At 65.3% G+C, this 108,120-nt stretch carries 114 protein-coding genes, 2 tRNA genes, 1 other RNA gene, 1 pseudogene and 1 riboswitch (2 of these 119 running past the window's edge); of the genes and pseudogenes, 55 read left to right on the forward strand and 63 right to left on the reverse strand.

Annotation, left to right across the window (positions count from 1 at the left end; all coding sequences use genetic code 11):
- The 6 genes from clpX to G584_RS0101095 all read right to left on the reverse strand — a co-directional run.
- On the reverse strand, positions 1-935 hold the 5' portion of the coding sequence (gene clpX / locus G584_RS0101070) for an ATP-dependent Clp protease ATP-binding subunit ClpX (protein ID WP_028492950.1). Its footprint begins 259 nt before the window's first position; 935 of the gene's 1,194 nt are visible here — the first part of the coding sequence; its start codon is at positions 933-935; its stop codon lies beyond the left edge, outside the window.
- Positions 922-1,506 carry an ATP-dependent Clp endopeptidase proteolytic subunit ClpP gene (gene clpP, locus G584_RS0101075; RefSeq protein WP_028492951.1) on the reverse strand — a complete coding sequence of 195 codons (585 nt, stop codon included), beginning with the start codon at positions 1,504-1,506 and terminating at the stop codon, positions 922-924. Before clpP ends, clpX begins: the two co-directional genes overlap by 14 nt.
- Positions 1,507-1,567: 61 nt before the next feature.
- Complete coding sequence (tig, locus tag G584_RS0101080) at positions 1,568-2,782, reverse strand: trigger factor (protein ID WP_028492952.1); 1,215 nt, start codon at positions 2,780-2,782, stop codon at positions 1,568-1,570.
- A 36-nt stretch (positions 2,783-2,818) separates the two neighbouring features.
- Positions 2,819-2,903 (reverse strand) — tRNA-Leu (locus G584_RS0101085).
- A 54-nt stretch (positions 2,904-2,957) separates the two neighbouring features.
- Positions 2,958-3,034, reverse strand: a tRNA-His gene (locus tag G584_RS0101090).
- Positions 3,035-3,062: 28 nt separating this feature from the next.
- On the reverse strand, positions 3,063-3,347 hold the full coding sequence (locus G584_RS0101095) for a rhodanese-like domain-containing protein (protein ID WP_028492953.1): 285 nt from the start codon (positions 3,345-3,347) through the stop codon (positions 3,063-3,065).
- A gap of 134 nt (positions 3,348-3,481) precedes the next feature.
- On the opposite strand from G584_RS0101095, the gene carB reads away from it, so the two are divergent.
- From carB to G584_RS0101135, 8 genes are all read left to right on the forward strand, one after another.
- Positions 3,482-6,589 carry a carbamoyl-phosphate synthase large subunit gene (carB, locus tag G584_RS0101100; protein WP_028492954.1) on the forward strand — a complete coding sequence of 1,036 codons (3,108 nt, stop codon included), beginning with the start codon at positions 3,482-3,484 and terminating at the stop codon, positions 6,587-6,589.
- Between the two features lie 35 nt (positions 6,590-6,624).
- On the forward strand, positions 6,625-6,954 hold the full coding sequence (locus G584_RS0101105) for a cyclic-di-AMP receptor (RefSeq protein WP_028492955.1): 330 nt from the start codon (positions 6,625-6,627) through the stop codon (positions 6,952-6,954).
- Between the two features lie 128 nt (positions 6,955-7,082).
- Positions 7,083-7,847: a tRNA (adenine-N1)-methyltransferase gene (locus G584_RS0101110; RefSeq protein ID WP_038050618.1), complete on the forward strand. Its 765-nt coding sequence runs from the start codon at positions 7,083-7,085 to the stop codon at positions 7,845-7,847.
- Positions 7,832-9,382: an Rqc2 family fibronectin-binding protein gene (locus G584_RS0101115; protein ID WP_028492957.1), complete on the forward strand. Its 1,551-nt coding sequence runs from the start codon at positions 7,832-7,834 to the stop codon at positions 9,380-9,382. The genes G584_RS0101110 and G584_RS0101115 overlap by 16 nt, the downstream gene beginning before the upstream one ends.
- Before the next feature lie 23 nt (positions 9,383-9,405).
- The gene (gene panD, locus G584_RS0101120) at positions 9,406-9,756 is read left to right on the forward strand and encodes an aspartate 1-decarboxylase (RefSeq protein WP_028492958.1); all 351 of its coding nucleotides are present in this window, start codon (positions 9,406-9,408) and stop codon (positions 9,754-9,756) included.
- Entirely contained in the window at positions 9,753-10,604 is an 852-nt protein-coding gene (gene mqnP, locus G584_RS0101125; RefSeq protein WP_028492959.1) for a menaquinone biosynthesis prenyltransferase MqnP, read from the forward strand. The genes panD and mqnP overlap by 4 nt, the downstream gene beginning before the upstream one ends.
- A 198-nt stretch (positions 10,605-10,802) precedes the next feature.
- Positions 10,803-11,363: an RNA polymerase sigma factor gene (locus tag G584_RS0101130; RefSeq protein WP_028492960.1), complete on the forward strand. Its 561-nt coding sequence runs from the start codon at positions 10,803-10,805 to the stop codon at positions 11,361-11,363.
- The gene (locus G584_RS0101135; RefSeq protein WP_028492961.1) at positions 11,364-12,026 is read left to right on the forward strand and encodes an anti-sigma factor; all 663 of its coding nucleotides are present in this window, start codon (positions 11,364-11,366) and stop codon (positions 12,024-12,026) included.
- A 52-nt stretch (positions 12,027-12,078) separates the two neighbouring features.
- Here the strand turns inward: G584_RS0101135 and G584_RS13190 are convergent, their stop codons facing one another.
- Together G584_RS13190 and G584_RS0101145 are read right to left on the reverse strand one after the other, a co-directional pair.
- Positions 12,079-12,501 (reverse strand): cupredoxin domain-containing protein, encoded by a 423-nt coding sequence (locus tag G584_RS13190; RefSeq protein WP_083964848.1) that lies wholly within the window; start codon positions 12,499-12,501, stop codon positions 12,079-12,081.
- Positions 12,428-12,883, reverse strand: a complete 456-nt coding sequence (locus G584_RS0101145) for a hypothetical protein (protein WP_083964849.1) — start codon at positions 12,881-12,883, stop codon at positions 12,428-12,430. The genes G584_RS13190 and G584_RS0101145 overlap by 74 nt, the downstream gene beginning before the upstream one ends.
- Before the next feature lie 85 nt (positions 12,884-12,968).
- Between G584_RS0101145 and G584_RS0101150 the strand changes: the two genes are divergently transcribed.
- Complete coding sequence (locus G584_RS0101150; RefSeq protein WP_028492963.1) at positions 12,969-13,559, forward strand: TIGR01440 family protein; 591 nt, start codon at positions 12,969-12,971, stop codon at positions 13,557-13,559.
- Here the strand turns inward: G584_RS0101150 and G584_RS0101155 are convergent.
- The 8 genes from G584_RS0101155 to G584_RS0101190 are packed head-to-tail and all read right to left on the reverse strand — an operon-like array spanning position 13,522 to position 21,507.
- Entirely contained in the window at positions 13,522-14,580 is a 1,059-nt protein-coding gene (locus G584_RS0101155) for a pyridoxal-phosphate-dependent aminotransferase family protein (protein ID WP_028492964.1), read from the reverse strand. The two genes, G584_RS0101150 and G584_RS0101155, sit on opposite strands and share 38 nt — an antisense overlap.
- 9 nt (positions 14,581-14,589) lie before the next feature.
- The gene (locus G584_RS0101160) at positions 14,590-15,378 is read right to left on the reverse strand and encodes an NADH-quinone oxidoreductase subunit B family protein (RefSeq protein ID WP_028492965.1); all 789 of its coding nucleotides are present in this window, start codon (positions 15,376-15,378) and stop codon (positions 14,590-14,592) included.
- Between the two features lie 8 nt (positions 15,379-15,386).
- The gene (locus tag G584_RS0101165) at positions 15,387-16,718 is read right to left on the reverse strand and encodes a hydrogenase large subunit (RefSeq protein WP_028492966.1); all 1,332 of its coding nucleotides are present in this window, start codon (positions 16,716-16,718) and stop codon (positions 15,387-15,389) included.
- Positions 16,706-18,052 (reverse strand): proton-conducting transporter transmembrane domain-containing protein, encoded by a 1,347-nt coding sequence (locus G584_RS0101170; protein ID WP_028492967.1) that lies wholly within the window; start codon positions 18,050-18,052, stop codon positions 16,706-16,708. The genes G584_RS0101165 and G584_RS0101170 overlap by 13 nt, the downstream gene beginning before the upstream one ends.
- A gap of 2 nt (positions 18,053-18,054) precedes the next feature.
- On the reverse strand, positions 18,055-18,687 hold the full coding sequence (locus G584_RS0101175; RefSeq protein WP_015717309.1) for an NADH dehydrogenase: 633 nt from the start codon (positions 18,685-18,687) through the stop codon (positions 18,055-18,057).
- Positions 18,675-19,529, reverse strand: a complete 855-nt coding sequence (locus tag G584_RS0101180; protein ID WP_028492969.1) for a respiratory chain complex I subunit 1 family protein — start codon at positions 19,527-19,529, stop codon at positions 18,675-18,677. The genes G584_RS0101175 and G584_RS0101180 overlap by 13 nt, the downstream gene beginning before the upstream one ends.
- Positions 19,526-21,181, reverse strand: coding sequence for a proton-conducting transporter transmembrane domain-containing protein (locus G584_RS0101185; RefSeq protein ID WP_028492970.1), 1,656 nt, complete (start codon positions 21,179-21,181; stop codon positions 19,526-19,528). Before G584_RS0101185 ends, G584_RS0101180 begins: the two co-directional genes overlap by 4 nt.
- Positions 21,178-21,507: an ArsR/SmtB family transcription factor gene (locus tag G584_RS0101190; protein WP_028492971.1), complete on the reverse strand. Its 330-nt coding sequence runs from the start codon at positions 21,505-21,507 to the stop codon at positions 21,178-21,180. Before G584_RS0101190 ends, G584_RS0101185 begins: the two co-directional genes overlap by 4 nt.
- Positions 21,508-21,628: 121 nt before the next feature.
- Here G584_RS0101190 and G584_RS0101195 point away from each other — a divergent pair, with 121 nt between their 5' ends.
- The 5 genes and pseudogenes from G584_RS0101195 to csaB all read left to right on the forward strand — a co-directional run bounded on the left by G584_RS0101195 (position 21,629) and on the right by csaB (position 26,743).
- Entirely contained in the window at positions 21,629-22,477 is an 849-nt protein-coding gene (locus G584_RS0101195) for a hypothetical protein (RefSeq protein ID WP_028492972.1), read from the forward strand.
- A 168-nt stretch (positions 22,478-22,645) separates the two neighbouring features.
- On the forward strand, positions 22,646-23,776 hold the full coding sequence (locus G584_RS0101200) for an ABC transporter ATP-binding protein (RefSeq protein WP_028492973.1): 1,131 nt from the start codon (positions 22,646-22,648) through the stop codon (positions 23,774-23,776).
- Positions 23,777-23,904: 128 nt separating this feature from the next.
- A pseudogene (locus G584_RS0101205) lies at positions 23,905-24,057 on the forward strand (uridine kinase); the annotation flags it as partial.
- Entirely contained in the window at positions 24,054-25,754 is a 1,701-nt protein-coding gene (locus tag G584_RS0101210) for a DUF5693 family protein (RefSeq protein ID WP_028492975.1), read from the forward strand. The pseudogene G584_RS0101205 and the gene G584_RS0101210, both read left to right, overlap by 4 nt.
- Positions 25,739-26,743, forward strand: coding sequence for a polysaccharide pyruvyl transferase CsaB (gene csaB / locus G584_RS0101215; protein ID WP_028492976.1), 1,005 nt, complete (start codon positions 25,739-25,741; stop codon positions 26,741-26,743). The genes G584_RS0101210 and csaB overlap by 16 nt, the downstream gene beginning before the upstream one ends.
- Here the strand turns inward: csaB and G584_RS0101220 are convergent.
- The 4 genes from G584_RS0101220 to miaA are packed head-to-tail and all read right to left on the reverse strand — an operon-like array spanning position 26,706 to position 30,891.
- Positions 26,706-27,815, reverse strand: a complete 1,110-nt coding sequence (locus G584_RS0101220; RefSeq protein WP_028492977.1) for a hypothetical protein — start codon at positions 27,813-27,815, stop codon at positions 26,706-26,708. The two genes, csaB and G584_RS0101220, sit on opposite strands and share 38 nt — an antisense overlap.
- Position 27,816: 1 nt before the next feature.
- Positions 27,817-28,560, reverse strand: coding sequence for a 3'-5' exonuclease (locus G584_RS0101225; protein WP_028492978.1), 744 nt, complete (start codon positions 28,558-28,560; stop codon positions 27,817-27,819).
- Positions 28,560-29,975: an Asp-tRNA(Asn)/Glu-tRNA(Gln) amidotransferase subunit GatA gene (gene gatA, locus G584_RS0101230; RefSeq protein WP_028492979.1), complete on the reverse strand. Its 1,416-nt coding sequence runs from the start codon at positions 29,973-29,975 to the stop codon at positions 28,560-28,562. Before gatA ends, G584_RS0101225 begins: the two co-directional genes overlap by 1 nt.
- Positions 29,976-29,982: 7 nt before the next feature.
- On the reverse strand, positions 29,983-30,891 hold the full coding sequence (gene miaA, locus G584_RS0101235; protein ID WP_028492980.1) for a tRNA (adenosine(37)-N6)-dimethylallyltransferase MiaA: 909 nt from the start codon (positions 30,889-30,891) through the stop codon (positions 29,983-29,985).
- A gap of 18 nt (positions 30,892-30,909) precedes the next feature.
- Here miaA and G584_RS0101240 point away from each other — a divergent pair, with 18 nt between their 5' ends.
- On the forward strand, positions 30,910-31,317 hold the full coding sequence (locus G584_RS0101240; RefSeq protein WP_015717323.1) for an Hsp20/alpha crystallin family protein: 408 nt from the start codon (positions 30,910-30,912) through the stop codon (positions 31,315-31,317).
- Here the strand turns inward: G584_RS0101240 and G584_RS0101245 are convergent.
- The 3 genes from G584_RS0101245 to G584_RS0101260 form a co-directional block, all read right to left on the reverse strand.
- Positions 31,311-31,889, reverse strand: coding sequence for a thymidine kinase (locus G584_RS0101245; protein WP_028492981.1), 579 nt, complete (start codon positions 31,887-31,889; stop codon positions 31,311-31,313). The genes G584_RS0101240 and G584_RS0101245 overlap by 7 nt on opposite strands.
- A 350-nt stretch (positions 31,890-32,239) precedes the next feature.
- Positions 32,240-32,455, reverse strand: coding sequence for a 50S ribosomal protein L31 (rpmE, locus tag G584_RS0101255; protein WP_028492982.1), 216 nt, complete (start codon positions 32,453-32,455; stop codon positions 32,240-32,242).
- An 80-nt stretch (positions 32,456-32,535) separates the two neighbouring features.
- Entirely contained in the window at positions 32,536-32,718 is a 183-nt protein-coding gene (locus G584_RS0101260) for a hypothetical protein (RefSeq protein WP_028492983.1), read from the reverse strand.
- A 43-nt stretch (positions 32,719-32,761) separates the two neighbouring features.
- Between G584_RS0101260 and rnpB the strand changes: the two genes are divergently transcribed.
- The 21 genes from rnpB to G584_RS0101360 all read left to right on the forward strand — a co-directional run bounded on the left by rnpB (position 32,762) and on the right by G584_RS0101360 (position 50,935).
- Positions 32,762-33,130, forward strand: an RNA gene (rnpB, locus tag G584_RS12335) — RNase P RNA component class A.
- Between the two features lie 186 nt (positions 33,131-33,316).
- Positions 33,317-33,751 (forward strand): division/cell wall cluster transcriptional repressor MraZ, encoded by a 435-nt coding sequence (mraZ, locus tag G584_RS0101265; RefSeq protein WP_015717328.1) that lies wholly within the window; start codon positions 33,317-33,319, stop codon positions 33,749-33,751.
- A 6-nt stretch (positions 33,752-33,757) separates the two neighbouring features.
- A complete protein-coding gene (rsmH, locus tag G584_RS0101270; protein ID WP_028492984.1) occupies positions 33,758-34,618 on the forward strand; it encodes a 16S rRNA (cytosine(1402)-N(4))-methyltransferase RsmH in 861 nt (286 codons plus the stop codon).
- A complete protein-coding gene (locus tag G584_RS0101275; protein ID WP_038050621.1) occupies positions 34,618-34,881 on the forward strand; it encodes a hypothetical protein in 264 nt (87 codons plus the stop codon). The genes rsmH and G584_RS0101275 overlap by 1 nt, the downstream gene beginning before the upstream one ends.
- Positions 34,878-36,197 carry a peptidoglycan D,D-transpeptidase FtsI family protein gene (locus G584_RS0101280; RefSeq protein WP_028492986.1) on the forward strand — a complete coding sequence of 440 codons (1,320 nt, stop codon included), beginning with the start codon at positions 34,878-34,880 and terminating at the stop codon, positions 36,195-36,197. The genes G584_RS0101275 and G584_RS0101280 overlap by 4 nt, the downstream gene beginning before the upstream one ends.
- Positions 36,181-37,491: a UDP-N-acetylmuramoyl-tripeptide--D-alanyl-D-alanine ligase gene (locus G584_RS0101285; protein ID WP_028492987.1), complete on the forward strand. Its 1,311-nt coding sequence runs from the start codon at positions 36,181-36,183 to the stop codon at positions 37,489-37,491. The genes G584_RS0101280 and G584_RS0101285 overlap by 17 nt, the downstream gene beginning before the upstream one ends.
- The gene (locus G584_RS0101290; protein WP_028492988.1) at positions 37,479-38,186 is read left to right on the forward strand and encodes a hypothetical protein; all 708 of its coding nucleotides are present in this window, start codon (positions 37,479-37,481) and stop codon (positions 38,184-38,186) included. The genes G584_RS0101285 and G584_RS0101290 overlap by 13 nt, the downstream gene beginning before the upstream one ends.
- The gene (locus tag G584_RS0101295; RefSeq protein WP_028492989.1) at positions 38,177-39,034 is read left to right on the forward strand and encodes a phospho-N-acetylmuramoyl-pentapeptide-transferase; all 858 of its coding nucleotides are present in this window, start codon (positions 38,177-38,179) and stop codon (positions 39,032-39,034) included. Before G584_RS0101290 ends, G584_RS0101295 begins: the two co-directional genes overlap by 10 nt.
- A complete protein-coding gene (locus G584_RS0101300; RefSeq protein WP_028492990.1) occupies positions 39,031-40,284 on the forward strand; it encodes a Mur ligase family protein in 1,254 nt (417 codons plus the stop codon). Before G584_RS0101295 ends, G584_RS0101300 begins: the two co-directional genes overlap by 4 nt.
- A complete protein-coding gene (locus G584_RS0101305) occupies positions 40,263-41,321 on the forward strand; it encodes an FtsW/RodA/SpoVE family cell cycle protein (protein WP_028492991.1) in 1,059 nt (352 codons plus the stop codon). Before G584_RS0101300 ends, G584_RS0101305 begins: the two co-directional genes overlap by 22 nt.
- Entirely contained in the window at positions 41,309-42,328 is a 1,020-nt protein-coding gene (locus tag G584_RS0101310) for a UDP-N-acetylglucosamine--N-acetylmuramyl-(pentapeptide) pyrophosphoryl-undecaprenol N-acetylglucosamine transferase (protein WP_028492992.1), read from the forward strand. The genes G584_RS0101305 and G584_RS0101310 overlap by 13 nt, the downstream gene beginning before the upstream one ends.
- The gene (murC, locus tag G584_RS0101315) at positions 42,325-43,665 is read left to right on the forward strand and encodes a UDP-N-acetylmuramate--L-alanine ligase (protein ID WP_028492993.1); all 1,341 of its coding nucleotides are present in this window, start codon (positions 42,325-42,327) and stop codon (positions 43,663-43,665) included. The genes G584_RS0101310 and murC overlap by 4 nt, the downstream gene beginning before the upstream one ends.
- Positions 43,655-44,452, forward strand: coding sequence for a UDP-N-acetylmuramate dehydrogenase (locus tag G584_RS0101320; RefSeq protein ID WP_028492994.1), 798 nt, complete (start codon positions 43,655-43,657; stop codon positions 44,450-44,452). The genes murC and G584_RS0101320 overlap by 11 nt, the downstream gene beginning before the upstream one ends.
- A 33-nt stretch (positions 44,453-44,485) precedes the next feature.
- Complete coding sequence (locus G584_RS0101325; protein ID WP_028492995.1) at positions 44,486-45,070, forward strand: FtsQ-type POTRA domain-containing protein; 585 nt, start codon at positions 44,486-44,488, stop codon at positions 45,068-45,070.
- Positions 45,067-46,311, forward strand: coding sequence for a cell division protein FtsA (ftsA, locus tag G584_RS0101330; protein ID WP_028492996.1), 1,245 nt, complete (start codon positions 45,067-45,069; stop codon positions 46,309-46,311). The genes G584_RS0101325 and ftsA overlap by 4 nt, the downstream gene beginning before the upstream one ends.
- 30 nt (positions 46,312-46,341) lie before the next feature.
- Complete coding sequence (gene ftsZ, locus G584_RS0101335) at positions 46,342-47,397, forward strand: cell division protein FtsZ (RefSeq protein WP_028492997.1); 1,056 nt, start codon at positions 46,342-46,344, stop codon at positions 47,395-47,397.
- Positions 47,398-47,409: 12 nt separating this feature from the next.
- Complete coding sequence (ruvC, locus tag G584_RS0101340) at positions 47,410-47,910, forward strand: crossover junction endodeoxyribonuclease RuvC (RefSeq protein ID WP_028492998.1); 501 nt, start codon at positions 47,410-47,412, stop codon at positions 47,908-47,910.
- A 258-nt stretch (positions 47,911-48,168) separates the two neighbouring features.
- Positions 48,169-48,606 (forward strand): hypothetical protein, encoded by a 438-nt coding sequence (locus G584_RS0101345; RefSeq protein WP_028492999.1) that lies wholly within the window; start codon positions 48,169-48,171, stop codon positions 48,604-48,606.
- Between the two features lie 10 nt (positions 48,607-48,616).
- Positions 48,617-49,060 carry a hypothetical protein gene (locus G584_RS0101350; protein ID WP_028493000.1) on the forward strand — a complete coding sequence of 148 codons (444 nt, stop codon included), beginning with the start codon at positions 48,617-48,619 and terminating at the stop codon, positions 49,058-49,060.
- Positions 49,061-49,075: 15 nt separating this feature from the next.
- Complete coding sequence (locus G584_RS0101355; protein ID WP_028493001.1) at positions 49,076-49,630, forward strand: DOMON domain-containing protein; 555 nt, start codon at positions 49,076-49,078, stop codon at positions 49,628-49,630.
- Positions 49,631-49,729: 99 nt separating this feature from the next.
- Positions 49,730-50,935, forward strand: coding sequence for a YeeE/YedE family protein (locus tag G584_RS0101360; RefSeq protein ID WP_028493002.1), 1,206 nt, complete (start codon positions 49,730-49,732; stop codon positions 50,933-50,935).
- Here G584_RS0101360 and G584_RS0101365 read toward each other — a convergent pair.
- From G584_RS0101365 to carH, 3 genes are read right to left on the reverse strand one after another with little or no spacing between them, the layout of a single operon-like run.
- Positions 50,925-51,788: a complex I NDUFA9 subunit family protein gene (locus tag G584_RS0101365; RefSeq protein WP_028493003.1), complete on the reverse strand. Its 864-nt coding sequence runs from the start codon at positions 51,786-51,788 to the stop codon at positions 50,925-50,927. The two genes, G584_RS0101360 and G584_RS0101365, sit on opposite strands and share 11 nt — an antisense overlap.
- A complete protein-coding gene (ldrP, locus tag G584_RS0101370; protein WP_018112476.1) occupies positions 51,788-52,375 on the reverse strand; it encodes a transcriptional regulator LdrP in 588 nt (195 codons plus the stop codon). Before ldrP ends, G584_RS0101365 begins: the two co-directional genes overlap by 1 nt.
- Complete coding sequence (gene carH / locus G584_RS0101375) at positions 52,372-53,220, reverse strand: HTH-type transcriptional repressor CarH (RefSeq protein ID WP_018112475.1); 849 nt, start codon at positions 53,218-53,220, stop codon at positions 52,372-52,374. The genes ldrP and carH overlap by 4 nt, the downstream gene beginning before the upstream one ends.
- Before the next feature lie 109 nt (positions 53,221-53,329).
- Between carH and G584_RS0101380 the strand changes: the two genes are divergently transcribed.
- From G584_RS0101380 to fni, 8 genes are read left to right on the forward strand one after another with little or no spacing between them, the layout of a single operon-like run.
- Positions 53,330-54,193, forward strand: a complete 864-nt coding sequence (locus G584_RS0101380) for a phytoene/squalene synthase family protein (protein ID WP_018112474.1) — start codon at positions 53,330-53,332, stop codon at positions 54,191-54,193.
- Between the two features lie 9 nt (positions 54,194-54,202).
- Positions 54,203-55,459, forward strand: a complete 1,257-nt coding sequence (gene phr / locus G584_RS0101385; RefSeq protein WP_018112473.1) for a deoxyribodipyrimidine photo-lyase — start codon at positions 54,203-54,205, stop codon at positions 55,457-55,459.
- A 52-nt stretch (positions 55,460-55,511) separates the two neighbouring features.
- Complete coding sequence (locus tag G584_RS0101390) at positions 55,512-56,675, forward strand: cytochrome P450 (protein ID WP_018112472.1); 1,164 nt, start codon at positions 55,512-55,514, stop codon at positions 56,673-56,675.
- A complete protein-coding gene (locus tag G584_RS0101395) occupies positions 56,672-57,373 on the forward strand; it encodes a lycopene cyclase domain-containing protein (protein ID WP_018112471.1) in 702 nt (233 codons plus the stop codon). The genes G584_RS0101390 and G584_RS0101395 overlap by 4 nt, the downstream gene beginning before the upstream one ends.
- Positions 57,370-58,038: a 1-acyl-sn-glycerol-3-phosphate acyltransferase gene (locus tag G584_RS0101400; RefSeq protein WP_018112470.1), complete on the forward strand. Its 669-nt coding sequence runs from the start codon at positions 57,370-57,372 to the stop codon at positions 58,036-58,038. Before G584_RS0101395 ends, G584_RS0101400 begins: the two co-directional genes overlap by 4 nt.
- Positions 58,035-59,063, forward strand: a complete 1,029-nt coding sequence (locus tag G584_RS0101405) for a glycosyltransferase family 2 protein (protein WP_018112469.1) — start codon at positions 58,035-58,037, stop codon at positions 59,061-59,063. Before G584_RS0101400 ends, G584_RS0101405 begins: the two co-directional genes overlap by 4 nt.
- A 57-nt stretch (positions 59,064-59,120) precedes the next feature.
- Entirely contained in the window at positions 59,121-60,689 is a 1,569-nt protein-coding gene (gene crtI, locus G584_RS0101410; protein ID WP_018112468.1) for a phytoene desaturase family protein, read from the forward strand.
- Positions 60,686-61,684 carry a type 2 isopentenyl-diphosphate Delta-isomerase gene (gene fni, locus G584_RS0101415; protein ID WP_028493004.1) on the forward strand — a complete coding sequence of 333 codons (999 nt, stop codon included), beginning with the start codon at positions 60,686-60,688 and terminating at the stop codon, positions 61,682-61,684. The genes crtI and fni overlap by 4 nt, the downstream gene beginning before the upstream one ends.
- Here fni and G584_RS0101420 read toward each other — a convergent pair.
- Positions 61,681-62,625: a YbgA family protein gene (locus tag G584_RS0101420; RefSeq protein WP_028493005.1), complete on the reverse strand. Its 945-nt coding sequence runs from the start codon at positions 62,623-62,625 to the stop codon at positions 61,681-61,683. The genes fni and G584_RS0101420 overlap by 4 nt on opposite strands.
- Before the next feature lie 71 nt (positions 62,626-62,696).
- On the opposite strand from G584_RS0101420, the gene G584_RS0101425 reads away from it, so the two are divergent.
- Both G584_RS0101425 and mntR read left to right on the forward strand, forming a co-directional pair.
- The gene (locus G584_RS0101425) at positions 62,697-63,611 is read left to right on the forward strand and encodes a DUF72 domain-containing protein (RefSeq protein WP_028493006.1); all 915 of its coding nucleotides are present in this window, start codon (positions 62,697-62,699) and stop codon (positions 63,609-63,611) included.
- A 22-nt stretch (positions 63,612-63,633) separates the two neighbouring features.
- Positions 63,634-64,305 (forward strand): manganese-dependent transcriptional regulator MntR, encoded by a 672-nt coding sequence (gene mntR, locus G584_RS0101430; protein WP_028493007.1) that lies wholly within the window; start codon positions 63,634-63,636, stop codon positions 64,303-64,305.
- Here the strand turns inward: mntR and G584_RS0101435 are convergent.
- The 6 genes from G584_RS0101435 to G584_RS0101460 all read right to left on the reverse strand — a co-directional run bounded on the left by G584_RS0101435 (position 64,287) and on the right by G584_RS0101460 (position 69,265).
- A complete protein-coding gene (locus tag G584_RS0101435) occupies positions 64,287-65,453 on the reverse strand; it encodes a serine hydrolase domain-containing protein (RefSeq protein ID WP_028493008.1) in 1,167 nt (388 codons plus the stop codon). The genes mntR and G584_RS0101435 overlap by 19 nt on opposite strands.
- 32 nt (positions 65,454-65,485) lie before the next feature.
- The gene (locus G584_RS0101440) at positions 65,486-66,223 is read right to left on the reverse strand and encodes an SDR family oxidoreductase (RefSeq protein ID WP_028493009.1); all 738 of its coding nucleotides are present in this window, start codon (positions 66,221-66,223) and stop codon (positions 65,486-65,488) included.
- Between the two features lie 124 nt (positions 66,224-66,347).
- Positions 66,348-66,659: a hypothetical protein gene (locus tag G584_RS0101445; protein ID WP_028493010.1), complete on the reverse strand. Its 312-nt coding sequence runs from the start codon at positions 66,657-66,659 to the stop codon at positions 66,348-66,350.
- Complete coding sequence (locus G584_RS0101450; protein ID WP_028493011.1) at positions 66,640-67,392, reverse strand: ABC transporter ATP-binding protein; 753 nt, start codon at positions 67,390-67,392, stop codon at positions 66,640-66,642. The genes G584_RS0101445 and G584_RS0101450 overlap by 20 nt, the downstream gene beginning before the upstream one ends.
- Positions 67,379-68,407, reverse strand: a complete 1,029-nt coding sequence (locus G584_RS0101455) for a FecCD family ABC transporter permease (RefSeq protein ID WP_028493012.1) — start codon at positions 68,405-68,407, stop codon at positions 67,379-67,381. Before G584_RS0101455 ends, G584_RS0101450 begins: the two co-directional genes overlap by 14 nt.
- A 3-nt stretch (positions 68,408-68,410) precedes the next feature.
- The gene (locus tag G584_RS0101460) at positions 68,411-69,265 is read right to left on the reverse strand and encodes an ABC transporter substrate-binding protein (protein ID WP_028493013.1); all 855 of its coding nucleotides are present in this window, start codon (positions 69,263-69,265) and stop codon (positions 68,411-68,413) included.
- A gap of 133 nt (positions 69,266-69,398) precedes the next feature.
- A riboswitch (cobalamin riboswitch) is annotated at positions 69,399-69,557 on the reverse strand.
- A gap of 131 nt (positions 69,558-69,688) precedes the next feature.
- Between G584_RS0101460 and G584_RS0101465 the strand changes: the two genes are divergently transcribed.
- The 5 genes from G584_RS0101465 to G584_RS0101485 are packed head-to-tail and all read left to right on the forward strand — an operon-like array spanning position 69,689 to position 74,961.
- A complete protein-coding gene (locus tag G584_RS0101465) occupies positions 69,689-70,882 on the forward strand; it encodes an ROK family transcriptional regulator (RefSeq protein ID WP_028493014.1) in 1,194 nt (397 codons plus the stop codon).
- On the forward strand, positions 70,839-72,074 hold the full coding sequence (locus tag G584_RS0101470; protein WP_028493015.1) for an ABC transporter substrate-binding protein: 1,236 nt from the start codon (positions 70,839-70,841) through the stop codon (positions 72,072-72,074). The genes G584_RS0101465 and G584_RS0101470 overlap by 44 nt, the downstream gene beginning before the upstream one ends.
- Positions 72,075-72,127: 53 nt before the next feature.
- Positions 72,128-73,237 carry a carbohydrate ABC transporter permease gene (locus G584_RS0101475; RefSeq protein ID WP_028493016.1) on the forward strand — a complete coding sequence of 370 codons (1,110 nt, stop codon included), beginning with the start codon at positions 72,128-72,130 and terminating at the stop codon, positions 73,235-73,237.
- Positions 73,237-74,043, forward strand: a complete 807-nt coding sequence (locus G584_RS0101480) for a carbohydrate ABC transporter permease (RefSeq protein WP_019551145.1) — start codon at positions 73,237-73,239, stop codon at positions 74,041-74,043. Before G584_RS0101475 ends, G584_RS0101480 begins: the two co-directional genes overlap by 1 nt.
- Positions 74,044-74,052: 9 nt before the next feature.
- Positions 74,053-74,961: an NADPH:quinone oxidoreductase family protein gene (locus G584_RS0101485; protein ID WP_028493017.1), complete on the forward strand. Its 909-nt coding sequence runs from the start codon at positions 74,053-74,055 to the stop codon at positions 74,959-74,961.
- On the opposite strand, the gene G584_RS0101490 is transcribed toward G584_RS0101485, so the two are convergent.
- Positions 74,958-75,806, reverse strand: a complete 849-nt coding sequence (locus G584_RS0101490) for a Rossmann-fold NAD(P)-binding domain-containing protein (protein ID WP_028493018.1) — start codon at positions 75,804-75,806, stop codon at positions 74,958-74,960. The genes G584_RS0101485 and G584_RS0101490 overlap by 4 nt on opposite strands.
- A 9-nt stretch (positions 75,807-75,815) precedes the next feature.
- Between G584_RS0101490 and G584_RS0101495 the strand changes: the two genes are divergently transcribed.
- Positions 75,816-76,718: an AEC family transporter gene (locus G584_RS0101495; protein WP_157626352.1), complete on the forward strand. Its 903-nt coding sequence runs from the start codon at positions 75,816-75,818 to the stop codon at positions 76,716-76,718.
- Here G584_RS0101495 and G584_RS0101500 read toward each other — a convergent pair.
- The 5 genes from G584_RS0101500 to G584_RS0101520 are packed head-to-tail and all read right to left on the reverse strand — an operon-like array spanning position 76,668 to position 80,184.
- Positions 76,668-77,078: a hypothetical protein gene (locus G584_RS0101500; protein WP_157626353.1), complete on the reverse strand. Its 411-nt coding sequence runs from the start codon at positions 77,076-77,078 to the stop codon at positions 76,668-76,670. The genes G584_RS0101495 and G584_RS0101500 overlap by 51 nt on opposite strands.
- Positions 77,075-77,761, reverse strand: coding sequence for a 16S rRNA (uracil(1498)-N(3))-methyltransferase (locus G584_RS0101505; RefSeq protein WP_028493021.1), 687 nt, complete (start codon positions 77,759-77,761; stop codon positions 77,075-77,077). The genes G584_RS0101500 and G584_RS0101505 overlap by 4 nt, the downstream gene beginning before the upstream one ends.
- A 3-nt stretch (positions 77,762-77,764) precedes the next feature.
- The gene (locus tag G584_RS0101510) at positions 77,765-78,529 is read right to left on the reverse strand and encodes a 50S ribosomal protein L11 methyltransferase (protein ID WP_028493022.1); all 765 of its coding nucleotides are present in this window, start codon (positions 78,527-78,529) and stop codon (positions 77,765-77,767) included.
- Positions 78,530-78,533: 4 nt separating this feature from the next.
- A complete protein-coding gene (locus G584_RS0101515) occupies positions 78,534-79,130 on the reverse strand; it encodes a helix-turn-helix transcriptional regulator (RefSeq protein ID WP_028493023.1) in 597 nt (198 codons plus the stop codon).
- Position 79,131: 1 nt separating this feature from the next.
- Positions 79,132-80,184, reverse strand: a complete 1,053-nt coding sequence (locus G584_RS0101520) for an Mrp/NBP35 family ATP-binding protein (protein ID WP_028493024.1) — start codon at positions 80,182-80,184, stop codon at positions 79,132-79,134.
- A gap of 97 nt (positions 80,185-80,281) precedes the next feature.
- Here G584_RS0101520 and G584_RS0101525 point away from each other — a divergent pair, with 97 nt between their 5' ends.
- The gene (locus G584_RS0101525; RefSeq protein ID WP_028493025.1) at positions 80,282-80,887 is read left to right on the forward strand and encodes a hypothetical protein; all 606 of its coding nucleotides are present in this window, start codon (positions 80,282-80,284) and stop codon (positions 80,885-80,887) included.
- A 122-nt stretch (positions 80,888-81,009) separates the two neighbouring features.
- Here the strand turns inward: G584_RS0101525 and G584_RS12595 are convergent, their stop codons facing one another.
- Complete coding sequence (locus tag G584_RS12595; RefSeq protein ID WP_019551449.1) at positions 81,010-81,162, reverse strand: hypothetical protein; 153 nt, start codon at positions 81,160-81,162, stop codon at positions 81,010-81,012.
- Positions 81,163-81,225: 63 nt separating this feature from the next.
- Between G584_RS12595 and G584_RS0101535 the strand changes: the two genes are divergently transcribed.
- Positions 81,226-83,814, forward strand: a complete 2,589-nt coding sequence (locus G584_RS0101535) for a valine--tRNA ligase (RefSeq protein WP_028493026.1) — start codon at positions 81,226-81,228, stop codon at positions 83,812-83,814.
- Here G584_RS0101535 and G584_RS0101540 read toward each other — a convergent pair.
- The 5 genes from G584_RS0101540 to trpC are packed head-to-tail and all read right to left on the reverse strand — an operon-like array spanning position 83,798 to position 88,280.
- Positions 83,798-84,361, reverse strand: coding sequence for a DUF6812 domain-containing protein (locus G584_RS0101540; protein ID WP_028493027.1), 564 nt, complete (start codon positions 84,359-84,361; stop codon positions 83,798-83,800). The two genes, G584_RS0101535 and G584_RS0101540, sit on opposite strands and share 17 nt — an antisense overlap.
- A 14-nt stretch (positions 84,362-84,375) precedes the next feature.
- Positions 84,376-86,433: a single-stranded-DNA-specific exonuclease RecJ gene (locus G584_RS0101545; protein ID WP_028493028.1), complete on the reverse strand. Its 2,058-nt coding sequence runs from the start codon at positions 86,431-86,433 to the stop codon at positions 84,376-84,378.
- 45 nt (positions 86,434-86,478) lie between these two features.
- Positions 86,479-86,793: a LapA family protein gene (locus tag G584_RS0101550; protein WP_019551445.1), complete on the reverse strand. Its 315-nt coding sequence runs from the start codon at positions 86,791-86,793 to the stop codon at positions 86,479-86,481.
- Positions 86,794-86,797: 4 nt separating this feature from the next.
- On the reverse strand, positions 86,798-87,508 hold the full coding sequence (gene hisA / locus G584_RS0101555; protein WP_019551444.1) for a 1-(5-phosphoribosyl)-5-[(5-phosphoribosylamino)methylideneamino]imidazole-4-carboxamide isomerase: 711 nt from the start codon (positions 87,506-87,508) through the stop codon (positions 86,798-86,800).
- Between the two features lie 4 nt (positions 87,509-87,512).
- Positions 87,513-88,280 carry an indole-3-glycerol phosphate synthase TrpC gene (gene trpC, locus G584_RS0101560; protein WP_026329106.1) on the reverse strand — a complete coding sequence of 256 codons (768 nt, stop codon included), beginning with the start codon at positions 88,278-88,280 and terminating at the stop codon, positions 87,513-87,515.
- Positions 88,281-88,335: 55 nt separating this feature from the next.
- On the opposite strand from trpC, the gene G584_RS0101565 reads away from it, so the two are divergent.
- On the forward strand, positions 88,336-89,175 hold the full coding sequence (locus G584_RS0101565; protein WP_028493029.1) for a patatin-like phospholipase family protein: 840 nt from the start codon (positions 88,336-88,338) through the stop codon (positions 89,173-89,175).
- 3 nt (positions 89,176-89,178) lie between these two features.
- Here G584_RS0101565 and G584_RS0101570 read toward each other — a convergent pair whose 3' ends face one another.
- The 18 genes from G584_RS0101570 to G584_RS0101655 form a co-directional block, all read right to left on the reverse strand.
- Positions 89,179-89,604, reverse strand: coding sequence for a hypothetical protein (locus G584_RS0101570; RefSeq protein WP_028493030.1), 426 nt, complete (start codon positions 89,602-89,604; stop codon positions 89,179-89,181).
- Between the two features lie 4 nt (positions 89,605-89,608).
- Positions 89,609-90,352 (reverse strand): amino acid ABC transporter ATP-binding protein, encoded by a 744-nt coding sequence (locus tag G584_RS0101575; RefSeq protein WP_038050624.1) that lies wholly within the window; start codon positions 90,350-90,352, stop codon positions 89,609-89,611.
- Positions 90,349-92,322, reverse strand: a complete 1,974-nt coding sequence (locus G584_RS0101580; RefSeq protein ID WP_028493032.1) for a TRAP transporter permease — start codon at positions 92,320-92,322, stop codon at positions 90,349-90,351. The genes G584_RS0101575 and G584_RS0101580 overlap by 4 nt, the downstream gene beginning before the upstream one ends.
- 55 nt (positions 92,323-92,377) lie before the next feature.
- The gene (locus G584_RS0101585) at positions 92,378-93,328 is read right to left on the reverse strand and encodes a TAXI family TRAP transporter solute-binding subunit (protein ID WP_028493033.1); all 951 of its coding nucleotides are present in this window, start codon (positions 93,326-93,328) and stop codon (positions 92,378-92,380) included.
- 61 nt (positions 93,329-93,389) lie between these two features.
- A complete protein-coding gene (locus G584_RS0101590; protein WP_028493034.1) occupies positions 93,390-94,178 on the reverse strand; it encodes an amino acid ABC transporter permease in 789 nt (262 codons plus the stop codon).
- A gap of 56 nt (positions 94,179-94,234) precedes the next feature.
- The gene (locus G584_RS0101595; protein WP_028493035.1) at positions 94,235-94,999 is read right to left on the reverse strand and encodes an ABC transporter substrate-binding protein; all 765 of its coding nucleotides are present in this window, start codon (positions 94,997-94,999) and stop codon (positions 94,235-94,237) included.
- Positions 95,000-95,033: 34 nt separating this feature from the next.
- Positions 95,034-97,490: an alpha-glucan family phosphorylase gene (glgP, locus tag G584_RS0101600; protein WP_028493036.1), complete on the reverse strand. Its 2,457-nt coding sequence runs from the start codon at positions 97,488-97,490 to the stop codon at positions 95,034-95,036.
- Positions 97,491-97,507: 17 nt separating this feature from the next.
- Positions 97,508-98,980: a TrkH family potassium uptake protein gene (locus G584_RS0101605; protein WP_028493037.1), complete on the reverse strand. Its 1,473-nt coding sequence runs from the start codon at positions 98,978-98,980 to the stop codon at positions 97,508-97,510.
- Positions 98,952-100,289, reverse strand: a complete 1,338-nt coding sequence (gene trkA / locus G584_RS0101610) for a Trk system potassium transporter TrkA (RefSeq protein ID WP_028493038.1) — start codon at positions 100,287-100,289, stop codon at positions 98,952-98,954. The genes G584_RS0101605 and trkA overlap by 29 nt, the downstream gene beginning before the upstream one ends.
- A gap of 12 nt (positions 100,290-100,301) precedes the next feature.
- On the reverse strand, positions 100,302-101,606 hold the full coding sequence (gene rimO / locus G584_RS0101615; protein ID WP_028493039.1) for a 30S ribosomal protein S12 methylthiotransferase RimO: 1,305 nt from the start codon (positions 101,604-101,606) through the stop codon (positions 100,302-100,304).
- A gap of 91 nt (positions 101,607-101,697) precedes the next feature.
- Positions 101,698-102,573: a helix-turn-helix domain-containing protein gene (locus tag G584_RS0101620; protein WP_028493040.1), complete on the reverse strand. Its 876-nt coding sequence runs from the start codon at positions 102,571-102,573 to the stop codon at positions 101,698-101,700.
- A 4-nt stretch (positions 102,574-102,577) separates the two neighbouring features.
- Positions 102,578-103,423, reverse strand: a complete 846-nt coding sequence (locus G584_RS0101625; RefSeq protein WP_028493041.1) for a pseudouridine-5'-phosphate glycosidase — start codon at positions 103,421-103,423, stop codon at positions 102,578-102,580.
- Between the two features lie 19 nt (positions 103,424-103,442).
- Positions 103,443-104,204: a DUF4388 domain-containing protein gene (locus tag G584_RS0101630; RefSeq protein WP_028493042.1), complete on the reverse strand. Its 762-nt coding sequence runs from the start codon at positions 104,202-104,204 to the stop codon at positions 103,443-103,445.
- Entirely contained in the window at positions 104,180-104,968 is a 789-nt protein-coding gene (locus G584_RS0101635) for a fructosamine kinase family protein (protein ID WP_028493043.1), read from the reverse strand. Before G584_RS0101635 ends, G584_RS0101630 begins: the two co-directional genes overlap by 25 nt.
- Entirely contained in the window at positions 104,946-105,428 is a 483-nt protein-coding gene (locus tag G584_RS0101640) for a low molecular weight protein-tyrosine-phosphatase (RefSeq protein ID WP_157626354.1), read from the reverse strand. The genes G584_RS0101635 and G584_RS0101640 overlap by 23 nt, the downstream gene beginning before the upstream one ends.
- A gap of 22 nt (positions 105,429-105,450) precedes the next feature.
- Complete coding sequence (locus G584_RS0101645) at positions 105,451-106,998, reverse strand: sensor histidine kinase (protein WP_028493045.1); 1,548 nt, start codon at positions 106,996-106,998, stop codon at positions 105,451-105,453.
- A complete protein-coding gene (locus G584_RS0101650) occupies positions 106,991-107,746 on the reverse strand; it encodes an RNA methyltransferase (protein WP_157626356.1) in 756 nt (251 codons plus the stop codon). The genes G584_RS0101645 and G584_RS0101650 overlap by 8 nt, the downstream gene beginning before the upstream one ends.
- Positions 107,747-107,768: 22 nt before the next feature.
- Positions 107,769-108,120, reverse strand: the 3' end of a protein-coding gene (locus G584_RS0101655; RefSeq protein ID WP_028493047.1) for a transglycosylase domain-containing protein. The gene runs 1,787 nt beyond the window's last position; only the last 352 of its 2,139 coding nucleotides appear in the window; the start codon falls outside the window, past its right edge; it ends in the stop codon at positions 107,769-107,771.

Raw genomic sequence — 108,120 nt, forward strand, 5'->3', positions numbered from 1 at the left:
AAGGCGTTCTTCGGCTCGGTGAGAATGCGCACCAGGTCGTCTTCCGTAAGGGGATGAAGCTGAACGATAAGGGGGGCCCGCCCCACGAACTCCGGGATCATGCCGAACTTCACCAGATCCTCGGGAATCACCTCGAGGGGTTCATCCTTGGCCTTGGTACGAGTAAAGCCAATGGTGGTGCGCTCGGTACGGGCCTTGACGATGTTCTCCAGCCCCTCAAAGGCCCCCCCCAGGATGAAGAGGATGTTCTTGGTGTTCACGGGAATAAACTCCTGGTGCGGGTGTTTGCGCCCACCTTGGGGAGGCACGTTGGCAATGGTACCTTCAATGATCTTCAAAAGAGCCTGCTGTACTCCTTCCCCGGAAACATCCCGGGTCAAGGAGGGGTTTTCCGACTTGCGGGCAATCTTGTCGATCTCGTCGATGTAGACGATGCCCATCTCCGCCCGCTCCACATCAAAGTCGGCGTTCTGGAGAAGGCGGAGGATGACGTTTTCCACGTCCTCCCCCACATATCCCGCCTCGGTCAGGGTGGTGGCGTCGGCGATGGCAAAGGGGACATCCAGGAAACGAGCCAGGGTTTCCGCCAGGAGGGTCTTACCCGTACCCGTGGGGCCGATGAGGAGAATATTGGACTTACCGATCTCCGCCTCCGGATGGAGGAGACGCTTGTAGTGGTTGTAAACCGCCACGCTTAAGGCCCTCTTGGCCGCCTCCTGCCCCACCACGTATTGGTCCAGGTGAGCCTTGATCTCCTGGGGCTTGGGAAGACGTGTTGGCCTCTTGGGTCCCCGCTTCTCCTGCCGCAAAAGCTCCTGGGCCCGCTCCACGCAGTCCTCGCAAATGTAGACCTCGGCGATGGGGCTTTCCAAAAGCCGCCCCGTTTCCGGAGGACGCAGGCCGCAAAAGCTGCAGTAAGGTCTAGGCTTCCTCACGGGTCACCACCTGGTCGATCAAGCCGTACTCCAAGGCCTCCTGGGCGGAAAGGTAGTAGTCCCGGTCGGTGTCCTTCTCCACCTTCTCCAGGGGCTGGCCAGTGTGCTTGGCCAGGATTTCGTTCAAAAGCTTCTTGGCCTTCAGGATCTCCTGGGCCTGGATGGCGATGTCGCTGGCCGTGCCCCGCACCCCGCCCCAGGGCTGGTGGATCATCACCTTGGAGTGGGGCAAGGCGTAGCGCCGGCCCTTCTCCCCAGCGGCCAGGATCACCGCGGCCATGCTGGCCGCCATACCGATGACGATGGTGGAAACCGGGGCCCTGACGAACTGCATGGTGTCGTAGATGGCAAGCCCAGCATCCACCTCGCCCCCAGGCGAGTTGATGTAGAGGCGGATCTCCTGATTGGGATTCTGGGCATCCAGGAAAAGGAGCTGGGCCACGATGACGTTGGCCACCTGGGAGTCTATAGGGGTACCCAGGAAGATGATGCGATCCTTGAGAAGCCGGGAGTAAATGTCGTAAACCCGCTCGCCCCGGGCGGTCTGCTCTATGACGTAGGGTATGACCATACCAGTCCCCATTGTAGCGGCAAGCCCAGGGGGAAAAGCCCCCTGGACCACCATGGCACCCCTACAGGAGCTTGGACAAGGCCTCCTTGACGGCCTTGTCCTGGGTGTAGGCTGCCCTCAAACGGGCAAGGCCCCCCTCCCCAAACTTCCGCCTAAGCTCCTGCAAGGAGATTCCGTAGGAGCGGGCCACCGCCTGGAGGTAGGCCTGCCACTCCTCCTCGCTCACCTCGGGCTTGAGCTCCTCCGCCAGGCGCTCCTTGGCCAAGGAGCGCTTAACCCGCTTCAAGGCCTCCTGCCTTAGCTCCTCCCGGAACTTCTCAAACTCTCCCTTCTCCTCCAAGGCCTTGAAGTAGGCCTCGAGGGGAATCCCCTGCCGGGCTAGGTCCTCCGCCAGGTGCTCCAGGAGGTGGCGCTCCTCTGCCTCCAGCATGGAAGGGGGTATTTCCGCCTCCAACCCCTCAGCGAGCTTCTCCAGGAAGGCCCGCTCCCGCGCCTCCTGGTACCGGGCCTCGGCCTGGCGCTTGAGGCTTTCGCGCACCCTCTCCCTCAGTTCCTCCAAGCTCTCCGCCTCGAGGGTCTTGGCAAACTCCTCATCCAGCTCGGGAAGCTCGAGGGTCTTCACCTCCAGGATCTCGGTGCGCACCTCCCGCACCTTCTCCCCCTTCTCGTTCAAGACGGGGACCATGACCACTTCCCCCGCCCGCTTGCCCAAAAGGGCCTCCCGCACGTGGGGAAGAGCCTTGGAAAGGTCAAGGGGAAACTCTGCTCCTTCCTCGGTGCGCACGAAAACGTGGTCCTTCTCTTGGGCCTCCCGGTCCACAGGCACCAGCTCGGCATAGCGATGGCGGAGCTCCTCCAAGGCTTTATCCACCATCTCTTCGGTGACCCCTTCCGGCTCCACCTGGAGGTCAAAGCTCCGCCAGTCGGGAAGCTTCACCTCAGGGTAGTTCTCCACCTCGGCCACATAGCGAAAACCCTCCCCCTCGCTCAGCTCCTCCTCCACCACCCTCGCCGCCACAGGCAGGAGGCCCAGTTCCCGCACCGCAAGGGGATAGGTTTCCTCCACCAGGCGCTCCTTGAGGTCGGACAGGAGTTCCTCCCGTCCGATGCGGGCCTCCACCACCTTCAAGGGGGCCTTACCCGGACGGAAGCCCGGGATCTTCACCCGCTTGGCCACCTCTCTAAGGAGGGCCTGGTACCTCTCCTCCACCTTCTCCTTAGGTACCTCCACCCGGACCTTAACCAGATAGCCGGAACGCTCCAGGATTTCCGCCACGCCTCACCTCGCGCTTCAAAAGGGGCCCCGCCCTGGTGGTGCGAGGAGCGGGACTTGAACCCGCACGGGTCACCCCACCGGATCCTAAGTCCGGCGCGTCTACCGGTTCCGCCATCCTCGCGCAAGGAGGGCGAGGCCCCCCTTTAAAATACCACCCCTTGCGGGGTGGTGGTACTGGGGTGAGCGATGGGACTTGAACCCATGACCCCCGGATCCACAGTCCGGTGCTCTAACCAGCTGAGCTACGCTCACCACGCTCAGCATCCGCCATTCTAAGGACCTAACTGCCCTCCGTCAAGGCCTGTAGCCCGCCCTCCAGGCTCATGGCCTCGTACCCCTCCGCCTCCAGGTATAAGGCCGCCACCTGACTGATGAGCCCCTTTTCGCACACCAAAAGCAAGGGGACCTTGGGCAAGTGGTGCTCCCCCGCTTGGATCCTTTCTAGGGGCACCCACTCCGCGGGAAAGGGCAGGGGGGTAAGGCGTCTATCCGCCGGACGGACATCCACCACCTTCACCCCCTGCTTCAGGAGGGCCGGTAACTCCTCGGGCTTCACCTTGCGCATACCCTTGATTGTACCAGGCGAAGGCGAGGTCTGTGCGCAAACTTATGCAATAATACCCGGGTGTTTTGCATAAGAAGTGGCCCATCCTTGGACAAAGTGGGGCAACTATGTTATTCTCGCCCATTGGGTACGCGATGCCGCCGAGAAGAGACCTCAAGAAAATCCTCATCATCGGCTCTGGGCCCATCACCATCGGCCAGGCTGCCGAGTTCGACTACTCGGGCACCCAGGCGGTGAAGGCCCTCAGGGGAGCGGGTTACGAGGCCATCCTGGTGAACTCCAACCCCGCCACCATCATGACCGACCCCGAGCTGGCCGAACGCACCTACTTGGAGCCCCTCACCCTAGAGTACCTAGAAAAGGTGATCGCCAAGGAGCGCCCAGATGCCCTTCTCCCCACCTTGGGAGGGCAGACGGCCCTGAACCTCTCCATGGCCCTCCACGAGGAGGGGGTACTTGCCCGCTACGGAGTAGAGCTCATCGGAGCCAAGGCCGAGGCCATCAAAAAGGGAGAGGACCGGGAGGAGTTCCAAAAGGCCATGCGCAAGATTGGCCTCGAGGTGCCTCGAGGCCAGATGGTGTCCAGCGTGGAGGAGGGACTCCACTTCGCCCGCGAGGTGGGCTACCCGGTGGTGGTCCGCCCCTCCTTTACCCTGGGGGGCACCGGGGGCGGTATCGCCCGGAACGAGGCCGAGCTAAGGGAGGTCCTCAGCCGGGGCCTTCTCCTTTCGCCCGTCCACACTGCCTTGGTAGAGGAATCGGTATTGGGCTGGAAGGAGTTTGAGCTGGAGGTGATGCGGGACCATGCGGACACCGTGGTCATCATCACCAGCATCGAAAACGTGGACCCCATGGGGGTCCACACCGGGGACTCCATCACCGTGGCCCCCGCCCAAACCCTCTCCGACGCGGAGTACCAACGGATGCGGGACGCCGCCAAGGCGGTGATCCGGGAAATCGGGGTAGACACCGGAGGTTCCAACATCCAGTTCGCCGTGGACCCCAAGACAGGCCGCCAGGTGGTCATCGAGATGAACCCCCGGGTCTCCCGTTCCAGCGCCCTCGCCTCCAAGGCCACGGGCTTCCCCATCGCCAAGATCGCGGCCCTTCTGGCGGTAGGCTACCGCCTGGACGAGCTTCCCAACGACATCACCCGCAAGACCCCGGCCTCCTTTGAGCCCACCATCGACTACGTGGTGGTGAAAATCCCCCGTTTCGCCTTTGAGAAGTTCAAAGACCTCCCCAACACCCTGGGGGAGCTTAAAGACGAGCTCGGCACCCAGATGAAGTCCGTGGGGGAGGTGATGGCCATCGGCCGCACCTTCAAGGAGGCCCTCATGAAGGCCCTGAGGGGTCTGGAACGCGACGTCAGGGCCCTGGCCCAGGTGCGCACGGAGGACCTGGAGAAGAAGCTCTACCCTAACCCCGACCGCATCTATGCGGTCATGGAACTCCTGCGGCGGGGGATGCCCATAGAGGACCTATACCAGGCCACCCGCATCGACCCGTGGTTTCTATACCAGATACAGGAAATCGTGCAGGCCGAGGCGCAGCTCCAGGTCCACCCTCCCAGGGACCGTGAAGACTGGCGCTTCTACAAGGGCCTGGGCCTTAGCGATGCCCGAATAGGCGAGCTCTTGGGTAAGGGGGAAAAGGAGGTCCGCCAGGAGCGGAAGGCCCTGGGGGTGGTGCCCGTGTACAAGACCGTGGACACCTGCGCCGCGGAGTTCGAGGCCTACACCCCCTACCACTACTCCACCTACGAGGTGGAGGACGAGGTCTGGCCCTCCAGCAAACCCAAGGTGGTGATCCTGGGCTCAGGGCCCATAAGGATCGGCCAGGGGGTGGAGTTTGACTACGCCACGGTGCACGCGGTCTGGGCCCTGAGGGAGGCAGGGTACGAAACCATCATGGTGAACTCCAACCCCGAAACGGTGTCCACCGATTACGACACCGCCGACCGCCTTTACTTTGAACCCCTGACCCTCGAGGATGTCCTGAACCTGGTGGAGCATGAGAAGCCCATCGGGGTCATCGCCACCCTGGGTGGCCAAACCCCATTGAAGCTGGCCAAGGGCCTTGAGGAAGCCGGGGTAAAGCTCCTTGGCACTCCCTTCGCCGCCATCCACAAGGCGGAGGACCGCCAGGAGTTCAACCGGCTCTGCCAGGAGCTGGGCATCCCTCAGCCTGAAGGCCGGGTGGCGGCCACCCCCGAGGAGGCCCTGAGGCTCGCCGAGGAAGTGGGCTACCCCCTCCTGGCCCGGCCCAGCTACGTCCTGGGGGGCCGGGCCATGCGGGTACTCCACAACCGCAAGGAGCTGGAACGCTACCTGGAGGAGGTCTACGAGCCCCTCCAGGACAAGCCCTCCATCCTCTTAGACCGGTACCTGGAAGGGGCCTTGGAGCTGGATGTGGACGCCCTTTCTGACGGGGAGGAGGTGATGATCGCCGGGGTGATGGAGCATGTGGAGCGCGCTGGGGTGCACTCGGGAGACTCCGCCACGGTGCTCCCCCCGGTGCACCTTTCCCCAGGCGCTTTGGAGAAGGTGAGGGCTTACACCCGGAAGCTGGCCTTGGCCCTGGGGGTGAAGGGCCTTTTGAACGTGCAGTATGCCGTTTTAGGGGAGGAGGTGTACATCCTCGAGGCCAACCCCCGGGCAAGCCGCACCGTCCCTTTCGTCTCCAAGGCCATCGGGATACCCCTGGCCAAGCTGGCCGCCCTCATCGCCGTAGGGAAAACCCTAAGGGACCTCGGGATCCGGGACCTGGACCCCATACCCCCTTACTACGCGGTGAAAGAGGTGGTCATCCCCTGGCTCAAGTTCCCCGGGGTCATCCCGGTTTTGGGTCCCGAGATGCGCTCCACCGGGGAAAGCATGGGCCTGGACGAGGACCCTTACCTGGCCTACTACAAGGCAGAGCTGGGTGCGGGCCAAAGGCTTCCCCTAGAGGGGCGGGTGCGCTTTATCCAAGAAGGGCTTCCCCCCAAGGAAGCCCGTCGGCTGGAAGAACTCCGGCAAGCCTACCTCGAGGCGGGCTTTACCCTCTCCGAAGGGGAATATGACCTCCTCATCAGCCCCGTCCCCCACCCCGAGTTGAGGCGGGCTGTGGAAAAAGGTCTTCCCTTCATCACCACCTTAGAGGGTGCCTGGTGGAGCTTAAAGGCCATTCTGAAGGCCCGGGAAAAAGACCCCGAGGCCAGAAGCCTACAGGAATGGCACGGCATCTTGCAGAAAGCCTGAGGACAAAGAGGCCCAGCAGTGTACAATGAAGGCCAATGAAGCTCATCGTGGCCATCGTGCAGGATACCGACGCCCCTGGGCTCACCAAAGCCCTCTTGGAGCGGGGCTTGCAGTCCACCAAGCTGGCCTCCACCGGCGGCTTTCTGCGGGAGGGAAACACCACCTTGCTGATCGGGGTGGAGGACGAAAGGGTTCAAGAAGTACTGGAGCTAATCCAGGAAAAGTGCCGCACCCGCACCCGCCTGGTCACCCGGGGCTTTCCCCTTTCCGAGGCCCCCGACCCGTTCCTGGCCCAGCCGGTGGAGGTGCAGGTGGGCGGGGCGGTGGTCTTCGTCCTGCCGGTGGAAGGGTTTTTCAAGGTGTGAAGGGCTAGGCCCTGCGCTCGGGACTCTGGGTACCCTTCCTACCCTTGTGGGATCCCACAGGGTTCCAAACCCCTGTGAGCTGGAGAGGGTCCTGGACTCCAGGGCCCTGGCCCGCTAAAGTGTTCGGGATGGAAGGTGAGCTCTTTCTTCTCAAGGACGCTAAAGGCCGAGCCTTCCTGGTTCGCCTTAAGGAAGGTGGAGTCTTCCACCACCACCGGGGCACTGTGCCTCACGAGGAAATCCGCAAGGCCGGCCCAGGGGGAAAGGTGTGGACCCACTTGGGGGAGGAACTTTCCGTCCACCACCCCACCCTGGAGGAGTACCTCCTTCACATGCGGCGTAGCGCCACCCCCACTTACCCTAAGGACGCCAGCGCCATGGTAACCCTTTTGGACCTGGCCCCGGGGATGCGGGTCCTCGAGGCGGGCACGGGCTCCGGGGGGCTCACCCTCTTCCTGGCCCGGGCAGTGGGGCCCACGGGGCTCGTGGAAAGCTACGAGAAACGGCCCCAGCACCTGGCCCAGGCGGAGGCCAATGTGAGAGCCTTCTGGCAGGTGGAAAACGTGCGCTTCCATTTGGGCAGTCTGGAGGAAGCCTCCTTGGAGCCGGAAAGCTTTCACGGGGTGGCCTTGGACCTCATGGAACCCTGGAAGGTCCTGGCCAAGGCCGCGTGGGCTCTTATGCCCGATCGTTTCCTGGTGGCCTACCTTCCCAACATCACCCAGGTGCTGGAGCTGGTACAAAGGGCAGAGGGCCTGCCCCTCAAGCTGGAGCGGGTCTTGGAGGTAGCCTGGCGGGAGTGGGAGATCAGGCTTCCCGTGGCCCATCCTCGCTTCCAGCAGGTGGGGCATACAGCCTTTCTGGCAGTCTTCAGAAAATGGAAGGATTGCTGATACATCTCTTCTTGCGGGAGCTAGGAAAGGAGCTTCCCGCCTTAAACCTGGGCCTGGCCTTCCCCGAGGAAGGCAGCCTGGCCATCCTCCTCAAGGGTCGGTCGGGCCGCATCTTCAACCTGGTGGCCCGCTACCGCCCCCCGTCCCCCAGCCTGGCCCTGGAGGAGGGAACCCTCTTGGGAGAGCCCAAGACCCCTTTCCAACGGCAGCTCCAGGCCCGGCTAAAGGGCCCCCTGCTAGAAGCAGAGCAGATCAAGCTGGACCGGGTGGTCCTCTTCCGCTTTGCCGGGGAAAAGGGGTTCGTGGATACCCCACCCGCCACCTTGGTCCTCGAGGCCACGGGACGGAACGCCAACCTCATCCTTTTGGATGAAGAAGGCGTGATCCTCGGGGTGGATCGCCCCGTCACCCGCGAGGTGAACCGCTACCGCCAGGTGAAGCCTGGCCTGCCCTACGTGCCCCCACCCCCTTACGAGAAGCTGGATCCCAGGACCCTGACCCTGGAGCACCTCCAGGTCCTTCTGGGAAAACCCCTTAAGGAAGTGGTGCGCCACGTGGATGGAATAGGGCTGGAGCTCATGCGGGAACTGGCCAAAAGGGCTACCCTCAGCCCGGAAACCCCCTTGGACGAGGCTGGCCTGGCCAGGGTCTTCCAAGCGCTAAAGGATCTTGTGGAGAATCCCTCCTTGGGCACCGCCCTCTCGCAAGAGCTCCGGGAAAAGTGGGCCGAAGAGGAGAAAGAGGCCTTGAGGAAGCCCCTCCTCGAGGCTCTAAAGCAGGAGCAGAAGACCCTTTTGGCAAGGCTTTCCGACTACCACCGGGCCCTCGAGCGCCTGGAGGAAGCGGAAAGCCTGCGGCAGAAAGCCGATCTCCTCCTAGCCCGGCTCAAGGAGGTGCCCCGGGGTGCAGGAAAGGTGGTCCTGGAAGGGTTTGACGGCAAACCGGTGGAGATCCCCTTGGACCCCACCCTATCCCCCCAGGAAAACGCCAGGAAGCTCTACGACCGGGCCCGCCGCCTGGAGGAGCTGGCGGAAAGGGCCCTAGAGCTCATCCCACAAACGGAGGAGAAGCTAAGGGCCTTGGAAAGGGAAATAGAGCGGGTAAGACAAGCGGACCTCCAGGAGCTCTTGGACCTTTCCCGAAAACCCAAGGAAGGGAAGGGACCGAGGCTTGGCCTAAGGTACACCTCCCCCTCGGGCTATCCCGTCCTGGTGGGCAGAAACGCCAAGGAAAACGACCTCCTCACCCGCATGGCCCACTCCGAGGACCTGTGGTTCCACGCCCAAGGGGTGCCAGGAAGCCACGTGATCCTTAAGGCGGAGGGAAAGAATCCCCCCCTGGACGACCTCCTCTTTGCCGCCAGGCTCGCCGCCTATTACTCCAAGGCCAGGGGGGAAACCCAGGTCCCCGTGGACTACACCCGCAAAAAACACGTGTGGCGGCCCAGGAAGGCGGCACCCGGCCAGGTGCTCTACACCCATGCCAAGACCCTCTTCGTGGAGGGGGCGCTTCCTCAGGAAGGAGGCGAAGGGTAAACTGGACCCTTGTGAAAAGGATCATGTTCCACGCCAAGATCCACCGGGCCAGGGTAACCCACGCAGACCTACACTATGTGGGCTCGGTCACCGTGGACCAGGATCTTTTGGATGCCGCCGGCATCCTGCCCTACGAACAGGTGGACATCTACGACATCACCAACGGGGCCCGGCTCACCACCTACGCCCTACCCGGGGCGAGGGGGTCAGGGATGGTTCAGATCAACGGGGCCGCCGCCCACCTGGTGCGCCCAGGGGACCTGGTGATCCTGGTGGCCTACGGCATCTTTGAGGAGGAGGAGGCAAGGAACCTCAAACCCACCGTGGTTCTGGTGGACGAGACAAACCGGATCGTTGAGGTGCGACGCGGATGAGGCGGCTTCGGCTTTATCTAGACTTAATCCGCTTCGAGCACACCCTCTTCGCCCTTCCCTTTGCCTACGGGGGGATGCTCCTGGCAGCGGGGGGCTGGCCAGGCCTTCGCACCTTCCTCCTGGTTACCCTGGCCATGCTGGGGGCCCGGACCATGGCCATGGCCTTAAACCGCCTCATAGACTGGAAGATCGACGCCTTAAACCCCAGGACCCAGAACCGGCATCTGCCCAAAGGGTTGGTCAAACCCTGGGAAACCCTTCTTTTAGCCCTGGTGGGCCTCCTCCTGTTGACCCTTGCCGGGCTATCCCTCAACTCCCTCACCGCCCGTCTCCTTCCGGTGGCGGTCTTCTTCCTCACCATCTACAGCTACACCAAGCGCTTCACCTGGCTTTGTCACTACGTGCTGGGCCTCACCATCGGGGCTGCCGCCGCAGGTGGCTGGATCGCCGTCACCGGCAGCTTCCACCCCACCGCCTACTGGCTTTGGGCGGCGGTGGGGCTTTGGATCGCTGGGTTCGACATCCTCTACGCCACGCAGGATTACACCTTCGACCGCGCTTACGGGATAAAGAGCATCCCCGCCCGCTTCGGCATCCCCTTGGCCCTCTGGATAGCCCGAGCCACCCACCTTACCGCCTGGCTGTCCTTCCTCCTGGCTGGCCTTAGCTACGGGGCAGGAAACCTCTACTTTTTAGGTCTCCTTTTGGTGGGAGGGCTCCTCTTCTACGAGCACCGCCTGGTGAGCCCTGAGGATCTAAGCCGGGTGGACCTGGCCTTTTTCCAGGCCAACGTGGGGGTGAGCCTGGGGATGTTCCTCTTTATCGTGCTGGATCTTCTTTGGGGTTAAGGGAAATTGACGGCCAAGGCCTGGGCGCCTATCCTGGTACCATCCGGGCTAAGCCTGGGCTTGGAGGCGAAGCGACCCTGGACGCAAAGGCCCACGCTTGGAACGGGTCATACCCCTAGCCTACCTTGCAATCTCCTTGGCCCCCTGGAAAGGTTAGGGGGTTAGGGGTAAAGGCATCTAATAGGAGGAAAGGGGCAAGTGAACGACAGGGAGGAGGCCCTCTTACACTGCCAGCTTCTACGCATGGCCCGTGGAGAAGAAGAAGCGTTAGAGGCCCTGTATCACACCCTCGCTCCCTGGGTGTTCGCCTTGATCCATAGAATTCTGAAAAATCCGGAGGTGGCAAAAGAGGTTTTACAGGATACCTTCTTGAGGGTCTACCAGCAGGCCTGGCGCTACGACCCCAAGCGGGGCAAGCCCACAACCTTTGTCTACGCCATAGCCCGCAATCTCGCCCTCTCCCGCCTGCGGGGAGAACGGCGGCAACCCCTTAAGGACCCCACCCTGGATCCCCACGACCCTGAGGGGGATCGGGAAGCCACCTGGGGAACCGAGCGGGAAGACCGGGAGGACAGGGTCCGGGTGGTGCAAGCCCTAGAAGACCTCCCCCCTCAAGAGCGCCTCCTTTTGGAAGAGGCCTTCTACCTTGGACTAACCCACCGGGAACTGGCGGAACGCCATGGGTTGCCCTTGGGAACCGTTAAGGCCCGCATCCGCCGGGCCCTGGCCAAGCTGAGGGGGAAGCTGGGGGAGGCGTAGATGGAACACGTGGAAGAACTGCTGACCGACTACCTTACGGGGAGCCTCGAGGCGAAGGACCAAGCCCAGGTGGAGGCCCACCTCCGAACGTGCCGCCGTTGCCAAGAGGAATTGCGGGCCTTGGAGGAAACCTTCTACACCTTGACCCACGCCCTAATCCCGGTTCCACCGCCCCCGGAAAGCCTAGACCGGATCAGGTCGGAGCTCCGCTGGGACAGGCGGAAGCGAAACGCCATCCGGACCCTTTTCCTTGCCGCCGCCCTGGGAGTGGCCTTCGCCCTAGGGATCTACTTGGGCGGGAAAACGCCCATCCAGGAAACAGCCTTGGAAAAAGTGGCGTATTGGGCCAGCGATCCAGGGGCCCATTGGCGCCTACTTCGTACTGAGGGAGAAAGCCTGGGCCTCCTCCTGTGGCGGGAAGACGGACGCTGCCTGGTGCTGTTCCGGGAACCTCCTCCCCGTGGCACGGTTTACCAGCTTTGGGGAGAGGAAGGCGGTTGGCTTTTTCCCTTGGCCGGGGGGCCAACGCGCATCCTGGAAGCCGACTACGGCCACTTCCGTACCCTAGTCCTCAGCCTGGAGTCCCGGCCGGAAAATGCGGTCTCCGGAAAGCCCAGGCCATCCCCCCCAGCCCGCTTCCTTACCCGCCTAAACCTGCCCTGAGGCCAAGCCCCTTTTTGCCCGGCTAGACCAACCCCCCTGAAGATCTACCGCGTCACCTAACCTCAATCTCCCCCCGCATACCAGGATGGATGCGGCAGAAATAGGGGTAGGTTCCTGGCTGATTCAAAACGACGGGGGCAGAGGTCTGGCCCTGGCTCAGGGTCCCCGTGTCAAAGGCCCCATCCTCGGCAGTGGCGGTGTGAGGTGCGGCATCCTGGTTCTCAAAGCTCAGGCTACCCCCCGAGGCCACGAAGCACCGGGCCGGATGAAAGGCAAAGCCCTGAATCCGGATTACCGAAGGACAGGGCTCCAAACCCCCACCCCCTCCCGTCCGGGGATAGCATCCCGCCAGCGTCAGGGCGGCAAGCATGCCTATCCACATGGAACGCATGCCCACCTCCTCAGTAGCGAACCTCGGTGGCCTGAAGATCGCCGCAGGCCAGGGTTCCACCCACCGGTGTCGGGGTGTTGGCATGAACGTTCACATAGGTGCTGCCCCCCGGCAAAGAGGCGGCGGGCAACCGGGTATAGGCCACCGCACGGCCGTTGGCATCCGCCACCAGGGAGGTTAAACCCAGGATCTGATCCCCGTTCTGCTCCTTACATGTGGCGTTACCCCCGCGGTTGAAGTGGATGTGGTTGGCATAGGCCCCGGATCCCGGCCTCAGGCCCTCCAAATAGACGAAGACCTCCAGCCCCCCTTGGGAACCAACCAAAACCACTGCCCGCCCTTTGAGCCCCTGCCCTGCCAGCTCTGCCAGGTAAACCTCCGACCTCTTCCCACCCTGGGCCAAGGCCAAGACCACCCAAGCCGCCAACGATAAAACCCCCAACCCGAACGCCAACCGCCAGCGCATTTCACACACCTCCCCTCACCCCTTACTACGCCCACCCGGATCAAAACGGATGCAGCGCTCCTGCGGGAAGGAGTAGGCTTGAGGTATGGAGGGCATCCGCAAGGCGGCGGAAAAAGCGATTTTGGAGTTTCTGGACCTCTTCCCCATGCCCAGGGGAAGCCTCTTCGTCCTGGGGGGGTCCACCAGCGAGGTCTTGGGGGAAAAGGTGGGAACGAAGCCCAGTCTCGAGGTGGCCGAAGCCATCCTCGAGGGGCTCCTTCCCCCTCTCCTGGAACGGGGGATATGGGTAGCCGTCCAGGGATGCGAGCACCTGAACCGGGCCCTGGTGGTGGAAAGGGAGGCAGCCCGGACCTACAGCCTGGAGGAGGTCACCGTCTTCCCCCATCCCAAGGCGGGAGGGAGTCTGGCCACGGCCGCCTTTCTCCGCTTCCAGGACCCCGTGATGGTGGAATCCCTAAAGGCCCAAGCCCACGGGGGAATGGACATCGGGGGCGTTCTCATCGGCATGCACCTGCGGCCCGTGGCCGTACCCCTTAGGCTTTCCCTGCGCAGGATTGGCGAGGCAGTACTCATCGCCGCCAAAACCCGCCCCAAGCTGGTGGGCGGGGCCAGGGCAGTCTACACCCGGGAGGAGATGCTCAGGAAGCTGGAAGAATATCGGCAAAAGCTTCCCTGAAAAGGGCCGCCACCCCGAGGGCCTCGTAGCGGTTGTAATAACCCATGAGGGAAAGCCGGAATACCCTGCCCTTCAAGGGCCCCTGGCCCCCGGCGATCACCGCCTGCCTTCGGGCAAAGGCCTCCTTCACCTTCTGGTAGGAAACCCCTTCGGGCAGGTAAAAGGCGGCCACCGCCGGGCTTGGCACCTCGGGCACAGGGCTTAATCCCAGCTCCGCCCCAACCCGGTACAGAAGGTCGTTCTGCCAGGCCTTTAAGGCCAGGTGTTCGGGAAGCTTGGGCAACACCTCCTCCAGCACCGCCGCCACCGCCCCCACCAGGTTGATGGCCGGGGTCCAGGCGCTTTCCCCTTCCCTCTGGGCTTTGAGCTCCCGGGAGAGGTTCAGGTAGTAGCCCCGGGGGCGCAAACGTTCCAAGGCCCAAGGGCTTAGGGCCACAAAACCCAGCCCTGGGGGGCACATGAGACCCTTCTGGCTACCGGAGGCCGCGGCGTCCACTCCCCAGGCCTCGAGGGCCACCTCCCGTACCAGCAAGCTGGTCACCATGTCGGCCCCCACCAGACCCTCGGGGTTGGCCTCCTTAAAGGCTCTTGCCAGGGCGGGCAGGTCCACCATGGCCCCGGTGGAGGTCTCCGAGTGAACCAGCAGTAGCCCTTGGTAACCGGGCCTTGCCACCTGGTCCGGGCTCGGTACCTGCCCGTAAGGGAGCTCCAGCCGGTCCACCTCGAGGCCCGCGCTTTCCGCAATCTCGGCGAAGCGCTCGGAGAACTTGCCGTAGACCGGTACCAAAACCCTTTCCCCAGGGACGAAGAGATTCCACACCAGGGCCTCCATGGCCAGGGTGCCGCTTCCCGTGAGGATGAGCACCTCGCCCTGGGTGCGGAAGGCTTCCCGAAGAAGGCTTCGGGCCTTGAGGAAAAGCGCCCTGGCGGGCTCAGTCCGGTGGTGAAGCTGAGGGCGGGAAAGAGCCTCTAGCGCCTTGGGATGAAGCCGCACAGGACCCGGAGTGAGGAGCCAGTCCATGGCAAGAGCTTAGCGCAAAACCCCCCCTACCAGCCGCTGGGTCATGCGGCCCACCAAAAGCATCAAGCCGTGGAGGATGGCTCCGGGCCTCGGCGGATCCCCTGGCACGTACACGTCCACAGGTACCACCCGGTCCACGCCGGCCATAACCTGGGGACTTCCCGCAAACACCCCACCCGAAATGGCCTCGTTCCCCACAGCCACCACCCCTTTGGGCTCCGGCATGGCCTCGTAGGTGCGCCTTAGGGCCTCGGCCATGTTGCGGCTCACGGGGCCCGTGACCAAAAGGGCGTCAGCGTGCCGGGACGAAGCCACCACCTGGAACCCAAAGCGGCCCATGTCGTTAAAAGGATTGCCAAGAAGGGCGATCTCCGAGTCGGCAAGGCCCGTGTCCCCGGCGCTCACCTCGCGAAAGGCCAGGATGGGCAGGCGAAGCTCTGTCCGAGGGGAAGGGGGAGGGCCTGGGTCCAGAAACCCTCCCCTTTCCAGGTCCACCCGCTGGACCAGGTCCTCCTTGCGGGTCACGGCCACCTCCAGGGACCTCATCTCCCCCACGGCCTCCGGGTATGCCAGGGCACACCGCCCGCATCCCACGCACCGGGCGAGGTCCAGGCTGAAAATCCCCTCCACCTCGGCAAAAGCCCCGCTGGGGCAAAGATGGATAAGTCCCTCGCGAACCCTCGGGGTCAAGCCCGCCGGCTTCAGCAAGGGGTAGCCAAAAGCGTGCTGGGGAACCTTCAGGATCTCCTCCAGCTTGCGGGCCAACCTTCCCACCTTAAGCGTGTGCATCAAGCTCATGGCACCCCCTAGAGGTCGCTTCCCGCATAGGAGAGGTCAAAGGACTTGTTGCAAAGGGGGAAATCCGGCAAGCCTTCCCCCCGGACCGCAAGCTCCAAAGCCCGCCAGTTCTTGAAGCTCGGGTCCACCCCCTCGGCCATGACCACCCTCCCAGCCTCCACCCGGACGAACCACACCACCTCACCCCTTCCCGCCTCCACCCGGGCCAAAGCCTCACCCTCCCCCAGAGGGGGGTCCAGGGCCAGAGGCCCGGCGGGAAGATGGCGCAGAAAGAAAAGGACGTAATCCAGGGCCTTAAGGCTCTCCTCGGCATACACCTGGGCCCGGGACAGCACATCCCCTCCCTGGCGGACCACGGGGGTAAAGTCGGGGTAAAGGGGGTCGTCCTGCCTCAGGTCCCTCCCCACCCCGCTGGCCCGGGCCGTGGGGCCCACGAAACCCAGGGCCAAGGCTTTGGCCCGGCGCACCTCCCCCACATAGCGCATGCGGTCCAGCACCTGGGGATTTTTGAGAAGCCTGGGCAGCAGGCGGGCCAGCTCCTCCCGGTAGGCGGCGATGGCCTCGAGGTCCGGCTGGCCCTCCCGCCACACCCCCCCAACCCTTAGGAAGTTTCTCCCGTAGCGGTGGCCGGTTAACCGGTCAAGTTCCCCCTGCAGAAGAGCCCGTATCCGCCCCACCTGGGTGGCCCCGTAGGCGTAGCCGATATCGGTGAAGAGCCCGGCCAGATGACCCAGATGGCCAAAGGCCCGCTCCAACTCCAGGGCGGCCCGGCGAAGGTACTGCGCCCGCGAAGGGGCCTCCCAGCCCAAGGCCCTTTCCCAGGCCTCGGCGAAGGCCATGGCGTGGGCCACGGGCTCACTCCCCGCCCGTTCCACCAGAAGGAGCGCGGCCTCAGGCCCTTTGCCCGGCATGAGGGAGAGCAAACCCCGGTGCTGGTAACCCAGGCGGATCTCCAGGTTCACGATCCGCTCGCCCAAAACGCTAAACCGGAAGTGCCCGGGTTCGATGATCCCCGCATGCACGGGTCCCACAGGCACCTCATGGAGGAGGGGAAACTCCCGGAAGGTGTAGGGAAGGTCGTGGCGCCTGAGGGGTTTCAACCCGGGGTGCCCCACCGGCTCAAAACCCCTCTCCCAAAGGGCCCGTTCAAACCAATCCAGAGCGGGAAACTCGGCGGCCAGGCTGGGAAAGCGCCTCCTCTCACCCAAGAGGAAGGCCTCGGTGAGGCCTAACGCACCCTTCTGGCCCCCCGGATGCTCTACCCACAGGAGCACCTGGTCTCCATAAGGAAAAAGCGCCACAGGCCTCCCCTCGCGCAGGGCCTCCATCACTTTCTCCACAGCACCACCTCCAACTCCTTAAACACCTCCACCCCCGGGAACACGCCGAGGATCACCAGGATGCCCAGGAGCAACCACAAAATCCAGAGATCCAGGCCCTGCCCCCTAAGGGGTTTCCCCCTGCCGAAGCCCATCTGGGCCATGGGAGGAAGGAGGCCAGCAAACGCCATACCCAGGCCCAAAAGGTAGAGCCCCGCCAGCCCAGGCCAGCGCATGGCCGCCTCCACCGCCTTAAACTCGGCGAAGAAGAGGGGAAAGGGAGGCAGGCCCCCCAGGGCCGCCAAGGCCAGGACGTAGGGGATCCCCAAGGCCGGCAGGTGGAAGACCAGCCCGCCCACCCGCCCCACCTCCTTGGCGTGCGTGAGGGACAGGATACCGCTGGCCCCCAAAAAGGCCAGGGTTTTGGCCAGGGAGTGGGCCAGGGTATGGAAAAGGGCCAGCCAGGGCAATCCCAGGCCCAAGGCGAAGACCGCCAGGCCCATGTGCTCCATGCTGGAGTAGGCGAGAAGCCTCTTGTATTCCTTCTGTCCAAAGAGGAAGAGGGCCGCAAATAAAAGGGTAAGCAGGCCAAAGGTAAGGAGCAGGCTGGAGGCAAAGGCGAAAAGCCCCGCCGCCTGCATGATGGCGGCGTAGCGGAGAAGGGCGTAAAAGGCCACGTTGAGGAGGGTTCCCGAAAGCAAGGCCGAAGCCGGCCCCGGGGCCTCGGCGTGGGCATCGGGAAGCCAGGCCTGCAAGGGGAATAGCCCCACCTTGGTCCCAAAGCCCACCAAAAGAAGGGCGAAGGCCACCTTAAGCCCCTCGGGATCGGCCTCCCCCACCAGGGACCGAACCTCTCCCCAGTCCAGGGTGGCCCCGCCCACCAGGGCGTAGACCAGGATGACCCCGATGAGCCCCATGGCAATGCCCACGCTGCCCAGCATGAGGTATTTCCAGGTGGCCTCGAGGGGACGGGCTCCACCCTTGTGGTAGACCAGAAGAGCCGAGGCCAGGGTGCTACCCTCCACGAAAACCCAGAGCATGCCCAGGTTGTGGGCCAGGTAGGCCCCATGGGCCGAGGCCAAGAAAAGGGCACCCGCCCAGTAGAAGCGCCAGGCTTCCGCCCGGGCAAAGTAGCCCCGGGCAAAAAGCGCCACCAGGGCGTAGATCAGGTCGGTCAGAAGGAGATAAAAGAGCCCTACCCCATCCAACCGGAAAGGACCCGCTGCCGTACCCAGCAGAAACGGAGCCAGAAGAAAGCTGAAAAGGGGCACCAAAACGGAAAGCCGCACCAGCCGACCGGCCTCCTTGCGGGCCAGGAAGACCACCAACGGTAAGAGGACCAGAAGATACAGCACCGTTACCCCCTTAGAGAGCGCATCCTCGCGGTATCCACATGCCCCATTTCCCCCTTGATGCGGAAGATGAGGATCCCCGCCAAGAACACGGCAGCGAAGGCATCCAAGGCCACCCCCAGCTCCACGAAGAGGGGCAGGCCGTGGCTCTCGGAAAGGGCCATGAGGAAAACCCCGTTCTCCAGCGCCAGGAAGCCCAGAACCTGGCTTATCGCCTTTTTGCGGCTCACCATGGAAAGGATTCCCAGAAGCACCAAGGAGAGGGCCACGGGCACCCCTTGGGGCAAGGGGGCCTCGGGAAGCACAAAGGCCTTCCCCACCCGGAAGGCCAAGGCGGTGAGGAGCCCTGCCAAAAGGAGGGAGAGGGAAACGGACAGGTACCCCTCCACCTCGTGGCTCACCTCGAGGCGGTCGATCAGCCAGAACAGGTACCAGGGTATGAGCACCCCCTTAACCGCAAAGAGGGCCAAGCCGGCCAGCACGAAGTGCAACTCCCCTCCCGCAAGCCCGAAGGAAACCAGGGCCAAAAGGATGTTCTGCAGGGCGTAGAGCCGGATGATGGCGTCCAGGCTGCGGCGGCTCACCATCAGGAAACCTGTGGCCAGAATGGCCAGGACCAAGGTGTTTAAAAGCGCCATATCGCCCCCAAAAGCGCCAGCACCCCGAAAAGGGTGTTGTACGAAAGAAAGTCCGGAAGCCTCAGGTAGCGGAGCTTTACCCCGTAGGTCTCCAGGTAGGCCAGCGCCAAAACCCAGGCCGCCCCCACCCCCAGGAAGACCAGGGGCTTGAACCCCGGCAACAACAAGGCCATGAGCCCCGCATAGAAGAGCATCTTGAGCGACCCGGCAAGCTCGTACAGGGCCAGAAGAGGGCCGCTATGGTCCAGAATCTGCGCCTCGTGGATCATGGTGAGCTCCAGGTGGGTGGTGGGATCGTCCACCGGCATCCTCGCTCCCTCGGCCAGAAGGCCAAGGGCGAGAGAGGCCAGGGCCAGCAACAGCACCAAGCTGTTCTCCACCCCAAGCTCGGGGAGACCGCTCAGGGAAAACCCTTCCCCCAAGAGGACTGCCCCGGCCAAGGCCATAAGGGTCCCGGGCTCCGCCAACACCGTGACCACACCCTCCCGGTAACTTCCCTGGGCCCCAAAACTGCTACCCGCATCCAGGGCCGCCAGCATTTGAACAAAGCGCCCGAGGCCCAGGAGGTAAAGGGCGAGGAGAAAGTCCCCCTTGAAGGTTGGGCCAGGAAGGATGGGCAAGAGGGCCAAGGCTCCCAGGGTTCCCAAAAGAGCCAGGATGGGCCCGAGGAGGAAAAGGGGGGTGGTGGGATGGGGCGCTATCCAGACCTTCCGCCAGAGCTTGAACAGGTTTCGGTATTCCATCAGCGGGCTAAGCCCCTGCCGGTGGGTAAGCCTAGCCTTCAGCCACTTGACGCTTCCCGAAAAAAGCGGAGCCAACACCAGGGCCAAGAGCGCCGTCATAGCAAGACCACCCCCAGAACCACCACCAAGGTGAGGAGTTGCAGGAGAAGGTAAAGGTGCAGGCTTCCTGACTGCAGGGTTTGCACCCAAGCCGCAAGGCGGGCGTAAATCCGCCCCACCCCGGGGTACACCTCGGCCAAGGGTTCCTCTAGACGAGGATGCTCCCCCACCTGGAGGCGAAGGAAGGGGAAAAGGCGAAGGGCCGGTTCGGCGAAGCCCAGGCCGTTGGGTTGCATCCTGGGGGTGAGGGGCTGGAAACCGCAGTCCCAGGTACCGTAGGCCCGCATGGGCATCCGGAGAAGGCCCCGGTAAAACACCCCAGCCAGAACCCCAAGAAGGATCAAGAGTAGCCAGTTGGGGTAGGTGGGAACCCCAAGGGGGTCCAGGACCAACCCGGGCACCAAGGCCAAAAGGAGGAGGAGCCCCGCCAGCACCCCAAGACTGAGGCGCATCCCCTGGGTCCAGTGCAGGGCAACCTCGCCTCGAGGCAGGCCCAAGAAGGCTAGCCCGTATAGGCGCACGTAGAAGTAGAGGGCCAAGGCCCCCACCAGGGCCAAGGCCCCGGCGGCCAGGGGCATCAGGAAAGGCCCCTGCAAAAAGCCTTGGTAAAGCTGCCATTCCGCAAGAAACACTGGGCCAGGAGGGAGGCCCGCCCCCACCCCCATTCCCCACAAGGCGAGGGCTCCAAGTCCGGGAGCCTTGCGAAAAAGCCCCCCCAGGTGGGAAATCCGCCGCTCCTCCAGGGCTCCTGCCCCCAGGAAAAGGAGCCCCTTGAACAGGGCATGGGCCACCTGATGGAGGAAAAAGGCCCCCAGGAGCAAGGGCATGGGCTTCAGGAAATAGGCCCCCAAGGCGGCAAGCATGAGGCCCAGGTTCTCCACGCTGGAATAGGCCAAAGCGCCCTTTAGGTCCTCTTCCCCAAGGCCCCGCACCAGGGCGTACACCGCACCCAGAAGGCCCAAGAGGAGCAAAACCCACCCCACCCAGGGCGGGGGTGGACCGAACCAGTACTGGGACTGGTACAAGCCAAGAAGGCCCAGCTTGGTCATGGCTCCGGAAAGCAGGGCCGAAACCGGGCTTATGGCCACCGGGTGGGCCTGGGGCAACCAGGCGTGGAAGGGGAAGAGGGCTGCCTTCACCCCAAAGCCCAAAAGAAGTCCGGCCCAGACCCAGTCAGCCCCCACATGTCCGTGCCCCAGGAAGGCCAGGTAAAGCCCAGCCCCCGAAAGGCGGCTCGCCAGGAAAAAGGCCCGGGCCCCTGCCAGGGCGTTTGGCCCCTCGAGGGCGATGAGAAAATAGCCCAAAAGGGCCATGCCCTCCCACAAAAAGAGGAAGCCAAGCCCAGGGGAAGCCAAGGCCACCCCCGCCATGCTGGCCAAGAAAAGGGGAAGCAGAAGGCCATAAAGGTGCGCCTCACGGGGGTGATGGGCCAGGTAGGCAGGAAGGTAGGGAGCAAGGCCCAGGGTCAAGGCTCCGAGGAGAAGGAGGTAAAGGTAAGGAGCGCCCAATCCCGAAGCCCAGCCCATACCCCCCAGCACCCCCCAAGCTAGGCCCGCCATGCCCAGGAAGAGGGAAAGCCCCCGGAAACGCCACGGGGTCCCGACGGATAGAAGCGCCAGGACCAAGGGCAAAAAGGTCCAAAGGGGGCTCATTCCTCCTCCCTCAGGGCTTCCAGGCGCTCCCTTTCCGCCTCGAGGTGCCGTTCAAAGATCCGCCGCCCCAGATCCAAGAAGGCGTAGACCTCCGGGTCCCGGGTGCGGTAGTAGACCATCTGCCCTTCCCTCCTGGCCTCCACCAGGCCCCGCTCCCGCAGGAGGGAAAGCTGCCTGGAAAGCACCGACTGTTCCACCCCGAGCTCCCGTTGCAGGGCGGAAACCGAGCGCTCTCCCCCCCGCAGGGCATCCAGGATGGCCAGGCGCAAGGGATGGCCCAGGGCCTTGAAGAACTCCGCCTTGTAGCGGTGGAGGATGCTAGGCATACTTCCTCCTTTGGCTATATGCATATAGCCACATACTTTCAACCTTAGGCCTCCTCGCCCCCCCTGTCAACATCCCCACGTGGTATCATGTCCCGCCGGCGGCCCCTTTATGCCAGAGCCCATGTTTCGCCTCCGCTACCGAAGCCCAGGGCAGGAAACCCTCCTGCTTCCCCTGCCCCAAAGCCTTCCCGGGCAGAAAGTGGGGAACCTCTTCCTCTCCCGGCGGCCCGAGGAGGTGTACGAGGCCCAGGGGAACCTCCTGGCCCGCTTTTCCCTCTCCGAGGGGGAGGTCCTCGAGGTGCGCTTTCCGCTGAAGACCGAACCCCTAAAGCATCCTCCCCCTTGGGGGAAAACCCTCCTCTTTGAACCCCCGGAGGCCTGGCCCGGCATCCTGGCCCACAAGGGACACAAGGTGGAAAGGGCCTTTGGCTTTCTCCTCTCCGGCCAGCCCCACGCCTGGTACCTGGTGGACGGGCTTCCCCTGGATCCCCTTCTCTACCAAACCCTCCAGGAAAACCCCACCCACCTCCTCCCCCTGGGGGTAGCCCCCGAGCCCCACCTCTACCTGGGAGGGCACGAGGGCAAGCGGCTCCTCCTCTTAAGAACCCCCTGGCCAGGAGGAGAGGAACCCCTGTGGCAGCAGCTCCTCCCCCTGGGGTTCCAACCCTTGCCCTTCCTCCGGGGAGTGGCCTTTGCCAGCCTGGGGGTTTCCGCCTTGGGCCTGGCCACCGGCCCTTGGTTCTACCTTCCCTACCTGGGGGCGCTGATCCTACAGCAAGGACCCGCCTTCAAAAGGCTTTTCCTGCGCAGCCCTCGTCACGCTTTGGAAAGCCTCCTATTCCACGCCTTCGCCCTTTCGGTAACGGTAAACCCTAGGCCGGAGCTGGGCCTGGGGTACCTGGTCCTCTTTCTCTGGAACCGGCTCAAGCCCTCCGCCGCAACGTCACCAGGATCTCTCGAGGAAGCCTGACCTTCCCTGGAGGCTCGGGAAACAGAAGGGCAGCCCAGGCCTTTTCCTTCAAGCACCGTTCACCCTCCTGTATAGCGCGGTATATAATGCCCCCGAACCCCCGATGGGCCAAGGTCAGCCCGAAGGGCTACCTTGCGGGCTCAAAGCGCGGGGCTTAGGAGGTAAAGCATGGCCAAGGTTAGGCTGGAGCACGTTTGGAAGCGCTTCGGCAAGGTGGTGGCGGTCAAGGACTTCAACCTGGAAACCGAGGACGGGGAGTTCGTGGTCTTCGTGGGGCCTTCGGGCTGCGGCAAGACCACCACCCTGCGGATGATCGCTGGCCTCGAGGAGGTCTCTGAGGGCCGCATCTACATCGGTGACCGCCTGGTGAACGACGTGCCCCCCAAGGACCGGGACATCGCCATGGTCTTCCAGAACTACGCCCTTTACCCCCACATGAACGTCTACGAGAACATGGCCTTCGGCCTGCGCTTAAGGCGCTACCCCAAGGACGAGATCGACCGCCGGGTGAAGGAGGCCGCCCGCATCCTCAAGATCGAACACCTTCTAAACCGCAAACCCCGGGAGCTTTCCGGCGGCCAGCGCCAGCGGGTGGCCATGGGCCGGGCCATCGTGCGGGAGCCCAAGGTCTTCCTCATGGACGAGCCCCTTTCCAACCTGGACGCCAAGCTCCGGGTGGAGATGCGGGCGGAGATCGCCAAGCTGCAAAGGCGTCTTGGGGTCACCACCATCTACGTGACCCACGACCAGGTGGAAGCCATGACCCTGGGCCACCGCATCGTGGTCATGAAGGACGGGGAAATCCAGCAGGTGGACACTCCCCTAAACCTCTACGACTTCCCCGCCAACCGCTTCGTGGCGGGTTTTATCGGTAGCCCCTCCATGAACTTCATCCGGGCTGGGGTGGAGGTGCAAGGGGAAAGGGTATACCTGGTGGCCCCGGGCTTCCGGGTCCGGGCCAACCCCGTCCTGGCCCAAGCCCTGAGGCCTTACGGGGGCAAAGAGGTCTGGATGGGTATCCGCCCCGAGCACCTGGGCCTTAAGGGCTACACGGTGATTCCCGAGGAGGAAAACGTCATCCGGGGCGAGGTGGAAGTGGCCGAGCCCCTAGGGGCGGAAACCGAGATCCACGTGAGCGTGGACGGCACGGTCTTGGTGGCCAAGGTGGACGGCCACGCTCCGGTGAAACCCGGGGATAGGGTGGAGCTTCTGGCCGACACCTCCCGCCTCCATGCCTTTGACGTGGAAAGCGACCAGACCATCGGCCACGCCCAGGAACGGGAAGCGGTGGCCCGCTAGGAATAGGCCTTTGGGCGGGGGATGTCCTCCCCCGCCCTTATCATGAAAGGGTGAGCCGGCAAGATAAGCCCTTCATCATAGGGATCGGTGGAGGAGGTGCCTGCAGCAAAACCCTCACGACCCGGCCCCTGGTTAGGGTGAAGCCCACACACCTAGGTCTTGTGGAACCCACCAAGCGGCATGCGGACGTGACCCTGCCCGGTGGCGGGCAAAACCCGGTGGCTTTGGAGATGCTCAAGGCCAAAGCCTTGGCCCGCCTGGCGGAGATGGGGGTGGCATGAAAAGGTTCCTCCACCTCCTCCTCCTCCTGGCCTTGGTGCCCTCCCTCCTGGCCCTCCTACCCCGGCTGCGGGTGGAGCGGCCAGGCCCTGTAGTGCTCCTCCTGGATGCAGAAGCCCTGCGGGAGGAGGCCCAAAGCCAAGGGCAAAGCCTTTTAGAGGCGCTGGAGTCCTACCGTCCCCTGGGGGTCAGAGGGGTGGCCTTCCCGGAACGATTTGTGAAGGACTGGGTGGGCCAGGGGGAACTTCTTTACCGGACCGGGAGGGAGCTTTTGGAAGCGGGGCTACCCGCCAAACCCAACTGGTACTACCTCCGGGGCAATCGGGAACTTCTTGAGCTCTTACAGACGGCCTATGACCTTCCCCATGAATGGGTGGGTCCTTGGCTGGGCTTCCCCCTGGATGTCCAGGCCTTCCCTGCCTTTTATCCCCTGGAGGAAATCCGGGCCGCCAAGGAAGCTGGGTTTTTCGTGGCGGTCCGCCCCATCAACCAGCGTTACCGCCGCCTGGATGCTTCCCTGCCCATCGTTCCCAAGGAGGCGGACGCCGTGGTCTTCGCTGGCCTCGAGGCCCTGGGTTACCCCTACCGCCTGGAGGAAGCCCGAGAACGAGTCCCGGTACCCGTGGCCCTCATCGAGGGCACGCCTCAGCCCGGGCTTGCCGCCTACCGGGAAAAGGGCATCCTGAGGCTTTTTAGCCTGCGGTACGAGTGGCAGCTCACCCTGACCCCCGAGGAGGCCGCGGACAAGTATGTGCTGGCCGCCCGGGAACGGGGCCACCAGCTCCTCTACCTCCGGCCCTACCCCTACCGCCAGGACACGGAGCGCCTCCTCAAGCGGATCCAGGAGGGCCTAGAGGCCAGCCACATTCCCCTGGGCCATCCCGTGGTCCGGGAGTTCACGCCAAGCTCCCTCCGCCTGGCCGCCTGGGTGGGGGTGGTATCGGGGCTAGGGCTTTTGGCCCTGGGGCTATCCGTGTACGGGCCGGGGGTGGCCTTCCTCCTTCTTCTCCTGGCCCTGGGGTATGCGGGAAGCCAGGCGGGAGCCCTTCTAGCTGCTTTGGTCTTTCCCGTGCTGGGCTTCCTGGGTCCCAGGAATGGCCTCTGGATGTGGCTTCGCACCCTGGGCTACGCTCTGGCCGGAACGGTTTTCCTCTCGGCCCTGGGCTCCACCCCGGAGACCATCCTGGGGCTGCAAGCCTTCAAGGGCGTTTCCCTCACCCTCCTGGTGCCTCCCCTCCTGGTGGCCTTCAGCTTCCTAGACAGGAACTACAAGGAAACCCTGACCCGGCTTTTCCTGCATCCCCTGCGCCTGGGGGAGGTGGTCCTGGCAGGGGTGGCCCTCGCCCTCCTCCTCCTGGCCCTCCTGCGCCGGGGCAACGAGGCCCCCTTGGTCCCGGACCTGGAGCTGAAGCTTAGGAGCCTCCTCCAGGACCTCATGGTGCGCCCCCGCTTCAAGGAGGTCTTCGGCCACGCCCTCTTCCCCCTGGCCCTCCTCCTTCCCTGGCCGAAGTGGGTGCAAAACGGCCTCCTCTTCCTTGCCGCTCTCGGGGTGGCCTCCATCCTAAACACCTTCAGCCACTTCCACACCCCCCTTCCCATCTCCTTCTTCCGGGTGGCGAACGGCGCGCTTTTGGGCCTCTCCCTCGGGCTTCTCGGGGTTATGCTGGTAAGGAGGCTTCGGGCATGGTGGTTGGGGTAGCGGGGTACTATGGGTTTAAAAACGCCGGGGACGAGGCCATCCTCGAGGCCATCGCCCGGGAGCTGAAGGCCCGGGGGCACCAGGTTCTGGCCCTTTCCGGCGATCCCAAACAGACCGCCAAGGAGCACGGGATCCGGGCCGCCCATCGCCTAAACCCCTTGGCCCTTCTCCAGGCGGACCTCTGGCTTTTGGGGGGCGGAGGGCTTTTGCAGGACGCCACCAGCTCCCTAAGCCTTCTTTACTACCTGTCCGTGCTCCGGACTGCCCGCTTCTTCCGCAGGAGGGTGGTGGTATTCAACCAGTCCCTCGGCCCCCTCACCCCCTGGGGGGAAAAGCAGGTGAAACGGGCCTTGCGGGGCGTGCCCATAATCCTTCGCGACCAGGATTCCTGGGAGTACGCCAAGAATCTGGGCCTTTCCCCCGCCTTGGGTGCCGACCCTGCCCTCCTCCTCACCCCGCCCCCTGTAAAGCGGGAAGAGGACCTGGTTCTCGTTATTCCCCGGGCTGGGGTGGACCAGGAAGCCCTCACCAACCTCTACATCACCGCCAACCACCTGGTGCACGAGGGAAGAAGGGTGCTGGTCCTCCTCCTCCAACCCGGATACGACGACGAGGTCATCGAGATCTTCCGCCTGCACCGGGTGGAGAAGACCGCCGATCCCAGGCGGGTCCTCTACCTGGCCGCCCAGGCGGGGTACGTGATCTCCATGCGCCTGCACGGCCTCATCCTGGCCGCGGCCGCCGGCACCCCCTTCGCCGCCCTTTCCTACGACCCCAAGGTGGCCGCCTTCGCCAAGGAAACCGGGGCCTACTACCAGGAACTCCCTGGGGATCCCATCAAGCTTTCCAAGGCCGCCATGTACGGCCGCTACCCCGACTGGGAAAAGGTGGCGGCCCTGAAGGAAAGGGCCCGGCAGAGCTTTGACCTGGCCCTGGGGGAGGCCAGCCTGGTCAAAAAGACCCACGGACGCGGCTCAAGCGGCTCCTAAGTCCCTGGGCGAAGGCCTCGAGGTCGGAAAGCGCTTCCTCCACCCCCTGCCTCAAGAGGAACTCCCCTGGGGAAAGGCGCTTGAGCACAAGGAAGGGAGGCTGGGAAAGCACCTCCACCCCCTGGCGCACCACCTCGGGGATGAGGCCTTCCTCCAAGGCCTCCGCCTCCAGATCCGCCAGCAAAAACACCTCCCCCATGGACTTGCGGGAAAGCAAGAGGAGGAAGGCGGCGAAGGCCCCGCGCTCGGAAAGCTCGGCCACCAGCCGGTCCTCCAGGGACTCCACCGCCTCGAGGTCCACAAAACCTTCCCGAAGAAGGTCCTCCAGGTCCAAAGGCGAAAGGGGAAAGCGGGCCTTAAGGCGCACCAGGCGGCTCACCGCCTCCGGGGAAAGGTATCCCACTCCCTCCGGCACCCCTTCCTTCTGGGATTCCGGCGCCAGGATGGCCACGTACGCCCCTTGCTGGCGGTAGGACTTGAGCAGGCTGGGCTCCCCTTCCCCCGGACGCAGCAACACCAGAAGCACTTGGCGGCGCCCCAAGGGGGCTTTGTACACCCACGGCGGGCCACCTTCCAGGAGGAAGCCAAGCCGCCTCAAGTCCTCGGTAACCCCAGGGGGCTCCAAGGCCCTTTGCGGCTCGTTGGGGAAAAGCACCTCCTTGGGATAGGGTGTCACCCGTACCCGCCGCTTCTCCGGCTTGGGATCCCCTATCTCCTTGGATTCCTTCCCGGAAGCAGCCGGCCTCGCCTCCCGCCTCTCGGGCTGGGCAGGCTCCCTGGACTCCGCCTGCCCAAGCCGGGGGAGGCCCCTAGGGGTGGCCTTGAGCTCCACCTCCTCCCCGCGGAAGTGGAGGAGGATGGTCTCGTTCACGGCAAGGCGGCGCTTTTGGTAGTAGGGCAGAAGCCCCCGCACCACCCCCTGTTTCCAGTCCACCTCCACCTCGTACACCTCCCCATCCTCGTCCACGAAGCGCACCCGCTCCTTGCCGAGGAGATGCTGGCGGAGGGAGACGGTTAGGGCCATGGTTCCCGTTTGAATACAGGTGCTGGTCAGCACATAGCGTGCGGTCATATCACCTCCCGAGGTCCACCAAGGGACGGGGAATCCCTGAAGTGAGCATATAATACACCTCGTAGGCCACGGCGAGGGTGCGCTCCACATCCCCAAGGGCCCGGTGGGCTTCCCTGGGAGGAAGCTCCAGGACCTGGGAAAGAGCGTCCAGGCCGTAGCGCCTGAGGCCAGGCATGGCCCTTTTGGCCAGGCGGAGGGTGTCCACCACCGGGTTCTCCAGGGAATAGCCCATGCCCTCCAGGACAGGCCGCAGGAACCCCAGGTCAAAGCTGGCGTTTTGGATGACCAAGGTGGCCCCCCGCAAGAGGGGGTAGGCCTTCTCCAGAACCTCCTCGAGGGAAGGAGCCTCCTCCAGCTCCCAAGCGCGAATCCCCGTAAGCCTCTCGATAAAGGGGCTGGGAGGGCGGCTCGGGCGCACCAGGCTCTGAAAGCTCCTGCGCTCTCCCTGCTCCAGCCGCACCAAGCCCACTTCGATCACCTCGTTGAGGCCGGGGGAAAGCCCGGTGGTCTCCAGGTCCAAGACCACCACCGCCTCCCCGGGATAGGGGAAAGGGTAGTGCCACTCCCAAAGCCCCACCTCCTCCCCCAAGCGGAAGCGCCCGTCTAAGAGGGGCCGCACCACGGGCTCCACCGGACCCCTTAGCCCCAGGGCTTCCCCCAGGGCGGGAAGGGGCAAGGGCCTGCCCTCGGCCCTGAGCCTTCGGGCCAAACGGGTGGCCAAACGGTGGCGAAAGAAAGCCTCCACTACAAAGCCTCGCCCAAGGGGGTACGAAGGAAAGCCCGGTCGGTAGCTTCTTCAAAAGCCAAGGCCGCCTGCAGGAGGAGTTCATCCCTCGCCCAGGGAGCGAAAAGCTGAAGGCCCACGGGAAGGCCATCCTCAAAGCCGGCGGGGAAGGATAGGGCGGGGAGGCCCGCCAGGTTAGCCCCCACGGTGTAGAGGTCCTCCCGGTACATGGCCAGGGGATCGGGCCTGCCTCCTAGGGGAAAGGCGGGATGGGGGGTGGTGGGGAGGAGGAGGAGGTCCACCTCCTGGAAAAGGGCCTGGGCCTCCGCCTTAAGCCGCCTGCGGAAGGCCTGGGCGCGGCCGTAGTAGGCCTCGTAGTACCCGCTGGACAGCACGAAGGTGCCCACCAGGATGCGGCGCTTCACCTCGAGGCCAAACCGGGCCCGCGTCTCCTCCACCACCCGCCACAGCTCCTCCCCTTCGGCCCGATAGCCGAAAAGGGTCCCGTCGTAACGGGCCAGGTTGGAGCTGGCCTCCGCAGGGGCCAGGATGTAGTAGGCGTTTAGGGCCAGGGGCAGGGAAGGCCAGGAGACCTCCTTCACCTGAAGGCCAAGCCCCCGGAAAACCTCCAAGGCCTGCCGCAAAGCCCCCTCCACCCCGGGGCTATTCCCGGAAAGGGCCTCCCGCACCACCCCAAGCCGCAAGGAGGGCAGGGGCTCCGCCAGGGCCTCCTGAAACCGGGGCTTCAGGTTCAGGCTGGTGGCGTCCAAGGGATCGGGACCGGAGATGGCATCCATGATCAGGGCGAGATCCCGCACCGAGCGGGCCATGGGGCCGATCTGGTCCAGGCTCGAGGCGTAGGCGATAAGGCCATAGCGGCTTACCCGGCCATAGGTGGGCTTAAGGCCGTAGATCCCGCAGAAGGCCGCAGGCTGGCGCACGCTTCCCCCGGTATCCGACCCCAAGGCCAAAGGCGCCAGATCCGCCGCCACCGCCACCGCGCTTCCCCCGCTGGACCCCCCGGGCACCCGGGTGGGGTCAAAGGGATTCCGGCTGGGGAAAAAGGCGGAGTGCTCGGTGGAGGAACCCATCCCGAACTCGTCCAGGTTGGTCTTGCCTATGACCAGGGCGCCAAGGGCCTTTAGCCGGGCCACCGCCGTGGCCTCGTAAGGGGGCAGGAAACCCTCCAGAAGCCGGCTTCCCGCCGTGGTAGGGATTCCCTTGGTGACGATGTTGTCCTTAACCGCCACGACAAGCCCCGCAAGGGGAAGGGAAGGATCCAGGGAACGGGCCTCCTCCAGCACCCCCTCGTTTACCGTGAGGAAGGCTCCAAGGCCTGGGTCCAAGGAGCGGATCCGCTCCAGGTAAACCTGGGCCACCTCCAGGGGAGATACCTCCCCTTGCGCCACCTTGGCGCGGATCTCGTGGGCCAACATGCCCCTACTATAGCCCGAAGTGGAGATCAAGCCAGTCCCGAAAGCCCCGGTAAGCCTCCTCCCCTCCCCTCGGCAAATAGGTGACGTCCCCGGGTTCGTGGCGGAACCAGGTGTACTGCCTTTTGGCGTAGGCCTTCACCGCCCGGATATCCCGGGCCAGGGCTTCCTCCAGGCTGTACGCACCCTGAAGGTACCCCACCACCTCCTTGTAGCCGATGGCCTGAAGGGCGGTCGGCATGGCGGGGTACCGCTCCAACAGGCGCTTCACCTCCTCCACCAGACCCCGGGCGAACTGGCGCCTGGCTCTTTCCTCCAGCTTGGGAAAAAGCCAGGTGCGCTCAGGCCAGAGAACCAGTTTCCTGTAGGCGAACCGGGGTGGGCGAAGGGGAAAGCGGGCAGGGGGCGTTCCCGTGCGCCTTACCACCTCCAAGGCCCGCACCAGCCGCCTGGGGTTCCTATCCACCCGCAGGGCATCCTCCAGGCTAACCCGGGAAAGCTCGGCCACCAAGGTCTCAAGACCCCTTTCCTCGAGCTCCCGCCAAAGGGCCTCTTGGACCTCTGGATCAGGCGGGGGCAGGGTGGGAAGCCCCTGGGAAAGGGCCCGGATGTAGTACCCCGTCCCCCCGACCACCAAAGGCACCTTTCCCCGGGCCAGGATATCGGCGATGGCCGCCTCCGCCAGCTCCACCCAGCGCACCACGCTCAGGGCTTCGGAGGGCTCCAGGATGTCCACCAGGTGATGGGGAACCCTTTGCCTTTCCTCCGGACTGGGCTTGTCCGTGCCGATGTCCAGGCCCCGATAGACCATGGTGGCGTCGGCGGAAACCACTTCGAGGGGAAGCTCCTCCCCAAGCCTCAAGGCCAGGAGGGTCTTCCCGCTCCCCGTGGGGCCCGCCAGGACCGGGATCGCCTCCACATCCCTTATGCTAAGGGCATGCTGGAGCGCTTAGACCGCCTGGAGACCTTGCGCAAGCTGAAAGAGCTACAGGAGCGCATCGCCGAGCTGGCCTACCAGCTCACAGGGGAGGAACCCGCCGCCTGGACCCCCAAGGTGGACCTCCTCGAGGACGAGGACCACTACGTCCTCCTCGTGGACCTCCCCGGGGTGCGCCCCGAGGATTTGGAGCTTCTGGAGGAGGGAAGCCGCATCACCCTGGCCGGGATCCGCCATCCCTTGCCCGGGGTCTACCTCCTGGAGGAACGGCCCATGGGCACCTTCCGCCGCACCCTGGACCTGCCCGGCCCCATCGAGGAGGGCACCGCCCAGGCCAGCCTGCGCCAGGGGGTACTGGAGGTACGGTTCAAGAAGCGCAAAGGGGCTCCCCTGCCCCTCTCTCAGTAGCGCACCTGGTGGCAGGCCCGGCAACGGGGCTCGTAGTGCTCCTTGGCTCCCACCAGGATCACGGGGTCCGTGTAGCGGGCGGGCTTTCCGTTCACCAGGCGCTGCGTGCGGGTGGCAGGAGCCCCGCACTGGGCGCAGATGGCCGTAAGCTTCTCCACGAACTCCGCCCGGGCCAAAAGCTCCGGCATGAGGCCGAAGGGCTCACCCCGGAAGTCCAAATCCAACCCCGCCAGGATCACCCGTACGCCCTGGCGGGCCAGATCCTCCGCCAAGGGGAGCAGGCCGGCATCCAGAAACTGGACCTCGTCCACCGCCACCACCTGGGGCAAGGGGGATAGGTACGCCTCAATTTCCCTGGCCTCGCCCACGGGGATGGCCTCTACCCGCTGGCCGTCGTGGCTCACCACCTGGCTTTCGTGGTAGCGGGTGTCCAGCCGGGGCTTGAACACCAAAACCCGCTGCCGGGCGATGAGGGCCCGCTTGACCCTGCGGATGAGTTCCTCGCTCTTGCCCGAGAACATGGGCCCGGTGATAACCTCAATCCAACCCTGGCGGTGCAGTACCGGGGGCATCCTGGCCCAGATTCTACCCGGGCATAGGGTATACTTTCTCCAAAATGGGTGCCTTGGACCGGGTTCGGAGGACGCTGGAGGAAGGCTCCGATGAGGAGGCCCTGGCCTTTCTCCGCCACCCCCCCTCCCCTGAACCCCCACGAAGAGGCCCTGGCCCACGCGTATGACGGGGAGCTAGCGGAGGGAGCGATCTTGGGGAAGTGGGGACGATCAAAGCACACCTGCCCCCCTCCCCAATAGAAGTGCTGGGAATAAGCCGAAGGCTACCGCCACGGGCAACCTTGTTCCTGACCCTAACCACAGAAGCGGCGAGGCCTTAAAGGGCCTCGCCGCAGACCAAAAACCTGCCCTTACCGTCCCTTGCGGTAGGAATCCCCGTAGCGGCGCTGGAAGCGCTCCACGCGGCCTTCCGTGTCCACAAAGCGCTGCTGCCCCGTGTAGAAGGGGTGGCAGCTGCTACAGACCTCCACGTGGATCTCCGGGCGGGTGGAGTAGGTGTGGATGACGTTGCCGCAACCGCAGATGATGCGGGCGGGAACCAGCTTGGGGTGGATGCCTTCTTTCACGTTTCGCCTCCTTTCGCACGGTCTTGGCCGTGCGCAAAACCATCTCCTACTCTACCAGGACCCCGGGGCATCCCGCAACCTCAAGGCGGGGGCAGGCGGCGCCACCTGGGTCCGAAGAGGCGGCGGCGTAGCCGCTCCCAGGCCACCCAAAACACCCCTACCCCCAGGCCCAAAACCGCCAGGAGCCAGAGAATCCCCAAAACCCCAAGCCCCACCAGGGCGAAAAAGAGGAGGAGAAGGGGCAGGTACCAGGGAAGCCTCACGCCTTCACTTTACTCCCTAACTGGACTAGAATAAAGGATGCCCCAGGACAGGGGGGCGGTCGCGCCCGGGAGCCGAACCTCCCGGGTGAGGAAAGTCCGGGCACCATAGGGCAGGGTGCCAGCTAACGGCTGGGCGGGGTAACCCGACGGAAAGTGCCACAGAGAAAAGACCGCCAGCGGCCAGGCCACGGCCTGGTGCGGGCAAGGGTGAAACGGTGGGGTAAGAGCCCACCGCGCCTCCTGGAAACAGGGGCGGCACGGCAAACCCCACCCGGTGCAAGGCCCAGTAGAGGGGAAGGGCTTGCCCGGCCCGCCACAACCCCTGGGATGGGCCGCTTGAGGCCGGCGGCGACGCCGGTCCCAGAGAGATGACCGCCGAAAACAGAACCCGGCTTACGCCCTGTCCTGGGGCTCCCCAAGCTTCGGCTTGGGGTTTTTCTTTGCATCCGGGGTGGGAATAAAGTGGGACATGAGTGGGACCTAGTGGAAAACTGTGGGGAATCCGTGCTATACTCCTGGGCAAGAACTCCTCTGCGGGTAAGGCTCCAAACCGGACGCCCAAGCCCAGCCAGCCCCAGAGGGTGGGACCAGGTGGGAAATGCCCTTCGGCGAGTACCAGTACAGCCTGGACGACAAGGGGCGGGTGGTGATCCCCGGCCCCTTCCGGGATTTTCTCGAGGACGGCCTGGTGCTCACCCGCGGAATGGAGGGCTGCCTCTACGTCTTTCCCTCGGACCGCTGGCGCAAGATTGAGGAGCAACTGGTCAACCTCCCCCTCACCGACGCCCAGGCCCGGGCCTTCGTACGCTTCTTCTACTCTGGAGCCCACAAAACCCGCATGGACAACGCCTCCCGGGTCCTGATTCCCCCGCCCCTCCGCCAGTTCGCTGGCCTCAAGGAGGGGGGTGAGGTGGTGATCGCCGGTGCCCCGGGACGGCTGGAGATCTGGAGCCAGGAACGCTGGTGGAAGACCATTGAGGAGATCATGCAAAACCCCCCGGCCCCCGAGGCCCTCAAGGGGCTTATCGGATAGGAGACTATGGACGCCATTACCGAGCACATTCCCGTTCTTTACGAAGAAGTTCTAAACCTCCTGCAAGTCCGCCCGGGGCAGGTGTACGTGGACGCTACCTTGGGGGGGGCTGGGCACACCAAGGGCATCCTGGAACGCGGAGGCCTGGTCATCGGCCTGGACCAGGACCCCGAGGCCGTGGCCCGGGCAAGGGCCATGGGGCTCCCTGGGCTCAGGGTTTTTCAGCGAAACTTCCGCCATCTAAAGGAAGTCCTCCAGGAGGCAGGGGTTAGCCAGGTGGCGGGCATCCTGGCGGATCTAGGGGTGAGCAGCTTCCACCTAGAGGACCCCAAGCGGGGCTTCAGCTACCAGAGGGAAGGCCCCCTGGACATGCGCATGGGAGAGGAGGGCCCCACCGCCTACGAGGTGGTGAACACCCTTCCCTTGGAAGACCTCCGGCGGATCCTGCGGGACCTGGGGGAGGAGAAGCAGGCCCATCGCATCGCCAAGGCCATCGTGGAGAGAAGGCAGAAAGCCCCCATCCGCACCACCCTGGAGCTGGCCGAGGTGGTGCGGCGGGCGGTGGGCTTCCGGAAGGCGGGCCACCCAGCCCGCAAAACCTTCCAGGCCATCCGGATGTATGTGAACGACGAGCTGGGTGCTCTGGAGGAATTCCTTAGGCAAGCCGAGGAGGTCCTGGCCCCTGGAGGAAGGCTTCTGGTCATCACCTTCCATTCCCTGGAAGACCGCGTGGTGAAGCGCTTCCTGAAGGAAAGCAGCCTTAAGGTGCTCACCAAGAAGCCCATCACCCCAAGCCCAGAGGAGGTAGCGAAGAATCCCAGGTCCCGTAGCGCCAAGCTCAGGGCGGCGGAGAAGGAGGTGGCCTGATGCACCGCCAAGGAAGCCTGGGCACAACCCTTCGCTTCGGCCTCCTCTACCTCTTAGCCCTTCTCTTGGTCTTCGCCGTGGGCCACCGCAACCAAATGGAGAAGGCGCACCTGGCCAAGATGGAGGAGGAGCTCACCAGACTAAACGCCCAGGAGGAAGCCTTGCTCAAGGAGAGGTGGCAGGCCACCGAGCCCCATCGGGTGCTCTCCTGGGCCAAGGAAAAGGGCTTCGTGCCCATGAGCCAAGGGAGGTGGGCGGAGTGACCGTAGGGGTAAACCGGGTCTCCTGGGTTTTTCTGGGGTTCGCCCTCTGGATGGCCCTCTTCGGCTTGGGCCTTTACAGCCTCATCGCCCGCCCTCCAAGGCTCTCCGCTCCCCTGCCTCCCGCCGCTCCCCCTCGAGGCACCCTGTATGCCCAGGATGGCACCCCCTTGGCCCTGGACCTCAAAGAAGGGCGCTACTACCCCTTGGGAAAAAGCGCCAGCCAGCTCCTGGGCTTCGGGGAACGGGGCACGGGGAAGGGGCTTGAGGGGCTGGAACGGGATTTGAACGGGGCCCTGGAGGCGGGCCGCTCCTTCACCCTCACCCTGGACCCCTGGATCCAAGCCCTGGCAGAGAAGGCCCTCTGGGAGGGCCTGGCACGAAGCCGGGGAGCCTTTGGCACCCTGCTGGTCATGGACCGGGAAGGCAACCTCAGGGCCGTGGCCAACGGGCCAGCCTTTGATCCTCTAGCCCCCAGGGGGGATCCCAACCGGGACATCTCCTGGCGGAACCACGCCTTTCTCGTACCCCTGGAGCCCGGCTCCACCATGAAGGCCCTCACTGCTGCCATGCTCCTGGAGGAAGGAGTAGCCAGCCTCACCACCCGCGTGGAAGCCCCCATGCAGCGGGTGGTGGACGAATGGACCATCCGGGACGTCATTCCTCACCCCCCCATCCTCACCCTGACCGAGGTGCTTCGCTACTCCTCCAACGTGGGCATCAGCCTGCTGGCCGAGGCCCTGCCCAAGCAGGTGTTTTACCGTTATATGGAACGTCTACACCTCACCGATCCCACCCCCCTGCCCGGGGTAAGGGTGGCTAGCCCAATCGTTACCCCTCCCCACACCTGGAGCCCCGCCGCCTACGCCAACCATACCTTCGGCCAGGGTTTCCTTATCACCCCCCTTCACCTCACCGCTGCCTTCAACACCCTGGTGGACGGCCTCTACCGCCCACCCAGGCTCTTCGCCCACCAGAAAGGCCAGGCGGAGCGGGTCTTTTCTCCCACCACCGCCAAGGCCATCCGCCAGGCCCTGCAAGAAGGCCTTGCTCCCCGTGCCTCCCTGGCAGGGTACCCCTTGGCGGGCAAAACCGGAACCGCCCAGGTGGTGGTAAACGGAAGGTATTCCCAGGAAGTCTTCACCGCTTGGTTTGCCGGCTTCGTGCCCGGGGATGAACCCCTCTACACCGTGGTGGTGGCCGTCCACCATCCCAAAGGAGAGATCCACGGTAGCCTGGTGGCCGCCCCCATCTTCCGGGAGGTGGCCGCCGGGCTCTTGGCGTACCGGGGCGTACCCCCCTATGCTGAAGGGCGGTGAGTGGCTTGTGTATCTTCATCATGTTAGGGAAGTAACGCCGGAGTGGGTGGCCAGGGCCACCGGCGGAAGGCTTCACCCTGGGGGAAAACCCGTGCGCGACCTCCACTGGGATAGCCGCGAGACCACCCCCGGCAGTCTCTTCGTGGCCTTGCCCGGGAAACGGGTCCATGGACGGGAGTATGTGGACGAAGCCCGGGCCAAAGGAGCCCACCTGGTCCTCTCCGACCGTCCAGGACCCGCCACGGTGGAGGTGGCGGACACCCACCAAGCCCTTCTCCGCCTGGGAAGGGCCTTGCGGGAGCTCTTTCCTGGCCAGGTGGTGGCGGTGGGAGGCAGCTCGGGTAAAACCACCACCAAGGAAGCCCTGGCCCAAGGCTTGGGGTTCCCCGCTCCCCCCGGCAACCAGAACACGGCCCCGCCTCTTGCCCGCTTTCTCCTGAGGCTGGATCCCCAGGCCCCGGGTTGCGTGGTGGAGCTCGGGGTAGATCGGGTGGGCGAGATGGCCGAGCTCATGGGCCTGGCTAGGCCGCACCTTGCGGTGCTTACCGCCTTGGGAGAGGAACACCTGGAAGCCTTCGGCAGCCTCCAGGGAGTGGTGGAGGAAGAAGCAGGCCTGCTGTCCGCCCCCCAGGCCTTGGTAAGCCTCCAGGCGGCGGAGGTCCTGGAGCGCTTTGGCCTGGGCCGGGGCCTCCCCACTTACGGCTTTGGCGAGGCCACCTTCCGGGGAGAGGACCTGAGGCTTCTCCTTCACGAAAGCCGCTTCCGCTACGGGGCCCTCGAGGTCCATATCCCCTACCCCGGTATAGGCCCGGCCCTGGCCGCCTTGGCCGCCTTGGGGGTGGCGGAGATGCTGGGCCTGGATCCCAAGGAAGTGGCGGAGAGGCTAGCCCACCTGGTGCTTCCCCCGGGGCGGATGGAGCGGCGGGAAAAGGATGGGGTGGTGTTCTTGAACGACGCGTACAACGCCAACCCCCTTTCGGTGAAAGCGGGCCTGGCCTGGCTGGCCCTGCAACCCGGCAGGAAGTGGGTGGTCTTGGGAGAGATGCGGGAGCTGGGAGAGGAAGCCCTAAGGCTTCACCTGGAAGTGGCCAAGGAAGCAGCCCGGTTGGGCCTTAAGCCCCTGTACCTGGGCCCCTACGCCAAGGACCAGGCCTCCTTAGGCGGGGAAGCGGTGGAAGGCCTCGAGGAAGCCGTAGGTTGGCTCAAGGAACGGGTTCAGCCTGGGGACCTGGTCTACCTGAAGGCCTCGAGGAGCGTGGGCCTGGAAAGGATTCTGGAGCTATGGGACGCCTGAACGCCCTGCCCCTTCTCGCCCTCCTCAGCGCCTGTGCTCCCCTCCAGGCCACCGCCCCCCTGCTTCCCTACCCAGGCGGCTTCGCCGAGGGAGGGTGGGTGACGGGCCGCTTCTTTGTGGCCCTGCCAGGGGCTCCCCTCTTGCTGGATGCTGACCAGCAAAGCTTCTATGCCGCCTACCCGTACCAGCTTCTCATCTACCGGGATGGTCTTTGGCAAAGCCTTCCCCTGCCGGGCATCCCACGATTTCTTAGGGCTTCTTCAGGGAAAGTGGTGGTGGGGCTAGGAGAAGGCGTGTACACGGAGGAAGGATTTCTCCCCTACCCTGCCCGGGACGCCGCCTGGAGCCAAGAAGGGCTCTTCTGGGTAGGAGAAAAGGGGCTTTACCGGGAAGCCATCCTTCTCCGCCCGGGGGCTTTCTCCCAAGTGGTGGCCTTGGACACCGGGGTGGTAGCCCTGGGCCAGGAAGCCTACTTCTACCCGGAAGGCCTCCTCCTCCCCCTGCCCCAGGTTGTCCGCAAAGCCCAGGCCGGGGCCTGCGGGGTGGTGGCCCTCATGAAGGGCTGGGTCTACTTGGTGCGGCCCGAGGGAGCCAAACCGGTGGCGGAGGCCCAGGACTTTGCCGCCTGGGGAGAAACCCTCTACCTCATCCCGGGCAGGCGGGTGGTTTCCTGCAAGGAGGTGGTATGGCCCTAGCCCTTCTCCTCTCCTGGTTCCTCACCGCAGTCTGGATCGTGTTCATGAGAAGCCTGGGCCTGGGCAAGAAGGTGCGTACCGACGGGCCTCAAAGCCACCTGGCCAAGCAGGGTACCCCCAGCATGGGGGGTGTGGCCTTCCTCCTGGCGGGCTTTCTGGCCTACAGCCTGATAGGGCGGGACGGGTTCGCCGGCCTTTGGCTGCTGGGCCTGGGCTTCGCCCTCCTGGGGCTTTTGGACGACCTAGCGGGAAGCCTCGCCCGGCCCCTAAGGGCCCGCGAGAAACTCGCCCTGCAAACCCTCATGGCCCTGATCTTTGCCCTTTGGGCAGTGCGGCAGGTGGCCTACACTCCCTGGCCCCTTGCGGATGTGCTCCTTATCCTCCTGGCGGTGGTGGGCGCGGCCAATGCCTTCAACTTCACGGATGGCCTGGATGGGCTTTTAGCCAGCATCGCCGCCGTGCTCCTTCTTCCCTTTTACCCTTACCCCTTTGCCCAAACCCTCCTGGGCGCCCTCCTGGGATTCCTCTGGCACAACGCCCCCCGGGCCAAGGTCTTCATGGGGGACACGGGAAGCCAAGCCCTGGGGGCCATACTGGCCGGGCTTTTCACCCTTACGGGAAAGCTTTGGCTTCTACCCTTGGCAGGCATCATCCCCGTACTGGAGGTGCTCTCCGTGGTGGTTCAGGTCCTCTACTTCCGGAGGACGGGGAAGCGCCTTCTGCGCATGAGCCCCCTGCACCACCACCTGGAGCTTTCCGGATGGGAGGAAAGCAAGATCGTCTTCCGCTTCACCGTCCTCACCGCCTTGGCCACGGCCTTGGCCTTCAGCCTGGGGGGAGGAGCATGATCCTGGTCTATGGGCTGGGACGAAGCGGACTTGGGGTTCTGCGCTTCTTGAGGAAGCGGGGACTCCCCGCCCGCTTCTACGACGACCGTCCCAAGGAAATGGAGGTGCAGGAGGCTTTGAACCTGGGCTTCACCCCGGACTGGAACCTGGAGGGGGACTACCCGGAGGTGGTGGCCGCCCCCGGGGTACCCCTCTCCCACCCCCATCTCGAGGCCCTGAAGGCCCGCGGGGCCCTGATCCTTGGGGAAGCGGAGCTGGCCTACCGCCTCTCCCCCACCCCCATCATCGGCATCACCGGCACCGCCGGCAAAACCTCCACCACCCTCTTCACCGCCCACCTCCTTAGGGGGCAGGGGCTTAGGGCCCTCGAGGGGGGCAACGTGGATCCCCCCCTGGTGAGCGTGGTGGACGAGGCCGAGGTGGCGGTGGCCGAGCTTTCCAGCTTCCAGCTGGAAAGGATCCACGCCTTCCGCCCCCGGGTGGCGGTCCTCCTCAACCTGGGGGTGGACCACCTGGACCGGCACGGAAGCGTGGAAGCCTACCACCAGGCCAAGCTGAACCTCCTCAAGAACCTCACCCCCGAGGACGCCCTGGTCTACAACGAAGGGGACCCCAAGGTGCGGCAGGCGGCCCTGGCCTCCCCTGCCCGGCTCTACCCCTTTACCCCCGGGAACTCCCCCAGGGAAACCAACCTGAGGGCGGCCCTCGAGGCGACCCGGGCCTACCTGGAACTCCTGGGCCGCCCCTTGAACACCGATCTTCTTCAAGAAAGCTTAAAAACCCTCCCCTCCCCTCCCCATCGCTTCCAGATCTTTGCCAGGAAGGGGGAGGTGGTTTTCATCGATGATTCCATCGCCACCCGCACTCCCTCGGTGGCCGCTGCCCTGGAAGCTGCCCCGGCCCCCATCGCCTGGATCCTGGGTGGGGAGGACAAGGGAGCCGACCTCGAGCCCCTACGCCCCCTCCTTTCCCGGGTACGGGTGGTTTTGGCCATCGGCCGGGATGGCCCCAAGATGGCCGAGGCCTTAGGGGGTGGGGTGGAGGTGGTGGTCCTCCCCCAGGCCGATGGGCGGGCCGCCCTACGGCAAGCGGTGGCCGAGGCCTTAAAGCGCCTGGAACGGGGAAGCGTCCTCCTGGCTCCCCTGGCCGCCAGCTTCGATCAGTTCAGGGACTACCAGGACCGCGCCCAGGCCTTCCGGGAAGCGGTCTACGCCCTAGGAGGTGAGCCATGGACCCCGTCCTCCTCTTAAGCGCCCTTCTCCTCATGGCCTTCGGCCTCCTGGGCGTGGGGGTGGCCGAGCCAAACCTCCTCCCAAACCATCTCCTTCGCATCAGCGTGGCGCTTGGGGCCATGATCCTGGGCCTTCTCCTGCCTCCCGAAAGGCTCCTTCGCCATGCCCGCTTCCTGCTTGTCGCCACCATGGTTCTCCTCGTGGCGGTCCTCATCGTGGGAAGCGGCCCAGGAGGAGTACGGCGGTGGTTTTACCTGGGGCCCTTAGCCTTCCAGCCCTCGGAACTCGCCAAGGTGGTGCTGGTCTACTACCTGGCCTCCTTCGTGGGGCGAAAGGGAAACGACTACCCCATTGTGGGCGCCGCGGGCTTGGTGGGCCTCGCCGCAGGGTTGGTGCTGGTGGAACCCGACTTCGCCACTGCCCTCTTCCTGGTAACCCTGGCTGGCCTCCTCTTTATCCTTGCGGGGGTACCCTGGCGGAGGCTCATCATGGTGAGCCTGGCGGGGGCCATGGCCCTAGCCCCCTTCTCCGGCCTCTACTTCGCCCGCTTCCGCTATGTGTCCGAGCGTTTCACAAGCTTCTTGGATTATCTCCAGGGCGAAGCCAACCCTTCCCAGACCGCCTACCAGGTTCTCCAAGCCCAAAAGGCCTTGATCCTGGCCGGTCCCCTTGGCCAGGGTCCTTCGGGCAACCTGCCGCACCTGCCCGAGGCCCACAACGACATGGTCTTTGCCAGCGTGGTCTTCGCCACCGGCTGGCTGGGAGGGTTCATGGTGCTCTTGCTCTACTTCCTTCTCTTCGCCCGGGGACTCTCCCTGGCCCTCAGGCTTCCTGGACCCTTGGGGTTGGTGGCCATGGGCCTTACCCTTTACCTCACCCTGCAGGCCGCCTTGAACATCGGGGTGACCGTGGGATTCCTGCCGGTCACGGGGGTACCTCTCCCCCTGGTTTCCTATGGGGGAAGCTCCCTTTTGGTTTCCGGCTTCGCCGTGGGGGCCCTGATGCGCCTGGCCCGGGAAGCGCCCAGGAAGGGGGTGGGGCCATGGTCCTCCTGACCGGGGGCGGAACCGGGGGGCACCTTTTCCCCGCCTTGGCGGTGGCGGAGGAACTTAGGAAGCGGGGCCTCGAGGTCTTCTACCTGGGAAGCCAAGGGGGCCTCGAGGCCCGCCTCCTCCCCGAGACCTCTATCCCCCACGCCTTGATCCCCGCAGGCAAGCTGGACCGGAGTGCCTTCAAACCAAAGGAAGCCCAGAAACTCCTCCTAGGCCTTGGGGCCGCCTGGCGGCTTCTCGCCGAGAGAAGGCCCAGGGCCATCCTCTCCACCGGAGGGTATGCCGGGTTTCCCGGGGCCATGGTGGGGGAACTTAAGGGGATTCCCGTCCTCCTCCACGAGCAAAACGCCAAGCTGGGTCTGGCCATAAGGCTCCTCGCCCCCATGGCCCGGGGTCTTGCCCTCTCCGTGCCGGTAACCCTTTCCCCTGGGCTTGCCCGCAAGGCCCGGGTCACCGGTTACCCCGTGCGGGAGGTACGCTACCCCAAGGCCGAGGCCAAGGCCAGGCTGGGCTTTCCCCCGGACAAGCCCTTGCTCCTCATTCTCGGGGGAAGCCAGGGCAGCCTGGAACTCAACGAGAAGCTCCCTCCCCTGCTGAAACCCCTAAACCTCCCTGTCCTTCACCAGCTGGGGGAGCGCTGGCTGGAGCGCTACCGGCATCTGGAGGAAGAGGACTACCGGGTTGCGGGGTTCGTGGACACCCCCTTGGCCATGAGCGCCGCGGATCTCCTCCTCGCCCGGGCCGGGGCGGGCACCCTGGCGGAAGCCGCCTACCACCGCCTGCCCGCCTTGCTGTTTCCCCTTTCCCCCAGCCTGGACGGAGGTGCCCAGGCGGCCAACGCCCAAGTCTACCGGCAGGCAGGCGGGGCGGAGCTTGGGGATCTGGCGAGGCTTGCCAAGCAGGTGGAAGGGATCCTGTCCCACCCCGAGCCCTACCGGGAGGGTATGGCCCGCCTTTCCCCTGAGGGCGCCGCGGGCAGACTTGCAGATTGGCTGGAGGAATTCCTATGACACGGGTACACATCATGGGCCTCGAGGGAGTGGGCATGAGCGCCTTGGCCCGCCTCCTACTGGGAGAAGGAATAGAAGTAACCGGGTGCGACCTAGCCCCTGGCCGGCGGGCGGAAAGCCTAGGGGTCCCGGTCCATAGGGGCCACGATCCTGCCCATCTCCGGAAGGAGGACACCCTGGTGGTTCCCACCCCCATCTCCCTGGACCACCCCGAGGTGGAGGAAGCCAGGCGCAAGGGAATGCGGGTGCTGAGGAGGATGGAGCTTCTTGCCCATCTGCTAAGGCAAAGACCCTCCTTGGGGGTCACCGGTACCCACGGCAAGACCACCACCACGGGGATGCTGGCCAGCATCCTCCTGGCCGCGGGCCTGGATCCCTGGGTGCTCCTCGGGGGCGAGCTCTCCCTCCTACCTGGAAACGCCCGCTTCGGCCTCGGCCCCCGCCTGGCGGAGGTGGACGAGTCCGATCCCCTCTTCCAGGAGGTGGAGGTGGCGGTGGCAGTGGCCACCAACCTCGAGGCGGACCACATCGCCCCCGCCGGGCAAAGGGCCCCCAACTACCATGCGAGCCTGGAGGAGTTGGAAAAAGCCATGCGGGGCTTTTTGAGCAGGGCCAAGACGGTGGTGGTGCCCACCTTCGACCCCAGGCTTCTAAGGCTTTCCCAGGGACTCCCCAGGAAACTTTTCGGAGAGGGAGGGGACCTTTGGGCCGAGGAAACCGAGCTTGGACCCACGGGAAGCCGTTTCCAACTCGTGTACCAAGGCCGGACCCTGGGGGAGGCTAGGCTCCAAGTCCCGGGCGCTCACAACGTGCAAAACGCCCTGGCTGCCGCCTTAGCCGCCCTAAGCTTCGGGGTGGAACCCAGGGCCATCCTCGAGGGCCTGGCCCTTTTCCCGGGGGTGGGGCGCCGGTTCCAAAAAATTGGGGAGGTACGGGGTGCATGGGTGGTGGACGATTACGCCCACCACCCCACGGAGGTGAAGGCCACCTTGGCCACCGCCAAGCTCCTGGGCCGCCGGATACGGGTGCTCTTCCAACCCCACCGCCTCCTCCGTACCCAGGAGCTTTGGGAAGGCTTTGCCGAGGCCCTATCCTCCGCGCACGAGGTGGTGGTTCTTCCCGTGTACACCGCGGGGGAAAAGGCGGGTATCTCCCCCGAAGCCCTTTCCCGAAGGATCGCCGAACGGCTTCTGGCCCTGGGGAAATCCGCCCGTTTTCTGGACAAGGAGGAGGCCCTGGCCTACGCCAGGGCCACCGCCGCTCCCCAGGACCTCTGGCTCACCTTGGGAGCAGGGGACGTGACGGAACTCGCCTGGAGGCTCGTCCATGAGGGTTGAACGGGTGCTTCTCAAGGACTACACCACCTTAGGGGTGGGAGGCCCGGCGGAGCTTTGGACCGTGGAAACCAAGGAGGACCTCCTAAAGGCCACGGAGGCTCCTTACCGGGTCCTGGGGAATGGCTCCAACCTTCTGGTAATGGACGAGGGAGTGCCCGAAAGGGTGATCCGCCTTGCAGGGGAGTTCGCCACCTATGACCTAAGGGGCTGGGTGGGAGCGGGAGTCCTCCTTCCCCTCCTGGTACAGGAGGCAGCCCGCCAAGGGCTTTCCGGCCTCGAGGGCCTCCTCGGCATCCCCGCCCAGGTGGGAGGTGCGGTCAAGATGAATGCGGGCACCCGGTTTGGGGAGATGGCGGATGCCCTCGAGGCAGTGGAGATCTTCCACGAGGGCCGTTTTCACATCTACCTCCCCCAGGAACTGGGCTTCGGCTACCGCCAAAGCCGCCTCCCCCCCGGGGGCATCGTGACCCGGGTCCGCCTGAAGCTGAAAGAGCGCCCCTTGGAGGAAATCCGGCGGCGCATGGCCGAGGTGGACGCCGCCAGGAAGGGCCAGCCCAAGCGGAAAAGCGCCGGCTGCGCTTTCAAAAACCCCCCAGGCCACTCCGCAGGAAGGCTTATAGACGAACGGGGCCTCAAGGGCCTCAGGGTGGGCGACGCCATGGTATCCCTTGAACATGGAAACTTTATCGTTAATCTGGGACAAGCCACAGCTAGGGACGTGTTGGAACTCCTAAAGCGGATCCAGGAAGAACTGCCCCTGGAGCTGGAGTGGGAGGTGTGGCCTTGAGGTTTAGTCGCTTTTTCACAGGGAGAGATTAAGATGTGGGCGATGAGGCTTCTGCTGGCCTTGCTTCTCGCCGCCACCTTATATGTGGCCAGCCTGGTGCTCTTCCCCGTGGAACACATCGTGGTGATAGGCAACAAGCATTTAAAAACGGAGGACATCCTTGCCCGCACGCAGCTCCATGTTGGCGAACCCTGGCTTTGGATCCGCTCCGACCGCCTCCAAGGCCTTCGGCGGGATCCCTGGGTGGCAGAAGCCCGGCTGGAGAAGCCTCGGATAGGAGAGGTTCGCCTGATCCTCAGGGAGCGGGAACCCTTCCTTCCCCTGACGGACGGCAACGCCTTGGCTACCGATGGGACCGTGCTTCCAGGAGGGGCCCGCATGGCCAAGGGCCCTCAGGTGGAGGGCCAAGGTCCCCTGCCGGTCCAAGACCTCCTCGCCTTAGCCCGCGCCTATCCCGAGGCCACCCGGCTGCGCTACACGCCCGCCGGGTTTTGGGTGGAAACACCCCAGGGCGTGGCCTTTGCTCCGGAAGCTCGGCTTCTAGTAAAGTATGCCCAGGCGGGCGCACCAAAGGGCAGGGTTTACCTGTATTCTTGGGGGGTGAGTGTAAGCCCATGATTATCGCTGGATTGGACGTCGGCACCAGCAAGGTCACCACCGTGATCGGGGAACTGGCCCCCGATGGCGTGCTGGACATCATCGGCGAGGGCAGCGTGCCCTCCCAGGGCTTGAAGCGGGGCGTGGTGGTCAACTTGGAGCGCACCACGGAAGCCATCCGCCAAAGCGTCCACCAGGCGGAGAGGGTAGCTGGGGTCAAAGTGGAGCAGGTCATCCTGGGGGTAGGAGGACCCCATCTCAAAAGCGTGACCAGCCATGGCCTGGCCGCCATCCGCCGGGGCCAGAGCATCAGCGCCGCCGACGTGGAGCGGGCCATAGAGCAGGCCAAGGCCTACCCCTTTGATGCCGACCTGGAGCTTCTGCACGCCCTGCCTCTGGAGTTCAAGGTGGACGGCCAAGAAGGCATCCGCGATCCCGTGGGCATGGCGGGAGTACGCCTCGAGGTGGACGTGCACTTGGTGGCAGCCGGCCGGGGACCCTTGGCCAACCTGCGCCGAGCCGTGGGGGAAGCAGGTTTGGCGATTGAGGCCCTGGTGGCCCAACCCCTGGCCAGCGGCCTCGGCGTGCTGTCCCCCGAGGAGGAACACATGACTGTACTCCTCCTGGACGTGGGTGGAGGCACCACCGAGGTGGCGGTCTTCCGGGAAGGCCGTCTGGCCCACTCCTCCGTTCTGCCCTTGGGTGGGGACCACGTAACCCAAGACATCGCCCAGCTCCTCAAGATCCCCTTTGAGGAGGCGGAAAGGGTGAAGCGCAAGTACGGGGCGGCCTTGCCGGAACTGGCGGATCCCGAGCTGGTTCTGGAGATCAACCAGGAAGGAGGGTCCTTGGGCGAGGTGCCCGCCCCCGAGCTCGCCCGCATCATCCGCCCCCGCCTGCGGGAGATCCTGCACCTGGCCCGTCAGTCGGTGGACGAGGCCTTAGGGCCCTTGGAAATCAAGGTCAATCGGGTCATCCTCACCGGGGGAAGTGCCCTTCTTAAGGGTTTCGACCTCCTGGCAAGGCAGCAGTACAGCCTCCCCGTGCGGGTGGGCAAGCCCCATGGGGTCTCCGGCCTCACCGACGTGGTGGCTACCCCCGCCCATGCCACCGCCGTGGGTTTGGTCCGGTACGCCACCACCTTGCCCCTCACCGCACCCGAGGCCCGGAGGGCCAGGGAAAGGAGGGAAAGGCGTGAGGAACAAGCTAAGGGTGAGGGCCTTTGGGCACGGATCAAGGAGATTCTGAACAACTTGTTCTAGTTCTGGATTTATTGGGGGGAGGAGGCAGAGATGGAGGGAGCAGTCATCAAGGTCATCGGTCTCGGGGGAGCAGGGAACAACGCGGTGAACCGCATGATTGAGGCGGGCCTCGTGGGGGTGGAGTTCATCGCCGCCAACACCGACGCCCAGGTGCTGGCCAAGAGCCTGGCCGACCAGCGCATCCAGCTTGGGGAGAAGCTCACCCGGGGCCTTGGGGCCGGGGCCAACCCCGAGATCGGGGAGAAGGCGGCCCTCGAGGCCGAGGACTTGATCGCCGAAGCCTTGGACGGGGCCGACCTGGTCTTTATCACCGCCGGCATGGGGGGCGGCACCGGAACGGGAAGCGCCCCGGTGGTGGCGGATATCGCCAAGCGGCTTGGAGCCCTCACCGTGGCCGTGGTGACCCGCCCCTTCAGCTTCGAAGGCCCGAAACGCCTCAAGGCGGCGGAAGAGGGTATCAAGCGCCTTAAGGAGCGGGTGGACGCCATGGTGGTGGTGCAAAACGACCGCCTCCTCTCTGCCGTGGACAAGAAGGTAAGCCTCAAGGATGCCTTCCTCATCGCTGACCGGGTCCTCTACCACGGGGTCAAGGGCATCACCGACGTCATCAATCTCCCAGGCCTCATCAACGTGGACTTCGCCGACGTGAAAACCCTTTTGGAGGGAGCAGGCCAGGTGCTCATGGGCATCGGGGCGGGACGGGGGGAAAACCGGGTAGAGGAAGCCGCCAAGACCGCTACCCACAGCCCCCTCCTGGAACGCTCCATCGAGGGAGCCAAGCGGCTTCTCCTCAACGTGGTGGGCTCCGAGGACCTCTCCCTTATGGAGGCAGCGGAGGTGGTGGAGCGGGTGCGGGAGGCCACGGGCAACGAGGATGTGGACATTCTCTACGGGGTCACCTATGACGATCGGGCCCAGGACGAGCTCAGGGTGATCCTCATCGCCGCAGGTTTCGGGGAAAGCACCGTGGTGCCCAAGCCGCTTAGGCCCGTGGACTTCCCCACCCACCCCGATCCCTACAACTTCGACATCCCCGCCTTTATCCGCTACGGGGATGCGGACTACCCCCCCAGAAAGGGCAACTAGGAACCTCGAGGCATGGTGGTTTTGGGCATAGACCCCGGCATCACCCACCTGGGCCTGGGGGTGGTGGAGGTGGAGCCCAAGGGCACCCTAAAAGCCCGCCTCCTCCACGGGGAGGTGGTGAGGACCTCCCACAAGGAACCCGCCCAGGAACGGGTGGGGCGCATCCACGCCCGGGTAAAGGAGGCCCTTGCCCGCTTCCACCCCGAGGCCCTGGCGGTGGAGGAGCAGTTCTTCTACCGGCAGAACGAGCTGGCCTACAAGGTGGGCTGGGCCCTGGGGGCGGTGCTGGTGGCGGCCTTTGAGGCCGGGGTTCCCGTTCACGCCTACGGTCCCATGCAGGTAAAACAGGCCCTAGCTGGGCACGGGCACGCCGGTAAGGAAGAGGTGGCCTTGATGGTCCGGGGCATCCTGGGTTTGAAGGAGGCTCCCAAGCCCAGCCACCTGGCCGATGCCCTGGCTATTGCTTTGACCCACGCCTTTTACGCCCGCCTAGGAGCGGGGAAGCCCTTATAAGACCTCTCCCAAGGGCAAAGGCCCACGCCCTCCAGCTGGAGGGCCGGGTTGGGCAAAGCATACCCCACGCATCCCAGGGGCCGTCACCGGATGCCAAGCCCTTGCCCGCGGGGCTAGCATCTTCCTTCCCCCAACAGGGACGGTACGTTCCCCTTTGCATGGCCGAAATCCACCCCACCTGGTGGACTTGGGGACGTTCCCCACGGGACATCCCTCCCCTGATACCCGTGATACAGTCGGCATAGTAGGAGGTGAACGGTGATACCCGCCTTCAGAAGCGCCCAAACCCAAACCCAGTGGGCCCTGGAGTTCATCCGCCTGGTCATGCTTCTTCTGTGCTTGGTGGGATGGGTGATGTATCCGGTGGAGCTTCTCCTCCTGGACCACTGGACGGAAAGCTGGCAGAGTAGGATTCCCTTCTTTGTGGCCATCCCTGGATTCATTTTCACCCTGTGGGTGCTCTTTGACCGGAAAACCCCCTGGGTGAGGTGGGCCTTCATCCTCACCATGTGGGCTTCGGTGTTCACCGGTCTAATTGGGGCCTACTTTCACTTGCTCTGGAACTTTGAGGGGGAGGTGGCTTGGGAGTTTGAGGCTGCCATGGAGGCCATGGCCGGAAGCCGCCCCGTCCTGGCGGCCCTGGCCTTTACCCACATAGGGGTAACGGGGCTTCTGGCCATCTACCGGGCCAGGTAGGAGGTGAGGTATGATCGAAGCCCTCATCAAAGCCCAAACCGAGGAGGAAAGGCTTTTGGAGTTCTTGCGGTCCACCTTTCTCCTCATCGCCCTGGTGGGCTTTGCCTTCTACAGCATGGAGCACTGGATCTTGGACCACTGGACGGAAAGCTGGCAAAGCCGCATTCCCTTCTTCGTGTCCCTGGTGGGGTTTCCCCTGACCCTTCTCATGTTCTTCCACCGGGGCAAATGGGTTCGCTACCCCTTCCTACTCTGGATGCTGGTAACCGTGGCCACAGGCCTCCTGGGGGCCTACTATCACCTCCTTTGGAATGCCCAGGATGCCGAGGTAAGCCTTTGGAACCTCAAGGGGTTCCTGGAGGCATTTGAAGGAAGCCGCCCTGTGCTGGCAGCCCTGGCGCACACGCATGTGGGGGCGGTGGCCTTTGTGGTGGGCATAACCATAAGGGACTAACGGGAGGTAAGAGGTATGAGAAAGGGCATCGTCTGGCTTCTGGTTCTGGTCCTGAGTGGGGCGCTGGCCCAGGCACCCAAGGTGGATGGGAAGATCGCCAGCGGGGAGTACGCCAAAACCTACAAGCACGAGAAAAGCGGCATCACCCTGCACTGGAGCATCGTGGGGGACACCCTGTATTTGGCCCTCGAGGGCAAGAGCAAGGGCTGGATCGGCATTGGCTTCCTGCCAGAGAAGACCGACAAGAAGAAGGGGGCGGACCAGTACCTCTTCTACATGGAGGGGGGCAAGCTGGTGGCCCTGGACATGTACCAGACCAAGCGCACGGGAGCCCCGGTAACCGATGAGAAGGAGGGGGGTAAAAACTCCATCCTGGCCGCTGCGGCCACCTACGAGAACGATACCTGGGTGGTGGAGTTCAGCCGCAAGCTGAAAACCGGGGAAGCCACCGACGTGGAGATCACCCCGGGGAAAAAGCTCATCGTCCTCCTGGCCCACGCGGAAAAGATGGACCCCAAGGAGGAGCATAAGAAGACCGAGCGCTGGTACCTGGAGGACTTCACCTTCTAGGAGGCAGCTTTCTGGGACCCTGGGTTTGCCCAGGGTCCCTTTTGTTGCACCCCGGCTTATACCCTTGACTTTTATAGGCTCATGGGTACCATAAGGGGCATGGAGCGGACAGCGCGCCCCCAACCCCTGCCCCTCCTCCTCTTCGCCCTCCTGGCCTCGGGGCTTTCCTATGCCGTCCATCTGGCTTCGGGAACCCGGCTCGTTTTGGCCTTCTGGGTGGCGGTCCTCCTGGGCTTAGCCCTCTTCCACGCCAAGTTCGGCTTCGCCTCCGGCTTCCGCCGCTTCCTCCTCACCGGGGAAAGCCGCCTTCTCAGGGCCCACTTCCTCCTCTTTGCCCTCACCGCCCTCCTCTTCTTCCCCTTCCTGGTCCAGGGGGAGGCCTTCGGCCAGGCGGTCCAGGGCTTCGTGGTGCCCCTGGGGGTGGCCCTGGCGGTGGGGGCCTTCCTCTTCGGGGTCGGCATGCAACTGGGGGACGGGTGCGCCTCCGGTACCCTCTACCACACGGGAAGCGGGGACACCCGGGGGATTTTGGTTCTCTTGGGCTTCATGGTGGGCTCTTTGCTGGGGGTCTACCACCTCCCTTACTGGCAAGCCCTTCCCGCCTGGAGCCCAGGTAGTGCCCTCACTTGGTTTCCCTCCCCCTACATGGGCCTTCTCCTCTGGATAGGCCTTTTGGCCTTCCTCTACCTTCTGGTTTCCCGGGTGGAAAAAAGGCGCACGGGCCAGGTGGTACCTCTCTGGCAACGGGAAGCCACCCACCCCCTCTTCGGCCCTTGGAGCCTGGTGGGAGGTGCCGCAGTCCTAGCCCTAGGAAGCCTCCTTATCCTCCTATTATTGGGCCGCCCCTGGGGGGTAACGGCGGCCTTCGCCCTTTGGGGAGGCAAGCTGGCCCAACTTCTGGGGATCCCGGTGATGGATTGGGCCCTCTTCAACAACCCGGCCTTCGCCGAAAAACTAGAGCAGAGCATCCTTAAAGACCCCACCAGCGTGACCAATTTCGGGGTCTTCCTGGGAGCTTTCCTGGGAGCCACCCTGGGTGGGGCCTTTAGGCTTCAGGACCTGCGCCGCATCCCCTGGACCACCCACCTAGGGGTCTTCCTGGGAGGGGTGCTCATGGGCTACGGAGCCCGGCTGGCAGGGGGTTGCAACATCGGGGCCTACCTGGGGGGCACTGCCTCCTTCAGCCTCCACGGTCCCCTCTGGGGGGTCTTCGCCCTCCTGGGCACCGCCCTGGGGGTGCGGCTTAGGCCCGCCTGCCGCCTGGAAAACGAAGGCAAGACGGGAAAGAGCCTGCCTAGCACTTGAGGTAGGTGGGAAGGACCTCCTCCAGGGCCTTGGGCGCCGGGAAGAGGTCCTTTAGGGCTTCGGGAAAGGGAGCGGTGTTCCCCTCCTTCAGCATGAGGTACTGGTCCCGGGTGATGGGGGCGAAGGGAAGACGGGATAGGAGGGGTACGGCCAGGTCCATCAGCCAAAGGGGTATGGGGACAAAGGGTTTCCTCCGGCCCACAACCCTCATGCAAAGCTCTAAAAGCTCCCGGAAGGTGTACTCCTTGGGCCCCACCAGGTCAAAGGTGCCCCGAAGACCCCGCTCCAGGGCGCCGGCAAAGGCCTCGGCCACGTCCCCCACATAGACCGGGCGGAAGGGAAAGCTCCCGTCCCCGATGAGGGGGACAAAGGGCAGGGGGGCGCAGACCAGCCCCTTGAGGACCTGGCCAAAGAACTCATCCCCCGGGCCGAAGATGAGGCTGGGGCGGAAGATGGTCCAGGCCAGGCCGCTTTCCCGCACCAGGGCCTCCCCCTCCGCCTTGGTCTCGTGGTAGCGGCTTCCCGTGCCCTTCCCCACCCCCAGGGCGGACATGTGGAGGAGGCGCTCCACCCCGGCTCGGCGCATGCCCTGGAGGAGGTTTTTCACCCCCTCCACGTGCACCGCCCGGAAGGTCTGGCCCCGTTCGCGGATGATGCCCGCCAGGTAGATGGCGGCCTCCACCCCAGCAAGGTCCGGCACCTCCCGGGTGATGTCCCCCTCCACGAAAACGGCCCCCGCGGGCAGGTCCCGGGGGGTGCGGGCCAGAACCAGGGGGGTGTGCCCCCCCTGGAGGAGGCGGCGCACCAGGGCCTGGCCCACGAAGCCCGTGCCCCCTACCACGAAGACCCGCATCAGGCGGCTTCCAAGACGCCCTGGGCCTCCCGCTCCAGGGCCGAGAGGTCCAGGAGGTAGACCTTGCGGTAGGCGGTGGCGATGAGGCCCTCCTGGCGGAGGTCGGAGAGGATCTTGGAGACCGACTCCCGGGTGGAGGCGGTGGCGTCGGCAATCTCCTCGTGGGAGGCGGTCACGTAGAGGCCCTGGGCGTCCCGGAAGGAGGCGGGGGTATCCGCCAGGAAGAGGAGGTAGCGGGCGATGCGGGCCCGGAGCTCCCCGGTCTGCAGGTGGGTCTCGTAGGCCTGCACCCGGCGCATCTGCCGCGCCAGGTTGCGGGCCACCTGGTGGAGCTCCTCGTGGGACATGGCCTTGGGGTCATACCCCCGCACCACCCCGTCGGTGAGGGCCTCGGCGGCGTAGCGGTAGCGCTTGCCCTCCAGGGCCTCCTCCCCGAAGAAGTCCCCCGGGAGCACGTGGCGCAGGGTGAGGGTGCGCCCGTCGGGCAAAAGCTCCACAATGCGCACCAGGCCCTCCTCGAGGCGGTACAGGGTGTCCGCCCGATCCCCGGCCAGATAGACCACTTCCTTACGTGCAATCCGCTTCATGCTTCCCCCTTTTGCCCCATCTCCAGCAGCCTAGGCAGTTCCTCCAGGCTCTCTGCGTACACCGCTCCTAAGCGCTCCGCCTCCTCCCGGGAGGCCCCCGGTCCCCCCAGGACCACCAGGGGGGCCAGGTCCTTGAAGGCCCCTGTGGGCAGGGCCTGGAGGCACTCGGAAAGGAGGGCGGAGAGCACCACCCCCTTGGCCCCCACCTGGTGGACCATGGTCCGCAGGTCCTGAAGCGGGGTGTCGGGGCCCAGGTACATGGCGGCAAAGCCCCGGCGTCGGAGCACGTAGGCCGCCAGCATGGCCCCAAGTTCGTGCCGCTCCCCTGGGGGCGTGGTGACCAGGACCGCCTGGCTCCTGGGGTAGCCCGCCAGGTCCAGAAGCTCGTGGAGGCGGGCCCTGAGGAACTGGGTGGCCAGGTGCTCCTGGGCCACGCTCACCTCCCCCCGGTGCCAGGCCTCGCCGATCTCCCGCAGGACCCGGGCCACCAGGGTCTGGGTGGTCCCCTCCGGCCCCAAGAGGCGGACCCCCTGGCGGAAAAGGGCCTCCGCCTGGGAGAGGTCAGCCCGCAACAGGGCCTCCTTGAGGGCCTGGGCCAGCCCCTCGGGGCGGGCCTCCTGGGCCAGGTAGCGCCGGATGGCCGCCTGGGGAGTGGCCCCTTCCTCCAGCCAGCGCCGGATGAGCTTAAGGGCCTCCACCTCCTCCTCCCGGTAGAGGCGGTGGCCCCCCGGGGTGCGCTCCGGGCGCGGGAAGCCGTAGCGCCGCTCCCACTGCCGCAGCACCTCGGCGGAAAGGCCGGTCATGGCCTCCACCTCCGCGATGGTGTACACCCCAGGCCGGGTCATGCCTCCAGGGCAGCCGACTGAACAACTATTGTCAAGTTCTTGTACAACCTGGGGAAGTGTAGGCGGGACAAAAGTCCCCAAACCGTGTTAGGATGAACGTAGAAAGTATATGGAACCCGACTGGAAAGCCCTGGCAGGGATCATCCGCCGCTATTCCACCACCTTTTACCTGGGGAGCCTTCTCTTCCCCAAGGAGGAGCGCAAGGGGGCCTGGGCCGTCTACGCCGCCTGCCGCTTGGGGGACGAAGCGGTGGACGGTCCCGCCGGGGGCCCGGAGGCCCTTCGGGCCTGGTGGCAGGGGGTGGAGCGGGCCTACCGCGGCCGGCCCCTGGAGGCCTGGGAGAAGGGCCTGGCCTGGGCTCTAGCCCGCTGGCCCATCCCCCAGGAGGCCTTCTGGGACATGCGGGAGGGGTTCCTCACCGACCTGGGCCCTGTGCGCCTGCAAAGCGAGGCCGAGCTCATGGAGTACTGCTACCGGGTGGCGGGCACCGTGGGCCGGATGATCGCCCCCATCGCCGGCGGAGGCCCCGAGGTGGAGGAGAAGGCCGTGCGCCTGGGCCAGGCCATGCAACTCACCAACATCCTCCGGGACGTGGGGGAGGACCTGGAAAGGGACCGGCTCTACCTGCCCCGGGAGCTTTTGGAGCGCTTCGCCATCTCCCTGGCCGACCTCCAGGAGGGCCGCCTCACCCCGGGGTACCGGGCCCTCATGGCCCACCTCGAGGCCAAGGCGCGAACCCTCTATCGCGAGGGGCTTTCCGGCCTTTCCGGCCTCAAGGTGGGGCGGGGAGCCATCGCCCTGGCCGCCCTGCAGTACCAGGGCATCCTGGACAAGCTACGGCTTTCCGGCTACGACAACCTGGGCAAGCGCGCCCACCTCAAGGCCTGGGAGCGGCTCAAGCTCCTCCCCCAGGCCCTCTGGATGGCACGAACCGGGTTCCAGGCCACGGAAACCCCGGCGCCGGGCCCCTAGCCTGGCCCCATGTACCTGGTCTGGCACCGCGCCGACCTGCGCCTTTCCGACCATCCCGCCCTGCTGGAAGCCCTGCAGAGGGGGCCCGTGGTGGGCCTGGTGGTCCTGGACTCCGCCAACCTGGAGACCAGCCCCAGGCGGCGGGCCTGGTTTTTGGAAAACGTGCGGGCCCTGCGCACAGCCTACCGGGCCCTGGGCGGGGCCCTTTGGGTCCTGGCCGGCCCCCCCTGGGAGCGGGTGCCCGAGGCGGCCAGGCGGCTTAGGGCCAGGGCGGTCTTCGCCCTGAGGAGCTACACCCCCTACGGCCGCTACCGGGACGAGCGGGTGCGGGAGGCCCTGCCCGTTCCCCTCCATCTTCTCCCTGCCCCTCACCTGATTCCCCCCGACCTCCCCCGGGCCTACCGGGTCTACACCCCCTTCAGCCGCCACTTCCAGGGGGCCGAGCCCCCCCTCCCGCCCCCCGAGGGCCTGCCCCGGGCCGAGGAGGAGGGGGAGATTCCCCAGGAGGCCTCCGAGGTGCCCCTGCCCGAACCCGGGGAGAAGGCGGCCCGGGCCCGGCTTTTCGCCTTCCTGGAAGAAGGGCTTACCCACTACGCAAAGAGGCGGGACCGGCTGGATGGGGAGGGGGGCTCGAGGCTCTCCCCCTACTTCACCCTGGGGGTCCTCTCCCCCCGGGAGGCCGCCTGGGAGGCCCTGAAGCGGGGGGGAGAGGGGGCGAGGAAGTGGGTGGCCGAGCTCCTCTGGCGGGACTTCTCCTACCACCTCCTCTACCACTTTCCCTGGATGCGGGAAAGGGCCCTGGACGGCCGCTTTGAGGCCCTGCCCTGGAACCAGGACGAGGCCCTTTTCCAGGCCTGGCTTTACGGCAAAACCGGGGTGCCCCTGGTGGACGCCGCCATGCGGGAGCTCTGGCAGACGGGCTTTCTCTCCAACCGGGGGCGCATGGCCGTGGCCCAGTTCGCCGTGAAGTACCTCCTCCTGCCCTGGAGGCGGGCCGAGGCCGCCTTCAAGGCCCTCCTCCTGGACGGGGACACCCCCCAGAACCTTCAGGGGTGGCAGTGGGCGGGAGGGCTTGGGGTGGACGCCGCCCCCTACTTCCGGGTCTTCAACCTGGTGGAACAGGGCAGGCGCCACGACCCCGAGGGGAGATGGCTTCGGCGCTGGGCCCCGAAATACGCCTCCTACGAGCCCCAGGACCCCGTGGTGGACCTGGAGCAGAGCAGGCGGCGCTACCTGGCCCTGGCCCAGGGCCTCGTGCGAGGGTAGCCTGGCCCACAGGGCCCTTCGCCCTGGAAGCCCTGGGGGGTATCCTGGAACCATGACGGCCACCCTGGACCTGAAAGCCGCTCTCCCCCAGCTCAGACGCCTGCGGGAAGCCCCCCTGGAGGTGCTCTTGGCCTGGGGGAAGGGCCATGCCCGCCTCCGCCTGCCCGTACCCGGGATGCCCCTCTTCCTGGTCTTTGACCCCGAGGGGGTGGAGCGGGTCCTCCTGGGGGAGGAGAACAAGGCCACCTTCCAGTACCGGGAGCTCTCCCGCCTCACGGGGCGGGGCCTCCTCACCGACTGGGGGGAAGGCTGGAAGAGGGCGCGCCGGGCCCTCAAGGACCCCTTCCTTCCCCGGGCGGTGGCGGGGTACCGGAAGGCCTGGGAGGAGGAGGCCAGGGCCTTCTTCGGGGCCTGGAAGGAGGGGGAGCGGCGGGACCTGGACAAGGAGATGCTCCACCTGTCCCTCAGGCTCCTGGGGCAGGCCCTTTGGCAGCGTCCCCTCCCCGAGGCCCTGGCCGAGCGGGCCCTTTCCGCCTTGGAAAGGATCATCGCCCGCACGCAAAACCCCCTGGCCCGGCTGGACCTCCTGGGGGAGTGGCGCTTCCAGAAGGACAAGGGGGCCCTGGAGAAGGAGGCCGAGGCCCTCCTCCAGGTCCCCCCCCTCTCCGCCCTGCCCCGGCCAAGGGCCATGGCCGAGGCCAAGACCCTGCTGGTGGCCGGGCACGAGACCGTGGCCAGCGCCCTCACCTGGAGCCTCTTCCTCCTCTCCCGCAGGCCGGACTGGCAGGGGTTGGTGGCCCAAAGCTTCCCCCACGCCTTGGCCGCCTTCCAGGAGGCCCTCAGGCTCTACCCCCCGGCCTGGATCCTCACCCGCAGGGCCGAGACCCCCCTGGACCTGGGGGGAGACCGGGTCCCCCGGGGGGCCACGGTGGTCCTCTCCCCCTACGTGACCCAGCGGCTCCACTTCCCCGAGGGGGAGGCCTTCCGGCCCGAGCGCTTCCTGGAGGAGAGGGGAACCCCGTCAGGGCGCTACTTCCCCTTCGGCCTGGGGAAAAGGCTCTGCCTGGGGCGGGACTTCGCCCTCTTGGAGGGGCCCATCGTGCTTCAGGCCTTCTTCCGGCGCTTCCGCCTCTCTCCCCTCCCCGAGCCCAAGGTGCACGCCGGGGTCACCCTCAGGCCCGAGGGGGGCCTTTGGGCCCCACTGGAGGCCGCATGACCTACCTGGAGTTCCACCTGGTCTTCCTCCTGCCCCCCCTCTTCCTCCTCCTCCTCTGGGCCAGGCCCAGGCCCCCCAGGCTCTGGGCCTACCTCCTGATGCCCCTCATCGCCCTCCTCTACACCACCCCCTGGGACAACTACCTGGTGTGGAAGGGGGTCTGGGGCTACCCCGAGGGCCGGGTCCTCCTCCGCCTGGGCTATGTGCCCCTGGAGGAGTACCTCTTCTTCCTCCTGCAACCCCTCCTCACCGGGGCCTTCCTCCTGCGCCTGGCCCATAGGCCCCCGGCCCCGGGACCCGGCCTGGCCCGGGTGGTGGGGGGAGGGGTGTGGCTCCTCCTGGCCGCCCTGGGGGTGATGCTCCTGGCCCTGGGGGGGCCTTACCTCTACCTGGGCCTCATCCTGGCCTACTTCGCCCCGGTCTTCGTCCTGCAGTGGGCCTTCGGCGGCGACCTCCTTTGGGCCTGGCGGGGGCCTTTCCTCCTGGGGGTGAGCCTCCCCACCCTCTACCTTTGGGCCGCGGACTTCTGGGCCATCACCCGGGAGGGCATCTGGTGGATTGCCCCGGAGTACACCCTGGGCTATGGGGTGCTGGGACTACCTCTGGAGGAGATGGTGTTCTTCCTCTTCACCAACCTGGCGGTGGTCCAGGGACTGCTCCTGGCCTGGCATCCCGAGGCCCTGAGGCGCCTGCGATGAGGCTTTCCCCTGAGCGCCCCGCCGCCCGCCTCCTCAGGTTTTTTGTGGAGGGCCTCCTCCTCCTGAGCCTCAAAGGAAGCCTGCGGGGGGTTTACCTGCGGGGAGAGGTCCCCCCGGGACCCCTGGTGCTGGCCATGAACCACCACGGGTTTTACGACGGCCACCTGGTGTGGTTCTTAGGCAAACTCCGGGGAAAGCCCGTGAGCCTCCTGGTGGCGGAGGAGAACCTGAAGGCCTTTCCCGTGCTGGCCCTGGCGGGGGCCCTCGAGGCCCCCCGGGTACGGGAGGCCCTGAGGCGGCTTGGACGGGGGGAGTGGGTGGCGGTGTTTCCCGAGGGGGAGATGCGCTACCCAGGCCCCTTGGGCCCCCTGCGCCCCGGGGCGAGGTGGCTGGCCGAGCGGGCAAGGGTCCCCCTCCTCCCCGTGGCCTGCCGGGTGGTCCTGAGGGGGTTTGAACACCCCGAGGCCTTCCTCTGGGCAGGAAGGCCCCTGTCCCCCGGGGAGGACCTAGGGGAGGCCCTGGGAGGGCTTCTGGCCCGGCTGGACGCCCTCCTGGCCCAGACCCACCCCCGGGAGGTCCCCGAGGGGTTCCGGGAGGTCCTCAAGGGGCGGCGGAGCCTGGAGGAGCGGGTGCGCCCTCTGGTGGAAGCCCTGAGGCGGGTATGACCGGGGACTTCTTCTTCGGCGTCCTCCTCTTCCTCCTCCTGCGGTGGTTCACCCTCCTCTACAACCTTCTCCGCTTCCCCCAGCTCCTGCCCGCCCCCACCCCCCCTGGGGCCAGGGTCTCCATCCTGGTGCCCGCCCGCAACGAGGCGGAAAACCTAAGGCGCACCCTTCCCTCCCTCCTCCGCCAGGGGGCCCTGGAGGTCCTGGTCCTGGACGACGGCTCCCAGGACGGCACCGCCCAGGTGGCCGAGGCCGTGGCCGGGGGGCACCCGGGCTTCCGCCTCCTCCGGGGCCGCCCCCTCCCCCCGGGCTGGAGGGGGAAGAACTGGGCCTGCTGGCAGCTGGCCCAGGAGGCCAAAGGGGAGGTCCTGGTCTTCACCGACGCCGACGTGTACTGGCAGGAGGGGGCCCTGGGGGGATTGCTGGCGGCCTTGGAGGGAAAGGAACTGGTCTCCGCCCTCCCGCGGCAAGAGCCGGGCAAGGACCTGGGCACGGCCGGGGTGGTGCCCTTCGTCATGGGGGGACTCTTCTCCTTCCTGCCCCATCCCCTTCTGGAAGCCCTGCGGGTGGCCAACGGCCAGGTGCTGGCCTTTTCCCGGGAGGCCTACTTCCGCCTAGGGGGGCACCGGGCGGTGCGGGAGGAGATCCTGGAGGACGTGGCCCTGGCCCGGAAGGTCCCAGGCTACCGCCTGGTCCTGGGCACCCGCCTCTTCCGGGTGCGGATGTACCCCAGCTACCCCGAGGCCGTGGCCGGGTTCGGCAAAAACTTCCTGGAAATCCACCTGAAAAACCCTGCCGTCCTCCTGGGCTCCGCCTTCTACCACCTGGCCCTCTACACCCTGCCCTGGGCCTTTGGCCGGCCGGAGCTGGGGCTTTTGGGCCTGGGGGAGCGCCTCCTGGTGCAGGTGGCCCTGGGGGGTCCTGCGTGGCCCGCCCTCCTCACCCCCCTGGCCCCCCTTCTCCTCTTGCCCGTCTACCTGCGGGCCCTTTTGCCCGGCAAGCGCTGGAAGGGCCGGGTGCTCTAGGCCCGTGTGTGGGCCACGCTCAACTTGCAAAGGACCCAAGCCCGGTAAACTTCTCCCATGCGCGCCATCGTCATTGGCAGTGGGGTGGGTGGGCTTTCCGCGGCCATCCGCCTGGCGGCCATGGGCCTGGAGGTCCTGGTCCTGGAAAAGCTGGACGGCCCCGGGGGACGGGCCCGGGTGCACCGGGCCGAGGGCTTCACCTTTGACATGGGGCCCACGGTGATCACCGTCCCGGCCTTCCTGGAGGACCTCTTCGCCACCCGGCCCGGGGACCCCAGGCTCTACCCCGACTTTCCCCAGGAAGAGGGGCTTCGGCACACGGAAAGGTACGTGAAGCTGGTCCCCCTGGACCCCTTCTACCGCATCCACTTCCCCGACGGCACCCACTTTGACTACAACGACGACCGGGAGCACCTCCTGGCGGAGATCCGCCGCCTGGCCCCCGAGGACCTCGAGGGCTACCTGCGCTTCGAGCGGGACGCCAAGGCCATCTTCCAGCGGGGCTTTTTGGAGCTGGGCTTCACCCACTTCGGAAGCCTGGGCGACCTCCTGCGGGTGGCCCCGGACCTCCTGCGCCTGGATGCGGTGCGGCCCCTCTTCTCCTTCGTGAAAAAGTACTTCCAAAACCCCAAGATGCGGCGGGTCTTCTCCTTTGAAAGCCTCCTCATCGGGGGCAATCCCCTCTCGGTCCCCGCCATCTACACCATGATCCACTTCGTGGAGCGCAACTGGGGCGTCCACTTCGCCATGGGGGGAACCGGGGCCCTGGTGGCGGGGCTGGTGCGCAAACTGAGGGAGCTTGGGGGGGAGATCCGCTACCAGGCCCCCGTGCGCCGCATCCTCACCCAGAAGGGACGGGCAGTGGGGGTGGTCCTGGAAAGCGGGGAACGCCTGGACGCCGACCTGGTGGTCTCCAACGCCGACTACGTGCACACCTACGGCGAGCTCCTTTCCCCTGAGGACCGCCGCTGGCACGGGGACTGGCGGCTTAAGCGCACCCGGCTTTCCATGAGCCTCTTCGTGGCCTACTTCGGCTTCCGCGCCCGGGGGGACGAAGGGGAAAGGCTGAGGCACCACAACGTCCTCCTCTCGGAGCGCTACGAGGGCCTCCTCCAGGACATATTCCAGAAAAAGGTCCTTCCGGAAGATTTCGCCCACTACCTGCACCTCCCCACCCTCACCGACCCCTCCCTGGCCCCTCCGGGGCACCACGCGGCCTACACCCTGGTGCCCGTGCCCCACAACGGGAGCGGCCTGGACTGGCGGGAGCTTGGGCCCAGGTACCTGGAGAAGGCCCTCGGCTACCTGGACGAGGCCGGGTACCTGCCCGGGCTCATGGACCGGCTGGTCTACGCCCACTTCATCACCCCCGACTACTTCCAGTGGACCCTCAACAGCCACCTGGGCAACGCCTTTGGCCCCGAGCCCGTCCTCTGGCAGACGGCCAGCTTCCGGCCCCACAACCGCTCGGAGGACGTGAAGGGCCTTTATCTGGTGGGCCAGAGCTACCAGCCGGGGGCAGGCCTGCCCAGCGTGATGATGTCCGCCAAGATGACGGCCCGCCTCATCGCCCACGACCTGGGCCTGGAACGCCTCCCCCGGGCCCTGGAGGAGGCCAGGGCTTGAGCACCCTGGAAAGGAAGCGCAAGCACCTGGAGGCCTGCCTCCAGGGGGAGGTGGCCTACCAGCGCACCACCACGGGGCTGGAGCGCTACCGCCTGCGCTACCAGGCCCTGGCGGGGCTTGCCCTTTCGGAGGTGGACCTCACCACCCCCTTCCTGGGCAAGACCCTGAAGGCCCCCTTCCTCATCGGGGCCATGACCGGGGGGGAGGAGAGGGGAGAAGCGATCAACCTGGCCCTGGCCGAGGCGGCGGAGGCCCTGGGGGTGGGGATGATGCTGGGCTCGGGGCGGATCGTGCTGGAGCGGCCCGAGACCCTAAAGAGCTTCCAGGTGCGCAAGGTGGCCCCCAGGGTCCTCCTCATCGCCAACCTGGGCTTAGCCCAGCTCAGGCGCTACGGGCGGGACGACCTCCTCCGGCTCGTGGAGATGCTGGAGGCGGACGCCCTCGCCTTCCACGTGAACCCCCTCCAGGAGGCGGTGCAGCGGGGGGACACGGACTTCCGGGGCCTTTTGGAGAGGCTCGCCGAACTCCTCCCCCTCCCCTTCCCCGTGATGGTGAAGGAGGTGGGGCACGGCCTCTCCCGGGAGGCGGCCCTGGCCCTACGGGACCTCCCCCTGGCGGCAGTGGACGTGGCCGGGGCCGGAGGGACCAGCTGGGCCCGGGTGGAGGAGTGGGTGCGCTTCGGGGAAGTGCGCCACCCGGAGCTCTGCGAGATCGGCATCCCCACGGCGGAGGCCATCCAGGAGGTGCGGGCGGTGCTCCCCCACCTGCCCCTCATCGCCTCGGGGGGGGTCTATACCGGCACGGAGGCCGCCAAGGCCCTGGCGCTGGGGGCCGACCTGGTGGCCATGGCCCGGCCCCTCCTGCGGCCTGCCCTGGAAGGCCCCCAAAGGGTGGAGGCCTTCCTACGCGACTACCTGGAGGAGCTCAGGGTGGCCCTTTTTGCCGTGGGGGCCTGCACGCCTAAAGAGGCCCGGGGAAGGGTTTACCCCATCTAGGAGGTCTTGAGGTCCATGAGGGCCCTGGGGTAAGGGGCGAAGAGGGCCTGGGCCTCCAGGTAGCCCTCCCCGAAGCGCAGGGCCCAGGACTGGAGGAGGGCGAGGGGGGCCTCGAGGGGAAGGCGTTCCTCCCGGAAGGCGGAAAGAAGCTCCAGAAAGTGGGCCTTCTCCCTAGGGGAAAGCCCCTTCTTGAAGTAGCCAAAGGCGTGCAGGAAGGCATCGGCCATGGCCCCCAGGCGGAAGGGGAGCCGGGTAGCCCGGAGGAACCCCTCCTCGTAGGCCCGCCTCACCTCCTCCAGGGGCCTGCCCCTGGATTCGGCCAGGAGCCGGCCCAGGGCCCGGGCCTCGCTCTGGTGGTAGGCCATGAGGAGGAGCTTGTAGCGGGCGTGGAAGGCCTGGAGGCCCGGGAGGTCCTCCACCTGCCTCAGCCGGGCCAGGCCGAAGATGCGGGTGAAGAAGTGGGCGCGCACGCGGGCGCTGGTAAGCCTTCCCTCGTCCTCCTTGGGGAGGAGGGGGAAGGCCCTTTCCACCGCCTGGGTGAAGAGGCCTGGGCCCCGCCCCACCGTCCCGCCCCCCTGGGCGTGGGCATAGACCCGGGCGTCTTTTAGGGCGCAGGAGGGGGAGCGGTTCTTGAGGATAAACCCCTCCACGGGGGGAAGCCCGGCCAGAAACCCCCGGCTGAAGGCCTCCATGGCCTGGGTGAGGTCCTCGCCGGTCTGGGGCTGTACCATGCGCACCCCCCCTTCCCCCCGCACCAGGCGCACCACCGGCCTCGGCACCCCGAGGCCGATCTCCACCTCGGGGCAGACGGGGAGGAAGTCCACGTGCTCCCTAAGGGCCGCCACCACCTTGTCGGGGATGAGCTCCCCGGAATAGCGCACGGCGGCGAACCCCAAGCAGGCGCTCACCACGAGGCGAGGCTTGGGCCAAGAAGGGCCCATGACCCCATGGTACAGGGTGGGGGAAGGGAGGCGGCCCAAGAGGGACCCCAGGGAAGCCGTAGAATGGAGGGGTGGCGGAAGTCCGCGTGGGCACGGCAAGCTGGACCGACCCCACCCTCCTCGCCTCCGGCTGGTACCCCCCCGAGGCGAGAAATGACCCAGAAAAGCGCCTCCGCCACTACGCCCGTTTCTTTGACACCGTGGAGGTGGACAGCACCTTCTACGCCCTGCCCCGCCTCGAGGTGGTGCGGAAGTGGGCGGAGAGGACCCCCGAGGGCTTCCTTATCCACGTCAAGGCCTTCTCCGCCTTCACCGGCCACGGCCTCGAGGCGAACGCCCTCCCCAAGGACCTCCGATCCCTTCTTCCCCGGCAAGAAGGCCACCTGGCCCAGCGGGAGGTTCCCAAGGAAGTGGTGGAGGAAGCCTGGAACCGCTTTTTCGCCGCTATACAGCCTCTCAGGGAAGCGCACAAACTGGGTTACCTGCATTTCGGCCTCCCTCCCTGGACCGAACCCAAGCCCCGAAGCTTTCGCTACCTGGAGCGCCTGGCGGAGAGGACCCAGGGCTACTGGGTGGCGGTGGAGTTTCGCAACCCCAAGTGGTATGTGGCCTGGGGATTCGTGCGCAGGGAGCTGGAACGACTTGGCCTCATCCACGTGAGCGTGGATGCCCCACTCCATCCCGAGGCCCCACCCCGGGTCCTGGAACCCACCCACCCCGTGGCGGTGCTTCGATGCCACGGAAGAAACGCAGAGTCCTGGAAAGGCCCTCACCAAAAGCCCTACGAGCGCTTCAACTGGCGTTACTCAGAGGAGGAGCTTCAAGACCTGGCCCAGGCCACCCAGGCCCTGGCGGAACGGGCGGAGCAGGTCTTTGTAATCTTCAACAACAACTACGGCACCCAGGGGGTGGAGGCAGCCCTCGGGCTTAAGCGGCTCCTAGGGCTTGGACCCCCACCTTGGGCAGGGGAAGCGTCTCTTCTTTAGCGGGCGTGCTACCTTGAAGGGGATGGCCCGTCCCCCTCTCTCCGAGGCCCAGGAGGACTACCTCAAACACCTCCTCCTCCTGGAAACCGAGGGGCAAAACCCCGTCCCCACCCAGGCCCTTTCCGAGCGGCTAGGGGTGAAACCCCCTTCGGTAACGGAGATGCTCAAAAAGCTCTCCGCCCTAGGCCTGGTGGAGCACGCCCCCTACCGGGGGGCCCGGCTCACCGAGGCCGGCCGCCGCATCGCCCTGGAGGTCCTGAGGCACCACCGGCTCCTCGAGGCCTACCTGCACCAGGCCCTCGGCTACGGTTGGGAAGAGGTCCACCAGGAGGCGGAACGGCTAGAGCACGTGATCAGCGAGGCCTTTGAGGAAAGGATCGCCGAGTTGTTAGGCCACCCTCCCTTTGACCCCCACGGGGACCCCATCCCCACCAAGGACCTGGCCCTGCCGGAAGCCCCAGCCCTCCCCCTCTCCCAGGCCCCCTTGGGGAAGGCCCGGGTGGTGCGGGCCCTGGCCCAGGACCGGGGCACCCTCAACCTCCTGGCCAAGCTGGGCCTGGTTCCTGGAAAGGTCCTTAGGGTGGTGGAGAAAGGTGACGGGGTGGGCATCGAAATGGCAGGGGAGGTATTGCGCCTTCCCGAGGAGCTGGCCCAGGCCGTTGGGGTAGAGGCCCTTCAAGAAAGGGCCCCGTAAACCAGGGTGCGGAAGGCCAGGCCAAACCGCTGCCCAAGCCGCGAGTGAAGGACCTTTTCCGGCTCCAGCACGGAAAGGAGATTGGGGGCCTGGGTGAAAAGCAAGGCGCTCAGTTCCAGGGCGGGATCCACCAGGAAATACGTGCCGGCAAACCCCCACCAGTAGAAGTCCCCGGGGCTTCCCGGCGCCAGACCCCCAGGGCCCAAACGCACCGCCACCCCCAGGCCAAAGCCGTAACCCGGGCCTGGGGTGTACTCCAAGCCCCGCCGCAACCCGGCCTCGTAAAGGGGACCCAGGTGGTCCTGGGTCATGAGGCGGCACAGGCTCGGGTGCAACACACCCCGGCCCGTGCGCAGGGCCTCCAGGAACCGCAGGTAGTCCCAGGCCGTGCTCACCCCACCCAGGCCCCCCGCATACCGGGGAGGCTCCGCCTCCACGGGGATCAGGCGGATGGACCTGCCCGTTTCCGGGTCTTGGGGGAAGGGCTTTGCCAAACGGGTGGGATCCTTGGCCAGAAAACCCGAGTCCCGCATCCCCAAGGGGGCGAACACCCGTTCCCCCAAGAGCTCCGCCAGGCTTCTCCCCGAAAGCACCTCCAAAAGATGCCCAAGCACATCGGTGGAAAACCCGTACTCAAAGGCCTCTCCCGGCTGAAAGCGCAGGGGCAAAGCGGCCAGGCGCCCAAGAAACTCCTCCCGGGAAAGGTCAAACCGGTCCACCCCCGCCTCCAGGTAGAGCCGCTTCACCGGGGAGCGGAAGAAGACCCCATAGGTAAAGCCCGCCGTGTGCCGCAGGAGGTCGTAGACGGTGAGGGGCCGCCTCAGGGGCTCGAGGGCCACCTCTTCCCCCACTTCCCGCCCCACCTTCACCCCGGCGAACCCCGGCAGGTACTTTTCCACAGGGTCCAGGAGGGAAAGGCTGCCCTCCTCCACGAAGGTAAGGGCTAGGGCGGAAACCCAGGGCTTGGTCATGGAGTAGATGCGGAAAAGAGCGTCTTCCCGCATGGGAAGAGCCGTTTCCGGATCCAAATACCCCCCCACTCCCTGGTAGACCACCTCTCCCCCCCGGGCCACCAGGGCCACGTACCCGGGAAGAAGGCCCTCAGCCACCTGCCTCTTCAAAAAATCCTCCAGCCGGGAAAAATCCATGGTTCCCCCCTGGGAACCTAGCCTCCCTACCCTCAGGCAGGAGCAGCCCCCACCGTCCTACCCCCGTCCACGAAGAGGACCTGGCCGGTGATGAAGCTGGACTCATCCGAAACCAGGAAAAGAGCAGCGTAGGCCACCTCTATGGGCTGGCCGACGCGGCCCAAGGGCGTGGCGGCGATGGCCTTCTCCCGCACCTTCTCCGGCACCTTGGCCGTCATCCGGGTCTCGATAAACCCCGGGGCCAGGGCGTTCACCCGGATCCCGTACCGCCCCAGCTCCAGGGCCAGGGTGCGGGTAAGCCCCACCACCCCCGCCTTGGAAGCCGCATAGTTGGCCTGCCCCAGGTTACCCAGGTACACCCGGGAACTGGTGAGCACAATGGAACCAGGGTTCCGCTCCCGCATGGCCTCAGAAGCCGCCCTGGCCACCAGAAAGCTCCCCGTAAGGTTCACCCTCAACACCGCCTCCCAGTCCTCCAGGGGCATCTTCCAGTGGAAGTTGTCCCGGGTGATGCCGGCATAGTGCACCACCCCGTCCAGGCGGCCCATGGCCTGAAGGGCCTCCCGGAAACCCCTCTCCACGGAAAGCGGATCGGCCACGTCCATGGGAAGGGCCAAGGCCCCCGTGGCCGCCGCCGCCTCCCTTAGGGGCTCCTCCTCCAGATCGCAGGCCACCAGCCTGGCCCCCTCCCGGGCAAACAGCTCCAAGGTAGCCCGCCCAATCCCGTGGGCCGCCCCCGTGATCAGCACCACCTTGTCCTTTAGCCGCATCCACCACCTCCCGTGTTTGGCGACCGAACGGTCGGTAAGTTCACCCTACCCCGTGGCGGGCCTTCCCGTCAAGGGCCAGCTAGCTCCCACCGCGACCCTCCCACGCCCCATACGGGGCTCCTGCCTACAGCCGCCAGGCGTAGTAGGGGGTTTCCACAAAGGCCGGAGGCCCTCCCAGATACACCCTGAGCCCCGGAAGGATCAGGGTCTCCCCCTCCCACTCAAAGGCCAGGGGATCCACCGCCAAAGGGTAGTGAAGAACCCCTTCCCGGGGCAGGCCAAGCCGTAAGCGCTCGGGCAGGGAAAGCTTACCCACCAGGAGGTAACGGGCCCTCTTGGGCCCGGACTCCGTGTAAAAGGCCACCTCCTCCCCAAGGTCCAAGAGGAAAGCCCGGCCCCGGATGTAGAGCCTAGCCCTATCCGTCCAGGTAGACATGGGGCCTCCCCATGAGGTGGGCCACCCGCACCCCTGGGCCGTAGAGGTTTTGCAGAAGGGTTTCCGTGAGCACCACCTCCGGCTTTCCCTCCGCCAAAAGCCGTCCCCCTTTCAACACCGCCACCCGCCCAGCCAAAGCCGCCTGGTTGGGGTCGTGAAGGACGGAAAGAATCCCCATCCCCTTGGCAACCAGGTTTTGGAAGAGGGCCAGAAGCCCACCCTGGTATTCCAGGTCCAGGAAGGTGGTGGGTTCGTCCAGAAGGAGGTAGCGGGGCCTCGCCGCCAGGGCCCGGGCCAGAAGAACCCGCTGGCGCTCCCCGCCGGAAAGGCTACCCAGGTACCGGCCCCGGAAACGGGAAGCCCCAGTAACCTCCAAAGCCCACTCCACCGCTTCCACATCCTCCCGCCCCTCCCGCCCCCAAAGGCCCAGGTGGGGAAGCCTTCCTAAGCGCACCACCTCCTCCACCAAGAGCCCCTCCGGGTAGGGGCCTCCCTGGGGCAAGTAGGCGAGGAGCCGGCCCCGGGCATAGCTTCCATAGGCCCGAAGGGGCTTTCCCTCCAGAAAGACCCCTCCCGCCCTGGGCCGGAGGAGCCCCGCCATAACCTTTAGAAGGGTGCTCTTCCCCGATCCATTGGGGCCCAAAAGGGCCACCCACTCCCCTGGCCTTACGGCCAGGTCCACCCCTAAAAGGGCATAGGGCCCCACGATCCCCTTGGCCTCAAGCCCTTCCACGCCGCCTCCACATCAGGTACAGGAAGAATGGCCCCCCAAGAAGAGTGGTCACCACCCCCACGGGAAGCTCCGCCGGCCGGGTAAGGGTGCGGGCCAGGAGGTCCGCCAGCGTTAGGAGGGCCGCCCCGCCTAAGGCAGAAGCAGGCAGAAGCAGGCGATAGTCCTCATCCAAGAGGCGCCGGAGGAGATGGGGAGTTATCAGGCCCACGAAACCGATGATCCCCGCCTGGGCCACGGCAGCAGCCACCAACAGGCTTGCGGCAAGGAGGAGGAGGAGTTTCAGGCCCTCGAGGGGTAGCCCCATACTCCGGGCCACCTCCTCCCCCAGCTGGAGGGCGTTCAACACCCGGCCCAGAAGCAACAGCGGGGGAAGGGCCAGAAGGAAAAAAAGGACCATGGCCTTCACCGAAGGCCAGCCCATGAAGGCCAGGTTGCCCAGGGTGTAGGCGAAGACCGCCCGCACCCGGTCGGCGTCCTGCATCATCAGGTAGGTGGTGGCCCCGGTCAGAACGCTCCCCACCACCACCCCCGCCAGGACCAGCTCCCCCGTCCGGGCCGCGCCCCCTGCCAGAACCAGGGTGAGGAAGGTGGCGGAGAGGGCCCCAAGGAACCCGAAGAGGGTGGCGGAAAGGGGAAGGCTTTGGAAGATGGCGTGCTGGGCAAAGGCGGGGGCCAGGCCCCCCAGCAAGCTGGCCAGAAGGGTCACGGCGAAGGCCGCCCCCGCCGCCGAGCCCATGAGGTAGGGGTCGGCCAGGGGATTGCGGAAAAGCCCCTGGAAGCTGGCCCCCGCCACCCCCAAGGCCGCCCCCACCAGCATCCCCCCCAGGACCCTGGGGAGCCGCATCTCCGTGACGATGGGATTCTCCTTTAGGCCCAAAAGGGCTTGGAGCACCTCGCCCGGCGGCAGGCTCACCGCCCCCATGGCTACCCCCAGCACCAAGGCCAGGAGGAGCAGGAGGAGGAGCCAGAAAAAGACCAGGCTCCGCCTAAGGGCCAGGGGGAGGGCCCGGGTCATGGCCTAACGCCCGTGGAAGCAATCCACCAGAAGCCTAAGCCCCTGGGCCACCCGGGGGCCTGGGCGGGAAAGGAGGCTATCCTGGCCCCCGGTAAACACGCAGATGCGCCCTGTCTGCACCGCCTTCACCCGGCTCCAGCCAGGCCTGGCCCGGATGGTTTCCAGGGCACCCGGGTAGGTGGCCACGATCACCTCGGGGTTCTTCTCCACCACGAACTCGGGGGCGATCTTGGGGAAAAGGCCCAGCTCCTTGGGGATGATGTTCACCCCCCGGGCCTTTTGGATCAGGACCCCGATGAAGCTCTCGGGCCCCACGGTGTAGGGGGTGGGGTCAATCTCGTAGTAAACCCGGGGCCGGGTCTTGGCCTTGGCCGCCCGGGATTCCTCCTGGTATACCTCCCGCTGGATCTGGGCCACCACGCGCTCCGCCTGGCCCTCGAGGCCAAGAAGCCTCCCCAGGGTGCGGGTGGTGCGGAAGATGTCCTCGTAGGTCTCGGTGCGCACCGCATACACCGTTAGGCCTGCCCGCTCCAGGGTTTCGTACAAACGCCCGTACTTGGAAACCAAAACCAGATCCGGCTTCAGGGAGACGATGAACTCGGGGTTGGGATTGTAAAGCCCCCCCGCCTTGGGCAGGGCCTTCACCCTCTCGGGCCAGTCGGAGTAGTCGTCGGTGGCCACGATGCGATCGCAGGCCCCGAGGGCGCACACCGTTTCCGTCACCGATGGGAGCATAGTAACGATGCGCTTTGGGGGTGCCTTGACCGTGACCGTGCGCCCTAGGTCGTCGGTAAGGGTTAAGGGAAAAGCGAAGGCCAAGGCCAAAAGGACCGAAAGAACCGCCCAAACTCTCTTCATGCCTACCTCCCTAAGGCCGCTAGGGCCAGGCCCGGGGGAGGTAGGGAAAACCCCTGCCGGAAAGCGGCAGGGGCGCAAATGGCTTTGCAAACCCCCATCGCTCCCCCATCCGCGTGAGGTGCCCGCCTAAGGGGTTTGGCGGGCGGCCCTGGCAGGTATTCGGGCTTCCGGCCTGCGAAGAAGAGCCTGAGGCTGGGCCGGTTACCGTTGCGGGACAGCGCCGGACTTGCACCGGACTTCCCCACTTTAAGCCTGGACTACGCGCCCAGGCACCAGGGCAACGGACCTGGCTTTGAGGCCCTAGCGGGCCTTAAGGCCAGGCTAAGCCTAACGGGGCAAAAAGGCAAGGGCTTGACACATCCGGGGACGGGTGATTTACTTAGTCCCGAGAACGAACTAAAGGGCAAAGGGAAAGGAGCTGGGATGCGCAAAGGGGACACGCAGGAAATCCGCAGGCTCAACCGCCGGGCCATCCTGGCCCACCTGAGGCAGGGCCCCCTTACCCGCGCGGACCTTTCCCGGCTTACCGGTTTGGCTAAAAGCGCGGTAAGCCGCCTGGTGGATGAGCTTTTACAAGAGGGCCTTCTGGAGGAAGGGGCCTTTACCTCTCCCCCCGTGGGCCGGCCCGGCACCCTCTTGCACCTGCGCCCTGGCGCACGCTTTGCCCTAGGCGCGGAACTGGGGGTGGAGGGAACCGTCCTTCTGGCCCTGGACTGGCGGGGGGAGGTCCTATGGGCCAAGGAATGGAGCCACCCCCGGGAAGCTGGTCCCAGGGAACGTCTGGAACGGCTTCTGCAGGAGGTTCTTCCCCATGTACCGGGACCCTTGGGCCTAGGGTTCACCCTGCCTGGGGTGGTAGTGGAGGACCGGCTCCTCCTGGCCCCCAACCTGGGCTGGAAAAACCTGGACCTGCGGCCCCTGCTCTCCCACTTTCCCCTGCCCACGGCCTTGGAAAACGATGCCAAGGCCTCAGCCCTGTCCGAGGTCTTCTTTCACGGAGAGGCCAACCTCGCCTATCTAGTGCTCAGCACGGGCTTGGGAATCGGGGTGGTATCGGATAGCCGGATCCTGCGGGGAGCGGGTGGGGCCGCTGGGGAGCTGGGCCACTGGCTCGGCCAGGGGCACAAGCCCTGCGCCTGCGGCCGGGTGGGATGCTTGGAAACCGAACTGGGCCTCGGTGCCCTCTTGGAGCACTACCGGTCCCTGGGCGGAAAGGCGGGGGACCTCGAGGCCCTGCTCCAGCAGGCCAAGCAGGGGGAGGCTTTGGCCCTCGAGGCCATCCACCACTTGGGCGAGGCCTTGGGCCGCTTCCTGGCCAACCTGGCTGTGGCCTACGACCCGGCCCGGGTGGTCATAGGGGGCAAGGCGGCCGAGTTCTTCCCCTACCTGGAGCAATCCTTGCGCCAGTCCTTGGCGGCCCATGCCTTCCTGGAAGCCCATCGTTCCTTGCCCGTGCAACCTTCCCTTTATGGTCACCTGGCCCCGGCGGTGGGTGGGGCCAGCCTCTTTTTGGTGAGGTTTTTCGAGCTGGGCGGCCTGTGGGCGGAAAGCCCACGTCGCAATGGAGGTAGGTATGAGGAAGTGGCTTTTGGCGATCGGCGTGGCCTTGGGGCTTAGCGCCCTGGCCCAGACGGGCAAGCTGGAGATCTTCTCCTGGTGGGCGGGAGACGAAGGCCCGGCCCTCGAGGCCCTCATCCGGCTTTATAAGCAAAAGTATCCCGGTGTGGAGGTCATCAACGCCACGGTTACCGGCGGGGCAGGGGTGAACGCCAAGGCGGTCCTGAAGACCCGCATGCTGGGCGGTGACCCGCCCGATACCTTCCAGGTGCACGCCGGACAGGAACTCATCGGCACCTGGGTGGTGGCCGAGCGCATGGAGGACCTCACCAGCCTCTTCCGGCAGGAGGGTTGGCTCCAAGCCTTCCCCAAGGGCCTCATCGACCTCCTCTCCTACAAGGGAGGCATCTGGAGCGTGCCCGTCAACATCCACCGCTCCAACGTCATGTGGTACATCCCCGCCAAGCTGAAGGAGTGGGGGGTGACCCCGCCCAAGACCTGGGCGGAGTTCCTCGCCACCTGCCAGACCTTGAAGCGGAAGGGCCTTGAAGCGCCCCTGGCCCTGGGCGAGAACTGGACCCAGCAGCACCTTTGGGAAAGCGTGGCCCTGGCCACCCTGGGAGCCGACGGCTGGAATAACCTCTGGAGCGGCAAGCTGAAGTTCACCGACCCCAAGGCGGTGGCCGTATGGGAAACCTTTGGCAAGGTGCTGGATTGCGCCAACAAGGACGCCGCGGGGCTTTCCTGGCAACAGGCGGTGGACCGGGTAGTCCAGGGCAAGGCCGCTTTCAACATCATGGGCGACTGGGCCGCCGGCTACATGAGCACCACCTTGAAGCTCAAGCCCGGCACCGACTTTGCCTGGGCCCCGTCCCCTGGCACCTCCGGGATCTTCATGATGCTCTCCGACTCCTTTGGCCTACCCAAGGGAGCCAAGAACCGGCAAAACGCCATCAACTGGCTCAAGCTGGTGGGCTCCAAGGAGGGGCAGGACACCTTTAACCCCCTGAAGGGCTCCATCGCCGCCCGGCTGGACTCCGACCCCGCCAAGTACAACGCCTATGGCCAGTCGGCCATGAAGGACTGGAAGTCCAACCGCATCGTGGGCTCTTTGGTGCACGGGGCGGTGGCACCCGAAAGCTTCATGAGCCAGTTCGGCACGGTGATGGAGATCTTCTTGCAAAGCAGGAACCCGCAAGCGGCGGCCAATGCCGCCCAGGCCATTGCCAACCAGGTGGGCTTGGGCCGCTAGAACCCCTCGGCCCGTGGGGGCAAAAGCCCCCACGGGCTTTTCCCGGAGGCCTCATGCGCGACCGGATCACGGCCTTTTTGGTCCTCCTTCCCTCGTTAGGGGCGGTGGCCATCTTCGTCTATGGCTTCATCGGGCAAAACCTCTGGGTTTCCCTCACCGACTGGGGAAAGAACCCAGCCCAGGCCCTGGCCCTGAGGCCGGAGCTCCACTTCGTGGGCCTGGAAAACTACCGTGAGCTCTTCACCGGCTTCGTGGACGTGCGTTTCCGCCAAAGCGTGGTCAACCTCATCTTCTTTACCCTCTTTTTCATGGGGGGAAGCCTGGGCCTAGGCCTCCTCCTGGCCATGGCCCTGGACCGCGGGCCCAAGGGAGAAGGCTTTTTCCGCACCGTCTTCCTCTTCCCCATGGCCCTCTCCTTCGTGGTCACCGGCACCATCTGGCGCTGGCTCTTGCAGCCCCAAGGTGGGGTCAACGTCCTGCCCACCCTCTTTGGCCTCCCCCCCTTCCACTTCCCTTGGCTCACCACCAGGCAGCAGACCTGGGTCTTTGACTGGAACCAGCTGCCCTTTTACACCGCCTTGGCGGTGGGCCTAACCCTCTTGTACGTGGCTTGGAAAGCCCACCGGGAAGGGGAAAGGAAGCGGCTTTTCTGGAGCCTGTTGTCCAGCGGGGTCCTCCTGGTTTGGGCCTTCACCCTGGGCAGAACCACCCACCTTCTCCCCTATCCCGAGCCCCACGGCTTCAGCCTGGCCCTGGTGGGGGTGATTGTGGCGGCGGTCTGGCAGATGTCCGGCTACACCATGGCCCTTTATCTGGCGGGTCTAAGGGGAATTCCCGTGGAGGTGCTGGAAGCGGCCAAGGTGGACGGGGCCAGCGAGTGGCAGACCTACCGCTACGTGATCCTTCCCCTCCTCGCCCCCATCACCCTTTCCGCCATGATCGTCCTGGGGCATATCGCCCTGAAGATCTTCGACCTTATCTTCGCCATGGCCGGGTTGGATTACGCCCCCACCGATGTACCCGCCATCTACATGTACCTCCTCGCCTTCCGCGGCAACCAGTTCGCCAAGGGGGCGGCCATCGGCATACTCCTCTTGCTCTTGGTGGCCTTGGTGGTCATCCCCTACCTGGTAAGCCAGCTTCGGAAGGAGGTCAGGCGCTGATGGGCCGGTTCTTCCTGTACGCCTTCTTACTCCTCGCCACCCTCTTCTTCCTTCTCCCCGTCTATCTGGTGATCCTCACCGCCCTGAAGGAACCCGCCAAGATTACCCTGGACACGGTCTGGCGCTGGCCGGACCCCGTGTACTGGGAAAGCTTCAAAATCGCCTGGGATGCCTTCCGGCCCAAGTTCCAAAACAGCGTGGTCCTGGCCCTTTCCGCCACGGCGCTGTCCGCCCTGGTGGGAGCCCTCAACGGCTACGTCCTGGCCAAGTGGCCCTTTAGGGGTTCCAACCTCCTGTTTGCCCTCATGCTCTTCGGGATGTTCATCCCCTACCAGAGCATCCTCATCCCCCTTTTCCAGTTCGTAAAGGCCATAGGCCTTTACGGCACCCTATGGGGCCTCATCCTGGTCCACGTGGTCTACGGCATCCCCATCGTCACCCTTATCTTCAAGAACTACTACAGTGAAATCCCCGATGAGCTGGTGGAGGCTGCCCGCATAGACGGGGCAGGCTTCTTCGGCATCTTCCGCCACGTAATCCTGCCCCTTTCTGCCCCCGCCTTCGTGGTGGTGGCCATCTGGCAGTTTACCCAGATCTGGAACGAGTTCCTCTTCGCCGTGACCCTGACCCGGCCGGAAAGCCAGCCCATCACCGTGGCCCTGGCGCAATTGGCAGGCGGTGAGGCAGTGAAGTGGAACCTGCCCATGGCCGGGGCCATTCTGGCCGCTTTACCCACCCTTCTGGTCTACATCTTCCTGGGCCGGTACTTCCTTCGGGGACTCCTGGCTGGCTCGGTGAAGGGGTAGACTCCTGCCATGCGCGCCTGGGTGCAAGAACGCCTTCAAGGCCCCATGACCCTTAAGGAGATCCCCGACCCCACGCCGGGCCCAGGAGAGGTGGTGTTGGAAGTGGAGGCAGTGGGCCTAAACTTTGCCGACCACCTCATGCGGCTTGGCGGATACCTCACCCGGATTCATCCGCCCTTCGTGCCGGGCATGGAGGTGGTGGGCCGGGTGGAGGGGCGGCGCTTTGCCGCCTTGGTGGGGCATGGGGCCCTGGCGGAGAAGGTAGCCGTGCCCAGGGAAGCCCTTCTACCCGTGCCCGAGGGGCTCTCCCCGGAGGAGGCCGCCGCCTACCCGGTTTCCTTCCTCACCGCCTACCTGGCCCTGAGGCAGGCGGGGGCCAAGCCCGGGGAAAAGGTCCTGGTGCAGGCGGCGGCGGGAGCTTTGGGAACAGCTTTGGTGCAGGTGGCGAAGGCCATGGGCCTAAAGGTGCTGGCCTCCGCCTCGAGGCCCGAGAAGCTGGATCTTCCCCAGGCCCTGGGGGCTGAGGCCGTCGCCACCTATGCGGAGCTCCCCGAAAAGGCCAAGGCATTCGGCGGGGTGGATATCCTTCTGGAGGTGCGGGGTAGCCAGCTGGAGGAAAGCCTTTCCCTTCTGAACCCAGGGGGAAGGCTGGTCTATATTGGGGCCGCCGAGGGAGAGGTGGCGCCCCTGAATCCCTTGCGCCTCATGCGGAGGAACCTCACGGTAATGGGCTTTTGGCTTGCTCCCCTCCTCAGGGAAAAAGCCCTGGTGCAGGAGGCCTTGCGGTTTCTCCTGCCCCGTTTGGGCCGGGAGCTCAAGCCCGTGGTGGGAAGGGTTTTCCCCTTCCCCGAGGCTGAAGCCGCCTTCCAAGCCCTCCTGGACCGGGGCCATGTGGGCAAGATCGTCGTCCGCCTTTAGTCCAAGCCCAGGAGGTGCCGCACCGCCGCCAGGTCAAAAAGGGCGTGGCCCACGCTCTTGAAAAGCACGGGGTCCCCTTCCGACCGCTTGCCCAAAAGGGCTTCCCTTAAGGTCACCACCGGCTTCGAAAGACCCTGAAGCTCCCCGGCCTCCACCAGGGCATCCTCCGTGTCGCAATAAACCGCCGCCCGCTCCACCAAGGCCCCTGGCACCTCGCGCATCTCCGGGCGGAAGCTCCCCACAGCGGCGATGAAGGTGCCCTCCGGCACCCTCTCGGGTAGGACGGGGGTGGAGCTCGAGGTGGCCGTGACGATGAAGGCCACCTCCTCAGGCACCTCAGGGGCCACCCACTCCTCCGCCTCGAGGCCCACACCCCTGGCCTTGGCCAAAAGGGCCTCGGTCCGCTCCCTGCTCCTTCCCCGGATCCACACCCGGCGCAGGGTAAATCCCTCGGCGAAGGCCTCGAGGTGGGCTTCCCCCTGAACCCCAGGCCCCACCAGGAGCAGGGCCCCCTCGTGCCTGGGGGCAAGGAGCCGGGCTGCGAGAAGGGAAAGTGCAGCGGTGCGCCTTTTCGTGATCTCCTCCCCTGGCAGGTGAACAACCTCCCCGGTATCCAGCCTCTTGACCCAGACCTCCGCCTGCACCGCAGGCTGGCGGTGGGCCTCAGGCTGTTCCCTTCGGGAAGCCTCCACCGTGACCAGCTTGCAAAGGGCCACCTCTTGGTCTGCGGCGGGCATCACCAAAAACTGCCCTCCTGGGATGGGAAGAACCTGCCTTCTCGGAACCTCCGCCTTCCGGAGGAGCACCCTCTCTATAGCCTTGGAAAGCGCCAGATAGCCTGCCATGCCCTTAGAATGCCTCACATGCAGGCCCTCCTCAACACGGTCCTTCCCGTGGCCCTGGTGGTCTTCTCCGGGTATCTGTTGGGAAAGCGCATCCCCATGGACCTCACCACCTTAAGCCGCCTTACCCTCTACCTCCTGGTGCCCGCCCTCATCTTTGACGCCATGTATCGGGCGGAGTACTCCCGGGAAGGCCTGGTGGGCCTTGCCTTGGGCTTTGCCCTCACCTACCTCCTCCTCTTTCTGGCCATCACCGGGATAGCCAAACTCCTTGGCCTCTCCCCCGAGGCCGCTAAGTCCCTTCTCGTCTGCAGCCTGTTCCCCAACTCCGGCAACATGGGGCTTTCCCTGGTCTACTTTGCCCTAGGAGAAGAGGGCCTAAGGCGGGCCGTGGTGTACTTCATCCTCTCCAGCGTGGTCATGTTCGGCCTGGGGCCGGCCTTCATAAGGGGAGGCGGCCTCAAGGAAGGGCTCCTTTTCACCCTGCGCCTGCCCCTCTTTTACGCCCTCCTTCTGGGCCTGCTGCTGAAGGCCCTGGGGGTAAGCCTTCCCTTCCGCCTGGACGAGGGCCTACACCTCATGGGCCAAGCGGCCATCCCCGTTCTCCTCCTCACCCTGGGAATGCAGATGAGCCAGACCCGCTTCCAGGTGGGGGCCTTTGAGGGAGTGGCCAGCAGCCTGCGGCTCCTCCTGGCCCCCCTTCTGGCCTACGGGGTGGGGTTCATCCTGGGCCTTCCCCGCCTGGAGCACCAGGTCCTGGTCCTGCAGTCGGCTACCCCTGTGGCGGTGAACGCCTTCCTCCTCACCCGGGAGTTTGGGGGGGAAGCCCTGCGGGTGGCCAGGAGCGTGGTGGTTTCCACCTTCCTAGCCTTCCTGACCATTCCCCTTTTCCTCCTCCTCATCGGGGTCCGGTAGCCTGGGCGTCCCCAGGTCCAGCTGGAAAAGAACCCCACCCGCCCAAAGCCCCACCAGGCGGTGGTAGCCCTGGCTCAAGGGAAAGGAAACCCGGTAGGAGCCCGGCTCCTCTAGAAACAGGGCTTTCTCCTGGAGCAAAGCCTCCTCCCGGAACCACTTGAGGTGAAGGTAGCCCGGGGAAGGAAGGCGCTCCACCCTGAGAACCAGGAAGGCCTCCTCTGAGCCCTTCTCCAGGCGGGCCACCACAAAAGGCCTTTCCAGGGGCAGGGGCTTGCCCGGGTCCAGGGGCAGGAAGGTGTAGCGGCAGCCCGCGAGGAAAAGGAGGAGCGCCACACCCCCAAGCCAGCCGAAGGTCTTCACCTCCCCTCCCCGGCGGTGCACAAGGCCAGGAGGGCGATGGCCGCCGTTTCCGCCCGCAGAATCCTCCGGCCCAGGAAGACCGGGGTAAAGCCCTTTTCCTGCAAAAGCTCCACTTCCTCCTCCGCGAATCCCCCCTCCGGCCCCACCGCTAAAGCCAAGGGTTTCTTTAGGTCCAACACCTCCCGCACCAAGACCTTGGCTCCCAGATGGGCCACTAGCCCTTGGCCCACCTGGGGCACCTCTTTAAGGGGAATGGGAGGCAGGACCTCTGGCACCCTTAGCCTCCCCGACTGCTTGGCCGCCTCCACGGCGATGGCCTGAAGCCTTTTCAGCTTCCCCTCCCCCATCTCCTTGGGCACGGAGTGCCGGGTGACGAGGGGTTGGATGCGGGTGGCCCCGAGCTCCGTGGCCGCGCGCACCACCTCGGAAAGCTTGTCCCCCTTTAAAAGGGCGGGGTAGAGGGCCACCTCCACCCCCACCTCCCGCTCCGGGCGCCGTTCCTCCAGGATGCGGTAGCGCACCGGTGGCCCCAGCTCCACCACCTCCGCCAGGGCCTCCCGGTCCGCGTCAAAGACGGTGAACCGGTCTCCCACCTTGGCCCGCAGCACCTCCAGGAGGTGCCGGCTTTCCCTTAAGGGAAGCACCCCGGTAAGGCCTGGGCTATAGGCGCGGTGCGGGCGCATGGCTCAGATCCCGTAGGCCAGCAACACCCACTCCCCTTCCCTCTCCTCCTCCAGGAGGGAGAAGCCTTCCCTGGCCATGGCCTCCTTCACCAGGGAAGCCTTTTCCAAAAGGATCCCCGTGAGGAGGAGCCTCCCCCCAGGGGCCAGAGCCTGGCGGTAGCGGGAAGCAAGCTCCCGGTGAAGCTCCGCAAACAGGTTGGCCACCAGGAGATCAAAGGGCCCGTGAGGTAGGGCTTCCTCGAGGCTACCCGGGAGGAAGCAGACCCCGGCCCCGTTTCTTCTGGCGTTCTCCTCCGCCTGGGGAAGCACGGTTTCGTCAATATCCACCCCCAAGGCCTTGCCCCCCAGCTTGGCAGCGGCGATGGCCAGGATGCCCGAGCCCGTGCCCAGGTCCAGCACCCTTTCCCCAGGACGCAGGTGGCGGGCCAAGGCGGAAAGGGCCAGGCGGGTGGTCTCGTGGTGCCCGGTGCCGAAGGCCATGCCGGGCTCGATCACCAAAGGAATCCCCTCCCCCTCCCAGGGGTGCCAGGGAGCCAGCACCACGAAGGGCCCAGCCCACACGGGCTTAAGGTCTCGCCGCCAGGCGGAAAGCCAGTCCTCGTCGGGGAGCTCCTCCCATACTCCCCCAAAGGGGAGGTCCAGAGGAGCAGGGAAATAGGCCCACACCTCCCCCTCCCGCTCCTCGAGGCCCCGGGCCCCCCGGTCAAAGAGATCGGGGATCAGGGGGTCCAGTTCCGCCGCCGTGCCCTTCAGGCGGTAAACCCACACCCCGCTATTCTACCCGGTACCGGCAACAGCTTCCCCCCTCCGCCAGCCTCTCCTCCCGCAACAAGGGCAGGCCCAGCAACTCCTGGTAGGCGAGGAGTTCGCTTTGGCAAAGGGCCTCGTGCTCCCGGGAGAGGGCCAGCTTGGGGCAGCGCTTCTGGCAAAGGTACAGCCTTCCCCCTTCCTCCACCACCTCCGCCTCATAGCCCTGCTCCCTCAGGAACTGGGCCAGGCGGGCGAGCCGTTCCCTGAGGGGAAGGGCCTCCAGGTTCAAGGAAGCAAAAAGGCTACGGTTCCTTTCCAAAAGGAGGCGCACCACCCCCTCCCGGCCCAGAACCCTCTCCATCTCCCTAAGCACATCCCCGCAAAGGGCAGCGTAGGGAGCCTCTCTATCCTGGGCCATGTAAAGGCGGTAAGGCCGGCCCCGGCCCAGGCACTTCCGCACCTCCGAGCGCACCAGGCCCCGGGCCTCGAGGTCCTGTAGGTGCTTCAGAACCGCCACCCGGCTTACCCCCAGGGCTTCGGCCAGCTCCTTGGCGGTATAGGGCCTTAGCCTCAGGAGGTCCAAAACCCGTTCCTTGGTGCCTTCCAGAACTAGGGCCATATCAGGCCATGGGCAAGGCGATAAAGGCTTGCACGCTCAAGGCAGCCGCCAGCTCCCGGGCCGCCCTTCTGAAGGCCTCCGCCTCCGGGCCTTCCGGGTTCTCCACCAGGATGGGCCTTCCCCTATCCCCGCTCTCCCGCAAGGGTAGGGTAAGGGGAATCTCCCCTAGGAAGCGGGTCTTGAGCTTTTCCGCAAGCCGCCGGCCCCCACCTTCCCCAAAGATGGGGGTGGGCTTTCCGCAGTGGGGGCAGAGGAAGTGGCTCATGTTTTCCAGTACCCCCAAAAGGGGCACCTGCACCTTCTTGAACATATCGGCAGCCCTTTCCGCATCGATTAGGGCCACCTCCTGCGGGGTGGTCACGATCACCCCGCCGGAAACCTTGGTGAGCTGGGCCAGGCTAAGCTGCACATCCCCGGTACCTGGGGGTAGGTCCACCACCAGGTAGTCCAGCTCCCCCCAGTTCACCTCCTCCAGAAACTGTTTGATGGTTCCGTGGAGAATGGGCCCCCGCCAGATCATGGCCTGGCCAGGGGGAACGATGTTGGCGATGGACAGGACCTTGAGGCCAAAGGCCTCGAGGGGAAGGATCTTCCGGTGCTGGTCCACCTTGAGCCTCTCCCCCTCCAGGCTGAACATCTTGGCCTGGCTGGGCCCGTAGAGGTCAGCGTCCAAGAGGCCCACCCGGGCCCCCTCCTGCAAGAGGGCCAGGGCCAGGTTGGCGGCCACGGTGCTCTTGCCCACCCCCCCCTTGCCGGAGCCCACCGCCACCACGTGCTTCACCCCGGGGATGGGGTACTGCTCGGGAGCCTTAACCCCACCGCCGAAACGCACCCGCACCTCCTCCACCCCCAAAGGATGAAGGGCCCGCCTGATGTCCGCTTCTATCTGGCCCTTTAAGGGACAGGCGGGGGTGGTGAGGTTGATCAGGAGGTCCACCCGGCCTCCCTCCAGATTTATCTCCCCCACCATGCCCAAGGAAACCAGGTCTTTCCCCAGCTCGGGGTCCATCACCGTGCGCAGGGCCTCGAGGACCCGCTCTTCCGTAAGCGCCATACCGGGCTCAGGGTATACCCGGATATGGTTTTGGGCAAGGGGGGGACTCACAGTTTTCATCAAAACCCTCCTGAGGCCTGGGCTAATATGGATTTGCATGTACCCCGAGTGGCGGAAGCAACCCTTCTTTGAACTCCACCTGGCCTGGCTGATTCAGGGACCCAGGGGCTACGATCTCCTCTTCAAGATCAACCCCTATAGCCTTTACAAAACCCGTGAGGAAGCCCTGGAGGCCGCCAAAACCCTCCTTAAAGGGGAGAGGCTGGACCAGGATCCCAAGGTGGGAAGGAACAAGGCTCCCGTGCTCCTTTCCTCGGAGGACCGCACCCGCTTCCTGGTCCTGTTGGAAAGCGGCAAGGCCCTTTTGCCCCTGGACCGCTATGCCCTTTTGGGGGAGATCGCCTTGGTGGAGGAGCGCCTTCTCCACCGGGCTCCCTTCCGGGACCCCAGCAACGTCCTCCATAGCCTCGAGGGCCTTCCCGTCCGGCTCCTCCACACACCCATCAACGACCCCGAAGCGGATTCGAGGGAGGTATCCCAGGGGATCCTCCAGCTGGAACCGGAAGGGATCCGGGTGGGGGAAACCTTCCTGGCCATCCCTGGGGAAACCCCGATAGAGGGCCTGGCCTACGAGGATGCCTTCTTCGACCTGGGGGAGGGCCACTACTACCTCTATGCGCTTTCCAGCTCCACGCCCTCGTAGGGGGCTTCGAGGTCCAAGGCCGCTTCCGGGCAAGGCAGAACTACCCGCCCCGCCGCGTAACGCCTCCCACCTGAAGCCTCCTTCCCCCCTACGGTAAAGCTCCAGGCGCGGCTCCCGGGTGCTCACCAGAAGATACGCCTGAGGTTATGGGTCTTGCTGGTCCCGGCCATAGCGTGGGGGAAACCGCCCATCAGCCCATGGCGCACGGGGCTTCCTTCCTCCATTTCTAGGTAGGCAGTGAAGGACATGGGCAAGGCCCGAGCTACTTCCCCCATGCCAACCTCATCCTAACACCCCCTGAACGCACCCCACCCAGCTTGGGTAAACTATCGGACAGCATGGACCTACCCAAGGCCTACGACCCCAAGACCGTGGAACCCAAGTGGGCGGAGAAGTGGGCGAACAACCCCTTCGTGGCCAACCCCAAAAGCGGCAAGACCCCCTTCGTCATCTTCATGCCACCCCCCAACGTGACGGGAAGCCTCCACATGGGCCATGCCCTGGACAACTCCCTACAGGATGCCCTCATCCGCTATAAGCGCATGCAAGGGTATGAAGCCGTGTGGCTTCCCGGAACCGACCATGCGGGCATCGCCACCCAGGTGGTGGTGGAAAGGCTTCTCCTGAAGGAGGGCAAGACCCGGCACGACCTGGGACGGGAGGCCTTCCTGAAGCGGGTTTGGGAGTGGAAGGAGGAATCGGGGGGTACCATCCTAAAGCAACTCAAACGCCTTGGGGCCAGCGCCGACTGGAGCCGGGAGGCCTTCACCATGGATGAGGTCCGCTCCAAGGCGGTGCGCTACGCCTTCAGCCGCTACTATCACGAGGGCCTGGCCTACCGAGCCCCCCGCCTGGTCAACTGGTGCCCCCGGTGCGAGACCACGCTTTCGGACCTGGAGGTGGAAACGGAGCCCACCCCGGGCAAGCTCTACACCCTGGCCTACGAGGTGGAAGGCGGCGAACGCATCGCCATCGCCACCGTAAGGCCGGAAACCGTCTTCGCTGACCAGGCCATCGCCGTCCACCCCGAGGACGAGCGCTACCGGCACCTTATCGGCAAAAAGGCCCGCATCCCCCTCACGAGCATCTGGATCCCCATCCTGGCGGACAGTGCCGTGGAGCGGGAGTTCGGTACCGGGGCCCTCAAAGTGACCCCAGCGCACGACCCCTTGGACTACGAGATCGGGGAACGGCACGGACTCGAGGCGGTTTCCGTCATCAACTTGGAAGGGCGTATGGAAGGGGAACGGGTGCCGGAAGCCCTAAGGGGCCTGGACCGGTTTGAGGCCAGGAAAAAGGCCGTGGAGCTTTTCCGGGAAGCGGGGCACCTTCTCAAGGAGGAGGACTACACCATCCAGATGGCCACCTGCTCCCGCTGCGGCACCCCCTTGGAGTACGCCATCTTCCCCCAGTGGTGGCTTTCCATGAAGCCCCTGGCGGAAAAGGTGATCAGGGGCCTGGAACGGGATGAGATCGCCTTCGTACCCGAGCGCTGGAAGAAGGTAAACCTGGACTGGCTAAAGAATGTTCGGGACTGGAACATCTCCCGCCAGCTCTGGTGGGGGCACCAGATCCCTGCCTGGTACTGCCAGGACTGCCAGGCGGTGAACGTGCCCCACCCCGAGCGCTACCTGGAAGACCCCAGCACCTGCGAGGCCTGCGGAAGCCCAAACCTCAAGCGGGATGAAGACGTCTTTGACACCTGGTTCTCCTCGGCCCTTTGGCCCCTTTCCACCCTGGGTTGGCCCGAGGAAACGGAGGACCTTAAGGCCTTCTACCCCGGGGACGTCCTGGTCACGGGCTACGACATCCTCTTCCTATGGGTGAGCCGCATGGAGGTCTCCGGTTACCACTTCCGGGGGGAAAGGCCCTTTAAGACCGTACTCCTCCACGGCCTCGTCCTGGACGAGAAGGGACAAAAGATGTCCAAATCCAAGGGGAACGTCATAGATCCCCTGGAAATGGTGGAGCGCTATGGAGCGGACGCCCTCCGCTTTGCCCTCACCTATCTGGCCACCGGAGGCCAGGACATCAGGCTGGACCTCCGCTGGCTGGAAATGGCCCGGAACTTCGCCAACAAGCTCTATAATGCCGCTCGCTTTGTGCTCCTGAGCCGGGAGGCCTTCCAGGCCAAGGCGGAAGAGCCCACCCTGGCCGACCGCTTCATGCAAAGCCGCCTGAGCCGAGGGGTGAAGGAGATCACTGCCCTTTACGAGGCCCTGGACCTGGCCCAGGCGGCCCGGGAGGTGTATGAGCTGGTCTGGAGCGAGTTCTGCGACTGGTACCTGGAGGCCAGCAAGCCAGCCCTCAAGGCAGGAAACGCCTTTACCCTACGCACCCTCGAGGAAACCCTCGCCACCCTCCTGAAGCTCCTCCACCCCATCATGCCCTTCCTCACCAGCGAGCTCTACCAGGCCCTCACGGGCAAGGAGGAACTGGCCCTCGAGGCCTGGCCCCAACCCAAGGCCACGGACGAGGAAGCCGAAGCCCGGTTTGAAGCCCTCAAGCAGGCGGTAACGGCGGTGCGGGCCCTAAAGGCCGAAGCCGGGCTTCCCTTGGCCCAGGAGGTGCGGGTCTACCTGGAAGGGGAAGCTACGCCCGTGGTGGAAAACCAGGAGGTCTTCCGCTTCTTGGCCCGGGCCGAGCTGTTATCCGAGCGGCCCAATAGGGCCCTGGTGAAGGCCATGCCCAAGGTGACGGTGCGCATGCCCTTGGAGGGCCTTCTGGACGTGGAGGAGTGGAGGCGTCGGCAGGAGAAGCGCCTGCAAGAACTCCTGGCCCTGGCGGAAAGGAGCCAGAAAAAGCTTTCCGCCCCTGGCTTCCGGGAGAAGGCTCCCAAGGAGGTGGTGGAGGCCGAGGAGGAAAGGCTTAAGGAAAACCTGGCCCAGATCGAGCGCATCCGGGAGGCCCTCAGCCAAATAGGGTAAGCCGGGGGTCTTGGGCCTCCCCCGGAGCCTCGGCCACCGCCTCGGCCAGGCGCAGGTTTAAAGTAATGAAGGGAAAGCTTTCCAGAGGCGTAAGGTCCACGATGGGTTTGTTGGGGGTGAGGACGTACAGCTTGGCCTCGAGGAGGGTCTGGAAGGGTTTGGTTTGGGAAAGATGGTCGGAAAGCCGGACCCCCCGGGGAAGCAGAAGGTCGCCCGCAAGGAGGTAATCCCCATAGAGAAAGGCAAGCCTCCGCCTTTCCAAAAGGGACGGGCTGGTACGGGGCTCGCTGGGCTTCCCACCCACCACCCACTGGATCCGCTCCTTGCGCAAGGCCAGGAATCCGGTGCTGGCCTTGAGGTCCTTGGCCTCCGGGGGATGGGTGTAGCCCGGGGTGTAAAGGAGGGCGCCAGTGACCGGAAGATAGGGCTTCTCCTGGTTCAAAAGATCGGCGGTGCCTGCCCCGGGCACCAGGTAGATGAGCCCGTAGACCCGGTAAGCCTGAGTGTAGATCCTGGCCTCATGAACTTCCCGCGGCTGCTTGTACACCCTTCACCCCCTGCTCACACCAACGCATCTGCCCTATCGGACAAAACCGCCCAGTAAGCCAAAAGAGCCTCGCTGAAAAGGGGGGCATGCCCTCGCTGATAGGCGAAGAGGAGCCTCTGCCCCACCAAGGCCCTAAGCCGCCCTTCCCAGGTGTCGAGGACAGGCAGGGCGGCGAGCCGCTTTTGGGTAACCGACCCCAGGGCCACATACACCGGCCCCCGGGGTACCCAAACGTAGCCCTTTCGGGCCGATCCCACGGGAGAAGGCGGCAGGCCCAACCAAAGGGAGGCCTCCTCCGGGGCCAGCAGGCGAAACCCCGCCTTCTTCGCGTACTCCAGTCCCTCGAGGTTTTCCTCTGGAACATAGACCCCTTCCCCCATCTTGGCCCTGGCCAAGGCCTCCGCCAGGGAGATGGGAAAGGCAAAGGGGGATATCCCCCCCTCCAGCTCCCCTGGCTCCCGGAAGTCCAAGGCCTGGGCCTCATAGGACACGGTACCGTTCCAGCGGTTTTCCACCAGCAAGACGGCGGCTTCCAACTCCGAGGGCATAGCGGCCGCCCGCTCCCCCATGCGCCAGGCCACCACCCGAATCCCCCTCAGGCGGAAGGAGAGGTGCTTGCCCCCCAGATGGCTCCTTTGAGGCTGACCCCCCATGGAGCGGACCTCCTCTGGGGAGCCGGTTAGGAGGAAAAGGGGCTCGGGGTTACCCTCTCCAAAAGGCTCCAAGGCCACCAGGGCTTCATAGAGCTCGGGGAGGAAGGACTGAGGGGGCAAGAACCCCACCAAGGGCACTTCCCGCACAGGGTCGGGGAAAGAGGCGGCAAAGGCCTCCATCCGCTCCTTAAACCGGGGGAAATGAGCCTCATCCACGGCAAAGCCCGCAGCCTCCCGGTGGCCTCCATAGCGGAGAAGAAGGTCCTCGGCACTCCTTAAGGCCTCCACGGCGCTGATGGGGGGGAGGCTTCGCACCGTGCCCTTCCCCTGGACCACGATGAAGACCGGGCGCAAGGTAGCCTCGAGGATGCGGCTCGCCACGATGCCCATCACCCCCGGGTGCCCCTCGGGATCGTGCAGAACGATGGCCTTGGCCTCGGGGTCAGCCTGGGGAAGAAGCCTTTTTAGCATCTCCTCCTCTATGGCCTGGCGGCGGGTGTTCAGCCGATTGAGCTCCTCCACCAAACCCTTAGCCTCCTCCTCGTCCTCCGTGAGAAGAAGCCTAAGGGCTTTCTCCGCCTCCCCCAGGCGGCTTGCCGCATTGATGCGGGGAGCGATGCGGAAGGCTACCTCGTGGGCCTTTCCGGTGTAACCCACGCTCTCCGCAAGAAGGCGAAGCCCCAAGAGGCGGGAGTCCTTAAGGCGCTCAAGCCCTTCCCGCACCAACGCCCGGTTCCACCCCCAAAGGGGGGCCACGTCGGCGATGGTGCCCACCGCCGCCAGGTCGGCATACTCCAGGGGCGGGGGCAGGCCCAGCCGCTCATGGAGGGCCCAGAGAAGCAGGAAGGCCACCCCGGCTCCCGTGGGGTGCTCCTTAAGGTCCGGGGTGTAGGCGGGGTGAAGGATGAGGCCCGGAGGAGGGGTATCGCGGGGCGTGTGGTGGTCGGTCACCAGAACCTCCACCCCGTTTTCCACAAGCTCCCGAAGCTCGGCATGGTTGGCGATACCGCAGTCCACCGTTAGGAAAAGATCGGCGGCTTCCAGGTGCTCGGGGATGCGCTTGGGGTGGACTCCATACCCTTCCTCGAGGCGATGGGGGATAAAGGGATGCACCTCCGCCCCCAAGGCCCTGAGGCCCCGCACCAGGATGGCGGTCCCGGTGAGGCCATCCGCATCGTAGTCCCCGTGGATGCGGATGCGCTTCCTCCCCTCTAGCGCCCAAAGGAGAAGCTCCACCGCCTCCTTCAGGCCCCTGAGGGGAAGAAGGCCCAGGGAAGGCTTCAGGTCCTCCGGGCGGCGCACCCCCCGGTGCCAGTAGGCCAAGGCAGCCTCCGGCCCCACCCCAAAGGCCTCCATCACCTCCCGCCACTCCTTCAAGGGCGGCAAGGGAAGAAGACGCCAGCGCACCCGGTCCTTCATATAACCCCCTAAGCCTCCCTCCCCTATCCTCCCAGAGCGGGGATACTACACCTCTTCCCGATCGGGGATTCTGGGAATCTCCTCAATACGTTCCCGTTTTAAGGCGTTGACCTCGCCCTGAAGCCGCCGCACCTCCCTGAGAAGGGCGCGCCTTTCCCCCACGCCCCAAAGCCAAAGAACCAGGGCATACACTCCCCCCACCAAAAACCCCAGGACATAGGCCCCCGGAAGAAGGTAGTAAAGGGGCCAGGAACCCAAGGGCGTGGGCACCTCCAGGAAGGGGAAGGCCAGGTACAGGTAAAACCCCGCTCCCGCCACCCCCAAGGTGACGAGGAGAAACACCCAGTGGGCCAGCTTCATGGCCTTAGAATACCCCCTCTTTGTAGTCGGAAAGGCGCACCCGCCCCTCGTAGAGGGCCTTGCCCAAAAGGGCACCCTCCACCCCCAGGCGCTTTAAACCCAGAAGGTCCTCCGGGCCAGCGATCCCCCCGCCTGCGATGAGCTCATGGGGCCAGGCTTCCCGTACCCGGGCCACCACCTCCAGGTCCAAGCCCTTCAGGGTCCCATCCCGCCGCACATCGGTGTAGATCACCGTGCGCACCCCCATGGCTTCCCAACGCCCAAGGAGGTCCAGGGCGGAAAGGGAAGCAGCCTCCTGCCAACCTGAGACCACCACCTCGAGGCCCCGGGCATCCAAGGCCACCGCTAGCCTTGCGGGCCCCACCTCCGCCAACATGGCTTCCAAGAGAGCAGGATGCTTCACCGCCACCGTGCCCACCACCACCCGGGAAGCCCCGAGCAGGAGGATCTCCCGGAGAACCTCCAGGGAACGCACCCCACCCCCCACCTCAAAGGGAATGCGTATCTCCTGGGCGATCCGCCGGAGGGCCTCGAGGTTATCCCCCTTTCCCAGAGCCCGGTCCAGGTCCACCAGGTGCAGGAGCCTGGCCCCCTCTTCCTGCCAGCGCAAGGCGGCCGCCACCGGATCCCCGTACGGGGTTTCCCGCCCCGGGTCCCCCTCGTAAAGCCGGACCACCTTGCCCCCCTTCAGGTCCACGGCGGGAATCAGCAACATGGGGCTATCCTACCAGCGCCCTCAGGGCTTCCTCCAGATCGGGGCTTTTCATGAGGCTGGTGCCGATGAGCACGGCGTCGAAAAGCCCCTCCAAGGGCTTCAGCTCCTCCCGGCGGGAATAGCCCGACTCCGCCACCAAAACCCCGCCAAAGCCAGCCTCCCGGGCCAAGCGGCCAAGCCTCGGGGCCGTGGTGAGGTCTATCTGCAGGGTGGTGAGGTTCCGGTTGTTGATGCCCACCATCTCCGCCCCCGCCTCGAGGGCCAGCTCCAGCTCCCTTTCCGTGTGCACCTCCACCAGGGCATCCAGGCCAATGCGCCTCGCCTCCTCCAGGTAGACCCCGGTGAGTTCCCCCAAAAGGGCCACGATGAGGAGAACCGCGCTGGCCCCGTAGGCCCTGGCCTCCTTGAGCATGAAGGGATCCACCACGAAGTCCTTGCGCAGCAGGGGTAGGTCCACCGCCTGGCGGACCCTAAGAAGGTCCTCGAGGCTGCCCCCAAAGTAATGGGGCTCGGTGAGGACGCTGATGGCCCTGGCCCCGCCCCGCTGGTAGGCCAGGGAAGCTGCCACGGGATCCAGCGCCCTTATGGCCCCTTCCGAGGGGCTCGACTTCTTCACCTCGGCGATCACGGAAAGCCCTGGCTGAAGCAGGGCCTCCCGGAAGGAGGGCACCGCCTCGGGAGCAGGGGGAAGGGGATAGGGAACCACCTCTTCCGCCCGCCTACGGGCAATCTCCCCTAGCACACCGGGAACCCTACTCAAGTGGGGGCGCATGCCCACGTTATACCATGGCTTCATACGTTGCCTTTTTACGTGTAGGGTAAGGATTGTGCGGGGGGTAGCCTTGGCCTTAGGAGGGGGCGGCGTGCGCGGGTACGCCCACCTGGGGGTGCTGGCGGTTTTGGAGGAGGCCGGAATACCCATCCGAGGCCTTGCGGGAAGCTCCGCCGGGGCCTTGGCGGCCGCCGCCTACGCCTTCGGCCACAAGGATCCCTGGAGGGTTCACGAGGCCATCTTTGACCGGGAGATCGCCGGGCTCCGCCAGGGGGGAAACCTCCGCACCCTGGCCAGGCTCTTCACCGCCTTCCGGCGCCCCCATCTTTTTGAAGCGGAAAGGATCGCCCTGGGGTTACAGCGCCTCTTCGGGGAGGCGCACCTCGAGGCCAGCTCCATCCCCTTAGCCATCCAGGCGGCGGACCTCCTCACGGGGGAACGGGTAATCCTCCGCCAGGGCCCGGTGTGGAAGGCGGTTCTCGCCAGTATAGCCATTCCTGGCCTCTTCCCTCCCGTGCCCTGGGGGGGAAGGCTTTTGGTGGATGGAGACGTGGTGGAAAAGGTGCCGGTGCGAGCGGCCAAGGAGCTTTTCCCCAAGGTGGTGGCCGTGGATGTATCCAACCCTCCACCCAAGGAAGGGCCAAAAACAGCCCTGGAGGCAGCGCTTTTAGCCGGGGAGGCGAGCCGTAGGCGCCTGAAGGACCTGGCCCTGCAAGAAGCTGACCTGGTCATCGCCCTCAATCCCCCCATGGCCATCGACACCTTTGACCACGAGGCCCTCCCCTTGGTTTACCAGCTTGGGCAGAAGCGGGCCAGGGAACACCTCGAGAGGATCAAGGCCCTGTCCCGGGTGCGCCTAAAGGATGTGGCCCGGGCCCTGAGGCTTTCCCAATAGAAACTACTTTCTGGCCAGCAAGGCCCGTTCCGAGCGGGACCAAAGGTACAAAAACCCAAGGACCCCCAGGAGAAAAAGCAGAAAACCCCCTGGCCAAAGGAGGAGGCCCATCACCCCCAAAAAGAAGAAGAGGGCTCCCCCCAAACCCACCACCCGCAAGGGGGTGAGGGGCTCCTCCCCTTCCCTCCGCCAACTGGCCTCCGCCTGAAAAAGAAGCCATAAAGCGCCTCCCAGGGCCAAGGCCCAAAGCAGGGGGTGGGATGCCCGGGGCACCACCCAGGCCAGGAGAAAGAGCACCCCCCCTTGGAGAACCAGGAGGAAACCCGCATAAAGCCTAAGGCCCCGAAGGCGCAAGGAAGAAGGGGCCTTCGGATCCAGGAGGGCTTCCAAAAGCCCCCAAAGACCTTCTTTGCGCTCGGGTGCAGGCATGGGCCTAGTGGTGCAGGACCCGTTGCAGGAAGGCCCGGGTCCTCCCCTCCCTGGGGGAGGAGAAGATCTCCTCCGGCCTCCCCTCCTCCACAATCTGACCCCCGTCCATGAAGATCACCCGGTCCGCCACCTCCCGGGCAAACCCCATCTCGTGGGTCACCACCAGCATGGTCATCCCCCCTCGGGCCAGGTCCCGCATCACGTCCAACACCTCCCCCACCATCTCCGGGTCCAGCGCACTGGTGGGCTCGTCAAACAGCATCACTTTGGGCTCCATGGCCAAGGCCCGGGCAATGGCCACCCGTTGCTGCTGGCCCCCGGATAACTGCCCCGGGTACTTCCTCGCCTGGTCCAGGATCCCCACCCGCTCCAAAAGCTCCAAGGCCTTCCGCTCCGCCCGCTCCCGGGTCCAGCCCCTCACCCGCATGGGGGCCAGAACGATGTTCTCCAGCACCGTCATGTGGGGGAAGAGGTTGAACTGCTGGAAGACCATCCCCACCTCCCGCCGCACCTCCTTGAGGGCCCGCTCCTCCTTCACGTTGTGGCCGTCCACCACCACCTCCCCCTCCTGGAAGTCCTCCAGGCGGTTGATGCAGCGGATCAGGGTGCTCTTCCCCGAGCCCGAGGGACCGATGATCACCAGCTTCTCCCCAGGGGCCACCTCCAAATGGATCCCCTTCAGCACGTGCAGGGTACCGAACCACTTCTGCAGGTTGTGGATGCGGATGATGGGGTCCACCGCCTTCATTTTCGCACCCGTTGCATGGCGTAGACCAGGAGGAAGAGGGCTAGACCGATGGCATCCGTGAGAAGACCCGGTATCACCAAGGTGAGGGCCGCCGCCATGAGCAGGGCCCTCTCCAAGAGGGTGGTGCGCTTGTGCAGGAAGCCCACCAGGCTGGCGCTGAAGGCCGTCATGCCCAAGAGGGCGGAAAGAACGATCCACACCCCCTCCGCCACGCTTTCCACCCCCAAAAGGAGGAGCTTGGGGCTGAAGAAGAACATGTAGGCGAGGAGGGCGGTGCGAAGCTCGTACACGAAGCCCTGAACCGCCGTCTTCCAGAAATCGGACCTGGCGATGGCGCTGGCGGCATAGGCGGCCAAGGCCACTGGGGGCGTGGAGTCCGCCATGATGCCGAAGTAGAAGACGAACATGTGGGCGGCCACGGGCGGCACCGCATAGCCCGCTTTCTCCGCCAGCTGAAGCACCACCGGCACCACCAAGGAGGCCATGACGATGTAGTTGGCGGTGGTGGGAAGGCCCATCCCGAGAAGGAGGCTGGTGAGCTGGGCCAGGATGAGAACCAGGATCAGATTCCCCCCCGATAAGCGTTCCACGATGTCCGTGAGGCCAAAGCCAATCCCGGTCATGGTGACGATGCCCACGATGACCCCGGCGCTGGCCGTGGCCAAGGCGATGCCCACCATGCCCCGGGCGCCCGCCTCGAGGCCCTCCAGAATGAGCCTTCCCCCCTTAAGAAGGCCGAAGCCGAGCCCGGTTCCCGCCCGATAGGCCCGCCACACCTCCTGGACCAGGATGAGGACCAGCATGAGGAAGATGGTGTTCAAGGCTGCCCGCTCGGGGGTCAGGCGCAGGGCCACCAGGGCGTAGATCAGGTAGACAAGGGGCAAAAGGTAGTGGAGGCCCGAGCGGAGAATAGGACCCACGGGGGGTAGCTCCGACCTGGGTACCCCCTTGAGGCCCAGCTGCAGGGCCTCGAGGTGCACGGTGATGAAAAGGGTGGCATAGGCCAGAATGGCGGGGATGACCGCGATCAGGATGAGCTGGCTATAGGGGATGCCCAGGAACTCCGCCATGATGAAGGCCGCAGCCCCCATGACCGGAGGCATGAGCTGCCCGTTGGAGGAGGAGGCCACCTCCACTGCCCCGGCTTTCTCCGGCGGATACCCCACCCGCTTCATCAAGGGGATGGTGAAGGTGCCCGTGGTGACCACGTTGGAAACGGAACTGCCCGAAACCACCCCCGTGAGGGCGCTGGCCACCACCGCCGCCTTGGCGGGCCCCCCGCGGAAGTGGCCCAACAGGGCGTAGGCCACCTGGATGAAGAAATGCCCCGCCCCAGCCCTTTCCAAGAGCGCGCCAAAGAGGACGAAGAGAAACACAAAGGTGGCGGAAACCCCCAAGGGTACCCCCCAGATGCCCTCCGCGGTGGTGTAGAGCTGCCCCATGAGCTGCCCCCACTGGCTGCCCGCATGGAGCTGGAGCCAGGAGGGAAGGGTAAAGGGCAGAAGCCCCTTGGGCCCGGTAAGGGCGTAGAGGACGAACACCGAGGCAATGATGGGCAGCGCAGGCCCCACCACCCGCCAGGCAGCCAGGAAGAGAACCCCAAGGGTCAGGGTCCCCATGAAGACATCCCGCTGGCTGGGGATACCTCCCCGGAGCTGGGTGATCCCGTAGTAATCCCAGACCACGTAGAGGGCCCCGGCTACTCCCAAGAGGGCCATGCCCCAGTCCAGGAGGGGAATGCGCTCCCGTGGTCCCCGCCTCCCCGGGTAGGCCAAAAAGGCTAGGGCCAAGGCGAAGGCCAGGTGCACCGCCCTGAGCCGCATGGGGTCCAGGGTACCCAGCTCGGTGGCCCAAAGCTGAAAGAGGCTCCAAGCCACCCCCAGGCCGAAGAGCACATACCGGCCTGCTCCCTTGGGCCTTCGCCCTCCTAGCTCGGTTTCCTCCACCAAAAGCGAGGCGTCCTTCTCCATACTTCCTCCAGGCAAAGGGGGCCCCAGGCGGGGCCCCCTGGGCTCAGCCAAGAGCCTACTTGAGGACTCCTACCTCCTTGTAGAACCGCTCCGCACCAGGGTGGAGGGGAATGGGCAGGCCCTTCACCGCCTTCTGGAGGCTGAAGAAGCGCTCCAGGTTGGGGTGGATCTTCTTGAAGGCCTCCTGGTTGCCGAACACCGCCTTCATGAACTTGTACACGGTATCGGGGGATAGCTTCTCCGAGGCGATCAGCATGGCCTGCACCGCCACCGTGGGCGTGGTGACCTCCACCCCCTTGTAGGTACCCCCGGGGATGTTGAAGCCCACGTAGAAGGGGTACTTCTTGGCAATGGCCTGGATCTTGCCCAGGTCCACCGCCACCAGGGTGATGGGGGTGGTGAGGGCCAGTTGCTGGATGGCGCTGGCCCCCAGGCCCACCGTGTAGAAGAGGGCATCCGCCCGCTTATCCTGCATGAGCTGGATGCCCTGGGTGGCGCTCACCCGGATGGCCTGGCCCAGGTCTTCAAACCGGAGGCCGTAGGCCTCGAGGATCTGCCGGGCATTTTGCTCGGTACCCGAGCCCACATCGCCCACCACCACCCGCTTGCCCTTGAGGTCCGCCACGGTGCGGATGCCTGCGTCCGCCCGGGCCACGATATGGATGACCTCAGGGTAAAGGGCCGCCAAAGCGCGGATGCCCTTCACCGGCTTCCCATCAAAGGCAGCGATGCAACATCCCTGATAGGCGTAGTAGGCGATGTCGTTTTGCGCCAAGGCCATCTCGAACTCCCCGGCGGCGATGGCGTTGATGTTGGCCACGCTGCCCCCAGTGGAACGGGCGTTGGCCCGAATGCCCACGCCCGCATCGTTCACCAGCTTGGCCATGCCCGTGGCCACGGGAAAGTAGACCCCCGTGGTGGCGCCCGAGCCGATGGTGACGAACTCCTGGGCTAGGCCCAAGCCCAGGAAGGCGATCCCTGCCAATAACGTATTCCTCAGCCACATAACCTTACACCTCCTTTATGCCGCAGGCAGTATACCCGTAGCCCCTTCCCCTCCACAAGCCCTACCTCCCCGCCACCTGGAGCCTCCGCTCCAAAAGGTTTGTGAAGAAGGTGAGCACGGTGGTCAGGAGGAGGTAAATGGCCGCCACCGCTAGGTAAACCTCCACGGGCCGGAAGGTGGCCGAGATGATGCGTTGCCCGGAGAGGGCCAGCTCGGTAAGGGCGATAACGCTGGCCAGGGAGGAATCCTTGAGAAGGGCCACCACGTTGTTGACCAAGGGAGGTACCACAATGCGCAAGGCCTGGGGCAGGATCACGAAGCGCATGGTGTCCGCCGGGGAAAGCCCAAGGGACCAAGCGGCCTCCCACTGCCCCTTGGGAATGGCCTGGATGCCCGCCCGGACCACCTCGGCGTTATACGCCCCCACGTTGAAGGAAAGGGCGATAAAGGCCGCCCAGTAGGGGGTGAGAACCTGCTGGGCCTCGGGCCAGAGGGGCTGGAGCAAGAGGGGCAAGGCATTGTAGGCAAAGAGGATCTGCACCAAAAGGGGCGTGCCCCGGGTAACCCAGATGTAAAAGCTGGCGGGAAGCCGCACCCACAGGCGCCGGGATAGGCGGAACATCCCGGCGAACACCCCGATGACCAGCCCTGCTAGGCTGGAGATCAAGGTGAGCTTTAAGGTGATCTCCGCACCCAAGGCCATGGCCTGGCCCGCGGAAGCCGCCCGGTCAGGCCCAAAGCCGGTAAGAAGGAAGTAGCGCTCCAGCACCACGCCCAGAAGGGCGAACAGGCCGAAATACCCCCCAAGGAGAAGGGCTAGGAGCAAAAAGACCCGCAACCAAGATGGCATCTTCACGGCAGGAAAAGGGCCCAGGGCAACCCCTTTACCCCGGGCCCGGGACTGGCTTACCTACAGCGCACGTCCTCGCCGAACCACTTCTTGCTGATCTGGGCGTAGGTACCGTCCTTCATCAGGTCGGCCAGGGCCTGGTTAAGAGCCTGGAGCACGCTCTTATTGCCCTTGGCCACCGCCATGGCCACCCTTTCCTGGAAAACCAGCTCCCCAAGCTGGAGGGTATTCTCCAACTTCCGCTCCTTGATGGCCTCCTTGGCCACGAAGCGGTCCGTAATCCAAGCGTCCAAACGGCCCGAAAGGAGGTCTTGAAGGGCATCGGGATCCTTCTGGTAGGTGCGGACCTGCTTGATGCCGGGGATCTTCTGAGCAGCTTCCATATAGGTGGTGCCGATCTGCACCCCTACCACCTTGCCCTGGAGTTCCTTGGGCGTCTTGGGGCCTCCCTTCTTGCTCACGAGGATGCCGCCCGTGCAGTAATGGGGGTTGGTGAAGTCCACGGCCTTGGCCCGCTCCTCGGTGATGCCGTGGGAGGCGATCACGAAGTCAAACCGGCCCTGGTTCAGCTGGATAAGAAGGCTATCAAAGGCCTGGGTGATCCATACGGGCTTCAGCCCCAGCTTTTTGGCGATAGCGTTACCCAAGTCCACCTCAAAGCCCGTGAGCTGATTTTTCTCGTCAAAGTAGTTGAAGGGAGGAAAGGCCCCTTCGGTACCGATGCGGATCTCACCCGAGCGCTTGATCTGGTCCAAGGTCCGCACCTGGGCGAAGGCCACGGCCAACCCTAGTACCCCAAGCAGCAAAAGAATCCTTTTCATGCTCACCCTCCCTGATGCACGGGCCGATTATACCCTAGGCCCACCGCACCCACTCCACCCGGCCCGTCACGGGATGCCTGAGGGCTATGCGCACCCCGTAGGCGTAGCTTCCCGGCCGGGAAGGACGGTAGGCCACCTCGAACCATCCCGAGGCCTCCTCCATGGGCACCACTTCCAGCCCCCCGCCTGCGCGGCGCACCACCAGCTGGACCTCGAGGAATGGCCTTAGGGCCTCCGGCACCTCCCCCTCCAGGTAAGCCCGCGCCCGCAAGGGCTCCCCATTCAAGGTCAGGTCCCCTGGAACCTCCACCCGGAGGGCCAGGCCGTAAAAGGCAGGCAGGGCCTGGTGGAAGGCGCGCAGTACCTCCTCTTCCCCTCTGGCCTTCCCCGCCCACTCCTGCCCCCTTTGGTAAAGGGCCAGGTACTCCCGCACCATACGGGCGGCGCTGAACCTCGGACCCACGGTGCGGAGGCTCTCGTGGACCATGGAGAGCCACCCCGAGGAGTACCCCTCGGGGCCTGTGGCGTAAAAGAGGTGAAGCACCTCCCCCTCCAGCACGTCGTACAGGGCCTGGGCGTCGGCCATGTCCTGGGCTTCCTCGTTCTCGTAGACCCGTTCGTCGCCGATGGCAAAGCCGTTCTTGCCGTTATAAGCCTCAGCCCACCAACCGTCCAGGACGCTTAAGTTCAAGACCCCGTTCAACGCCGCCTTCATCCCGCTGGTGCCCGAGGCTTCCATGGGCCTCCGGGGAGTGTTGAGCCAGACATCGCTGCCGTGGACCAAAACCCGGGCCAGGTACATGTCGTAGTCCTCCAGGACCACCATGCGGTCCTCGAGGCCGTACTCCTTGATCCTGGCCACCAGCTCCTGGAGGTAAGCCTTGCCGGGCTCGTCCTTGGGATGGGCCTTGCCCGCAAAGACAAACTGCACGGGATAAGGCCCCTGGAGGATGCGGAGGAGGCGCTCGGGATCCTTGAAAAGCAAAACAGCCCGCTTGTAGGTGGCGAAGCGGCGGGCAAAGCCGACGGTAAGGGCCTCCGGGTCCAGGATGCGCTCCGCCTGGCGGAGGCGGCTTGGGCTCTCCCCATTCCGGCGGCGTTGCTCGTAAAGGCGGGAGCGCACCTCCCGCACCAGCTCAGCCCTGAGGTCCCGGTGGATGCGCCAAAACTCCTCCCCCAACCCCTCCACCCTCCAGGTGGCGGGGTCCTCAGGATGCCGCAGCCAGTCAGGACCAAACACCTCCGCGTAATGGCGGCGTAGCCTGGGGTGGAGGAAGGTCCAGGTGTGGACCCCATTGGTGATGTGGCCGATGGGCACCTCCTCCCGCAAAAGCTCCGGCCAGAGGTGGTGGAACATCTCCCGGGAAACCTCCCCGTGGAGGCGGGAAACCCCACCCGCCTGGGCGCTGGTCCTAAGGGCCAGGTTGGACATGGAAAAGACCTTGCCCCAAGGCTTCTCCTCGAGGCCCAGGGCGAAAAAGCCCTCCTTGTCCACGCCCAGCTTTTCCCAGAAACCCAAGAGATACCGTTCCACAAGCTCCAGGGGGAAGGCGTCGTGCCCCGCGGGCATCGGGGTGTGGGTGGTGAACAGGGCCCCGGCCCGGGCCAGTTCCAAAGCCACCGGGAAGGTGTATCCCTCGGCCACCAGCTCCCGCACCCTCTCCAGGCCCAGGAAGGCCGAGTGCCCTTCGTTCATGTGGAAGACCTGGGGGTTAAGCCCCAAGGCCCGTAGCAGCCTAACCCCCCCGATTCCCAAGACCATCTCCTGCTGGATGCGCATCTCCAGACCAGGAGCGTAAAGCCTGGCGGTGATGGCCCGATCCTCCGGGGCATTTTCCGGAAGATCGGCGGTGAGGAGGTATACGGGCACGGCACCCACCTGCACCTGGAAGGCCCCAAGCCAAACCGTACGCCCTGGAAACTCTACCCCCACCCTTAAGGGATGACCCTCCTGGTCCTGCACGGGCAGAAGGGGTAGCTCTTCCGGATGCAGGGTTTCGTACACCTCCACCTGGGCTCCCTCCGGGGAAAGGCGCTGGTGGAAGTAACCCTCGTGGTAAAAAATCCCCACTCCCACCAGGTTCAAGCCCAGGTCGCTGGCTGCCTTGATGTGATCCCCAGCCAGCACCCCAAGCCCCCCCGCATAGATGGGCAAGGAGCTATGGAAGCCGTATTCCGCAGAGAAGTAGGCGGTGAGAGGCCCTTGCTTTACCTCCCGTTCCTTGAGGTAGGCCTCCAAGGCCGCCACCACCGCCTGGACCCGGGCAGGATAGGTGCCATCCGCCAGGGCCTCGAGGCGGGCGGGGTCCACCTCCAAAAGCAACTTGACCGGGTTTCCGCGGAAGCGCTTCCAAAGCAACGGATCGATCTCCTGGAAAAGCTCTGCCGCTTCCGGATTCCAGCTCCACCACAGGTTATAGGCCAGCTTCCTCAAGCCCCTAAGAGCCTCTGGAAGCTCGGGCATGGCGGTAAGACGCCCAAGTACCCTCATGGGGTGGATTATACCCCTCACCGAAGCCGCCGCCAGAGCTCTGGGCTGAAGAGGAGGACCACAGGGAGGATCTCTATCCGCCCCGCCCACATCTGGAAGATGAGAACCACCTTGGAAGCAGGATGGAGTTCCGCATAGGAACCCATGGGGCCCACCGTGCCCAGCCCCGGCCCGATGTTGCCGATGGCTTGGGCGCTGGCGGTAAAGGCCTTCACAAAATCTCCCTCCAAAAGCGCCAGGATCAGGGCGCCGAAACCAAAGAGGAGGGTGTAAAGGAAGATGAAAACGGAAACCTGCCGCAAAGCCTCCTCGGAAACCACCCGGGGACCCAGGCGAAGGGGAAGGACCGCCCTGGGGTGGAGGGTGCGGGTGATCTCCCGCCTTAGAAGCCCAAAAAGCAGGAGCCAGCGCACCACCTTGATGCCCCCCGCCCCCGAGCCCGCACTTCCCCCCACGAACATGAGGATCACCAGGATGGCCTGGGCTGGTACCACCCACTTTGCAAAGTCCACGCTGGCGAAACCAGTAGTGGTAACAAAGGAGATCACCTGGAAGAACGCATGGCGGAGGCTGGCCTCGAGGCTATACATGTGGTGGGTGTAGAGGTAAAGGGAGAGCAGTAGGCCCGCAAGGAGCACCAGCAGGGCATAAGCCTGGAACTCGGCATCCCTGAGGAGGGGTTTGATCTCCCGTCCGAAGAAAAGGCGGTACTGCAGCAGGAAGTTCACCCCCGCCAGGAACATGAAGGCGCTGCCCAGCCACTGGGCCTGGAGGGGATAGGCGGCAAAGCTTTGCGGGTTGGGGCTGAACCCGCCCGCCGGGATGGTGGTGAGGGCGTTGGCCAAGGCCTCAAAGACAGGCATACCCGCCCACCAATAAGCCAGGAAGGCCGAGGCGGTAAGGGCCAGGTATACCTTTAGAACTGCCTGGGCGGTGTGCCGTAGCCTTGGCGTAAGCCTTTCCTTCTCCACCCCCGTGCTCTCGGCGAAAAAGGCCTGGCGGCCCGCCACCTGGAGTTGGGGAAAGACCACCAGGAAAAGCACCACGATGCCGATGCCCCCCATCCACTGGGTGAAGCTTCTCCAGAGAAAGAGGCTCTTGCCAAACTGCTGGAAATCCGAAAGCACCGTGGCCCCAGTGGTGGTAAAGCCGGAAACCGCCTCAAAAAGGGCGTCCAGATAGTTCAGCCCCCCCGAGACCCAGTAGGGTATGGCCCCTAAGGCGGGCACCAAAAGCCAAAGCAGGGCCACGGCGGCGAAAACCTCGGCCCGATGCGGTTGGGCCTCTGGATGTCCCACCTCCTGCAAGGCCTTACCCAACCCCACCCCCAGCACCGCTCCCAGGAGAAACCCCCGGGCATCCTCCCCCCAACCCAGGGCCAGGAGGGCAAAGGCCAGCATGAGAAGGCCGAAGCCCTGATACGTAAGGCCCAAGAGGTACAGGCTGGAGCGAAACCCCTGCCTAGCCGACGATGCGGGCCACGGTTTCATCTGCCACCTCCCGGGCCACCACCAAAAAGAGCCGGTCCTTGGGAAGGGCCTCGAGGTCCTCGCGGTAGAGCATCACCCGATGGTCTCGCTCTAGGGCCACCGGGGCCACCTGGGGTGTGGCCAGGGTACTTAGGTACCTGGGCCTGAAGCTTTCCGGAAGCTCCACCTCCAATAGCTCAATGTTCTCGTCCATGGTGGACACATGCTCCACGTTCTCGGGTCCCAGGTAGTCCAAAACCGCCCGCACCGCCGCCTGGCGGGGCGTGAGGGGCAGGTCTATGCCCACCTGCTCAAAGAGCCTTCGGGTCTCCGAGCGGGACACCCGGGTGATCACCTTACCCACCCCAAGCTGCTTAGCCAAGAGGGAGGCCAGGAGGTTCTTCTCGTCGTTATCGGTCACCGCCACCACCGCATCGGCTTCCCGCAATCCCTCCGCCTCCAAAAGCTCCAGGTCGGTACCATCCCCTTGGATGATGAGGGCACCAGGAAGCTCCTGGGAAAGCCATTCGCACCGCTCACGGCTGGGCTCGATGATCACCACCTCGAGGCGCCGCCTTAAAAGCTCCTGGGCCACCATGAAGCCCACGTTTCCCCCACCGATGACCATTACCCTCCGCACGCCCCGCCCCGTGGCGAAGCAGGCTTCCAGCTCAGGGAAAGCCCTTAAGGTGGTGACGAAAAGGATCTTGTCCCCCGGCTCCAGGATGACCTCGGGATACTCCGGGTGGGCGAAGCTCCAAAAGGCTCCATCCCGCACCAACCCCACCACCAGGACCCCCTCCGGCCAGGAAAGCTCGGATAGAAGCCGGTGGGCGTAGGGCCCTCCTTCCTTCACCCGGTACTCCACGAAGCGGAGCCGCCCCTCCGCCAGCACCTCGGTGTCCACGGCCCCGGGAACCAGGATCACCTCCACAATCTCCCTGGCCATGGCCCTTTGCGGCCAGAGGACCTTGTCGATGCGGGTACCCAGAATCTCGGCGGTGCGGGGATCGGTGAGCACCTCCACATACCCTCCCTTGCCCACAAAACACAGGGTTTCCTTAGCCCCAAGCCCCTTGGCCAAAAGGGAGGCCAGCAGGTTCACCTCATCGGAATCCGTGCTGGCGATGAAGAGGTCCGCTCGATCTACCCCGGCCTCCCTAAGGGCGTCGGGGTCGGTGGCCCCGCCCACCACCACCTTCACGTCCAGATGGGCAAAGCGCTCCTTGGCCTGGGGATTGCGATCCAAAACCACCACCTCATGGGCTTTTTCCAGGGTGCGGGCCAGTTCCCCGCCCACCTCCCCGCCCCCGGCGATGACGATGTACATACCGCTCCTATCCTAAACCTGGACCCCGTAAAGGTCGTAGGTATCCGCCCGGGTTATCCGAACCGGGATCCTCTCCCCCACCCGGGCCGTGCCGTCGGTTTCCACGTAGACCAGCCCGTCTATACCCGGGGAATCCCGGTAGCTCCGGCCCACGGCCAAGCCAGGCTCTGGAAGCTCGTCCACCAGGACCTCGAGGGTCTTGCCCACGAAGCTTTGGTTCTTTCGCAGGCTGATTTCCGCCTGCACCTCCATAAGCCTGGCCTTCCGTTCCTCCTTGACCTCCTCAGGAACATGGCCCTCCAGGGCGTTGGCCTCGGCTCCCTCCACTGGGGAATAGGTGAAGACCCCCACGCGGTCCAGCTCCGCCTCCTGCACAAAGTCCAGGAGGATCTGGAAGTCCTCCTCCGTTTCCCCAGGGAAGCCCACGATAAAGCTGGAGCGGACGCAAAGCCCTGGGACCACCTCCCGCCAGGACCTCAGGGTCTTCAGGTGGCTTTGGTACCCTCCGGGACGGCGCATGAGGCGGAGGATTCGCTCCGAAGCATGCTGGAGGGGCACATCCAGGTAGGGAAGCACCTTGCCCTCGGCCATGAGGGGAAGAAGCTCCCGCACGTGGGGATAGGGGTAGACGTAGTGAAGCCGTATCCAAGCCCCGAGCTCCGCCATGTGGGAAAGAAGGTCCTTAAGCTCCGCCTTCACCAGGCGGTCACCCCAGAAGCTTTCCCGATGGCGGAGGTCTACCCCGTAAGCAGAGAGATCCTGGGCGATGAGGATGAGCTCCCGGGTACCCGTGGCCACCAGCCGGGCGGCCTCCGCCAGGACCTCCCCGGCGTCGCGGGAGCGCAAGCCTCCCCTCAGCTTAGGGATGATGCAGAAGCTACAGCGGTGGTCGCACCCCTCGGAAAGCTTCAGGTAGGCGTAGTGCCGGGGGGTAAGCTTCACCTGGGGCGGGATGAGGTCCAAAAGGGGGTTGCGGGGTGCGGGCAGGACTGCTTGCACAGCCTCCAGAACCCTCTCCACTTCCCCGGGGCCGGTAATTTCCAACACCATGGGGTATCTCTCCCGGATCACCTCGGGCCTGGCTCCCAAACACCCCGTCACCACCACCTTGCCGTTTTCCCGCAAGGCCTCCCCGATGGCCTCGAGGCTCTCCTCAATGGCCGGGGTGATGAAGCCGCAGGTGTTCACCACCACCAGTTCCGCCTCCTCGTAGGTGGAACTGGTTTCGTAGCCTAAGGCCTTCAGCCGGGAAAGGATCTGTTCCGAGTCCACCAGGGCCTTGGGGCAGCCCAGGCTCACAAAGCCGATCTTCGCCATAGACCTCCAGGAGCCCGGTCAGCCCGAAGGGCCATCTTCGGGGCTCCAACGAACCAGTATAGCCCCCTTCCAAGCTTCCTGTGCCGGGGCATCAAGGCGCTTCAAAGCGACGGGTAAGGGGCTTCCCCGGCTCCCCCAAGGGCCCAAGGTCCCTGCCATCCAAGAAAACCCGCACCGCCCCGGGATTCCCCGAGCGCACCTCCACCGGAAGGTCAAAGACCAGCTCCGCACCCACCTCAGGAATGCCCTCATACAAACGCTTCCCCCCTTGGGTGACCCTAAGCCAGCTCCGGCCCTCGAGGCGAAGTACCAGTTTTCCCGGGGAAACTTCCGGCTGGGGATTGGAAGAAGTGGACTCAGGGGAAGGCTTGGGAACCAGGCGGTAACTTAAGGAGAGGTTCCGGTCCAGGTTCACCTCCTCCTCCACCGGCTCGTACCCCGGAAGCTCCAGCCTAAGAAAGCGCCTACCTCCTTCCAGGGGAGGTGAGGCCAAGGGCGTCTGGCCCAGGTAGAAGCCATCCAGGTATACCCGGGCTCCCGGGGGCTCGCTCACCACTCGAAGCCCATAGCGCTCCGGAGGCTTGGGCGAGGGCTCAGGGGGCAAGCTTACCGTCTGCACGGGTGCCGGACGCAAAACCAGGTACGCCCCATACCCTAAGGCCCCCAAAAAGGCCAAGACCAACAAAAGAGACCAGGGAAAAGGGCGCCGGGAAGCCGGCGGGGGGAAAGGCGGAAAGGTGGGGGCCAGGGGGTAAAGAGCCAAAAGGGGCTCGGGGTCTAACCCCAAGAGAAGGGCATAGCGCCGGAGGTAGCCCCGGGCCAAGGCCGGCTCAGGGAGCTCCTCAAAACGGCACTCCTCGAGGGCCTCCAACACCTTGGCCCTCAAGGCTAGCCGCGCCGCCGCCTCTTTAAGGGAAAGCCCCTTCTCCTCCCGGGCCCGCCTTAACCTTTCCCCTAGTTCACACACAAGGCTATTCTAGCCCGGCCCAGGCCAGGGCCACCCGGGCTGCCAAGCGTGCGTTTTCCAGGAGAAGCCTCTCGTTTACCCGGTCGGTCTCCCCTCGGGAAAGCTCCGAAAGGCGCCTCAGGAGGTAAGGGGTAAGGGCCTTGCCAAACACCCCCTCCCTGGCCGCTTGGTGGCTGGCCTCCTCCACCCAAAGGACCACCTCCTCGTAGGGAAGGCCTTGGGAAACGGGATTCACCAGAAGAACCGCGCCTAAGCCAAGTTCCCGGGATTTGCGGAGGACCAAGGCAGCTTCGAGGGGAGTTTCCACCCGGGCGGGCACAGGGAAGGGGGAGGAGGGGGAAAAGAAGGCGGGCAGGCGGTCCGTGCGGTAGCCCACCACGGAAACCCCAAGGGTCTCCAGACGTTCCAGGGTGGCCCTCAAGTCCAAGATGGCCTTGGGCCCAGAGGAAACCACCAGAATGGGGGTACGAGCAAGGGCCAAAAGATCAGCGCTCTCGTCAAAGGGCTCGGGATGCACCCCCCCGATCCCTCCAGTGGCGAAGACCGCGATCCCGTGGCGGTAGGCCAGGTGGACCGTGGCCGCCACCGTGGTTCCGGCGCTTTTCCTCTGGACCAAGAGGGCGGGAAGGTTCCAGAGGCTCGCCTTCTCCGCACCGCCTTGGGCTAGGGCCTCCATCTCCTCCTGGGAAAGGCCGACGCGCACCTCCCCCTGCACGAGGGCGATGGTCTTGGGGATAGCTCCTTCAGCTCGCACCGCTTCCTCCAGGGCTTTAGCGGTGCGCAGGTTCAAGGGGTAAGGTAACCCATGGGTCAGGAAAGCAGACTCCAGGGCCACCAAAGCTTCCGCCATGGGGGCAGGATACCATGCTTCACACTTCCGGCCACACCACGACCTCCTCCCCCACTTTGAGCCCGTGGAAGAGGAGAAGCTCCGGCGCAAGGCGGATCTCCAACCCCAGGCCCTCCATGCCTTCCACGGGCAGAAGCACCTCCTTGTGAGCCTTGACCCGCACCCGTTGAAAGAAACCGTAATGCTCTTGCCAGGCAGCAAGGAGCAGGGTATCCACCTGGGTCCCCTGCCGCCCCAGGGCTACCCGAAGCCGAGCCGTGCGCGGTACCCGGGGGAGTACCTCCACCAGGCGCAGCCGGGCCAGGTGGCCCAGACGCCTTAGGACTTCCCCCAGGGGCAGGGCCAGGCGGAAGGCCAGATCCAGGGGGCTTTGGCCACTGCCCAGGGCCAGGAGGAGGGAAAGCTCCACGGGGTCTAGGGTACTTTGGACCGCCTGGGCCCGGGACCCCGGCCGCACCAGGTCAAAGGGACCCACCTCCACCCGCTCATCCAGAAGGCGGATCGCCTGCAAGAGGTAGGCCTCGAGGGGGCCTTCCAGGGAACTCAAGGGAGGCCGTACGGAAAGCAGAAAGCGAAAGCGCCCCTCCTTCAACGCCAGCACCTCCAGCAAGGCCTCCTGCCCCACCTTCTCCCTGAACACCGCATGGACGGGCCGGCCCTGCTCCAGGTAAACCTCCCCCCTTCCACCCCCTGCCTCCACGGTAAAAACCCCTGTCTTTCCCCCCTGGGCGAGGAGCTGCAACCAGTCAATGGGACCTAAGAGGCGGAAATCGCCTTCCATAGGGAACCAAGGTATCCCTTGCCGAAGAAGTGCACGTGGGCCAGGAGATAGTAGACCTGGTACCGGGGCAAGGCCTCCTCCACCTCCTCCGGAATGGGGTAAAGAGCCTGGTAAGCCTGCCAGAAAACTTTGGGAAACCCTCCGAAAAGGCGCATCATGGCCAGGTCCACCCCCCGCTCTCCCACGAAAAAGGAAGGATCCAGAAGGGCAGGCCCCTCCGGGGTAAAGCGGACGTTGCCGTGCCAAAGGTCCCCGTGTAGGGGTGCAGGCCCCTCGGCGGGCAGAGGCCTCTGAAAGAGGGCTTCCACCTTGGGACCAAGGCCCTCAAGGCGGTCCCACGTGGCCTGCAAAAGAGGCTCTATGCACCGCGAAAAGAAGAACTCCGTCCACTCCCTCCCCTCCCCGCCCGGCAGGGGAAAGGTGCCCAAGAACCCCGCCTCGGCCCGGTATAGAGCTTCGCGCTGGCGGTGTAGACCCGCCAGCATGCGGGCCAGACCTTCCCAATCGGGTGGGCCTTCCGGCAAATATTCCAGGATCAATCCCTCCTCGGCCGCAAAGAATACCCGGGGCACCCGCACCCCTCGCTCGGCCAAGGCCCTAAGCCCCCGGGCTTCCGCGGGAAAGAGGCCTAAAGGGGGGCTCGGCGAAAGCTTCACCACATAGGCCCCCAGGCGGTACACCCGGGAAATATCCCCGCCGTAAAGGGGCTGAGGCACACCCTTGGCCTCAAGCCCCGCCCGCTCAAGAAGTTTCCTGGGGTCCATCCTCCCCCAAAAGGCGATCCAGGAAAGCCCTGGCAGCCGCTTCCACCATCCAGTAGACCTCTTGGCAGTCCTCCAGGTCCCCGTAGTACGGGTCCGGCACCTCCCCCCCGCCCAGGTAGTCCAGGAGGAGGCGCACCTTCCCCCTAGCCTCGGGGAAACGCCTTTGGACCTCCGCCAGGTTCTCCCGGTCCATCACCAAAATGTGGTCGTAGTAAAGGGCATCTTCCCGGGTCATCTGCCGGGCCACATGGGGGAAGTAGGCCCCTTCCCGCTCCAGCACCTTGCGAGCCCGGGGATCCATGGGTTCCCCAACGTGCCAAGCCCCCGTGCCGGCGGAATCCACCTCAAACCGGGCCTCGAGGCCCCGCTCCCGGATGAGTTTGCGGAACGCTCCTTCCGCCATGGGGCTTCGGCAGATATTCCCCAAGCAGACAAAAAGCACCCGTACGGGACGGTCCATGCCTCCCATGATAAGCAGGTCCTCAGTAAGGAACCTCCGCCACCACCTCCGTACCCTTTCCCGGCTCCGAACGCACCTGGAAGCGCCCACCCCGGGCCTCCACCCGCTCCCGCATCTGCGTGAGGCCAAACCCACCTAAGCCCTGGGCCTCGGCGTTTTGGAACCCCTTCCCGTTGTCCCGCACCACCAGCCGCGCCCCCCGCTCCCCCAAGGGGAGGAGTTCCACCTCCACCCGGCTGGGCTTGCCGTGCTTGGCGGCATTGGTGAGGGCCTCCTGCAGAACCCGGAAGAGGACCAGCTCGCTGGCCTGGGAAAGCCCCACTCCCTCCGGTAGGGAAAGCTGCACCCGAAAGCCCGCCTGCTCGGCAAAGGCCTGGGCGTAGCGGCGCACGGATTCCAGGAAGCCGTAGCGCTCCAGGTCGATGGGCCTCAGGGCGAAGATGCTCCGGCGCACCTCCCGGATCTGCGCCCTCAGGGTCTCCTTCACCTCGGCCAAGGCCTTCAGGGCCGCCTCCTGGTCCTTGGCAAGAAGCCTCTCCGCCAGATCCAGCTTCAAGGCCATGAAGGCCAGGCTCTGGGCAATGCCGTCGTGGATCTCCCGGGCGATGCGGGTGCGCTCCTCGTTGATGGCCAGCTCCTCCGCCCTGAGGTACGCCTGGGCGTTGCGCACCGCCAAGGCCACCTGGGAGGCCAGGAAGGAGAGGAAAGGAATCCGCCGGGAAAGGCCCTTGCCCTTAAGGACCAGCACCCCCACCGTCTCCCTGGCCTTTAGGGGCAGGGCCAGGGTTTCCTCATCCACGAACACCGGCCCCTCGAGGCTCCCCTTCCAAACGCCATCCGGCAGGAAGGGATGGGAGGGCAGGGCCAGGTTCCGCACCACCCGGGGTACCAGGAACCCCTCCTCGTCCATCAGGAGAACCCCACCCCCCTCCGCCTCCGCCCAGACCTGGATCCGCTCCAGAAGCCCTTCCAGGAGGCGGTCCAGGTTGGCCTCGGCCTTGAGGGCCTGGTCCACCTCAAAGAGGGTAAGGCGGTCCCGGCTCCGGGCCACCACGGATTGCAGGGCCCCCGCCACCTCGTGGGCCAGCACCTCCAAAAACACCCGTTCCGGCTCCGGAGGGCAGGCCTCCAGGTAGCCTTTCAAACCCGGAAGCTCCACCCGCATCCCCCCACATTCCTCCCCGGCATGGACTCCCTCGGCCTCGAGGGCCACAGGGTACCCCAAGGTCTCCCCCAAAGCCCGGGCGATGCGGGAGACCGCCTCCTCGAGGTTCTCGCTCTCCAAGGCCTCGCGGAACACCCGCCCTGCCGCCAAAAGGCGGCGGTTCGCCTCCTCCAAGGCCCTTTCCGCCCGCACCTTCTCCAGGGTTTCCTGAGCGATCCACTCCAGCACCGCATAGGTAACCAGAGGGCCCACCAAACCGTAAAAGCCAAGCCGTAGCCAGAGGAGGCTATCCACGTGCCGGTAGGGCAGAAGGGCCAGCTCAAAGACCACCACCACCGAAGCGATCAAGGGCGGCAAAATCCGCTGGGCCAAGCGCACCAATCGGTAAAGGCTGTGGCTAGCCATCCTTTCCCTTCGTACCCTCCTTTTTCAGAGAGGAGGTTACCGCATACCGGCTTTGGTGCAGAAGCCCCCTGAGAAGCTGCACCTCCCCTGGGGAAAGCCGGGCCTTGTGGAAGATGCGGCGCAGGCGGCGCATGGCGTAAGGGTGGCGGTGTTCGTCGGTGAACCCGATCTCCAGCACATACCGCCCCAAATCGGCGAAAAATCTCTCCAGGGCCTCCACATCCGCCAACTCCTCCTTAGACGCCACACTGCCCTCCCGCAACCAGGCCTGGTAAAGCTCGTAGGCGAAGACCACCACCGCCTGGGCCAGGTTCAAGGAAGGCTGCTCGGGAGCGGTGGGGATGGTGCCGATGAGGTGGGCCAGGTCCAGCTCCTCGTTGGTGAGGCCAAAGGTTTCCCGGCCAAAGACCAGGGCAACCTCTCCCTTTACGGAAAGCACATGGGCGGGGACCTCCCGGGCCGTCACCACCGGGGCCGGGTAGAGTTCCCGGGGCCTTCCCGTGGTGGCCACCACGAAGCTCACCCCCTTGAGGGCCTCCCCGAGGCTTTCCACCGCCACCGCCCGGTCCAGCACCTCCTCGGCATGCACCGCCAGCCAGTAGGCCTCCCGGGCCCAAGGAGGCCCCACCCGGGGCGAAGGCTTCACCAGGTAAAGCCGCGAAAGGCCAAAGTTCCGCATGGCCCGGGCCACCGCCCCCACGTTCATGGGCTCCTGGGGTTCCACCAAGACGATGCGCACACGTTCCAGCACAGCCTCCTCCTCGAGGTCCTCACTGCCCGGGCGGGGGGGTAGGGAAAGCCTCCTCGCCAGAACCAGGGGGATAATCCATGGACCCTACCCCAGCCGGAGGGGCTTCCTGAGGAAGCCCAGTCCCACCCGAAGGTGGGGCCTGCAGGGCGGGTACGGGTGCCTTCCCCTGGGGAAACCAGACCTTTACCCCTTCCTGGGAAGGCTGGCCCGAGAGGAGATCCATCCCCACCTGCACCAGGCCTGCAGGCGGGGGGAAATCCCCTCCAGGCCTTCCCCTCAGGGCCCCCGCCACGAACTCCCGCCAGATGGGGGGGTTGACCACGGAGCTGGAAGGCTCCCTCCCTCCCATGCGCAAGGGCTTGTTGTCATCC

The organism is Thermus antranikianii DSM 12462 (genome assembly GCF_000423905.1).
GTDB classification, from domain to species: Bacteria; Deinococcota; Deinococci; order Deinococcales; family Thermaceae; genus Thermus; species Thermus antranikianii.

Excerpts from the sequence above, each read along its gene's own strand:
- G584_RS0101105 (WP_028492955.1), top strand. The coding sequence starts at position 6,625 with ATGAAGCTCATCGTGGCCATCGTGCAGGATACCGACGCCCCTGGGCTC.
- G584_RS0101440 (WP_028493009.1), bottom strand. The coding sequence starts at position 66,223 with ATGCGGCTAAAGGACAAGGTGGTGCTGATCACGGGGGCGGCCCACGGG.
- ftsZ (WP_028492997.1), top strand. The coding sequence starts at position 46,342 with ATGGAGGGAGCAGTCATCAAGGTCATCGGTCTCGGGGGAGCAGGGAAC.
- G584_RS0101480 (WP_019551145.1), top strand. The coding sequence starts at position 73,237 with ATGGGCCGGTTCTTCCTGTACGCCTTCTTACTCCTCGCCACCCTCTTC.
- G584_RS0101325 (WP_028492995.1), top strand. The coding sequence starts at position 44,486 with ATGTGGGCGATGAGGCTTCTGCTGGCCTTGCTTCTCGCCGCCACCTTA.
- crtI (WP_018112468.1), top strand. The coding sequence starts at position 59,121 with ATGCGCGCCATCGTCATTGGCAGTGGGGTGGGTGGGCTTTCCGCGGCC.
- gatA (WP_028492979.1), bottom strand. The coding sequence starts at position 29,975 with ATGTTGGCCCACGAGATCCGCGCCAAGGTGGCGCAAGGGGAGGTATCT.
- G584_RS0101595 (WP_028493035.1), bottom strand. The coding sequence starts at position 94,999 with ATGAAAAGGATTCTTTTGCTGCTTGGGGTACTAGGGTTGGCCGTGGCC.
- G584_RS0101520 (WP_028493024.1), bottom strand. The coding sequence starts at position 80,184 with ATGGCGCTTACGGAAGAGCGGGTCCTCGAGGCCCTGCGCACGGTGATG.
- G584_RS0101355 (WP_028493001.1), top strand. The coding sequence starts at position 49,076 with ATGAGAAAGGGCATCGTCTGGCTTCTGGTTCTGGTCCTGAGTGGGGCG.
- G584_RS0101485 (WP_028493017.1), top strand. The coding sequence starts at position 74,053 with ATGCGCGCCTGGGTGCAAGAACGCCTTCAAGGCCCCATGACCCTTAAG.
- hisA (WP_019551444.1), bottom strand. The coding sequence starts at position 87,508 with ATGTTGCTGATTCCCGCCGTGGACCTGAAGGGGGGCAAGGTGGTCCGG.
- G584_RS0101150 (WP_028492963.1), top strand. The coding sequence starts at position 12,969 with ATGGAGGGCATCCGCAAGGCGGCGGAAAAAGCGATTTTGGAGTTTCTG.
- G584_RS0101495 (WP_157626352.1), top strand. The coding sequence starts at position 75,816 with ATGCCTCACATGCAGGCCCTCCTCAACACGGTCCTTCCCGTGGCCCTG.
- G584_RS0101285 (WP_028492987.1), top strand. The coding sequence starts at position 36,181 with ATGCTGAAGGGCGGTGAGTGGCTTGTGTATCTTCATCATGTTAGGGAA.
- G584_RS0101545 (WP_028493028.1), bottom strand. The coding sequence starts at position 86,433 with ATGAAGGACCGGGTGCGCTGGCGTCTTCTTCCCTTGCCGCCCTTGAAG.
- murC (WP_028492993.1), top strand. The coding sequence starts at position 42,325 with ATGACACGGGTACACATCATGGGCCTCGAGGGAGTGGGCATGAGCGCC.
- rimO (WP_028493039.1), bottom strand. The coding sequence starts at position 101,606 with ATGGCGAAGATCGGCTTTGTGAGCCTGGGCTGCCCCAAGGCCCTGGTG.
- G584_RS0101475 (WP_028493016.1), top strand. The coding sequence starts at position 72,128 with ATGCGCGACCGGATCACGGCCTTTTTGGTCCTCCTTCCCTCGTTAGGG.
- G584_RS0101400 (WP_018112470.1), top strand. The coding sequence starts at position 57,370 with ATGAGGCTTTCCCCTGAGCGCCCCGCCGCCCGCCTCCTCAGGTTTTTT.
- G584_RS0101245 (WP_028492981.1), bottom strand. The coding sequence starts at position 31,889 with ATGCCCCCGGTACTGCACCGCCAGGGTTGGATTGAGGTTATCACCGGG.
- G584_RS0101445 (WP_028493010.1), bottom strand. The coding sequence starts at position 66,659 with ATGTCTACCTGGACGGATAGGGCTAGGCTCTACATCCGGGGCCGGGCT.
- G584_RS0101640 (WP_157626354.1), bottom strand. The coding sequence starts at position 105,428 with ATGGACCGTCCCGTACGGGTGCTTTTTGTCTGCTTGGGGAATATCTGC.
- G584_RS0101605 (WP_028493037.1), bottom strand. The coding sequence starts at position 98,980 with ATGAAACCGTGGCCCGCATCGTCGGCTAGGCAGGGGTTTCGCTCCAGC.
- G584_RS0101160 (WP_028492965.1), bottom strand. The coding sequence starts at position 15,378 with ATGAGCTTGATGCACACGCTTAAGGTGGGAAGGTTGGCCCGCAAGCTG.
- rsmH (WP_028492984.1), top strand. The coding sequence starts at position 33,758 with ATGGACGCCATTACCGAGCACATTCCCGTTCTTTACGAAGAAGTTCTA.
- G584_RS0101460 (WP_028493013.1), bottom strand. The coding sequence starts at position 69,265 with ATGAAGAGAGTTTGGGCGGTTCTTTCGGTCCTTTTGGCCTTGGCCTTC.
- clpP (WP_028492951.1), bottom strand. The coding sequence starts at position 1,506 with ATGGTCATACCCTACGTCATAGAGCAGACCGCCCGGGGCGAGCGGGTT.
- G584_RS0101290 (WP_028492988.1), top strand. The coding sequence starts at position 37,479 with ATGGGACGCCTGAACGCCCTGCCCCTTCTCGCCCTCCTCAGCGCCTGT.
- G584_RS0101525 (WP_028493025.1), top strand. The coding sequence starts at position 80,282 with ATGTACCCCGAGTGGCGGAAGCAACCCTTCTTTGAACTCCACCTGGCC.
- G584_RS13190 (WP_083964848.1), bottom strand. The coding sequence starts at position 12,501 with ATGCCAACACCCCGACACCGGTGGGTGGAACCCTGGCCTGCGGCGATC.
- mntR (WP_028493007.1), top strand. The coding sequence starts at position 63,634 with ATGGCCCGTCCCCCTCTCTCCGAGGCCCAGGAGGACTACCTCAAACAC.
- G584_RS0101190 (WP_028492971.1), bottom strand. The coding sequence starts at position 21,507 with ATGCCTAGCATCCTCCACCGCTACAAGGCGGAGTTCTTCAAGGCCCTG.
- G584_RS0101305 (WP_028492991.1), top strand. The coding sequence starts at position 40,263 with ATGGACCCCGTCCTCCTCTTAAGCGCCCTTCTCCTCATGGCCTTCGGC.
- G584_RS0101220 (WP_028492977.1), bottom strand. The coding sequence starts at position 27,815 with ATGACCGCACGCTATGTGCTGACCAGCACCTGTATTCAAACGGGAACC.
- G584_RS0101360 (WP_028493002.1), top strand. The coding sequence starts at position 49,730 with ATGGAGCGGACAGCGCGCCCCCAACCCCTGCCCCTCCTCCTCTTCGCC.
- carB (WP_028492954.1), top strand. The coding sequence starts at position 3,482 with ATGCCGCCGAGAAGAGACCTCAAGAAAATCCTCATCATCGGCTCTGGG.
- G584_RS0101515 (WP_028493023.1), bottom strand. The coding sequence starts at position 79,130 with ATGGCCCTAGTTCTGGAAGGCACCAAGGAACGGGTTTTGGACCTCCTG.
- G584_RS0101395 (WP_018112471.1), top strand. The coding sequence starts at position 56,672 with ATGACCTACCTGGAGTTCCACCTGGTCTTCCTCCTGCCCCCCCTCTTC.
- G584_RS0101465 (WP_028493014.1), top strand. The coding sequence starts at position 69,689 with ATGCGCAAAGGGGACACGCAGGAAATCCGCAGGCTCAACCGCCGGGCC.
- G584_RS0101115 (WP_028492957.1), top strand. The coding sequence starts at position 7,832 with ATGGAAGGATTGCTGATACATCTCTTCTTGCGGGAGCTAGGAAAGGAG.
- G584_RS0101380 (WP_018112474.1), top strand. The coding sequence starts at position 53,330 with ATGGAACCCGACTGGAAAGCCCTGGCAGGGATCATCCGCCGCTATTCC.
- trpC (WP_026329106.1), bottom strand. The coding sequence starts at position 88,280 with ATGCGCCCCCACTTGAGTAGGGTTCCCGGTGTGCTAGGGGAGATTGCC.
- G584_RS0101575 (WP_038050624.1), bottom strand. The coding sequence starts at position 90,352 with ATGAAGGCGGTGGACCCCATCATCCGCATCCACAACCTGCAGAAGTGG.
- G584_RS0101505 (WP_028493021.1), bottom strand. The coding sequence starts at position 77,761 with ATGCGCCCGCACCGCGCCTATAGCCCAGGCCTTACCGGGGTGCTTCCC.
- G584_RS0101630 (WP_028493042.1), bottom strand. The coding sequence starts at position 104,204 with ATGGAAGGCGATTTCCGCCTCTTAGGTCCCATTGACTGGTTGCAGCTC.
- panD (WP_028492958.1), top strand. The coding sequence starts at position 9,406 with ATGTTCCACGCCAAGATCCACCGGGCCAGGGTAACCCACGCAGACCTA.
- ruvC (WP_028492998.1), top strand. The coding sequence starts at position 47,410 with ATGGTGGTTTTGGGCATAGACCCCGGCATCACCCACCTGGGCCTGGGG.
- G584_RS0101420 (WP_028493005.1), bottom strand. The coding sequence starts at position 62,625 with ATGGGCCCTTCTTGGCCCAAGCCTCGCCTCGTGGTGAGCGCCTGCTTG.
- G584_RS0101240 (WP_015717323.1), top strand. The coding sequence starts at position 30,910 with ATGCTGGAGCGCTTAGACCGCCTGGAGACCTTGCGCAAGCTGAAAGAG.
- G584_RS0101275 (WP_038050621.1), top strand. The coding sequence starts at position 34,618 with ATGCACCGCCAAGGAAGCCTGGGCACAACCCTTCGCTTCGGCCTCCTC.
- phr (WP_018112473.1), top strand. The coding sequence starts at position 54,203 with ATGTACCTGGTCTGGCACCGCGCCGACCTGCGCCTTTCCGACCATCCC.
- G584_RS0101350 (WP_028493000.1), top strand. The coding sequence starts at position 48,617 with ATGATCGAAGCCCTCATCAAAGCCCAAACCGAGGAGGAAAGGCTTTTG.
- G584_RS0101310 (WP_028492992.1), top strand. The coding sequence starts at position 41,309 with ATGGTCCTCCTGACCGGGGGCGGAACCGGGGGGCACCTTTTCCCCGCC.
- G584_RS0101585 (WP_028493033.1), bottom strand. The coding sequence starts at position 93,328 with ATGTGGCTGAGGAATACGTTATTGGCAGGGATCGCCTTCCTGGGCTTG.
- mqnP (WP_028492959.1), top strand. The coding sequence starts at position 9,753 with ATGAGGCGGCTTCGGCTTTATCTAGACTTAATCCGCTTCGAGCACACC.
- G584_RS0101405 (WP_018112469.1), top strand. The coding sequence starts at position 58,035 with ATGACCGGGGACTTCTTCTTCGGCGTCCTCCTCTTCCTCCTCCTGCGG.
- glgP (WP_028493036.1), bottom strand. The coding sequence starts at position 97,490 with ATGAGGGTACTTGGGCGTCTTACCGCCATGCCCGAGCTTCCAGAGGCT.
- G584_RS0101570 (WP_028493030.1), bottom strand. The coding sequence starts at position 89,604 with ATGCCTGCACCCGAGCGCAAAGAAGGTCTTTGGGGGCTTTTGGAAGCC.
- carH (WP_018112475.1), bottom strand. The coding sequence starts at position 53,220 with ATGACCCGGCCTGGGGTGTACACCATCGCGGAGGTGGAGGCCATGACC.
- ftsA (WP_028492996.1), top strand. The coding sequence starts at position 45,067 with ATGATTATCGCTGGATTGGACGTCGGCACCAGCAAGGTCACCACCGTG.
- G584_RS0101635 (WP_028493043.1), bottom strand. The coding sequence starts at position 104,968 with ATGGACCCCAGGAAACTTCTTGAGCGGGCGGGGCTTGAGGCCAAGGGT.
- mraZ (WP_015717328.1), top strand. The coding sequence starts at position 33,317 with ATGCCCTTCGGCGAGTACCAGTACAGCCTGGACGACAAGGGGCGGGTG.
- G584_RS0101320 (WP_028492994.1), top strand. The coding sequence starts at position 43,655 with ATGAGGGTTGAACGGGTGCTTCTCAAGGACTACACCACCTTAGGGGTG.
- G584_RS0101095 (WP_028492953.1), bottom strand. The coding sequence starts at position 3,347 with ATGCGCAAGGTGAAGCCCGAGGAGTTACCGGCCCTCCTGAAGCAGGGG.
- G584_RS0101470 (WP_028493015.1), top strand. The coding sequence starts at position 70,839 with ATGAGGAAGTGGCTTTTGGCGATCGGCGTGGCCTTGGGGCTTAGCGCC.
- G584_RS0101535 (WP_028493026.1), top strand. The coding sequence starts at position 81,226 with ATGGACCTACCCAAGGCCTACGACCCCAAGACCGTGGAACCCAAGTGG.
- G584_RS0101365 (WP_028493003.1), bottom strand. The coding sequence starts at position 51,788 with ATGCGGGTCTTCGTGGTAGGGGGCACGGGCTTCGTGGGCCAGGCCCTG.
- G584_RS0101295 (WP_028492989.1), top strand. The coding sequence starts at position 38,177 with ATGGCCCTAGCCCTTCTCCTCTCCTGGTTCCTCACCGCAGTCTGGATC.
- G584_RS12595 (WP_019551449.1), bottom strand. The coding sequence starts at position 81,162 with ATGGGGGAAGTAGCTCGGGCCTTGCCCATGTCCTTCACTGCCTACCTA.
- G584_RS0101390 (WP_018112472.1), top strand. The coding sequence starts at position 55,512 with ATGACGGCCACCCTGGACCTGAAAGCCGCTCTCCCCCAGCTCAGACGC.
- G584_RS0101625 (WP_028493041.1), bottom strand. The coding sequence starts at position 103,423 with ATGGCGGAAGCTTTGGTGGCCCTGGAGTCTGCTTTCCTGACCCATGGG.
- G584_RS0101180 (WP_028492969.1), bottom strand. The coding sequence starts at position 19,529 with ATGACGGCGCTCTTGGCCCTGGTGTTGGCTCCGCTTTTTTCGGGAAGC.
- csaB (WP_028492976.1), top strand. The coding sequence starts at position 25,739 with ATGGTGGTTGGGGTAGCGGGGTACTATGGGTTTAAAAACGCCGGGGAC.
- G584_RS0101185 (WP_028492970.1), bottom strand. The coding sequence starts at position 21,181 with ATGAGCCCCCTTTGGACCTTTTTGCCCTTGGTCCTGGCGCTTCTATCC.
- G584_RS0101195 (WP_028492972.1), top strand. The coding sequence starts at position 21,629 with ATGTTTCGCCTCCGCTACCGAAGCCCAGGGCAGGAAACCCTCCTGCTT.
- trkA (WP_028493038.1), bottom strand. The coding sequence starts at position 100,289 with ATGTACATCGTCATCGCCGGGGGCGGGGAGGTGGGCGGGGAACTGGCC.
- G584_RS0101590 (WP_028493034.1), bottom strand. The coding sequence starts at position 94,178 with ATGCCATCTTGGTTGCGGGTCTTTTTGCTCCTAGCCCTTCTCCTTGGG.
- G584_RS0101435 (WP_028493008.1), bottom strand. The coding sequence starts at position 65,453 with ATGGATTTTTCCCGGCTGGAGGATTTTTTGAAGAGGCAGGTGGCTGAG.
- G584_RS0101145 (WP_083964849.1), bottom strand. The coding sequence starts at position 12,883 with ATGCGCTGGCGGTTGGCGTTCGGGTTGGGGGTTTTATCGTTGGCGGCT.
- G584_RS0101135 (WP_028492961.1), top strand. The coding sequence starts at position 11,364 with ATGGAACACGTGGAAGAACTGCTGACCGACTACCTTACGGGGAGCCTC.
- G584_RS0101155 (WP_028492964.1), bottom strand. The coding sequence starts at position 14,580 with ATGGACTGGCTCCTCACTCCGGGTCCTGTGCGGCTTCATCCCAAGGCG.
- G584_RS0101455 (WP_028493012.1), bottom strand. The coding sequence starts at position 68,407 with ATGACCCGGGCCCTCCCCCTGGCCCTTAGGCGGAGCCTGGTCTTTTTC.
- G584_RS0101645 (WP_028493045.1), bottom strand. The coding sequence starts at position 106,998 with ATGGCTAGCCACAGCCTTTACCGATTGGTGCGCTTGGCCCAGCGGATT.
- G584_RS0101200 (WP_028492973.1), top strand. The coding sequence starts at position 22,646 with ATGGCCAAGGTTAGGCTGGAGCACGTTTGGAAGCGCTTCGGCAAGGTG.
- G584_RS0101490 (WP_028493018.1), bottom strand. The coding sequence starts at position 75,806 with ATGGCAGGCTATCTGGCGCTTTCCAAGGCTATAGAGAGGGTGCTCCTC.
- G584_RS0101210 (WP_028492975.1), top strand. The coding sequence starts at position 24,054 with ATGAAAAGGTTCCTCCACCTCCTCCTCCTCCTGGCCTTGGTGCCCTCC.
- ldrP (WP_018112476.1), bottom strand. The coding sequence starts at position 52,375 with ATGAAGCGGATTGCACGTAAGGAAGTGGTCTATCTGGCCGGGGATCGG.
- G584_RS0101110 (WP_038050618.1), top strand. The coding sequence starts at position 7,083 with ATGGAAGGTGAGCTCTTTCTTCTCAAGGACGCTAAAGGCCGAGCCTTC.
- G584_RS0101175 (WP_015717309.1), bottom strand. The coding sequence starts at position 18,687 with ATGGCGCTTTTAAACACCTTGGTCCTGGCCATTCTGGCCACAGGTTTC.
- G584_RS0101300 (WP_028492990.1), top strand. The coding sequence starts at position 39,031 with ATGATCCTGGTCTATGGGCTGGGACGAAGCGGACTTGGGGTTCTGCGC.
- G584_RS0101580 (WP_028493032.1), bottom strand. The coding sequence starts at position 92,322 with ATGGAGAAGGACGCCTCGCTTTTGGTGGAGGAAACCGAGCTAGGAGGG.
- G584_RS0101550 (WP_019551445.1), bottom strand. The coding sequence starts at position 86,793 with ATGAAGCTGGCCCACTGGGTGTTTCTCCTCGTCACCTTGGGGGTGGCG.